Origin of the sequence: Bacillus sp. FSL R5-0712 (assembly GCF_038593285.1) — a bacterium.
Lineage (GTDB): Bacteria > Bacillota > Bacilli > Bacillales > Bacillaceae > Bacillus > Bacillus safensis.
The window spans coordinates 343,513-458,855 of record NZ_CP151981.1; the positions used below are offsets into that span (position 1 = coordinate 343,513).

General features: G+C 43.5%; 70 protein-coding genes and 1 riboswitch (2 of these 71 only partly in view). Of the genes, 44 read left to right on the forward strand and 26 right to left on the reverse strand.

Translation table 11 applies throughout. From position 1 onward, the window contains the following. Positions 1-568: the 3' portion of an acetylxylan esterase gene (locus tag NSU11_RS01835; protein WP_342493766.1), read on the forward strand. 389 nt of this gene lie to the left of the window's left edge; the window shows 568 of its 957 coding nt (coding positions 390-957); the start codon falls outside the window, past its left edge; its stop codon occupies positions 566-568. A 35-nt stretch (positions 569-603) separates the two neighbouring features. On the opposite strand, the gene NSU11_RS01840 is transcribed toward NSU11_RS01835, so the two are convergent. Then, positions 604-918, reverse strand: a complete 315-nt coding sequence (locus tag NSU11_RS01840) for a hypothetical protein (RefSeq protein ID WP_024424319.1) — start codon at positions 916-918, stop codon at positions 604-606. Between the two features lie 92 nt (positions 919-1,010). Between NSU11_RS01840 and NSU11_RS01845 the strand changes: the two genes are divergently transcribed. The 5 genes from NSU11_RS01845 to NSU11_RS01865 all read left to right on the forward strand — a co-directional run bounded on the left by NSU11_RS01845 (position 1,011) and on the right by NSU11_RS01865 (position 7,221). Then, entirely contained in the window at positions 1,011-1,781 is a 771-nt protein-coding gene (locus NSU11_RS01845; RefSeq protein WP_268478719.1) for a nucleotidyltransferase domain-containing protein, read from the forward strand. A gap of 161 nt (positions 1,782-1,942) precedes the next feature. After that, positions 1,943-2,860 (forward strand): proline dehydrogenase, encoded by a 918-nt coding sequence (locus tag NSU11_RS01850; protein ID WP_024424317.1) that lies wholly within the window; start codon positions 1,943-1,945, stop codon positions 2,858-2,860. Positions 2,861-2,883: 23 nt separating this feature from the next. Beyond that, entirely contained in the window at positions 2,884-4,431 is a 1,548-nt protein-coding gene (gene pruA / locus NSU11_RS01855; protein WP_103132586.1) for an L-glutamate gamma-semialdehyde dehydrogenase, read from the forward strand. A 126-nt stretch (positions 4,432-4,557) separates the two neighbouring features. After that, positions 4,558-5,790 carry a helix-turn-helix domain-containing protein gene (locus tag NSU11_RS01860; RefSeq protein ID WP_024424315.1) on the forward strand — a complete coding sequence of 411 codons (1,233 nt, stop codon included), beginning with the start codon at positions 4,558-4,560 and terminating at the stop codon, positions 5,788-5,790. 132 nt (positions 5,791-5,922) lie between these two features. After that, a complete protein-coding gene (locus NSU11_RS01865; RefSeq protein WP_025092808.1) occupies positions 5,923-7,221 on the forward strand; it encodes an arsenic transporter in 1,299 nt (432 codons plus the stop codon). Positions 7,222-7,338: 117 nt separating this feature from the next. Here the strand turns inward: NSU11_RS01865 and NSU11_RS01870 are convergent, their stop codons facing one another. Both NSU11_RS01870 and NSU11_RS01875 read right to left on the reverse strand, forming a co-directional pair. Then, complete coding sequence (locus NSU11_RS01870; RefSeq protein ID WP_034283291.1) at positions 7,339-8,016, reverse strand: amino acid ABC transporter permease; 678 nt, start codon at positions 8,014-8,016, stop codon at positions 7,339-7,341. A gap of 12 nt (positions 8,017-8,028) precedes the next feature. After that, on the reverse strand, positions 8,029-8,901 hold the full coding sequence (locus NSU11_RS01875) for a transporter substrate-binding domain-containing protein (RefSeq protein ID WP_024424312.1): 873 nt from the start codon (positions 8,899-8,901) through the stop codon (positions 8,029-8,031). Positions 8,902-9,083: 182 nt separating this feature from the next. Between NSU11_RS01875 and NSU11_RS01880 the strand changes: the two genes are divergently transcribed. Beyond that, on the forward strand, positions 9,084-9,413 hold the full coding sequence (locus NSU11_RS01880; RefSeq protein WP_024424311.1) for a YckD family protein: 330 nt from the start codon (positions 9,084-9,086) through the stop codon (positions 9,411-9,413). Positions 9,414-9,458: 45 nt separating this feature from the next. Here NSU11_RS01880 and NSU11_RS01885 read toward each other — a convergent pair whose 3' ends face one another. After that, the gene (locus NSU11_RS01885; RefSeq protein ID WP_103132585.1) at positions 9,459-10,223 is read right to left on the reverse strand and encodes an MBL fold metallo-hydrolase; all 765 of its coding nucleotides are present in this window, start codon (positions 10,221-10,223) and stop codon (positions 9,459-9,461) included. Positions 10,224-10,338: 115 nt separating this feature from the next. On the opposite strand from NSU11_RS01885, the gene NSU11_RS01890 reads away from it, so the two are divergent. Both NSU11_RS01890 and NSU11_RS01895 read left to right on the forward strand, forming a co-directional pair. Beyond that, a complete protein-coding gene (locus tag NSU11_RS01890; RefSeq protein ID WP_025092811.1) occupies positions 10,339-10,755 on the forward strand; it encodes an Lrp/AsnC family transcriptional regulator in 417 nt (138 codons plus the stop codon). Between the two features lie 28 nt (positions 10,756-10,783). Further along, positions 10,784-11,590, forward strand: coding sequence for an AAC(3) family N-acetyltransferase (locus tag NSU11_RS01895; RefSeq protein WP_103132584.1), 807 nt, complete (start codon positions 10,784-10,786; stop codon positions 11,588-11,590). Between the two features lies 1 nt (position 11,591). On the opposite strand, the gene NSU11_RS01900 is transcribed toward NSU11_RS01895, so the two are convergent. The 3 genes from NSU11_RS01900 to NSU11_RS01910 form a co-directional block, all read right to left on the reverse strand. Next, on the reverse strand, positions 11,592-11,978 hold the full coding sequence (locus NSU11_RS01900) for a competence protein ComJ (protein WP_024427268.1): 387 nt from the start codon (positions 11,976-11,978) through the stop codon (positions 11,592-11,594). Positions 11,979-12,097: 119 nt separating this feature from the next. Then, positions 12,098-13,795, reverse strand: coding sequence for a methyl-accepting chemotaxis protein (locus NSU11_RS01905; RefSeq protein ID WP_286098902.1), 1,698 nt, complete (start codon positions 13,793-13,795; stop codon positions 12,098-12,100). Between the two features lie 127 nt (positions 13,796-13,922). Next, complete coding sequence (locus NSU11_RS01910) at positions 13,923-14,351, reverse strand: NucA/NucB deoxyribonuclease domain-containing protein (protein WP_024424305.1); 429 nt, start codon at positions 14,349-14,351, stop codon at positions 13,923-13,925. A gap of 367 nt (positions 14,352-14,718) precedes the next feature. On the opposite strand from NSU11_RS01910, the gene NSU11_RS01915 reads away from it, so the two are divergent. From NSU11_RS01915 to NSU11_RS01970, 12 genes are all read left to right on the forward strand, one after another. Then, positions 14,719-16,788 carry a hydantoinase/oxoprolinase family protein gene (locus tag NSU11_RS01915; protein WP_024424303.1) on the forward strand — a complete coding sequence of 690 codons (2,070 nt, stop codon included), beginning with the start codon at positions 14,719-14,721 and terminating at the stop codon, positions 16,786-16,788. Then, a complete protein-coding gene (locus tag NSU11_RS01920) occupies positions 16,778-18,766 on the forward strand; it encodes a hydantoinase B/oxoprolinase family protein (RefSeq protein ID WP_024424302.1) in 1,989 nt (662 codons plus the stop codon). Before NSU11_RS01915 ends, NSU11_RS01920 begins: the two co-directional genes overlap by 11 nt. Then, positions 18,763-19,848, forward strand: coding sequence for an ABC transporter substrate-binding protein (locus NSU11_RS01925; protein WP_024424301.1), 1,086 nt, complete (start codon positions 18,763-18,765; stop codon positions 19,846-19,848). Before NSU11_RS01920 ends, NSU11_RS01925 begins: the two co-directional genes overlap by 4 nt. Before the next feature lie 8 nt (positions 19,849-19,856). After that, the gene (locus NSU11_RS01930; protein ID WP_024424300.1) at positions 19,857-20,948 is read left to right on the forward strand and encodes an ABC transporter ATP-binding protein; all 1,092 of its coding nucleotides are present in this window, start codon (positions 19,857-19,859) and stop codon (positions 20,946-20,948) included. Then, a complete protein-coding gene (locus tag NSU11_RS01935; protein WP_024424299.1) occupies positions 20,948-21,817 on the forward strand; it encodes an ABC transporter permease in 870 nt (289 codons plus the stop codon). The genes NSU11_RS01930 and NSU11_RS01935 overlap by 1 nt, the downstream gene beginning before the upstream one ends. Beyond that, positions 21,810-22,613 carry an ABC transporter permease gene (locus NSU11_RS01940; RefSeq protein WP_024424298.1) on the forward strand — a complete coding sequence of 268 codons (804 nt, stop codon included), beginning with the start codon at positions 21,810-21,812 and terminating at the stop codon, positions 22,611-22,613. Before NSU11_RS01935 ends, NSU11_RS01940 begins: the two co-directional genes overlap by 8 nt. A gap of 368 nt (positions 22,614-22,981) precedes the next feature. Then, positions 22,982-23,075: riboswitch (cyclic di-GMP riboswitch) on the forward strand. A 145-nt stretch (positions 23,076-23,220) separates the two neighbouring features. Further along, positions 23,221-33,927, forward strand: a complete 10,707-nt coding sequence (locus NSU11_RS01945) for an amino acid adenylation domain-containing protein (RefSeq protein ID WP_342493767.1) — start codon at positions 23,221-23,223, stop codon at positions 33,925-33,927. Between the two features lie 22 nt (positions 33,928-33,949). Further along, complete coding sequence (locus tag NSU11_RS01950; protein ID WP_342493768.1) at positions 33,950-44,650, forward strand: amino acid adenylation domain-containing protein; 10,701 nt, start codon at positions 33,950-33,952, stop codon at positions 44,648-44,650. A 43-nt stretch (positions 44,651-44,693) separates the two neighbouring features. Beyond that, on the forward strand, positions 44,694-48,527 hold the full coding sequence (locus tag NSU11_RS01955; protein ID WP_342493769.1) for an amino acid adenylation domain-containing protein: 3,834 nt from the start codon (positions 44,694-44,696) through the stop codon (positions 48,525-48,527). Between the two features lie 63 nt (positions 48,528-48,590). Then, positions 48,591-58,724, forward strand: a complete 10,134-nt coding sequence (locus NSU11_RS01960; protein WP_342493770.1) for an amino acid adenylation domain-containing protein — start codon at positions 48,591-48,593, stop codon at positions 58,722-58,724. A gap of 13 nt (positions 58,725-58,737) precedes the next feature. Then, positions 58,738-66,933 carry a non-ribosomal peptide synthetase gene (locus tag NSU11_RS01965; RefSeq protein WP_216100057.1) on the forward strand — a complete coding sequence of 2,732 codons (8,196 nt, stop codon included), beginning with the start codon at positions 58,738-58,740 and terminating at the stop codon, positions 66,931-66,933. Between the two features lie 6 nt (positions 66,934-66,939). After that, positions 66,940-67,680, forward strand: a complete 741-nt coding sequence (locus NSU11_RS01970) for an alpha/beta fold hydrolase (RefSeq protein WP_171463945.1) — start codon at positions 66,940-66,942, stop codon at positions 67,678-67,680. Positions 67,681-67,717: 37 nt separating this feature from the next. Here NSU11_RS01970 and NSU11_RS01975 read toward each other — a convergent pair whose 3' ends face one another. Continuing rightward, entirely contained in the window at positions 67,718-68,632 is a 915-nt protein-coding gene (locus NSU11_RS01975) for a DMT family transporter (RefSeq protein WP_034622968.1), read from the reverse strand. Positions 68,633-68,762: 130 nt separating this feature from the next. On the opposite strand from NSU11_RS01975, the gene NSU11_RS01980 reads away from it, so the two are divergent. After that, positions 68,763-70,100 carry a PLP-dependent aminotransferase family protein gene (locus NSU11_RS01980; protein ID WP_135032838.1) on the forward strand — a complete coding sequence of 446 codons (1,338 nt, stop codon included), beginning with the start codon at positions 68,763-68,765 and terminating at the stop codon, positions 70,098-70,100. On the opposite strand, the gene NSU11_RS01985 is transcribed toward NSU11_RS01980, so the two are convergent. The 3 genes from NSU11_RS01985 to NSU11_RS01995 all read right to left on the reverse strand — a co-directional run bounded on the left by NSU11_RS01985 (position 70,097) and on the right by NSU11_RS01995 (position 72,199). Further along, positions 70,097-70,789, reverse strand: coding sequence for a 4'-phosphopantetheinyl transferase superfamily protein (locus tag NSU11_RS01985; RefSeq protein WP_024427287.1), 693 nt, complete (start codon positions 70,787-70,789; stop codon positions 70,097-70,099). The two genes, NSU11_RS01980 and NSU11_RS01985, sit on opposite strands and share 4 nt — an antisense overlap. A gap of 92 nt (positions 70,790-70,881) precedes the next feature. After that, positions 70,882-71,472, reverse strand: a complete 591-nt coding sequence (locus NSU11_RS01990; RefSeq protein WP_024427288.1) for a hypothetical protein — start codon at positions 71,470-71,472, stop codon at positions 70,882-70,884. Between the two features lie 82 nt (positions 71,473-71,554). Next, on the reverse strand, positions 71,555-72,199 hold the full coding sequence (locus NSU11_RS01995) for a YitT family protein (RefSeq protein ID WP_024427289.1): 645 nt from the start codon (positions 72,197-72,199) through the stop codon (positions 71,555-71,557). Positions 72,200-72,744: 545 nt separating this feature from the next. Here NSU11_RS01995 and NSU11_RS02000 point away from each other — a divergent pair. From NSU11_RS02000 to NSU11_RS02010, 3 genes are all read left to right on the forward strand, one after another. After that, entirely contained in the window at positions 72,745-76,347 is a 3,603-nt protein-coding gene (locus NSU11_RS02000) for an isopeptide-forming domain-containing fimbrial protein (protein ID WP_171463946.1), read from the forward strand. Between the two features lie 6 nt (positions 76,348-76,353). Continuing rightward, positions 76,354-76,914 (forward strand): class D sortase, encoded by a 561-nt coding sequence (locus tag NSU11_RS02005; RefSeq protein WP_135032846.1) that lies wholly within the window; start codon positions 76,354-76,356, stop codon positions 76,912-76,914. A 98-nt stretch (positions 76,915-77,012) separates the two neighbouring features. Further along, positions 77,013-77,297: an AbrB/MazE/SpoVT family DNA-binding domain-containing protein gene (locus NSU11_RS02010; RefSeq protein ID WP_171463947.1), complete on the forward strand. Its 285-nt coding sequence runs from the start codon at positions 77,013-77,015 to the stop codon at positions 77,295-77,297. A gap of 40 nt (positions 77,298-77,337) precedes the next feature. Here NSU11_RS02010 and NSU11_RS02015 read toward each other — a convergent pair whose 3' ends face one another. Genes NSU11_RS02015 through tcyA form a run of 3 tightly spaced genes read right to left on the reverse strand, consistent with a single transcriptional unit; the run spans position 77,338 to position 79,588 of the window. Next, positions 77,338-78,081, reverse strand: a complete 744-nt coding sequence (locus NSU11_RS02015; RefSeq protein WP_024427293.1) for an amino acid ABC transporter ATP-binding protein — start codon at positions 78,079-78,081, stop codon at positions 77,338-77,340. Positions 78,082-78,093: 12 nt separating this feature from the next. Beyond that, positions 78,094-78,786: an amino acid ABC transporter permease gene (locus NSU11_RS02020; RefSeq protein ID WP_024424286.1), complete on the reverse strand. Its 693-nt coding sequence runs from the start codon at positions 78,784-78,786 to the stop codon at positions 78,094-78,096. Next, on the reverse strand, positions 78,773-79,588 hold the full coding sequence (gene tcyA, locus NSU11_RS02025) for a cystine ABC transporter substrate-binding lipoprotein TcyA (RefSeq protein ID WP_081123980.1): 816 nt from the start codon (positions 79,586-79,588) through the stop codon (positions 78,773-78,775). The genes NSU11_RS02020 and tcyA overlap by 14 nt, the downstream gene beginning before the upstream one ends. 313 nt (positions 79,589-79,901) lie before the next feature. Here tcyA and NSU11_RS02030 point away from each other — a divergent pair, with 313 nt between their 5' ends. Both NSU11_RS02030 and NSU11_RS02035 read left to right on the forward strand, forming a co-directional pair. After that, the gene (locus NSU11_RS02030; protein WP_254968229.1) at positions 79,902-80,516 is read left to right on the forward strand and encodes a dienelactone hydrolase family protein; all 615 of its coding nucleotides are present in this window, start codon (positions 79,902-79,904) and stop codon (positions 80,514-80,516) included. 356 nt (positions 80,517-80,872) lie between these two features. Beyond that, positions 80,873-82,264 carry an amino acid permease gene (locus NSU11_RS02035; RefSeq protein WP_044332722.1) on the forward strand — a complete coding sequence of 464 codons (1,392 nt, stop codon included), beginning with the start codon at positions 80,873-80,875 and terminating at the stop codon, positions 82,262-82,264. Positions 82,265-82,354: 90 nt separating this feature from the next. Here the strand turns inward: NSU11_RS02035 and NSU11_RS02040 are convergent, their stop codons facing one another. The 4 genes from NSU11_RS02040 to NSU11_RS02055 form a co-directional block, all read right to left on the reverse strand. Beyond that, positions 82,355-83,905 (reverse strand): MFS transporter, encoded by a 1,551-nt coding sequence (locus tag NSU11_RS02040; protein ID WP_342493771.1) that lies wholly within the window; start codon positions 83,903-83,905, stop codon positions 82,355-82,357. Between the two features lie 84 nt (positions 83,906-83,989). Continuing rightward, a complete protein-coding gene (locus NSU11_RS02045) occupies positions 83,990-84,844 on the reverse strand; it encodes an SDR family oxidoreductase (RefSeq protein WP_206534100.1) in 855 nt (284 codons plus the stop codon). Continuing rightward, positions 84,822-85,934 carry a mannonate dehydratase gene (gene uxuA, locus NSU11_RS02050; RefSeq protein WP_342493772.1) on the reverse strand — a complete coding sequence of 371 codons (1,113 nt, stop codon included), beginning with the start codon at positions 85,932-85,934 and terminating at the stop codon, positions 84,822-84,824. Before uxuA ends, NSU11_RS02045 begins: the two co-directional genes overlap by 23 nt. 18 nt (positions 85,935-85,952) lie before the next feature. Then, complete coding sequence (locus NSU11_RS02055; RefSeq protein ID WP_073203778.1) at positions 85,953-86,630, reverse strand: GntR family transcriptional regulator; 678 nt, start codon at positions 86,628-86,630, stop codon at positions 85,953-85,955. Between the two features lie 349 nt (positions 86,631-86,979). Here NSU11_RS02055 and NSU11_RS02060 point away from each other — a divergent pair, with 349 nt between their 5' ends. The 3 genes from NSU11_RS02060 (at position 86,980) to uxaC (ending at position 90,823) form a co-directional block, all read left to right on the forward strand. Further along, entirely contained in the window at positions 86,980-88,146 is a 1,167-nt protein-coding gene (locus NSU11_RS02060; protein ID WP_342493773.1) for a Gfo/Idh/MocA family oxidoreductase, read from the forward strand. A 57-nt stretch (positions 88,147-88,203) separates the two neighbouring features. Then, on the forward strand, positions 88,204-89,301 hold the full coding sequence (locus NSU11_RS02065) for a Gfo/Idh/MocA family oxidoreductase (RefSeq protein ID WP_342493774.1): 1,098 nt from the start codon (positions 88,204-88,206) through the stop codon (positions 89,299-89,301). An 85-nt stretch (positions 89,302-89,386) separates the two neighbouring features. Next, positions 89,387-90,823, forward strand: a complete 1,437-nt coding sequence (gene uxaC / locus NSU11_RS02070; protein WP_342493775.1) for a glucuronate isomerase — start codon at positions 89,387-89,389, stop codon at positions 90,821-90,823. Between the two features lie 67 nt (positions 90,824-90,890). Here uxaC and NSU11_RS02075 read toward each other — a convergent pair whose 3' ends face one another. Beyond that, positions 90,891-92,384 carry a peptide MFS transporter gene (locus NSU11_RS02075; RefSeq protein ID WP_125587087.1) on the reverse strand — a complete coding sequence of 498 codons (1,494 nt, stop codon included), beginning with the start codon at positions 92,382-92,384 and terminating at the stop codon, positions 90,891-90,893. Positions 92,385-92,646: 262 nt separating this feature from the next. Between NSU11_RS02075 and NSU11_RS02080 the strand changes: the two genes are divergently transcribed. The 10 genes from NSU11_RS02080 to NSU11_RS02125 all read left to right on the forward strand — a co-directional run bounded on the left by NSU11_RS02080 (position 92,647) and on the right by NSU11_RS02125 (position 103,692). Beyond that, the gene (locus tag NSU11_RS02080; RefSeq protein ID WP_216100061.1) at positions 92,647-94,434 is read left to right on the forward strand and encodes a right-handed parallel beta-helix repeat-containing protein; all 1,788 of its coding nucleotides are present in this window, start codon (positions 92,647-92,649) and stop codon (positions 94,432-94,434) included. A gap of 198 nt (positions 94,435-94,632) precedes the next feature. Further along, complete coding sequence (locus NSU11_RS02085) at positions 94,633-95,958, forward strand: LLM class flavin-dependent oxidoreductase (protein WP_073203789.1); 1,326 nt, start codon at positions 94,633-94,635, stop codon at positions 95,956-95,958. 17 nt (positions 95,959-95,975) lie between these two features. Next, on the forward strand, positions 95,976-96,479 hold the full coding sequence (locus NSU11_RS02090; protein WP_024425523.1) for a GNAT family N-acetyltransferase: 504 nt from the start codon (positions 95,976-95,978) through the stop codon (positions 96,477-96,479). Positions 96,480-96,500: 21 nt separating this feature from the next. Next, positions 96,501-97,295: an amino acid ABC transporter substrate-binding protein gene (locus tag NSU11_RS02095; RefSeq protein WP_073203792.1), complete on the forward strand. Its 795-nt coding sequence runs from the start codon at positions 96,501-96,503 to the stop codon at positions 97,293-97,295. Between the two features lie 24 nt (positions 97,296-97,319). After that, a complete protein-coding gene (locus NSU11_RS02100; protein WP_149125991.1) occupies positions 97,320-97,994 on the forward strand; it encodes an amino acid ABC transporter permease in 675 nt (224 codons plus the stop codon). Between the two features lie 12 nt (positions 97,995-98,006). Next, a complete protein-coding gene (locus NSU11_RS02105) occupies positions 98,007-98,753 on the forward strand; it encodes an amino acid ABC transporter ATP-binding protein (protein WP_044332617.1) in 747 nt (248 codons plus the stop codon). A 34-nt stretch (positions 98,754-98,787) separates the two neighbouring features. Further along, positions 98,788-99,945, forward strand: a complete 1,158-nt coding sequence (locus tag NSU11_RS02110) for an amidohydrolase (RefSeq protein WP_308281038.1) — start codon at positions 98,788-98,790, stop codon at positions 99,943-99,945. After that, positions 99,936-101,270, forward strand: coding sequence for an MmgE/PrpD family protein (locus NSU11_RS02115; RefSeq protein ID WP_171463952.1), 1,335 nt, complete (start codon positions 99,936-99,938; stop codon positions 101,268-101,270). Before NSU11_RS02110 ends, NSU11_RS02115 begins: the two co-directional genes overlap by 10 nt. 312 nt (positions 101,271-101,582) lie before the next feature. Further along, positions 101,583-102,275 (forward strand): response regulator transcription factor, encoded by a 693-nt coding sequence (locus tag NSU11_RS02120; protein ID WP_044335526.1) that lies wholly within the window; start codon positions 101,583-101,585, stop codon positions 102,273-102,275. Next, on the forward strand, positions 102,265-103,692 hold the full coding sequence (locus tag NSU11_RS02125) for a HAMP domain-containing sensor histidine kinase (protein ID WP_034622940.1): 1,428 nt from the start codon (positions 102,265-102,267) through the stop codon (positions 103,690-103,692). The genes NSU11_RS02120 and NSU11_RS02125 overlap by 11 nt, the downstream gene beginning before the upstream one ends. A gap of 38 nt (positions 103,693-103,730) precedes the next feature. Here NSU11_RS02125 and NSU11_RS02130 read toward each other — a convergent pair whose 3' ends face one another. From NSU11_RS02130 to NSU11_RS02150, 5 genes are all read right to left on the reverse strand, one after another. Continuing rightward, positions 103,731-104,576 carry a GAF domain-containing protein gene (locus tag NSU11_RS02130; protein ID WP_025093640.1) on the reverse strand — a complete coding sequence of 282 codons (846 nt, stop codon included), beginning with the start codon at positions 104,574-104,576 and terminating at the stop codon, positions 103,731-103,733. Between the two features lie 164 nt (positions 104,577-104,740). After that, positions 104,741-106,117, reverse strand: coding sequence for an aspartate kinase (locus tag NSU11_RS02135; RefSeq protein WP_024425532.1), 1,377 nt, complete (start codon positions 106,115-106,117; stop codon positions 104,741-104,743). 174 nt (positions 106,118-106,291) lie between these two features. Beyond that, positions 106,292-107,728, reverse strand: a complete 1,437-nt coding sequence (locus NSU11_RS02140; RefSeq protein WP_044335522.1) for an MDR family MFS transporter — start codon at positions 107,726-107,728, stop codon at positions 106,292-106,294. 16 nt (positions 107,729-107,744) lie between these two features. Continuing rightward, positions 107,745-108,611 (reverse strand): TetR/AcrR family transcriptional regulator, encoded by an 867-nt coding sequence (locus NSU11_RS02145; protein ID WP_234107571.1) that lies wholly within the window; start codon positions 108,609-108,611, stop codon positions 107,745-107,747. A 138-nt stretch (positions 108,612-108,749) separates the two neighbouring features. Further along, positions 108,750-109,124, reverse strand: coding sequence for a hypothetical protein (locus tag NSU11_RS02150; protein ID WP_117590485.1), 375 nt, complete (start codon positions 109,122-109,124; stop codon positions 108,750-108,752). Between the two features lie 126 nt (positions 109,125-109,250). On the opposite strand from NSU11_RS02150, the gene NSU11_RS02155 reads away from it, so the two are divergent. Further along, the gene (locus NSU11_RS02155) at positions 109,251-109,562 is read left to right on the forward strand and encodes a metalloregulator ArsR/SmtB family transcription factor (protein ID WP_024427315.1); all 312 of its coding nucleotides are present in this window, start codon (positions 109,251-109,253) and stop codon (positions 109,560-109,562) included. 31 nt (positions 109,563-109,593) lie between these two features. Here NSU11_RS02155 and NSU11_RS02160 read toward each other — a convergent pair whose 3' ends face one another. Further along, on the reverse strand, positions 109,594-111,018 hold the full coding sequence (locus tag NSU11_RS02160; protein WP_198457085.1) for a PLP-dependent aminotransferase family protein: 1,425 nt from the start codon (positions 111,016-111,018) through the stop codon (positions 109,594-109,596). Between the two features lie 109 nt (positions 111,019-111,127). On the opposite strand from NSU11_RS02160, the gene gabT reads away from it, so the two are divergent. From gabT to NSU11_RS02175, 3 genes are read left to right on the forward strand one after another with little or no spacing between them, the layout of a single operon-like run. After that, positions 111,128-112,444, forward strand: coding sequence for a 4-aminobutyrate--2-oxoglutarate transaminase (gene gabT, locus NSU11_RS02165; RefSeq protein ID WP_171463961.1), 1,317 nt, complete (start codon positions 111,128-111,130; stop codon positions 112,442-112,444). Between the two features lie 21 nt (positions 112,445-112,465). Beyond that, positions 112,466-113,854, forward strand: coding sequence for an APC family permease (locus NSU11_RS02170; protein WP_342493776.1), 1,389 nt, complete (start codon positions 112,466-112,468; stop codon positions 113,852-113,854). Then, entirely contained in the window at positions 113,829-115,223 is a 1,395-nt protein-coding gene (locus NSU11_RS02175) for an NAD-dependent succinate-semialdehyde dehydrogenase (RefSeq protein ID WP_024425539.1), read from the forward strand. The genes NSU11_RS02170 and NSU11_RS02175 overlap by 26 nt, the downstream gene beginning before the upstream one ends. A gap of 44 nt (positions 115,224-115,267) precedes the next feature. On the opposite strand, the gene NSU11_RS02180 is transcribed toward NSU11_RS02175, so the two are convergent. Next, positions 115,268-115,343, reverse strand: partial view of an NAD(P)H-dependent oxidoreductase gene (locus NSU11_RS02180; RefSeq protein ID WP_103132452.1) — the 3' portion only. It continues 521 nt past the right edge of the window; 76 of the gene's 597 nt are visible here — the last part of the coding sequence; its start codon lies off the right edge, out of view; the stop codon is at positions 115,268-115,270.

Genomic DNA, 115,343 nt, shown 5'->3' on the forward strand with positions numbered 1-115,343 from the left:
AGGCGGTCACGCTTTGGGGTGGATGACAAAAGGCATTTTATCAAAAGAGACCTACTATTATCGCGGTGTTTATTTAGATGCGGTTCGTGCACTCGAAGTCATTCAGTCCTTCCCTGAAGTGGATAAACATCGGATCGGCGTAATTGGTGGAAGCCAGGGAGGCGCATTAGCGGTAGTAGCTGCAGCCCTTTCAGATATTCCGAAGGTCGTCGTGGCAGATTACCCTTATTTATCAAACTTTGAGCGTGCAGTGGATGTGGCATTGGAGCAGCCTTATTTAGAAATCAATTCGTACTTTCGGAGAAATAGTGACCCGGAAGTGGAAGAAAAGGCATTTGAGACATTAAGCTATTTTGACTTAATCAATTTAGCTGGATGGGTCAAACAGCCAACATTGATGGCGATCGGTCTGATTGACAAAATTACCCCGCCATCTACTGTGTTTGCGGCATACAACCATTTAGAAACAGATAAAGACCTAAAGGTATATCGCTATTTTGGACACGAGTTTATCCCGGCTTTTCAAACAGAGAAGCTCTCCTTCTTACAAAAGCATTTGCTCAAATAAAAGAAAAAAGAGGCCGCTCTAGGAGGGCCTCTTTTTTAATAACTCGTATTTTGTCTCGTTTTTTCATCAGGTACTAACGCGGTGATAATAAGGGCAAGAGCTGTGATGATATGAAGGATGAATCCAAGTATCGGAATCCAGGCGAGGCAGGATGTGATAATTCCAATGATGCTGCCAATCATTGGTCCTTGGTCTCGCTTCGATAAGACGAGTGTGATAATATGCAGAATAAGCATGACCATGAGCGGTGAATAGCCATTGCTAATAATAAATAGTCCTCCGATGACAGGGATGGCAAGACAGGCTTCAAAAATCCCGGTGATCCATTTCATGATGCGAGATATAGACATGAGATCCAACTCCTTTTTCATATATGTCTTATTCGTATTTTACCAAAACGTGAAGAAGTCATGCAGATTTCTATAGAAAGAGTTGATGGATGATGAGAGAGAGAATCAAGGAAGAGCTGAAAATCATCGAAGAAACGTATGACGTAAAAATTTGCCTCGCGGTTGAATCAGGCAGCAGAGCATGGGGATTCCCCTCGACTGATAGTGATTACGATGTCCGTTTTTTATATGTTCCTCGAAAAGAATGGTATTGGGCAATGGAAGAACATCGTGATGTCATTGAACGGCCGATTGATGATGTGCTTGATATCAGCGGCTGGGAGCTTAGAAAGGCACTTCGCTTATTCAATAAATCGAATCCGTCCATCATGGAATGGCTGTCTTCTGACATCATCTATGCTGAATCTTTCTCTTTGGCAAAGCAGCTAAGAGAATTAAAGGATCGAGCGTTTTATCCTGCAGCATTGATGTATCATTACCTCAATATGGCGAAGCGGAATGAAAGCCGGCATTTACGAGGAGAGCAGGTGCGAATCAAGAAGTATTTCTATGTGCTTCGTCCGCTGCTTGCCTGTCAGTGGATTGAACGATACCGGACGGTTCCGCCGATGGACTTTCATGAACTGCTCGAAGAACTAGTGGAGAAAGGTCCGCTTTTAGCGGAAATCCATGAGCTGCTCAAACGTAAAATGGACGGAGAAGAAATGGATGTAGAGAACCGCCTCGCTTATGTCCATCCATTTATCGACAAAGAGCTCACGCGATTTGATGAATTGGTGAAAAGCTACAATCAGCCGAAAGACAACCTGTTGCAAGAATTAAATGAGCTGCTGCAGTCTACCCTTGATGAGGTGTGGGCGTAAGCAGGGAAGAGCCAGCCGGATCACGGCAGGCTCTTTTTTATCTCTTATTGTGATAAAACCACAAAAAAAGTCAGAATTTTTGTCATCTTCAAATATTGTAGCGGACAGCTTATGAGCTTTACAATAAAGACATAGCTTACAAAGAGTGGGAGGTGCCCTTTATGGAGTCGGTCACAAGAAATTTCTTCTTGTTTTTGTCAAAGAGCAGTCTCTTGAACCATATTGCTCGTAATTGGGGAAGTGCTGTTGCATCTAAGAAAATCATCGGAGGGAAGGATTTTGAGAGTGCCATCCCTGTCATAAAACGATTAAATGACCAAGGAATGGCTGTGACAGTTGATCACCTTGGTGAGTTTGTTACAAAGGCAGAGATTGCCAATGAACGGACGACTGAGTGTATTCAAACCATTCAGCGGATTGCTGAGTCGGGACTCAATTCCCATGTGTCACTCAAAATGACATCACTTGGCCTGGATATTGACGATGACCTTGTGTATCACAATATGAAACGTATTTTAGATACGGCAGAGAAACACCGTATCATGGTGACAATCGATATGGAGGATGAACAGCGCTGTCAAAAAACGCTGGACATTTTTAAAGAGATGAAATCTCAATATGAGTATGTCAGTACGGTCTTGCAGGCGTATTTGTACAGAACAGAAAAGGATCTTGATGACCTAAATGAGCTGCAGCCATTTTTAAGACTTGTAAAGGGTGCCTATAAGGAATCCGCCGAAGTGGCGTATCCAAACAAAAAAGATGTCGATCTGAATTATCAAAAGCTGATCGAAAAGCAATTGCTCTCAGGGAACTATACAGCCATTGCGACACATGACGATCAAATGATCGAGTTCACAAAAAATATTGTGAAAAAACACAATATACAGACAAGTCAGTTCGAATTTCAAATGCTGTACGGCATGAGATCAGAAACGCAGCAGGCACTTGTGAAAGAAGGCTATCAAATGAGGGTCTATACTCCGTATGGACGAGAGTGGTATGGCTACTACATGAGACGCCTTGCAGAACGGCCGGCAAACATTGCCTTTGCTTTAAAAGGGATGACGAGAAAATAATTTGAAACGGGAGCGTGACAAAAATGACAACACCTTACAAGCATGAACCATTCACGGATTTTAGCCAGGAAGAAAACCGCAAAGCGTTTGAACAAGCATTAGCTAAAGTAACAGAATCACTTGGTCAAACCTATCCGCTCGTGATTAATGGAGAAAGAATTGAAACGAAAGACAAGATTGTTTCGATCAATCCAGCGAAAAAGGATGAAGTGGTTGGAACCGTATCAAAGGCCGGGAAGGAAGAGGCAGAGCAGGCGGTTCAAGCAGCAGCGAAAGCATTCGAAACATGGCGCTACACGTCTCCAGAAGAAAGAGCTGGCGTATTATTCCGAGCTGCGGCAAGCATTCGCCGTAAAAAGCATGAGTATTCAGCCCTTCTTGTCAAAGAAGCAGGTAAGCCTTGGAATGAAGCAGATGCAGATACAGCAGAAGCGATTGACTTCCTAGAATATTATGCCCGTCAAATGCTGGAGCTGGCAAAAGGCAAACCAGTGAACAGCCGCGAAGGCGAACGCAATCAATATGTTTACACACCAACTGGCGTGACGCTCGTGATTCCGCCGTGGAACTTCTTGTTTGCGATCATGGCAGGAACAACAGTAGCCCCAATCGTCACTGGGAATACAGTTGTTTTAAAACCCGCAAGTGCGACGCCTGTCATTGCAGCCCGTTTTGTGGAAGAGCTTGAGCAAGCCGGTCTTCCAAAGGGCGTTGTCAACTTTGTACCAGGAAGCGGAGCAGAGGTCGGGGATTACTTAGTAGATCATCCGAAAACAAGCCTGATTACATTCACTGGATCAAGAGAAGTAGGGACACGTATCTTTGAACGCGCGGCAAAAGTGCAGCCAGGCCAGCAGCATTTAAAACGTGTCATTGCTGAAATGGGCGGTAAGGATACAGTGGTTGTCGATGAGGATGCAGATGTTGAATTAGCGGCTAATGCCATTTTCACATCAGCCTTCGGATTTTCAGGTCAGAAATGTTCAGCTGGATCTCGGGCTGTCGTCCATGAGAAGCTGTATGACCAAGTGGTTGAGCGAGTGAAGGAAATCACAGAAACGAAAACAACAGCCAACCCACTTTCTGCCGATGTTTACATGGGACCTGTCATTGATCAAGCGTCCTTTGACAAGATCACGGATTATATCGAGGTTGGCAAACAGGAAGGCCGCTTAGTCACTGGCGGAACGAGTGATGATTCGGAAGGATACTTTATCCACCCGACCATTTTTGCAGATCTTGAGCCAACTTCCCGTTTAATGCAAGAAGAAATCTTTGGACCAGTCTTGGCTTTCTCGAAAGTCTCTAGCTTTGATGAGGCACTTGAGGTAGCCAACAACACAGAATACGGTTTAACAGGTGCTGTCATTACGAATAATCGTGATCACATCAACCTTGCGAAGCAGGAGTTCCATGTAGGGAACCTTTACTTTAACCGTAACTGCACAGGTGCCATCGTTGGTTATCACCCATTCGGCGGCTTCAAAATGTCAGGAACGGATTCAAAAGCAGGCGGTCCAGATTACCTAGCTCTGCACATGCAGGCAAAAACGATTAGTGAAATGTTTTAATATGGAAAAAGCATGAACCTGCACTGACGGGTTCATGCTTTTTTTGCCTGCTTGCGACTTGTTTCTATACAAATCTGACTGGAAAGAAGTATGATAAATGTATCACTTAATCAGGGAGCAATCGGGATGGAAGAGATATTAGAAAAGCTTCATACATTTTTTGATGTCGATAAATTAATTGCATTTATTAGCGGCTATTTAAAAAAACCAGTCATTTTAGAAAGCACAGAGTGTCAGCTCCTTGCTTATAATTCTTACAGCATTCAGCAGTTTGACCCAGTCAATCAGCAAACGATTTTCTCCAAGGAATGTCCGGGGTCTGTGGTCGATTGGTTAAAGAAAACAGGGGTAATTGAGCGGCTTCACAAGGAGTCAAAGCCTTTTTATGTGAGCGGCCATGACGAGCTCGGATTTAATCGGCGGGTGGCTGTGAGCGCCAAGCATAAACAAGAGGTAGTAGGCTTTATTTGGGTGCAGGACATTGAGGACTCCCTCTCTCAGGAGGAGCTGCAATTTTTACACGAAGCTTCCTTTCAGGTTGGAAAAGTGATTTATAAGAATAAGAAACAGCTTGAGAAAAAGGAAGGCAAGATTGAAGAGTTTTTCAAAAAGGTCATGGATGATCATTTTTATACAGAAGAAGAGCTGAAATGGGAGGCTGAGAACTTAAGCATTCCACTGCCAGCCGTATTTACCGTTATGGTCGTGCACGCTGCCGATAACAAAAGTGAGACGGCAGAAGATGTGAAGGATGTCATTCGAACGTATTTGCAGCTAGAGGATAAAGTGAATCACGTCTATTCGGTTCAAGCAGATATTGTCGTTATATTAGGCAGCCTGTCAGACCGGCACTCACCGAAAGCGACTGCCGCTGATGTCATCGCACATCTGCAATCAAAAACGAATGCACATCCTTCCCCTTTGTATATTGGGATGGGAAGAGAGTACCGTGATGTCATGAAAATGAGTACAAGTCGATTTGAAGCGATAGAGGTCGTCAAGGCAGTAAAAATTGTCGGAGGGCAAGAACTGATTCCATATGATTATGAGAATTTAGGGGTCTTCCGGTTTTTAGACTCTATTTACAGCCATCAAAAAAAGAAAAACGACTTCAATCCAGATTTGTTACGCTTGAAGGAAAAAGACCGCGAGAGTCAAACCTCATTTTTAAAAACGCTGGAAGTCTACTTATTGAATAACTGCAAGCTAAAACCAGCAGCGGAGCAGTTGTTTATTCATCAAAATACATTAAACTATCGAATGAAACAGATTTTTGACATGACTTCGATCGACTTAAGTCATTTTAGCCAGAGATGTGAGTTATTTATTGAATTGATGCTGATGAAAAAAGATCAATAATGATGATGGAATCCGCAGGTGCACAGGATCACCTGCGGGTTTTCATGTGACATGCGAAAATGGCATACAACTGATGCATTTCGTTGTATGATAGATAAAGATTTTATGAGAAAAGTGAAAGGGGGGCCACCTTTGGGATCAGTCACCTTAGCCATTTTGATTTTCATCATGACCCTCGTCCTTGTCATTTGGCAGCCAGGACGTGTCACCATAGGATGGTCAGCGTGTGGAGGCGCCATTCTTGCACTTGCCTTTGGTGTCGTTCATCTAGGCGATGTGTGGGAAGTCACGCAAATTGTATGGAACGCGACCTTTGCCTTTATTGGCATTATTATCATTTCGTTAATTTTAGATGAGATCGGTTTTTTTGAATGGGCTGCACTGCATATGGCAAAAGCCGCAAGAGGCAACGGTGTCCGCATGTTTATTTACTTAACATTGCTCGGCGCTGTTGTAGCTGCTTTTTTTGCCAACGATGGAGCGGCATTGATCTTGACCCCAATCGTTTTATCTGTGGTGAGAGCGTTGAAGCTGGATGAGCGCATGGTGCTGCCTTTTGTGATGGCAAGCGGTTTTATTGCAGACACAACCTCCTTGCCATTTGTCATTAGTAACCTGGTCAATATCGTATCAGCCGACTATTTTCATATTGGTTTTCTAGAATATACAGCGAATATGTTCGTGCCAAACCTTGTGTCGCTTGGAGCGAGCATGCTGGTTCTGTATGTATTTTACCGAAAGCTTATCCCAAAAACCTACGATCTGTCACAGGCAAAGGAACCGGCGTCAGCTATTCGAGATATCCGTATGTTCCGCTTGTCTTGGTATGTGCTCGGCTGTCTGCTTGTGGGTTATTTTGCGGGGGAACTGATCGGTATTCCAGTGTCCATCATCGTAGGCGGGATTGCCCTTGCTTTCTTGTGGCTGGCGAGAAGAAGTCCACAAGTAGCGACAAAGCGAGTGATCAAAGAAGCGCCGTGGTCCATTGTGTTTTTCTCGATCGGTATGTATGTCGTCGTATATGGACTGAAAAATGTCGGTCTTACAGAAATATTGGCGGCATGGATTGAACAAGGGGCTTCACATGGCTTGCTTGCAGGAACGATGTTTATGGGCGTGCTTGCCGCAGTGCTGTCCTCTGTGATGAACAATCTGCCGACCGTTTTAATTGATGCGATTGCCATTGGACATACAGATACAGCAGGTGTCATGAGAGACGGACTGATTTATGCCAATGTCATCGGCTCCAACCTTGGACCGAAAATGACCCCAATCGGCTCATTGGCGACATTGCTGTGGCTTCATGTCTTAAAGAAAAAAGGCGTCCATATCTCTTGGGGGGCGTACATGAAAGCCGGGATCATCCTGACCATCCCAACCTTGATTCTCACATTACTCGGGTTATATGTATGGTTATGGCTTATTCATTAATTATCGTGCAGACAAATCCTCGCATTCGCCCGCAGGTCTGCGCTCCGGTGATTAGGGCTGCAAAGGTTTTCTATCACGCTGAAAAAGAGCAGATCCATGAGATCTGCTCTTTTTTTGCTACAGATATTTCGCATAGCGTTTTTCTAAAAAGTCCTGAAGCAATGAGACGACACTGCAAATGCCCCAGTAAATGAGTGCGACCAAAATATACATGGTCATATAATCGAATTCTCGTCCGCCTACAATTTTTGCTTGCTGGAAGAGCTCTGGTACAGTAATCATTGCTGCCAGTGAGGAAGCTTTGATTAAATCGAGCATGACATTGGTCAATGGCGGCAGGGCGATGCGGACGGATTGAGGCAAAATGACACCACGCATCGTTTGCCAATAGCTGAGACCTAATGATTTAGCAGCTTCCACCTGTCCACTTGGAACAGAGGAGAGAGCCGCCCGGTTAATTTCTGCAATATAGGCAGCACTATTAAAGCTGAACCCAATAATGGCGGCAGTGACCGCTGTGAACTCAATGCCGATATAGGGGAATCCAAAATAGAGAATAAACAAAATCACCAGAATGGGCACGCCTCGCATGAATGAGATATACAGTCGTGCAGGCAGCCGAAGAATCCATGAATTCGCCATCCTGGCAAGAGCGATAAAAAAGCCAAGAATGGTACCAAAAAACATGCTCACAAAGGAAATGAGCAGCGTCAGCCAGATGCCTTTCATAACAAACGGAAATGACGCCTTTGCCAGTGCAGGATTAAATATATATTCTAAATGAATATCTCCCACGATTGCAGCTCCTTATTTGGAAATGTCGACATCTTCGACATCAGCATCAATTTTCTTAGAGACGTCTGCATGATTAAAGAATTTCTCAGAAATCTTTTTCATTGTTCCGTCTTTTTTCATGTCGCCTAATACACGATTTAATTCTTTTTGAAGCTCTTTGTTGTCCTTCTTCATAACAAAACCTTGTTCATTCGGCATGTACTTCAAGTCAGGGTGAATCGTAATATTTAGTTTAGGAAATGCAGCAAGAGCCAGTGTCTGCAAGTAATAATCATTTAGAATGACATCTGTACGGCCGTTTGCAACATCCTTTAAGTATTGCTCGTTTGTCGCATTATCATAAATGACTTCCTTTGCACCGTACTTACGAGCAACATCCATATAAATCGTTGTGGCAGCCCCTGCTGCTTTCTTTCCTTTTAAATCTTTTAAAGTTTTAATGCCAGATAAATCATCTTTCCGAACGATAGCTGTTCCGTAGGAATATTTATAAGGGGTTGAAAAGGCAAACTTGTCTTTTCTGTCATCTGTGATGTCGATATCATTTGCAGCGGCATCCACTTGACCAGAATTAATGGCGCTCAGCATCCCATCATAGCCCATTTCTTTAAATTCTACTTTCACATCAAGACGTTTAAACGCTTCTTTGACGACTTCTACTTCATAGCCAGTTAATTGATCCTTGCCATTAGAAGTATCATGATAAGAAGTTGGATAAAGGGTGCCTGAAGTTGCAACCACGATTTTCCCTTTCTTTTTAATCTGATCCCACTTTGTGTCTTCAGATTGAGATGAGCCTGATTGACTGCAAGCAGACATGATAAGGATGAAAGCAGATACAACAAGCATGATCCATATAGGTTTTTTATGATAAAAACGACTCATTTAAGAATCCTCCTCTATTTTTTATACAAAACAAAACATAGCACGCTTTCTCTATAAGGACAACGTTTTCAGAAGAAAAGTGAAAAAGTAAGAATATTTTAAGCAATTTGCGTGTTAGAAATAATGTATAAAAAAGGAAAGCGAGCGCAAAATAAAGGCGAATAAAGGAGGGAACAACAATGATGAAAAAAATAAGTAGTTTGATCATCTTGTCGATGATGCTGTTATTTGGTTTTCATATAGAAACGGCTCATGGAGAAACACCTCAAATGGAAAAGCGCCCGGTGACACATCAAGTGAAATTAACAGCAGAACAACAAAAACAAATTGAAATCCTTGAGCAGCAAATTCTTTCTAAGCGAAAAGAAGTCATTGAGAAATATGTACAGTACGGCGTGTTAACAAAGGAACAAGGCACACACATCACGAAACGAATGGATGAGCATTACACTCATTTGAAAAAGAACGGATTTGTTCCATTGCTGAAAAAACCACAGCACCATCGCCCATGATAATGATGAAACCGGCAGCTTTAAGTGCCGGTTTTTTATTGTCGATCAGAAGGTGAGACTTTCCCCATCTTGAGGGACAAAAATGGCTTGATCTGCATGATGCTCTTGAACGTAAGCTTCTAAAGCAGCTCTTGTTAACAGGCAATGATTCACTGCTTCAAGATGACAGACGACAATTTGAGCTTTTGGCTGAGAACGGTGAATGTCTAGAATCTCTTCCTTGGTCATTGTAATAGGATCGCCTTCTAAAAATTGAGCAGCCCCGCTATTGACCACAATGACGTCTGGCTTGCTTGTATTCACAACCTCTTTCGGTTCATCACACCAAATGGTATCACCTGCAATATAAAGGGTAGGTTCATCAGGGTGAGAGAAAACAAAACCGCTCACCTGCCCCATCCGCTTCGCCGTTTCTCCCGTCCCATGCTGTCCGCCTGTACGTTTAATATGAACGCCGCAAATGTCCATTTCATCTTCAATGCACGTGACATGCTGAAATCCAGCTTCTTCAACTTCTTTTCGATCCTTCTCCGATTGAGTATAAATTGGTTGATCCTGAGCTAATTTCCTTTTGGCCTCGTCGTCAAAGTGATCCACATGTAAATGAGAGAGTAAGACAGCATCTGGGTGTAACAGACTGTCTAAATCTATATTTACAGGAAGCTCCACAATAGGATTGTTCAAATGTTGATTGGCTGTATGAGGGAACGGTGGATATGTTCCTTTTGCTGCTAAAAAGGGATCGATTAAAAAAGTTGCATGACCATAGTGAAGGTATAAAGTAGCATTGCGAATGAGTGTAATTTTCATAAAAAGGCCTCCTTTTTTTCTGATTAAGTTTACAGTATATTAAAAGAGTTCTACGTGACAGAGGATTATGAAAGTTTTTTGGCAGAAGGGCTTGATTTTTGAAAGAGGTGAGCCAATGCTAGACCAAACAGATATGAATATTTTAAAAGAACTATCAAAGAACAGCCGATTAACGATGAAAGCTCTAGGTGAAAAAGTTCATTTAACCGGCCAAGCTGTTGCAAATCGGGTGTTAAAGCTAGAAGAAGAAGGCGTGATTGAAGCATATACCATTTCAATTGATTGGCAGACACAAAAGACGATTCAAACCTTTTTGCAGCTATATACCCGTAGTCATCATCATGAACCACTTCTGTCGTTTCTTTATAAAAAGGAAGAAATCAAAAATTTGTTCAAAATAAGTGGTGAAGGCTGTTATATGGCTGAAGGACATTTCTCCAGTCATGATGAACTTGATCAGTTTTTAACGGAGCTGACGAATTACGCAAATTACAAACTGTCTATTGCGGTTAAACGTCTCATTCATCAGTAATAGAAGAGACGCAGGAGGAAAAGGAACGATGCAAAAATTAATCGAAAATCAAGCTGAACCGATGACAAAGGAAAGAATCAAAGCAGACTTGGTTCAACTTGGTGTGAAAAAGGGCATGATTTTATGTGTTCATTCATCTTTATCATCAATCGGCTGGGTAAACGGAGGCGCTGTAGCCGTCATACAAGCATTGATGGAAACCTTAACAGAAGAAGGGACACTGATTATGCCGGCACAAACGTTAGAGCTTTCTGATCCCGCCGATTGGATCGATCCGCCTGTTCCTTATTCATGGTGGAAATCGATCAAAGAAACAATGCCCGCATTTGACCCAGCTTACACGACACCAGCAGCAATGGGAAAGGTGGCGGAAACATTTTGGAAATACCCAGGCGTGGCGAGAAGCAATCATCCCCATTTTTCATTCACCGCCTGGGGGAAAAGAAAACATGAAATTCTGAAACACCATGCACTTTCCTTTGGATTAGGAGAGCAGTCACCTCTTGGCCGCATGTATGATCTTCATGCTCAAGTGCTGCTGCTTGGTGCATCATTTGAGAGCATGACAGCTTTTCATCTAGCTGAATACCGAATCCCTCAACAGGACCTCATGACAAGAGGGGCCCCTATTTTAGAGAATGGGTGGAGGATATGGAAAGAGTACCAAGATATCATCACAAGAGAAGAACTATTTGAACAGATTGGCCGTGATTTTCTGCAATCAGGAGGCATCCATCAGCACAATCAAATTGGACTTGCCAGTTCATATTTACTGCCCATGAGAGAATCGGTAGACTATGCGGAACAGTGGCTTGATTTATATGATCAGTCGTAATCTACACTGTTTGGAAATTTACATAATAAACGTCTTGATCAGGCTGCTGTGAGGTGTAGCAGGTAAGCTGGTAGTTTCCTTTTGGAATGGAAAAAGACAGCACGTTGGCCATGACGCTTGTGATATAAACTTGGTCACTTGTAAGCGTAAAGGGAACTGTTATGGCTCTATCAACCGAGACTTGGGGCTCATCGCTATTTAATGTCACAATAATAGACGCCTTTCCATTATTGATCCCTTCAAAGGAAACTCCTTGATCTCCTGTTGCAAATCCTTGAAGAATGTCCTCATCTGTCCAATCAATAACAGGTGGTGTTTCGCTTCCGGTGTATACCGTGATTTGGTGGTAGGAGATAGATAGGGAATAGGCTTGATTTAAGTGATTCATATAAAAAACTCCTTTATTTATGGATTTTCGTTGGAACGTGAATGGTTAAAGAGTGATTCTTGAGGAGAAAGTTAGGCAGCAAGACGATTGTCGCCGTCTTGCGCTATTTGGTGTGGGATCTAGATGTGAAATTGCGAGACCATTGCTTTTAAATCTCCTGCTAAATGGGCAAGCGCTTCTGATGAAGCTGTTACTTCTTCCATTGCAGCAAATTGTTCTTCTGTTAAACCGGCTACTTGCTGTGAATGTTCACTCGTTCGTTTCACGCCTTCTGTAATAGACGTAAAAGACTGTTTCGCATCGTTTGTATAAGCTGCGATTTTTTGTGATGCACTTGATAAATGCTTAATGCCATTCGCCATTTCTCTCATCGACTGCTGGATATCATGAAATGATTCCTCTGTATGAGAGATAAGTACAGCCCCTTGAGCCGCTTCCTCTCTTACTCGTTTGATGGCATTCGTCGAATGAGTCATCTCTTTTTGTATTTCAGAAATGAGATGGGAAATCATGTTTGATGATGCTTGAGATTCTTCTGCAAGCTTTCTCACTTCGTCTGCGACAACAGCAAATCCTTTTCCGTGCTCACCTGCCCGTGCTGCTTCAATTGCTGCATTAAGAGCTAGCAGGTTTGTCTGGCTGGCGATATCTGTAATGACTTTGGAAATATGATCAATTTCAGCTGAACGTGTTTCCAATGCTTGAATCGCTGTACCATTTTCTTCAATTGATTTGGCAATAGACGTCATTTGTGAATGAACTTCACCGATATTGTGTACACCTTTTTGGGCCACTTCTTGTGCGGAGTGACTTCTTGAAGCCATTTGTCCTGCATTTTCAGTGATGTTTGCCAGCTCGTTTGATACTTGAATCATTGTGTGCTCACTGGCTGTCATTTGAGCTGATTGTTCTTCTGATGATTGTGCTACTTCTTGGATCGTGTGGGTGATTTTTTCTGACGCTGCACTCGTTTCTTCTGCGCTAGCTGACAGCTGCTCAGAGGATGTGGCCACTAATTCAGACGTGTTCATGACATTTAGAATGGTTTGATTTAATTTTTCACGCATCTTATTGAAATGGCCAGCCAGATCAGACAATTCATCACCAGCAGTATCCGTCACATTGATGGTTAAATCACCTTCGCCTGCACTCTTAATGGCAGAAGCCATATGCTTGAGACGTGCCTGAATCCGCTTAGTGAAAATAGAAATAATGATGACCGAAACGATCAGACTTAACAAAAGGACGATGACAAATTGTATATAGAATGACTGAAGCATTTGTGAAACCATGCTTTGATTGGCGCCAGTATAAAAAATACCAATTGTTTCGCCTGCTTCATTTTTGATCGGCATATAAGCCGTTTGATAGTCTTTCCCGGCAACATTTGCAGTGCCGTAATAGTTTTCTCCTTTATCTAAAACAGTGGTCTTCACTTCAGGAGAGACTTCTGTACCTACAGCTCGTTTCCCGTTTAACATGACATTCGTAGCAACGCGGGTATTTCCTTGAAAAATCGTGATGGTATCACCGGTATATTCGGCTAATTGGTCAACCAATGTGTCATGATCATTCATTTGCGTATTTCCTTTGAATAGCTTGTCCTCTTTAATCTGCCACGAGCCTTCTACTTTTTCATTCAGGTAGGCGTAGCCTAGTTTTAAATCACCTTTTGCTTTTTCAGTTGCCATTTGCTTGATGTTTTCTGTCATCTCGCGATTCACCACATAACCAACAACTGCGGAAAAGATGATGAGGACACTTAAAAAGATCAGCAAAATTTTGGCGCCAAGCCTCAGTTTTCCCTTTTTCTTCATGCTTTTTAACTCCTTTAGGTATAAGGTAGGATATCCCTCCTTAAGGATTATCGGCATGAAAAAAGTGTTTAAAATACCTGCATGCAGTCATGTGAAAATTTTTTTAATATAGAAAAGGGAAAGGCTGCTAATCAATGATAAATTGAATTCTTGTGCCGTCAGGATCATCCGATAATTGATGACTTACCCACGAGCCTGCGCCTCTATTATCAGAAGGGCGTACATATTTGACAGAAGCTCCTGTGCCTCCTTCTTTGCACATTGCCATTGGCCATTCGTCACGATCATACCCGCGCTTTGTTGGAACGCCATGTAATGATCGATCCCTCTGCTCATCACTATGTTTACGGTCAATTGTACAAATGGATGAATGACCTTCATCAATGGCTTCTTCTATGTGCTTGGCTGTTTCGGGATAGCGGTCTGATGGAAAATGAATCGTTTTGTCATAAGATGAATTCGCTGTCTCTTGTTTCCCTTGCTCCAGCTGGATATAGCCTGTTGCTACACCAATAACAATCAATAAAAGCAAGAGAATCATTTTAAGAAGTTTCATAGGTGCTGGCTCTCTTTCTTGTTTGCGTATTTTGTAAACAGAAGTATAGCAGAATTACTTACCAATTTCTCCTGGTTTTGAAAAAACGCCTTTTAAAATTCAAAAAACAGATTTTACTTGATTTCTTGTTTTTCATTTTTGTAGAAATTCATAAAAATTTTAATTTTGTAGATCATAAAACGATTATGCTCATCCAAAATGGCTTTATCACTGCTTTTTGAGCTAATTTCAAGAATTTAACACACAGAAATTTCAAAAAAATAAAATTGACTAGACCGATCTGCTTTAATAATATGGAGTCAAATATCAAAAAATGTCGTAATTTATCAAAATATGATTCTAATTACATTGTAGGAGGGAAGTACAAATGGCGGATGTCTCATACCGGCTCGGAATAGACATAGGCGGAACATTTACTGATTTATCGTTGATAAATGAAGCAACAGGGGAGCTGACTGAACTCAAGACACCCACAGTGACTGATGACCCAGCCCAAGGTATTATCAATGGGTTAAATCTTCTAAAAAAAAGAGGTGTTGATTTATCCAACATCCAATACCTCGTTCACGGAATGACAATCGGTCTTAATACATTATTGCAGCGAAAAGGAGCAGATTTAGCCCTTTTTGTGACAGAAGGATTTCAAGATATATTGTCACTTCAACGTTTACGACTACCCATTCCTTATGACTTCAATTCTCGTTTGCCAGAACCATTGATACCTCGGAAGCATGTATATCCAATCTCTGAAAGGTTGATACACGATGGTACGATCAAAAACCCTCTCCATCTGCAGCAGTTAGATGATGCAGTCCAGCATGTTATATCTAAAAATCTAGCTGGTATCGTCATTTCTTTTTTACATAGTTATCAAAACCCAGTTCATGAATTACAGGCAAAAGCCTATATCAATCATCATTATCCACAGTTAGAAGTCCTTACCTCATCTGAATTATGGCCTCAAATGAGGGAATACGAGCGTACAGTGATGTCTGTTGTTAATTTGTACATTCAACCAAAGGTGAAACAGTATTTGCAAACACTGAAAAGTCGTTTGAAGGAAGAAGGTGTACCAATTTCTCCATACATTACACAATCAAATGGTGGTTTAATGGATGCAGAAAGTGCGGCAACCTCGCCTGTTAAGACTCTCTTTTCTGGTCCGGCAGCTGGTGTCATCGGTGCGGCGAGAATTGCAGCATCAGCTAGTGAACCCAACCTGATCACTTTTGATGTCGGGGGGACGAGTGCAGATATCTCGATTATTCAAAATGGACAGCCTACAATGGCGCAATCCAATCAGCTTTCAGGCTTTCCGATTATTCTCCCATCTGTTGCGATGTATTCAATAGGAGCAGGAGGAGGTTCGGTAGCATGGATTGATCAGGGCGGACTTCTAAAAGCGGGGCCAGAATCAGTTGGCTCAAATCCGGGACCAGCTTCGTATGGAAAGGGAGAAAAAGCAGCTTTAACTGATGCGTTTCTTATATGCGGTTATCTCAATCAAGAACGTTTTGCCGGAGGACATTTACAATTACAGTTGTCTGCGGCGAAAAAGGCCTTTCAGCCAATTGCTGATCAGCTCAACAAAACGGTTGAAGAGGCTGCTGACCAGCTCATTCAAGTAGCCGTAGCCAATATGTACACAGAATTAAGCAATGTGATGGAGCAGCAAGGATTTGACCCTAGAGATTTTAGTTTGCTGGCGTTTGGCGGAGCAGGGCCGGTTGTAGCGAATTTTCTTGCGAGAGAAATTCATGCGAAAAATGTGGTTGTTCCTCCGAGGCCGGGTACATTATGTGCATTAGGTGCTCTGACCGCTGACTTTATTCATGATGCGGTGCTGTCGAAGAAAATATGCTTACAAGACTATTCGATCAACCAACTAAAACAAGATTATGAGAAGCTGTCGCGAAAAGCGACTGATTGGGTCAGCCAGCAGGACATTCAGCATATCAATCAGACATCCATTCTATTATTAGCAGACGCACGTTATCAAGGACAGGCATTTGAGATTGAATTGCCATTATCGATTGATTGGCTAAAGCAAGAACAAGACATCCACCAACTCATTGAAGCATTTCACAAATTGCATCAGCGTCAATATGGTCATAGGGATGATCAGGCAAACATCGAGTTTACTCATTTGCGCGTTCGAGTCATAGGCGAGACGCCTCCGCTGCCTTTTTCACCTGTTCATGAAAGCAGCGGACAGTCTTTGAAACCATATGAATATAGACGAATCTTTATAGAGGAAAAAGAATACGAAGCATCGGTTTATAACCGGGATACTCTGTCAGTAGGTTCTATTGTAAATGGACCAGCTGTTATTGAGCAGGATGATACAACAACATTAATTTTGCCAAACTGGGCAGGCAGCATTGATCTATCAGGTAACTTAGTGATTTCAAAGGAGGCGGCTTTACATGAGAACTGATCCAGCAAAGCTTGAGATGATGCGTAGTTATTTTAATGCGATTGCATCAGGCATGGGACATGTCATTGAACGAACGTCATTTACGACCTTCGTCAAAGAATCTGCTGACTTTGCGACAGCATTAGCCACGCCTTCTGGAGATTTCTTTGTTTATCCGAAGACAGTGGGTGTGACGATCTTTTTAGGGCTGAGTCTAAAAAAAGCGATTGAAGAAAGCGGACCGATGCAGCCAGGAGACATTATCATCACTAATGATCCTTATACGACAGATGGTTTGGCGACTCACCTGCCAGATGTCCATATCATTAAGCCGATTTTTGTAGATGATGAAATCGTAAGCTATGCTTGGTCTTTTGTTCATGTCAGTGATGTGGGTGGACTTGTGCCTTCGAGTATTTCACCGACAGCAACGGATGTTCATCAAGAAGGATTAAGAATTCCGCCAGTAAAAATTTATGAAGGCGGGAAAGAGAATCAGGTCGTACGTACCTTTTTAAGAGCTAACAGCCGCGCTAGTCATCTAAATGATGGTGATATCAATGCGATGATTGCTGCAGTGAATACAGCAGATATTCGGTTAAAAGAAATGATTGAGAAATTCGGAAAAAACGAAGTGAAACAAGGAATGATAGACTTGCTGAAGCAAGCCGAGGATCGTGCTGGAAAGGTCATTGAAGCTATACCGGATGGAACGAGTGAATTTGCTGATTATTTAGATGATGATATGATCTCAGACGTCCCTATTCGGTTGAAAATCAAGCTAACGATCAAAGGGAAACGGCTGACGCTCGATTTTTCTGAGTGTGATCCCCAAGTAAAAACAGCCTTTAACCTTGTTACCAATGGTCAGAAGCATTCCTTTCTTTATCAAGGGTTGATTAATTACATCATTAGTAAGGATCCTTTTATACCGATTAATGGTGGAATAACGTATCCAATTGACGTGATCTCTCCTAAAGGAACGCTGGTGCATCCAGAATACCCGGCTTCTGTTGGGATTCGTCACTCGATTACGATGAGGCTGTACAATGTCGTGCTAGGCGCCATTGGTAAGCTGCTGCCTGAAGCAGTGCCGGCAGCAGGTGCTGGTCAATCTGCCATTGTGGTTCTCTCTGTACCTGATGATCAAACGGGTGGCAGGAAAATGTCCGTTGTCGAACCATTAGGCGGAGGCGGAGGTGCTCAAAATGGTACTGATGGAGTTGATGGTATTGATCATTCGTCAGGCTTTTTGAAGAATACCCCAATTGAGAGTTTGGAACAGCATATTGATATTCATGTTCACCGATATGAGCTTCTGCCGAATACAGGTGGAGCTGGTGAAAATCGAGGCGGACATGCGATTGGTTTGGAATTTGAAATGATAAAGCCTGAATCGATGGTGACAGCACGAGGAATGGAACGGATGAAGTTTCAGCCTTGGGGATTAATGGGCGGCCGAGCAGGAGCGGTTGGTGAGGTCAAGCTGATCACAGCTAATGGTGAGAAACACGACCAGCCCAAAATAGATGTCTTGCGACTTGATAAAGGTGATATCGTTCAATTGATTTCACCAAGTGGAGGCGGCTGGGGGAATCCATTTGACAGGAAGAAAGAAAAAGTCCTTCAGGAAGTGGAAGCAGGTCTATTAAGTGAAGAAAGAGCGCTGCAGCAATATGGTGTGAAAGTATATTTAGACCAAAATGAATGGAAGATTGATGAGGAGCAGACGAGCAGGGTGCGTGAAAAGGTTAATCATTCTCCATCTACTGATGTGTGGGATTTCGGAGAACAAAGAGCAGCTTATGAGAAAGTATGGACGGACGAAGCCAGCAGTGAGCTTGCCGTTCAGCTTCGTTCCTATCCGGCTAATGAACGTACGCACTATAAACATGCAGTTCATCAACATTTCAGTCATAGAAATGAGCCGTTAACAAAGGAAGATATTACTCAAGCACTTCGTCAAATGAATGGACAAAAAGGGGGAAATGAATCATGAAAAGAAGATTAATCGCTATTTTTGCAGGGATCCTATCAATCGTTGTACTGCTGACCGCTTGTGGTGGAAATGGAAAGGATCAAGGCAAACAGCAGCAGACTGTGATTGTTGGCGTATATGGAGGCGATTGGGAAAAAAATATCAAACCAATCCTCGAAAAGTTTGAAAAAGATACAGGAATTAAAGTGCAAACCGTCTCTGGGGCGGATTCTGAATGGTTTACAAAATTAAAAGCGTCAAATGGGAAAAATCCACCATATGACTTACTAATCTTACAGCCTGATACGATTCAAAGAGGTATCGCGGCAAACGTTCTTGCGCCTATTGATGAAGATCAAGCGCCGAACGTCAAAAAGCTTTACCGTTCTGTCCAAAAGAAGCTTACTGTGAATGGAAAACAATATGCAGCAGGCTTTAGTATGGGGCAGCTTGGTATTGCTTATAGAAAAGACCTCGTCAAGCAGGAACCAAACAGCTGGACTGACCTATGGAGCAGTCAGCTGAAAGGGAAGGTAGCCATTTCATCTCCGACTTATTCAGCCGGTTTGCAATTTTTCTCTGCACTTGTTCATGCGCAAGGGGGGACAGAATCAAATCCTAAGGATATTGATAAAGCATTTAAAAGTCTCGCGCAGTTAAAAGGTCATGTAGCTGCTTTTCCAGATAACCCAGGATCGATTCAAACTTTATTAGAACGTGGGGATGTCGCGGCTGTTCCATATTGGGACGGGCGAGTATTTGCACTTGAAGAAGAAGGCATGGATATTGGTTTCTCATATCCGAAAGAAGGTGCTGTTGCAGCTGTTGCGAGCTGGGCTTTAACGAAGGGAAATCAGCACGAAGAAGCGGCGTACAAACTATTAAACTACTTAAGTGGAAAAGAAGCTCAGGAGGCTTTCTCGGAAAAATCTTATTATGGCATGTCGAATTCTGATGTGAAATACGATGACAAGATTAAGGGAAAAGTGAAAGTTGGAGAAAATTATTACAGCAAGCTGACGTGGGTAGATTATGAAACAGCGACCTCTGAGCTTGGCAATTGGACAAACCGATGGAACGAAGTATTAGGCGGAGGAAAATAGGTGATCGCATGAGTGGAATTCATTTAGAACACATCAGTCAGCACTTCGGTGAGCAGATTGCTCTCAACGATGTCAGTCTTACGGTGAATGAGGGAGAGTTTTTCTCCCTTCTTGGTCCTAGCGGCTGCGGAAAATCAACATTATTAAACATCATTGGCGGTTTTTTAGAACCAACAAAAGGCGTCGTCTATATTGGCGATCAGGATGTGACAGCTTTGCCGCCTTACCAAAGAAAAACAGGTATGGTCTTTCAAAGTTATGCACTTTTTCCACATCTGACTGTATTTGATAATGTGGCGTACGGGCTAAAGGTTCAAAAGAAAAAGAAGGCGGAAATTAAAGAGAAGGTGATGGAAAGCTTGTCTCTTGTTCAATTAGAGGCATTTGCGAAACGGATGCCCCACCAATTAAGCGGTGGTCAGCAGCAGCGGGTAGCGATTGCAAGAGCGCTGGCGATTCAGCCGTCTGTTCTCCTTCTTGATGAACCGCTCAGCAACCTAGATGCCAAACTAAGAAAAAACATGCAGACAGAGCTGCGAAATATTCAAAGGAATGTCGGGATAACAACCATTCTTGTGACACATGATCAAGAGGAAGCCTTAAGCCTTTCTGATCGGGTTGGAATTTTAGGAGAGGGAAGAATTCAGCAGATTGGGACGCCTTTAGAGGTGTACCGCCAGCCAAACAATCGATTTGTAGCTGAATTCATCGGACAGGTGAACATCTTTGAGGCCGTGTACAATGAAGCTGATGCGGCATTTACAGTTCCGCATGTAACCCATTCAAGCGGTCAGCATCTTCAGCTGCAGGCTGCGGCACATCAAGAGAAGAGGGAAAAGCAACTGCTTATGCTGCGTCCTGAAAGAATCAGCATCTCTTTTGAGCGGGAGGAAGTAAAGCCGAACCATGTATCAGGCGTGCTGTCAGATGTGAGTTATATTGGGCATTCATTACGTTTGGTTGTGGGGCTTGATAATGGTGAAATCATTGTCCATGCTTCTGATGCGGCATTTCCCGAGCTGCCTGAAGTTGGAGAAACCGTCCATATCCATTGGCAGCCTGAAGATATCGTTTTCTTAGATTCGAAGGTGCATACGTGATGCGAATCAAGAAAAAGAATCAACGATTTCATTGGTTTATGCTGCTGCCAGCCTGTTTGTTTCTTGTAGTATTTTTACTAGCTCCTCTGGTGATGATGCTCGTTCTCAGTTTTCGCGATGTCGATTCGATGATGAATACATTACAAACGTATAGCTTTTCTCAATATATTCATGTGTTCACGACAGATGCATATGTAAAGGCGATTGGAAGTACTGTGTGGGTGGCTTTGCAGACAACGGTGATTTGTTTATTAATGGCATACCCCGCAGCATACGTGCTCGTCAAAGCACCTAATCCGCGTCTGCGGGCATTTTTCTATATCCTACTTGTGTCGCCGCTTTTGACAAGTGTTGTGATTCGGACATTTGCATGGATTGTTCTTCTTTCGCAAAATGGTCTGATCAATGGCATGTTACTAGATTTACAGGTGATTGAGAAGCCGCTCTCGATGCTGTGGAATATGAATGCGGTCATTATTGCCTATGTCCAAGTTATGCTGCCATTTGCAGTACTGCCGATCGCAACAAGCTTAACCGATATGGATCGTCACTTAAGACCGGCTTCTATGAGTCTTGGAGCTGGCCGGATTCGAACCTTTTTTCATGTCACCTTACCACTGACCATTCCAGGCATGGTGACTGGCGCGATCATCGTCTTCTCACTGGCAGCAGGAAGTTATATCACCCCGCTGTTAGTCGGCGGACGGATGCAGCCGCTGCTGCCGCTGTCAATTTATCAGCAGGTCATGCAGGTGTATAATCTGCCTCTTGCTGCAGCTATGTCCTTTACATTATTGGTTTGTGTGCTTGTGGTAGTCAGTCTATTAAGCTATTTATTGAAGCGTTGGGAGGCGAGGATGCATGCGTAAAAAGTCAATAGGTGACCGCTTGCTTTCCATCCTGATTTGGACTGCTGGGTCATTGGTTTATCTTTTTTTAACCATACCTGTTCTTGTGATCGTCCTATCTGCTTTTAGTCCAAATGCCTTTCCTGAATTTCCACCGACTTCGTTCTCTGTGCGCTGGTTTCATGAGGTCGTGTCAAATCCAGAATGGATGGAATCTCTTCGGATCAGTGTGATTCTGCTGTTCATCGTGACGCCTCTCACGGTTCTTTTAGGGACAATGGCTTCGTATGCTTTAGCAAGGCTTTCCTTTAAGGGAAAGGAGGCTGTCCAAGCTTTCATTCTGTCACCTCTCATGATTCCTCAGGTGGTGTTAGGGATTGCAATGCTTTACTTGTTTACGGCTATGGGTTTTACAGGGTCTTTGTGGGCGCTCGTCATTGGTCACGTCATCATTGGTTTTCCCTATGTGGTTCGAACGGTAGGCGTGAGTGTTTCGAATTTAGATCCGCGGCTTGAGCTGGCTTCAATGAATCTTGGCGCAGGACCCATTCGTACGTTTTTTCGAGTCACATTGCCTTTGATTAAGCCGGGAATCATTGCAGGAGGGGTGTTTTCAGCTGTGACGTCATTTGGGGAAATATCGATCAGTTTGTTCGTTTCCTCTCCTCAAACCATTACAATTCCTGTCAGGACCTTTAATTACATTGAGCAGACCTTTGATCCAAGTGTCAATGCGATATCTGTCATATTTATTATCATTTCTATCATTGCGCTGCTCATTATTGAAAAAACGATTGGTTTGTCTAAGGTGATGTAAATATAATGAAGAAACAAGGAGTTGTCATTTGAAATGACAACTCTTTTTTTTGTTGTTTTTACAGTAAAAAAATTCATTTTTTTAGGGAATATAGTTCTTAAGATTTAAGAATTTGCGGGGAACGCAAGGAGACCTCTATCCTACATTTTCGGTCATATTTTCAAAATTTAAGGGGAAATATGAAATTTTTGCGGTATTTAGTCGATTATTTTCGGTTGAACGCAACTATTATTAGTTATTTTCGGTAAATATCGTCAATTCTCACAGGATCCCTTCGGTATAACGCATGAATCTTTACACCCATTTTTCGGTGAAAAAAACAATATTTTCATATAAAGTGGACGTAAATAGAAAATATCTAAAAGAAAAGAAGAAAAAGGCAAATCTATGGAAACATAGAGACGCAAAGCCATGTCCTAAGGTAAATGATTCTTTTTTTGCTAAGGTCGGCAGGCTACCGAATGAAAATGGGAGTCCCTCCGTTTTATTCGGGGTGGGCTCCTTTTCTGTTTAACCGTCTATTTTAATGAAATAGACTTGGTTCTTTTGATATAGAGGGTGCAGGGTGAAATTGGTGGAGAAAACATAGAAGAGGCGGAGGATGAGAATGAATATAGTTTATTACCCCTTAACACATGCGCAAAAGCGAGTATTCTACACGGAAAGATTTTATCCAGGTACAAGTATTTCTAATTTGGGTGGATTCGCCAGGTTGAGATCAGCATCTGGTCTCGATCCTTCTTTGGTCGTCGATGTGCTTCAAGCGTACATTCGACAAACTGACTCTCTTCGGCTGAGGCTCGTGTATCGAGATGAAGAGGAGGAGCCTGTTCAATATATCAAACCTTATGAAAAACAGCCGATTCGCATGGAAAAGGGCTGGAGTGAAGAGGAAGTAAGGGTTTGGGCAAACGAGCAGATTCGTGAGCCGATGCCATTGATTGACAGCCCTTTGATTGAATTTACGGTGTTTCAAATCAGTGATCAAGAGTGCTGGCTGTTCTGTAAAGCACATCATATTGTCGCGGATGGTATTTCCATCATTTTAATGGGAAATCGCATTATTGATTTATATCATGACATGCTGCAAGGAGTAGACATCTCGCCAGTTGAGGAGATTTCCTTCGTTGATCACATCATGAGTGAGCAGACCTATGAATCTTCTAAACGTTTTCAAAAAGACCAAGCTTTTTGGAATGAGCAGTTTGCTCATATTCCAGACTTCGCATCTTTAAAACCGCATAAGGGATACGAGATGAGTTTGCATGCGGAGCGATTTTCAGGGGATGTTCCAGATTCTTTAAAGGAGAAGCTTCGTGTTTTTTGTGAAGAACAGAAAGTCAGTATGCTTTCGATGTTTATGTCCACTGTCTATATTTACTTACATCGCTTTAGCGGTATGGAGGATGTCGTTCTTGGAACCTTTATGGGCAACCGGACGAATGCCAAAGAAAAAAAGATGATTGGGATGTTTGTATCTACGATTCCAATGCGTGCTTCTGTTCAAGGGTCGCAATCGTTTCTTGATTTCGTAAAGAAGGTCATGGCGGATCAAATGAAGATCTTGCGACACCAAAAGTACCCTTACAATTTGCTCATGAATGATTTGCGGGAAAGAGAAGGGTTTACAGGACGCCTTTTTGATATTTCTTTAGAGTATCAGGTGATGCAGTGGCAGAAAAAAGAGAATCTGTCGTTCATTACTGAACCGATTTTTAGCGGGAGCGGAATGAATGATATTTCAATCCATGTGAAAGACCGCTGGGATACTGATACATTGACCATTGATTTGGATTACCGTACAGATGTATTCACAGAAGAAGAAATGAGTAAGATGTTTGATCGATTCTTGATATTACTAGAAGCGGCCGTCTCTCAGCCTGATCAGCTGATCGGGACACTGCCTTTACTTTCAGCAGGTGAACAAAAGGAGCTGCTGCAATTATCTGAAGGAGAATCGTTTGAAAGGCCAGCAGCAAAACCGGTTCATCACCTGTTTGATGAGACAGCCAACAAATATGCAGGCCGGACAGCCGTTGTAGCAGAAGATGGAACAATTACTTACGGAGAGCTGCAACAACAGGCAGAAAAGCTGGCTCGTTTTTTACAAATGAAAGGTATCTCACGTGATGTGCCTGTTGCTGTTTTGATGGAGCGTAAGACAGATGCCATGGCAGCAGTCTTCGGCATACTAAAGGCTGGCGGGGCATATGTACCAATTGATCCGGCATTACCTGAGGAGCGCATTCAATTTATTGTGGAGGATTCAGGTGCTTCTATTGTGTTAACAGAGGAATCGTTCATTCAAGAATACCCAGCCCTTTCGGAAAAATTGATCGTGCTGCAGCAAATATTATTAGATGATGGACGGCTGCCTGAGCTTGTAGATCAGACGGCGCCGGATGATTTAGCCTACATGATTTATACATCGGGTACGACTGGAAAGCCGAAGGGCGTCATGATTGAGCATCTTCAGCTTCATCATTTGGTCCATGCTTTGCATCATGAGATTTATCAAGGGGCGAATGAGCTACAAATGGCGCTACTAGCCCCATTCCATTTCGATGCATCGGTCAAACAAATCTTTGCTGCCCTTTTATTTGGACATACGCTTCATATCATCCCGCGAGAAACGACGAGAAATGGCATGCAGCTAGCGGCTTATTACAGAAAACATCAAATTGAAGCGGCAGATGGAACACCGGCGCATGTGCAGCTTTTACTTGCTGCGGATTTGGACGGGCTGTCATTGACGCACATGTTGATTGGGGGAGAAGCGCTGCCTGCGAAAGCAGCACGTTCACTCATTGAAGCAGTTCGTATGAGTCAGCCTGATTTTACTCTGTGGAATGTGTATGGTCCAACTGAGACGTGTGTGGATGCGGCGGTGCATCGCCTGAATCTCAGTGAGCTGAGCGAATCAACTGAACAGCGCTATGTGACGATTGGAAAACCGCTTGGTCATCATCGCATTTATATTTTAAATGAATATGATCAATTGCAGCTGCATAGGGCAGCAGGAGAACTGTGCATTGCCGGTATAGGTGTTGGGCGAGGCTATGTGAATCAGCCTGAATTGACGGAGAAGGTATTCACAGCAGATCCGTTTTCTCCGCATGAGCGGATGTATCGAACGGGGGATCTAGTCAGATGGCTTCCAGATGGCACGATTGATTATCTTGGCAGAATGGACGATCAAGTGAAAATAAGGGGTTACCGGATAGAAACAGGCGAGATTGAAGCTGTGATGGAGCAGGTAGATGGAGTTGATAAGGCTGTCGTGCTAGTGGTTGACGAAGCGGATGGAGAAAAGGCGTTAAGTGCTTATTATCAAGCTCGTCATGAAGGTGTGTCTGTTGACATGCTGCAAGCGGCTATCAAACATCAGCTTCCAGCGTACATGATGCCTCTTTATTTCAAACAGCTCGATGCTTTTCCACTCACAGTCAGCGGCAAAGTCGACCGTCGTGCACTTGCTGCATTAAAAGGTGATAGAGCGGTACATGCTGTTTATACGGCACCTAGAAACGATATAGAAACGAAGCTTGTTCATTTGTGGGAAGACATTCTAGATCAAGAGAAGATCGGTGTGTATGATTCTTTCTTCGATCGAGGCGGGCATTCGCTCAAAGCGATGACCGTACTTACCAAGGTTCAGCGAGACTTTGAAGTGGAGGTGCCGCTCTCCGTTTTATTTGAACAGCAGACAATTGCTGCTCTAGCTGCTTATATTGAGAAAGCAGAAAGGTCTTCTGAAACGGTGATACCAAAAGCGCCGGCTGCTGATCATTATCCATTGTCGCCTCCACAGCAGCGCGTCTATATGGTGAGTCAATTGGAGCAAAGCACTGCATATCATATGCCTGCTGTTGTGAGGTTAAAAGGAACTCTGCAGCTTGAGAAGCTGACTGAAGCCTTTGACAGGCTGATTTCACGTCACGATATGCTGCGCACTTCTTTTCATACGATAAAAGGTGTTCCTCGTCAGCGGATCGTTTCATCAGTGTCCTTTCAAATAGAACAGCTGACAGGCGGTACGATGGAAGAAAACATGCAGCAATTTGTCAGACCTTTTGATCTTGAGTGTGCGCCGCTTCTTCGAATTGGTTTGCAGTCATTGCATGATCAGGAGCATTTGCTCTTTTTCGATATGCATCATTTGATTTCAGATGGTCTTTCGATCGATTTGATGCTGCGTGAGCTGTCAGATGCTTACGAGGGATCGGTTAAAGCACCATTGAAGCTTCAATATCAAGATTATGCAGTTTGGCAACAGCACCAAGGCTTTCAAAAAGAAGAGGCATTTTGGCTGCAAGAATTTTCGGGTGATATTCCGGCTTTACAGCTGCTGACTGATTATCAGCGTCCAGCTGTCCAGTCTTTCGCAGGTGATCGTGTCATCAAAGAAATAGATGAAGCGTTAAAGAATCAATTACAGGAGCTTGCAGCAAACCATCACACGACACTGTATACGGTCTTGCTTTCTGCTTACTATACATTGCTTGCCAAATATACAGGTCAAAAGGAATTCGTGGTCGGAACACCGGCGGCAGGGCGTGTGCATACAGATTTGAATGACATGATCGGTATGTTTGTCCAGACACTTGCTTTGCGGTCTGAGGTAGATCCGAATGGAACCATGTCTCAGCTGATTGAGCAAGTAAAGAAAAAGACAATGCAGGCATTTGAGCATCAGCAATATCCATTTGAACGGCTGCTTGAAAAGCTGAATGTGCCAAGAGATTTTAGCCGTCATCCATTGTTTGACACCGTCTTTACACTCGCGCCGGATCATGGAGCAGCCCAGCATATTGGAGACATGCTGGTCGAGGTTGAAGAAACCAATTTCCATATTGCGAAATTTGATTTAACACTGCAAGCGATGGAGTCCGATCAAGGTTTATCCTTTGTACTTGATTACAGTACGGCGCTATTTAAACGAAGTACGGCAGAGCAGATGATGAAACATTATGTTTATCTGCTGGAGCAAATGGTTCAAGCGCCGCAGGAAGCTATTCAATCCTATCGATTACTGTCTGAACAAGAAGCAGAAGCTCAGTTAAATAGGTGGAATCCGTTACCTTCGCCTTATCCAGCAGAAGAAACCATTGTGACGCAGTTTGAAAAACAGGTGCAGCAGCATGGTCATCAGCCTGCATTGCAATGTGAAGATGTGGTTCTTTCTTATCAAGAGCTGAATGACCGAGTGAATCAGCTGGCTCATTATTTGCGTGAAACTGGTTTTGAAAAAGGGATGAAAGCGGCCCTATTCTTTGAACGTTCCAATGAAATGGTGCTCTCTGTTTTGGCTGTGCTTAAGGCTGGCGGTGTCTATGTACCAATTGACCCCGATTTCCCTGATGAGCGCGTGAAGTACTTTTTAACAGACAGCGGTGCACAATTCTTACTGACACATCAAGTGCTGCGCCATCGCTCGGTGCTCACTGCATTTGAGGGAACCATCATAGAAACAGAAGATCAAGCGATTGCTCAGCAGTCAGACAGCCCTATAGATGCTCATATTTTACCTGAGGACTTGGCGAATTTGACCTATACATCAGGTACAACCGGTAAGCCTAAAGGAAATATGGTGACACACCGGAACATTTTGAGAACGGTGAAGCAATCGAATTATCTCACCATTCATCCTGAAGACACGGTGATGAGCCTCTCAAACTATGTATTTGATGCCTTTATGTTTGATGTGTTTGGTGCATTATTAAACGGAGCGAAACTCATTGTTCTGCCAAAGGATCATATTTTAAACATGAATGAGCTTTCTGGAGCGATTGAGAAGGAAAAAGTCAGTATTTTAATGATCACAACAGCTCTTTTTCACTTACTCATCGACATGAAAAAAGACAGCCTGAAAAACGTAAGAAAAGTGCTGTTTGGCGGAGAGCGAGCTTCTGTGCCTCATGTAGTGACTGCACTTGAGACAGTTGGGAAAGACAAGCTTGTTCATATGTACGGACCTTCTGAGAGCACAATTTTCACCACATATTATCCTGTGAATCATATTGAGAAGCAGGCGTTATCCATCCCAATCGGAAAGCCAGTGAGTCAAACGGCTGTTTATATTGTAGATGAGTTTGGACATGTTCAGCCGCCGGGTGTGGCGGGAGAGCTATGTGTCGCTGGTGATGGACTGGTGAAAGGATATTATAAGCAGCCAGAACTAACAAGCGAAAAGTTTGTCAACAATCCTTTCCGCCCTGGAGAGACCATGTATAAAACGGGCGATCTTGCACGCTGGCTGCCGAATGGAAATATTGAATTCATTGGACGGATCGATCATCAAGTGAAGATTCGCGGACAGCGTATCGAGCTTGGTGAAATTGAACACCAGCTGCTGCAGCATCCTCAGGTGAAGGAAGCTGTCGTCATTGCTGCTTCGAATGACACCTTATGTGCGTATTTCACAGCAGAAGGATCTGTTTCATTATCTGATTTGCGCGAGCAAGCAGGGCGTGAACTGCCTGTATATATGATGCCGGCATTTTTCATGCAATTAGACGAGCTTCCTTTGACGAATAACGGTAAGGTCGATAGGCGGGCGCTGCCAGCGCCTGATCTCAGTGAGCAGGGGGCAAATGAATACACCTCTCCTCAAACAGAAACAGAGCGTCTGCTGGCGAACATTTGGGAGGAAGTTCTTGAAGTGCCGCGAATCGGCAGGCACGATCATTTCTTTGAATGCGGGGGCCATTCGCTGCGCGGCATGAAAATGCTGAACAGGCTGTATGAAGAGATGCAGGTGGAGCTCACTTTGAAGTCTTTATTTGAATCCCCAACATTAGAAGCGTTCGCCCTTGCGGTTGATCAAGCGGATCAAACGGAGATCAAGCGAGTAGAAGTTGCCAAAGAGGCGTCCTATTATCCAGTGACATCTGCTCAGAAAAGACTGTTTGTTTTGGAGAAAATGACTGATGCGGAGCAAAGCTATCATATGCCGGCTGCCTTAAAGATAGAAGGAGCCTTTGATGAAAAACGATTTGAAAAGGCAATTGATCAGCTAGTCCAACGTCATGAAGCTTTCCGAACGAGTTTTGATTTTGTTCAGAATGAACCTGTTCAACGGATTGAAACAAATGTCTCTGTAGACATTGAAAAAATTGAACAGAACGGCCGGGACATACAGGAATTAATGAATGACTTTATCAGGCCATTTGATGTAGAAAAAGCGCCTTTACTCAGAATAGGGCTGGTTTCCGTCTCCGTAAATGCCCATTATTTACTGATTGATATGCATCATATCATTTCAGATGGTGCGTCTGTTGGCATTTTAATTGAGGAGCTATCAGCCCTGTATCGAGGAGACAAACTAGAGGAATTACCTGTTCAATATAAGGATTATGCAGTTTGGTCAAAAAGTGAGGCATCTGCTGCGCAAAAAGCAGCTGAAGAGGCTTTCTGGCTGGATCAATTACAAGGGGAGCTGCCTGTACTGGCACTGCCAGAAGATCTGCCAAGGCCAAAAGTGCAAACATTCGCAGGAGATCGTGTCTCATTTACAATCGCAGGTTCGCTTAAAGCGAAATTGGACGAACTCGTTAGAGCGCTCAACAGTACGACCTATACAGTCCTGCTTGCTGGCTACAGTATTCTTTTGAGCAAGCTTTCAAGACAAGAAGATATCATCATTGGTTCTCCGGTTGTTGGCAGAACCCATCCTGATATTCAATCTGTGATCGGCATGTTTGTGAACACGCTGGCACTTAGAACAAGACCATCAGGACATCAGACAGCTGCTGAATTTGCTTCAAATGTTCATCAGCTTGTGTTAGAGGCAAATGAGCATCAGCTGTACCCATTTGAAGAATTGGTAGATCAGGTGCAAACGGTTCGCGACACAAGCCGTCATCCAATTTTTGACGTGGTATTCTCAATGGAAAATGCGGATATTCGTGATTTATCAATGGATGGGCTTCACATTGTTCCACAGCCATTCGAAGAGAATATTGCCAAATTTGATTTGATCTTAACTGGAAACGAATCCGCAGATCAAATTGAGCTCGTGTTTGATTTTAATTGTTCTATCTTTCAAAAGACATCAATTGAAAAGTGGAAAGAATATTTCCTTCATTTGCTGGAACAAATGGTGTCAGCACCAGATCAATCGTTAGATCAAATGCAATTATTGTCACCGCAGCAGCAGCAAAAACAGCTGAACGAATGGTTAGGTCCTGTTCTAGACGTCCCGTCAGATCAAACCGTCCATGCCTTGATTGAGGCTAAGGCTCAAGAAGCACCGCACCAAAAAGCAGCGACCTTCTGCGGAACGAGCTGGACGTATAAAGAGCTGAACAGCCGGGCGAATGTAGTCGCTTCAAGACTCATCGCAAACGGCACAAAACCAGGCGACCGCGTCGGTATTTTCACTCGTCCGTCCCTTGACATGACGGCAGCTGTTCTTGGCGTTCTCAAGGCAGGTGCGGCATTCGTTCCAATTGATGCAGACTATCCAGCGCAGCGTATTGCCTACATGCTGGAAGACTGCGGGGCAGAGGTGCTTCTGATGCAAAAAGGACTCACTGCACCATCTTCATTTACAGGTCAAGTGCTGTTCATAGAAGATGCCGTAGAAGGAGAAGCTCACGAGATTCAGGTTCATATCAAACCAACGGATCTCGCTTATATGATTTACACCTCTGGGACGACAGGACAGCCGAAGGGTGTCATGGTCGAGCACCAGTCCCTTGTGAATCTTGCATTCTGGCACAATGAAGCCTTCCAAGTGACGAAAGACGATCGAACCGCGAAATATGCCGGCTTTGGCTTTGACGCCTCCATTTGGGAGATGTTCCCAACGTGGATCGCCGGCGCAGAGCTGCACATTATTGACGAAGCGATTCGTCTCGATATGATCAAACTCAATGCGTATTTCAATAAAGAAAACATCACCATTGCCTTCCTGCCGACTCAGTTATGCGAGCAGTTTATGTCAATGGACAACCATTCTTTACGCTATTTACTAACAGGCGGAGACAAGCTGAAACAGGTAAAGCCAGTCCCATACAAACTAGTGAATAACTACGGTCCAACTGAAAATACAGTCGTAGCGACAAGTGGAGTCATCGATCCAGAACAAGGCACGATTCCGATAGGAACAGCCATTGCCAATACACGTTTTTACATCATGGGTTCGTTATACGACCTGTCGCCGCCAGGCGTACCGGGCGAGCTCGTCATTGCAGGAAAAGGACTGGCGAGGGGCTACTGGAATCTTCCAGAGGAAACCGATAAACGATTTGTCCCAGATCCATTTTATCCAGGCGAGCGCATGTACCGTACAGGCGATTTAGTGAAATGGACAGACGATGGTCAGCTGATCTATCTCGGCAGAATAGACCATCAGGTCAACATCCGCGGCTTCCGTATTGAGCTGTCAGAAATTGAAGCCCAGCTCCTGACGCTGGATTCGGTCAAAGAAGCTGTCGTGACCACGGTCAAAGATGCGAGTGATCAAGATGCACTTATCGCTTATGTCATCGCGGCTGAAGAAACAACAACCCTGAAAGAAAGCCTAAAACGAACGTTGCCTGAATACATGGTGCCATCATGGATCATAAAACTAGATCAATTTCCAATGACGGCCAATGGAAAGGTCGATCTCAAAGCATTGCCAGCTCCTGATATCGAAGCGAACCAAACGGTATACGAAGCACCAAGAGACGAAGTGGAAACACTGCTTTGCGGCATTTGGGAAGATGTCCTTGGCGTCAGCCAAGTCGGCATTCACGATCATTTCTTCTTCCTTGGCGGAGATTCGATTAAAGGTATCCAAATGGCAAGCCGACTCACGCAAGCAGGCTGGAAGCTCGATATGAAACTTCTATTCCAGTACCCAACGATTGCGGAGCTGCGCCCATATATTGAAGAAGCCGATCTTCTCACAGCCGATCAATCACCTGTCGAAGGAGAAGTCATTTTAACACCGATTCAGCGCTGGTTCTTTGAACGAAACTTTACGAATCAGCATCACTGGAACCAATCGATGATGCTTCATGCGCCAAATGGCTTGGATGAACAAATCGTTCAGCAAGTACTGGAGCAGCTCATGATTCATCATGATGCATTGCGAATGGTATATCCGCTCGAAGAAGGGCGCGTCATCCAGCGTCATCGAGGAATCGAGGAAAACAATGTGGCAATTGATGTGGTGGAAGTAAAAGGAGAGCTGTCGCAGCAGATCCAGCAAGTAGAAAAGCTGGCAAATGAAGTGCAGGCGAGTATGTCGTTAACGGAGGGACCACTAGTGAAACCTGCCATTTTCCGAACAGATCAAGGAGATCATTTATTGCTCGCTGTACACCATCTTGTCATTGATGGTGTGTCATGGCGCATTTTCCTTGAAGATTTCATGGCTCTTTATGAACAGTTGAAGCGTGGGGAAACTCTTACCCTCCCTGAAAAAACACACTCCTTCCAAGAATATGCCCAGAAGCTGACTGAATACGCTGTGTCAGATGAGCTGCTATCGGAAAGAGATTATTGGAAAAAGGTGCTTGCGCATTCCGTTCCTCCGCTTCAAAGGGAACATGTCACGGAGGATCAACGAATGCTTCATACACAGACCATTCGTTTTGCATTGTCTGAAGAGGAAACACGCAGTCTGCTGACGGATGTACATGAAGCCTATCAAACAGAAATCAATGATATTTTGCTGACGGCATTAGGGTTGTCCATGAAAGAGTGGACAGGTGAAGACAGGCACTTTATTCATCTTGAAGGACACGGGAGAGAGGACATCCTTCCTGCGGTCAATGTATCACGGACCATCGGCTGGTTTACTAGTATGTATCCTGTGTTATTGGATATGTCGCATGCAGACGATCTTTCTTATCAGATCAAGTATTTAAAAGAGGAACTCAGACACATTCCGAACAAGGGCATCGGCTATGGCGTTTTAAAATACTTAACGCCTGACAAGATGAAGGACGATATCGATTTTCAAGTTACACCAGATATCAGCTTTAACTATCTTGGTCAGTTTGATGAACAGATCGGCGGCGGTGAACTGAGACGCTCTGCATGGCATGCAGGACAATCGCTGAGCCCTGAATCCGAGAAACCTCATGCGCTGGATATTGTTGGTTTCGTAGAACAAGCAATGCTCCATGTGACGATTTCCTATCATCACCTTGAATTCGAAGAACGTACGATGGAACAGTTCAAGGAACTCCTAGAAAAGAATGTGAAGGCATTAATCTCACATTGTCTATCACAGGATGAGAGTCAGATCACACCTAGTGATGTGGGGGATGAGGATCTCACCATGGACGAACTTGAAAAGCTAATGGATCTATTTTAAGCAAAAATGAAGAGGTGGACTTATGAGCAAGCAGAAAATTCAAAAGGTATATCCTTTAACACCAATGCAAGAGGGCATGCTGTATCATGCCATGCTAGACCCTAATTCCTCCTCTTATTTCACACAGCTTGAGCTTGGAATAAGCGGAGATTTTGATCTCGATCTTTTTGAAAAGAGTCTCAATGAACTCGTACGGACATATGACATTCTGCGTACAGCCTTTGTCTATCAGCAATTACAAAAGCCTCGTCAGGTTGTACTGGCTGAACGTCATATAGATGTGTATAGAGAAGATCTATCTCATCTGAATCATCAAGAGCAGAAAAAGGTATTGGATCAATATAAAAAGCAAGTGAGAAAGCAAGGATTTCACTTAACGAATGATCTGTTGTTGAAAGTCGCTGTTTTTCAATTAAATGAAACAAACTGGCACTTGATTTGGAGCAACCATCACATTATTATGGATGGTTGGTCCATGGGTGTTTTGATGAAAAAACTGTTTCATTACTATGAATCTTATCGGAACGGCCGAACGCCGGATCGCTCACAAGGTAAGCCTTATGCGGACTATATCCAGTGGCTTGGAAAGCAAAACAAACAAGAAGCAGAAGACTATTGGACGGAGCGGCTGGATGGTGCTGTTCAGCACCAAGGGCTGCTGCAGCAAAAAGAAGCGAACGGACAATATGACCATCAGGAATGGACGTTTACATGGGACGCTCAAACCGTACAAGCCATTCAAGATGCGGCAAGACAATGCCAAGTGACAGCACCGAACCTTTTTCAGGCTGTCTGGTCCGTTCTTTTAGGCACCTATCATGCAGCAGATGATGTCACATTCGGAACAGTCGTATCAGGCAGACCTCCAAGTGTGTCTGGGATTGAGCGGATGGCAGGGCTGTTTATCAATACGATACCTGTTCGAGTGACATTAGATCAGGAGCAGACCTTTAAACAGCTGTTTCAAACGGTTCAGCAGCATGCATTGGAAGCGGAAAACTATGATTTTATGCCGCTTTATGACATTCAGCAGAAAACAGCTGCTGGAGGAAAACTCTTTGATCATTTGGTTGGGTTTGAAAACTATCCTTTAGATCAGGAGCTGTCTGGTGACACCATGTCTGCACGTCTCGGTTTTGCCATTGATGTAAAGGACGGATTTGAACAAACGAATTTCGATCTCAATGTCCTTGTCTATCCTGGTGAAACGTGGACATTGAAATTCAAATACAATGCGATGGCTTTTGAAGAAAAGGTCATTGAAAACATATCAAAACATCTGACCAACCTCATGAAGCAAATCATTCACAATCCTGACGTACGTCTTCATGAAGTGACATGTATTACAGAAGAAGAAAAGCAGCAGATTGAAGTATGGAACCAGACGGAGCGAGATTATCCGAAGCATCTGTCCATTCCTGAGCTGCTCGATGAACGTATCAAGGCGCAGCCTGACCATCCGGCATTAGTCGAAGGCGAGCGAACATTCACATACGAAGAGCTTGGACAGGAAATCCGTCGTTTAGCGAGCAGTCTTGTAGAAAACGGCGTTCAGCGGGGGGATGCTGTCGCGGTATATATGAACCGATCAGCAGATGCGGTGATCTCTATTTTAGCCATTTTACATGCAGGGGCTGCTTATGTACCGATTGATCCAGCTCAGCCTGAGGAGAGAATCCGTTGGATGCTTGAAGACAGCGGCGTATCCGTTTTGCTCTATGCTGACAGCCAGCCGCCAGTTGATGAAAGCATCAAAGCTGTTCATGTGACCGGCATGTCTCATCACTCACAAGCGGAGTTATCAGTCGAGACGTCTCCATCTCAATTGGCATATATCATGTTCACTTCGGGATCAACTGGACGGCCAAAAGGAGTTCAAATTGAGCATCAGCATATTGTGAGGTTAGCATGCTCTCAGGAAAAAATAGGGTTGACCACGTCGGATCGTATGGCGCATACAGGAGCTGTCAGCTTTGATGCGATTACCCTTGAAATCTTCACTACGCTTCTGAATGGGGCGACGCTTTATCCTGTTGACCGTGATACTTTATTGGATATTCACCGATTTGAACAATTTATCCAAACACAACAGATCACAGCGCTCTTTTTAACGACTGGTTTATTTAATCAGCTCGCTCAGCAGCGGCCGCAAATGTTCAAAGGGTTAAAAACATTATTCACCGGCGGTGATGTGATCAATGTGAAAAGTGCGGAGCTTGTGAAAAAGCATCATCCATCAATTACCTTGCTGAATGTCTATGGCCCAACTGAAAATACAACCATTTCGACCATTTACGAAGTAAGAGGAGATGAAACGGGCCCGATTCCAATTGGTCAGCCGATCAATCATACGTCAGCTTATATTTTAGATGACTATCAAAGACTTCAGCCAATTGGAGCCCCAGGAGAGCTGTATGTGGGCGGAGATGGTGTTTCAAGAGGGTACATCAAACGTCCAGATTTGACTGATCAAGTATTCATGGCAGATCCTTTTAAGCCGTCAGGACGGATGTATCGAACGGGGGACTTGGCTAGATATGGTGCAGATGGTCAGATTGAATTCCTCGGCCGTGCCGATGATCAGGTGAAAATTCGTGGATTCCGTATTGAGCTTGGTGAAATTGAATCAGTGCTTCACCAAGAAGTGGGCATAGATGAAGCAGTTGTACTTGTTCAGCAGCTTTCTTCAGATGAAAAGGAAATCATCGCTTACTTCACAGGGTCACTGACAGAAGAAGAGGTACGAGATGTATTCAATCAAAAACTGCCAGCTTATATGGTGCCGCACCATGTGATGAAGCTGGATACCTTTGCACTTACATCGAACGGGAAGGTAGATCGAAAAGCTTTACCTAAGCCAGACGAAGTGCATCGCGAGGAAATCAAAATCATTCTGCCTGAGACTGAGACAGAAAAGGCACTCGCTGACATTTGGGAGGAGCTTCTTGGGAAAACGATTGGGATAGACGAGCATTTCTTTATGGCTGGCGGGCACTCGCTCAAGGCGATGATGATGTCTGCGAAGGTTCAAGAAGTGCTTCAAAAGGAAGTGCCGATTCAAGTGATTTTCGAGAAGCCGACGATTCGCTCATTAGCGGCTTACATCGATCAGGATGGTCAAGAAGAAGCCGGACATCCTATTTTGCCAGCAGAGCAGGCGGACGAATATCCGGTATCACCAGCTCAGCGCCGTTTATATATTTTGCAGACACTTGAACCTGACAGCACGAATTATCATATTCCGATCGTCTTAACGCTTGAAGGTACACTCGAATATCAGCGGCTCAAATCAGCATTTAATCAGTTAATCCAAACACATGAAATCTTAAGAACGAGCTTTCATATGAACGGAGAAGACATTGTCCAAAGGGTGCATGAATGGACTGAATTTGACCTTCCTGTTCATGACATCAAGGAAGAAGAGGCGGAGGCATTTCTTACTGAACGTCAATCGCCATTTGATTTAACAGCAGCACCCCTTTTGCGAGCTCAGCTGCTGAAAGTCAGTGAGAATCGTCATCTTCTCGCCTTAGAAGCACATCATCTCATTACAGATGGCAGCTCCATGAAGACATTCATTCGAGATTTGGCGAAGGCCTACGATGGGGAAGCTCTTGCTGAACGAGCCCTTCATTATAAAGATTACGCTGTCTGGCAGCTAAGTGAAGAAGAAACGGAGAAACAGAAGGAGCATGAAGCGTATTGGCTGAAGCAATTTGAAGGAGATTTACCGGTTTTAGAGCTGCCAACTGATTATCCTCGTCCAGCAGAACGTGATTTTACTGGAGAACGATTCATGTTTGGCTGTGATCAAGCAACGACTCAGCGCATTCAGGAACTGCTTCAGAAAACTGATACGACCATGTATATGTTCTTGTTATCCGCCTTTCAGGTGCTGCTTGCCTCCTATAGCGGGCAGGAAGATATCATTGTGGGTTCGCCTGTTGCTGGACGGACACACCCTGATATCCAGGACATGCCGGGAATGTTTATCAACACCATTGCGATGCGCGGAAAACCAGAACAAACCAAAACATTTTTACAGCTGCTTGAAGAAATAAAAGAAACAAGTGTTGATGCTTTTGCACATCAAAGCTATCCGCTCGAAGAGTTAATTGCACATCTTCCATTAGACCGTGATACAACTCGGAGCCCGCTTTTTAGCGTGTCATTTAACATGCAGAACATGGAGGTACCAGCGCTAAAGCTCGGCGATCTGCACATTTCGCCTTATGCCATTCAGCATCACTCGGTCAAATTTGATCTATCTTTAGAAGCATTTGAACGCGAGGGAGCATTAAAGCTGAGCTTTGACTATGCAGCGGCGTTATTTAAAGAAGAGACCGTCCGCCGGTTCGGAACTCATCTTCTGGCGATTATTCGGGAGGCGGTTCGTCATCCAGAGGAACAGATCGGCTTGCTCCATATACTGGATCCGCATGAACAAATAGAGCGTCTGGAGAAAAAAACCGAAGGGCAGACGAATCGTCATGAGCCATTCCATGTCCAATTTTCACGTCAGGCGAAGGAAACACCGGATGCTATCGCCGTCATGGATGATCAAAGAAAACTCACCTACCGCGAGCTTGAGGATATGTCATATGCACTTAGCTGTGAGCTTAAGAAACGAGGCGTCGAGAAGGAACAAACTGTGGCACTGATCCTTGACCGCTCTGTCTATGTCATCGTCTCCATGCTTGGTGTGATGAAAGCAGGAGGAGCGTTTGTCCCGATTGATCCGGCCTTTCCTGCTGAACGAATCCGCTACACATTAGAGGATTCAGGTGCACAAGTCATCGTGACAAATGAGTCTCTAGCAGATTCTTATCAAAATCATAAGTCGATTCAAGTGGTGCAGGTTGAACAAGCAGTGCATCAAAGCCATCCACTAGAATTGCCGGAAGTATCGGTTGATCAGCTTGCTTATGTCATTTACACATCTGGGACAACAGGGAAGCCGAAGGGTGTACAGCTCACGCATCGTAATCTATCACACTATGTCAGCTGGCTGATAAATGAGGTGACATTGCAGGAATGTGATCGGACGGCACTGCTTTCTTCTTATGCATATGATCTTGGTTACACAAGCATTTTCCCTGTTTTAAAAGCAGGGGGGACACTCTATGTTCCTCATGAAGACGTGTATACAGACCCTGTACGTTTGATGCGGTTGATTGATGAACAAGAGCTGACTTATATCAAAATGACACCATCCTTATTTCATATGATGGCAGATTCTAAGGAACATTCATTTAATGCTTTACGCCTGGTGGTACTTGGAGGAGAACCGGTGATCCCTGAGGATGTTGAAACATTTATGATGCAGCATCCATGCGTGGCAGTCATGAACCATTATGGTCCGACTGAGACAACCATTGGTACAGTGATCAAGCTGATCACACCGCAAGAGCTGGACGCTTTGAAGGAACGATCTTTGATCGGACAGCCAATTGCTCACGCAAGAGCGCTCGTATGCAATCAGCAGCAGCGGCTTGTCCCTTATGGCGCGCCGGGAGAGCTTTATATATCTGGAGAAGGCGTGTCGAGAGGATATTTGAATCAGCCTGAATTAACAGCAGAACGTTTTCTTGAAAATCCATATGATCCTCAAGAGAGAATGTATCGCACAGGGGATTTGGTCAGACAGCATGCAAATGGAGATATTGAGTTTCTTGGACGAGTCGACGATCAAGTGAAAATCCGCGGCTATCGCATTGAGAAACAGGAAATTGAGCATGCCGCACGTACTCTGGCATCTATTCAAGAAGTCTATGTAAAAGTCCTGCACCTGTCCCGTTTGCCGGAGCTTGCACTCTATTACACAGCGCCTGAACACATTGGAACACTGACGTTTAGAGAAAATCTTGCGGAGACACTGCCGGACTATATGATTCCAACGTACTTTGTGAAAGTCGATCACATTCCACTCACCCAAAACGGAAAGGTGGATGCGAAGTCTCTGCCGCTTCCGCATGAGGTACATATGAACCATGCGGCGCATGTGGCACCAGAAACGGAACTTGAGCAGGCGCTGTGTGACATTTGGTCAGAAGTTCTTGGGGTGGAACAAATGGGTGTTCTTGACCACTTCTTTGAATTGGGAGGTCATTCCCTCAAGGGCATGGTGCTCATTTCGAAGGTGCAGGCGAAGCTGAACAAGCATGTGCCGCTCAAAGTCCTTTTTGAAAAACCAACCATACGGGCAATGGCAGCCTACTTGGAAGAAACAGATTCTTCGGTGGTGACATCCATTCAGCCAGCGGAAAAGCAAGATTTCTATCCCGTCTCTTCTGCTCAAAAGCGTATGTATGTACTGCAGCAGCTGCATCCAGAAGCAGTCACTTATCATATGCCAGCCGTTTTAATGATGGAAGGCAGCCTTGATGTGAAGCAGCTAGAAGCAGCACTTCAAGCCTTGATCGACAGACATGAATCCCTTCGGACAGCCTTTGTAGAAATTGACGGCGTACCCGTTCAAAAAGTCTATCGCCAAGTACCGTTTACATTAGAGGTTGATGAAATAGAGGGCGGTCAGGAGCAGACTGTCGTCGAGTCATTCATTACACCATTCTCATTACATCAAGCACCATTAATGAGGGCAAAAGTGGCGAAGTTTTCTGATGAGAAATATGTATTCATGATGGATATGCACCATATCATTGCAGATGGTGTCACACGCAGCCTGCTCATTCAAGAACTCGCAGAGCTGTATGAGAAAAAGACGTTACTGCCAGTTCAGCTGCATTACAAGGATTTTGCGGTATGGCAGCAGGAAGAAAAGCAGCAGTCACTGCTTGAGAAACAGCGGCAGTATTGGCTGGAGCAATATGCACAGCCGCCGGAAGACTTAGCGCTGCCCCTTGATTTTCCGCGCCCTCATGTTCAGTCATTTGAAGGGGGCCGAGTCGATAGATGGTTGTCTGCTGAAAAGGTGCAATCCATCAAAACGCTCATGGCGGAAAAAGGTGTGAGCTTGAACATGGTGATGCAAACGGCATTTGCCATTTTCCTTTCGAAATTAACTGGGCAGACAGATATCGTCATAGGCGCTGTAACGGCAGGACGTACGCATGCTTCAATCGAACGGGTTCCAGGCATGTTTGTCAATACACTGGCTCTTCGAAACGAAGTGCAGCCAGAAGAAACGACAGCACAGCTGCTTGAAAAAATGAAAGATCGCAGCCTATCAGCCTATGAACATCAAGAATTCCCGTTTGAGGAATTGGTGGCTCAGCTAGATCTTCCGAAAGACACAAGCCGCAATCCATTGTTTAGTGTCATGCTGACAACAGATGACCGTGACCTGACGTTACCGGATTTGAATGGACTCAAGCTGTCGCAAAAGCAGCAAGATACCGTTCATGCAAAATTTGATATAACGCTCGGTGTATTTGAAGAAAATGACCAAGTAGGCTTGCGCTTTGAGTATGCAGCGGCCCTGTTTAAAAAGAGTACCATTCAGCGCTGGAGCCGATATATTGAAAAAATCATAGACGATATGCTGGCTAAGCTGAATCAGCCGATTTCAGCGCTGTCTCTCATAAATGAAGAGGAAAAACGAGAGCTGATCAATGAATGGTCAGGACGAGACCTTGACGTCCCGTTAGATCAAACCGTTCATGCCCTGATTGAATCTAAGGCACATGAAGCACCGCACCAAAAAGCAGCGACCTTCTGCGGTACAAGCTGGACGTATAAAGAACTGAACAGCCGGGCGAATGTAGTCGCTTCAAGACTCATCGCAAACGGCACAAAACCAGGCGACCGCGTCGGTATTCTCACCCGTCCGTCCCTTGATATGACGGCAGCTGTTCTTGGCGTTCTCAAGTCAGGTGCGGCATTCGTTCCAATTGATGCAGACTATCCAGCGCAGCGTATTGCATACATGCTGGAAGACTGCGGGGCAGAGGTGCTTCTGATGCAAAAAGGACTCACTGCGCCAAATTCTTTCACAGGACATGTGCTGTTCATAGAAGATGCCGTAGAAGGAGAAGCTCACGAGATTCAGGTTCATATCAAACCAACGGATCTCGCTTATATGATTTACACCTCTGGGACGACAGGAAAGCCGAAGGGTGTCATGGTCGAGCACCAGTCCCTTGTGAATCTTGCATTCTGGCACAATGAAGCCTTCCAAGTGACGAAAGACGATCGAACCGCGAAATATGCCGGCTTTGGCTTTGACGCCTCCATTTGGGAGATGTTCCCGACGTGGATCGCCGGCGCAGAGCTGCACATTATCGACGAAGCGATTCGTCTCGATATGATCAAACTCAATGCGTATTTCAATAAAGAAAACATCACCATTGCCTTCCTGCCAACGCAGTTATGCGAGCAGTTTATGTCAATGGACAACCATTCTCTGCGTTATTTACTAACAGGCGGAGATAAGCTGAAACAGGTAAAGCCAGTTCCATACAAACTAGTGAATAACTACGGTCCAACTGAAAATACTGTCGTAGCGACAAGTGGAGTCATCGATCCAGAACAAGGCACGATTCCGATAGGAACAGCGATTGCCAATACACGTTTTTACATCATGGGTTCTTTATACGACCTGTCGCCGCCAGGCGTACCGGGTGAGCTCGTGATTGCAGGAAAAGGACTGGCGAGGGGCTATTGGAATCTCCCAGAAGAAACCGACAAACGATTTGTGCCAGATCCATTTTATCCAGGTGAGCGCATGTACCGCACAGGCGATCTAGTGAAATGGACAGACGATGGAGAGCTGATTTATCTCGGCAGAATAGACCATCAGGTCAATATCCGCGGTTTTCGTATTGAGCTGTCAGAAATTGAAGCGCAGCTCCTGACGCTGGATGTCATCAAAGAAGCCGTCGTGACCACGGTCAAAGATGCAAGTGATCAGGACGCCCTTGCCGCTTACGTGATCACGAAGAACGATACAGATACAGAGAACTTAAAAGAAAGCCTAAAACGCACGTTACCAGAATACATGGTGCCATCATGGATCATAAAACTAGACCAATTTCCAATGACGGCAAATGGAAAGGTCGATCTAAAAGCATTGCCAGCTCCTGATATCGAAGCGAACCAAACGGTATACGAAGCACCAAGAGACGAAGTGGAAACGCTGCTTTGCGGCATTTGGGAAGATGTCCTTGGCGTCAGCCAAGTCGGCATTCACGATCACTTCTTCTTCCTTGGCGGAGATTCGATTAAAGGCATTCAAATGGCAAGCAGACTCACGCAAGCAGGCTGGAAGCTCGATATGAAACTTTTATTCCAGTACCCAACGATTGCGGAGCTGCGCCCATATATTGAAGAAGCCGATCTTCTCACAGCCGACCAATCACCTGTCGAAGGAGAAGTCATTTTAACACCAATTCAGCGCTGGTTCTTTGAACGAGCATTCAGCGATCAGCACCATTGGAATCTCTCGATGATGCTTCATGCACCAAATGGATTTGACCTTTCCATTACAGAACAAGTCATGCAAAAACTACTTTCACATCATGATGCACTGCGTATGGTATACAAGCAGGAACATGGCGGCATCCTGCAATACAACCAGCGGGAGCTCACGGAACCGCTGGCGATTATTTCTCATGATGTCTCAAAAGAGTACGACGTGAAAAAAGCGATTTCCACATATGCCAATGAGTATCAGCGTCAGCTGAACCTCGAAACAGGTCCGGTAATGAAAGTGATTTGTTTCCAAGCAGAAGATGGCGATCATTTACTCATCGTGACACATCATTTAATCATTGACGGTGTCTCATGCCGAATTTTACTAGAGGACTTTATGTCTCTATATCAGCAGGCAGCTCAGGGACAAAAGCTTGTCCTGCCGCTGAAAACTCATTCCTTTAAAGAATGGGCAGAGGCTATTGAACGTTATGCACAGTCACAGCCATTAAAAAATCAGCAGGAGTATTGGGCAGAAATTGAAAGCAAACCATTAACCGCATTACCTGTTGATCATGAAGTGACAAAAAGAAAAGTTGCCGAAACCAAATCAGTTCAAATGCAGCTGACAGAAACAGAAACTGAGCATCTTTTGACCGATATTCATCTGCCGTACACAACGGAAATGAACGATATTCTATTATGTGCTCTCGGTCTTGCTGTGCAAGAGTGGACAGGTGAGTCCTATGTACATGTGCAGCTTGAAGGTCATGGTAGAGAGGATATTTTATCAGGGCTGGATGTCTCTCGCACGATTGGCTGGTTTACGAGTATGTATCCAGTTGTTCTTGAAGCGAAGCCGAATCAGACCATAGCTGATGCTATTAAAGGAACGAAAGAAATGCTGCGGCGTGTGCCAAATAAAGGAATCGGCTATGGGATCTTAAAATACATGACAGCCGCTGAACCGTCAGGGCAGCATGTACATCCTGAAATCAGCTTGAACTATCTTGGACAGATTGATCAGGAAGTGACGACAGAACTCTTTGGGCCGTCGACTTATGATATGGGACGACAAGCAAGTCCTGATTCGGAAGCTGTTTATAAGCTGAACCTTAGTGGTCTTGTTCAACAAAATCGATTCATTTTGTCTTGTTCCTATTGTGCAAGTGAATATGAAGAACAGACGATACAGCAGTTCATGGCATTGTTGAAGGGGAAAATTCAATCCATCATCACCCATTGCTTAGCGCAGCAAGAACGGGAATTTACGCCAAGTGACTTCTCTGCGGCTGACCTTGAAATGGATGAAATGGACGACATTTTTGACATGCTTGAGGAGAAATTGACTTAACAACACGAGATGAATCATAAAAAAGGAAGGGAGGATGAAATAGATGAGTCAATTTAAAAGGGATCAAGTTCAAGACATGTATTATTTGTCACCGATGCAAGAAGGAATGCTGTTTCATACCCTCCATCATCAGGAAAAGGGCTTTTATGTAGAGCAAATGGATATGAACGTTAAGGGCACATTGCGTTATGACTTACTTGAGAAAAGCATGAATATCATCGTGGAGCGGTACGATATTTTTCGTACCGTGTTTCTCCACGAAAAAGTAAAGCGCCCTGTCCAAGTTGTACTAAAAGAACGTCCTTTTACACTTGATGTTGTGGACTTGCAAGATCTTTCTGAAGACGAACAGCTTGAACGTATAGAGAAATTCAAACAACAGGATCAGCTGAGAGGATTTGACCTCTCGAAGGATTCTCTCATGCGGGCATCTGTATTCCAAACGGGCCCTGCCAGCTATCGCTGGATATGGAGCTATCATCATATCCTTCTGGATGGCTGGTGCTTTGGACTTGTGGTGCAGGAGTTATTTGCGATTTATCATGCACTTTTACATGACATCCCTTACAAGTTAGAGCCGGTCAAACCATATAAAGAATATATAAAGTGGCTGGAAAAACAAGATAAGCAAGCATCACTTCAATATTGGCAGCAATCATTAGCAGGGTTTGATGGACAATCGACCTTTAAAGAGCAGCGGAAACAAACGAATGAACATGAATTAGGCGAAATTGAGTGGTCCATGAGCAAAGAAGAAACGGCCGCTTTATCAGAGTTAGCGCTGCAGCAAAATGCAACGTTAAGCAGTGCGCTTCAATCAGTCTGGTCGGTTCTGCTGAGCAGGTATCAGCGGTCAAATGATGTGCTGTTTGGAACAGTTGTGTCAGGACGTCCGGCAGACTTGGCTGGCGTTGACAGGATGGTTGGATTGTTCATCAATGTCATCCCAAGAAGAATTCAGCTGACAGATCACATGACATTTCGTGCGCTCCTGTCAGAAACACAGCAGCAGTCTCTTGCAGCCGAGCCGCACCAATATATTCCGATTTATGATATTCAGGCAAAGACAGGCCAGCAGCAGCTCATTGATCATATTGTTGTGTTTGAAAATGTCCCAGCCGCAAAGAAGGACGAGCAAGAGGCACGGTTAGGGTTCACGGTGGAGGACATGAATGTCTATGAAAAATCAAACTATGATCTCAACCTGCTCGCATCGCCTGGAGAAGAATTACTATTGAAGCTGGCCTTTAACCAAAGAGCGTTTGATCCTCAATTTGTTCATAAGTTAAAGGAACAGCTCAGCCTATTGATACATGAGGCGGTCAAGCATCCCGATCAATCGGTTCATACACTCCCATTCGTCACGAAACAGGAAAAACAGCTGATTCTTGAGGAATGGAATGCACCTGAGCTTGAGCATGACCAGTTGTATTTATCGAAATGGTTTGAGCATAATGTCCGCAAACAGCCAAATGCAGTGGCGCTATCAGCAGAAGAGCAAACGATGACATATGCTGAACTGAATGAACAAGCCAATCGATTGGCACGACATTTGCAAAAAAATGGGGCCGAACATCAAACGGTCATCGCCATTTTAGCCGATCGAACGCCTGAACTCATTGTCAGTCTGCTTGCTGTCTTAAAAGCAGGCGCAGCCTATGTGCCAATTGATCCCGACTATCCAGAAAGCCGCATTCAATACATGCTTAAAGACAGCGGAGCGACGCATCTTCTGACTCACTCATCCTTTATTGGTCAGGCGAAGGGGCTCGGGTTTGCTGGCACGTATCTGTTTGCAGATGATCAGGAGATTTCACTAATGAGCTCAGAGAATCTGCCGCTAGAAGCAGGTTTACACGATACGGCATATATCATGTATACATCTGGCACAACGGGTCAGCCAAAAGGCATCATGACAACCCATTCCAATATTGCCCGGGTGGTTAAAAATACGAACTACTTAACCATTTCAGAAACAGATACACTACTGTCGCTATCCAACAGCGTATTTGATGGCTTTACCTTTGATGTATACGGTGCGCTTTTAAACGGAGCAAAGCTTGTCCTGCCGAAAAAAGACACCATTTTAGATATGCATGAGCTGACGGAGCTGATTAAAAGAGAAAGCATTTCTGTCATGTTTGTTCCAACTGCTTTATTTAATCTTCTTATTGATGAAGAAACCGATTGGATGCGCAGTGTGCGCAAGGTGCTGTTCGGAGGTGAGCGTGCATCTGTACAGCATGTGAGAAAAGCCTTTGATGTCATGGGGAAAGGCAGACTAATCAATGTCTACGGCCCAACCGAATCAACGGTTTTCGCCACCTTTTATCCTGTAGATGAAGCTCCGCCGATCGAAGCGCATTCTATTCCAATCGGAAAGCCGATTAACCAAACGGGTGCTTATATATTGAGCCAGCACGGACAGCTTCAGCCGATTGGAATGGTCGGAGAACTTTGTCTCAGCGGCAAAGGGCTTGCGAAGGGGTATTTGAATCGTCCTGATCTGACAAAAGAAGCCTTTATCACACATCCATTTGCTGCGGGAGAAAGGCTGTATCGTACGGGTGATTTGGCTTATTTTCGAGCAGACGGTCTGATTGAGTATGCAGGCAGAGTGGACGATCAGGTGAAAATTCGCGGCCACCGAATTGAGCTGACAGAAATTGAAGCCCACCTTCTCATGCATCCAGGCGTAAAGCAAGCTGCCCTCATAACTGATCAGCATGGCTCGCAGCATACAAGGCTGCTCGCCTATATGACGTGTGAGGAGGAGTGGAAGGACAAAGTTGATGTGATCAAGTCAGGGCTGAAGGAGAAACTTCCGGCTTACATGCAGCCTCATGAACTGATCAGACTTGAGAAAATGCCGCTGACACCAAACGGAAAGGTTGATAAACGTCAGCTGCCAAAGCCAGAGGCGCCTCAAGGTAACCGCCATGTGAAGCCTCCGGCAAATGAGATAGAACAAAAGCTGCTTGTCATGTGGCGTGAAGTGCTTGAACGAGATGATATCAGTACAGATGACCATTTCTTTGAGCTTGGCGGACATTCTTTAAAAGCGATGTCACTTTTATCAAAGGTGTCGAAGGAATTCGATGTTCAGGTGCCTATTCACTTGCTGTTTGAGACGCCGACAATTGAAGCCATCAGCCGTTATATTCAACAGCAGGATCATGAAGCTGCCGGCTATCTTGTATTCAATGAATCTCAAAGGCCAACAGTCTTTGCTCTTCCGCCATTACCGGGCTACGGCTTTATCTATCAGGAAGCTGCCAAAACGCTTGATAGCGTTCGTTTGATCGCCTTTGACTTTATTGAAGCTGATCAACGCATGACGCAATACGTTCAGCATATTCAGCACCTTCAGCCTGAAGGACCGCTGACTTTGATGGGCTACTCTGGCGGGTGCTATCTGGCCTTTGAGCTCGTTCAATCGCTTGAACAAGCAGGACGGACGGTGGAAAAGGTCATCATGATTGATTCCTATAAGAAAATTGGTGAAAGTGATTTAGAAGGACGATCAATTGATGACGATATCGCAGCGATTGTCCATCAATCAAAGCAAAGTGAACTTGCCCAAGAAGAGCTCGTTCAAGAAGCGCTTGCTCAAAAAACGCGGGCCTATTATGAAACATTTGTTAAGGGGGTGAATCAAGGAAAGATACAAGCAGATATTGATTTCATCCAATCAGAAGAGCAAATTGATATACCAGACTGGATGGATCATTGGGAAGAAGCGACGACCGGTGCTTATCGCTATTATCAAGGCTATGGTCAGCATGCTGACATGTTCAAAAACAAAGAATGTGCAGCCCAAAATGCCCAGCTGATCCAAAAGATCGTCAATCAAAAAAATAGAGAAGCCGTTTTGTAAACTTTAGATCAGGCAGGGGTGCACATTAGCAGTCCTGCCTGATAAAAAAGGAAAGGAACTCATATGAAACCATCAATTATGAACGAATCAAATGTACATGAATCAATGGATACGATTTTACAAGATGTACAGAGAACCATTTTACAAACCAACGAAATCGAACGCTTCGCTGTTTTTTCTCGTGAAAAAACCATTCGACCGCGGCCATATCACCTCTCTCATTTATTTCTCGACAATCACATGGAGCAGGAGGCCGCAGTTGAATCGATACAGACGCAAACGGCTTCCCCTGCTTCAGCGGACATGCCGCCCGCCCTTTCCTATGGAGGGGATCTAGATGTTAAGGAAGGAGCCCAAACCTTGCAGGACGCCTTAACGGAGGCGGCAAAAACGACAAATGGGCTGACTTATATCGTCAATAGTGAAAATGAACTCACACAATCCTACGCGCAGTTAAAGGAGGACGCTGAGCGGGTTTTGACAGGTTTGAGGGCGCTCGGACTTGAACCGGGTGATCCAGTGTTCTTTCAGTTTTCATCCAATCATGCGATGGTAACAGCCTTTTGGGCGTGTGTGTTAGGGGGATTTGTTCCAACATTAGTGTCCGCTGCACCGACCTATCGGGAAATGAATGCCTCCGTGAAGAAGCTTCATCATGCGTGGAAGCTGCTGGAGCATCCGCTCATTTTAACAGATGACTCGCTGATTGATGAGGTGCAAGGCTTAGCTTTATTGTGGCATACAGACAAGTTACGTGTCGCAGCCGTTGAGCCGATGCTTTCTTTAGCAAGAGATATAGAAGCTTATCCCGCGTCACCGGATGATTCAGTCTTTTTTATCTTAACGTCTGGAAGTACAGGGATGCCCAAATGCGTAGAGCATTCTCATCGAAGCGTGCTGGCGAATGTCAAAGGAACAGTGGCAGCCAATGGGTTTACACAAGAGGATGTGTCGTTAGACTGGATGCCTTTAGATCATATTGGCGGCATTGTGATGTTTCACCTTGTCAATGTGTACACGGGCTGTGAGCAGGTTCGGGCAAGAACAGATGATTTTATCGCTCAGCCGCTGCGCTGGCTTGACTGGATGCACCGCTACCGTGCAACAAAGACATGGGCGCCTAACTTCGCATTTGCGATGATCAATGATTATGAGAAAGACATTTCATCAGGATCTTGGGATCTTTCTGCTATGACCTGTATGATCAATGGGGCTGAAGCGGTCGTACCGAAGACGATTCACCGATTTTTACACTTACTTGCTCCGCACGGCTTAAAGGGAGACGTCATTAGACCGGCATTTGGCATGTCTGAAATCTCTTCAGCCGTTGTCTTCTCTTTTGCGATAGAGCGGGGAGATGAAAGCAGCGGGGTTCTAACCTTTGAGGAAACATCACTCACAGAGCAGCTAAGACCAGCGGAGGCACGTGAGACAGGAACTGTCAGCTTTACAGAGCTGGGAAGACCAATTCCTGGTATCACGATTCGTATCGTTAATCATCAGCATGAGCTTCTTCCCGAAGATCATATTGGCAGTGTGCAAATTAAAGGGCCGACGACAATGAAGGGCTATTACAAGAATGACGAAGCGAATCAAGAAGTCTTTCAAACAGACGGCTGGTTTCACACGGGGGATTTAGGTTTTCTGCACGATGGAAGGCTGACATTAACCGGAAGAGAAAAAGACATGATCATCATCAACGGGAAAAATTATCACAACTATGAAATAGAAGTCGTTGCAGAGGAAGTACCCGGCGTCGAAACGAGCTTTGTAGCCGCTTGTTCCGCCCGGATGGAAGCATCTGCATCCGACGAGCTGATTCTCTTTTTTACACCAAAGCTGTATGAACCTTCTTATATCATGAGGGCAAGTCAGAATATCAAATCCCATATTGCAACAAAAATGGGGTTGTCTGCATCGCGTGTGATCCCTGTCCAGAAGCACGCCTTTCCGAAAACAAGCTCTGGAAAAATAGAAAGGGCACAGCTCAAGAAGCGATGGCAGGAAGGCGAATTCGATGAAATCATCAAGGAGCTGGACATCAGACTTGAAAATGAACACACCTTGCCTGATTGGAGTTTACAAAAGAAGTGGACACCTGCTCCGCTTCATGAAGCGGAAAAACAAACAGAAGGGAATATGGTGATCTTTGCAGACACATTAGGGCTGGCAGATCAATTAAAATCTATTTCAAGCAATGAACAAACCTATATTACGGTTGAACCGGGTCAAGCATTCACACAACTTACACATACACACTTCATCATCCACCCGAATCGGCCGTCTGACTACGAACAACTCTTTGAGACGCTCCGTTCGTATGGCGTTTCGGTGAAACAAATCATTCACCTTTGGAACTACACAACTCAAGAAGACACACTTCATGCAGCGTTGGCGAAAGAAGCGCAGAAAACAGGCAGTATGAGTGCATTATATGTAACTAAAGCGGTCGCTGCCTATGAGGAGCCGGTAGAGATCACCTTTGTCTCTGCCAATGCGATGAATTTGCCGGAAGATCAAACACATGATGTGGAGAAAGCAACGACAGCAGGACTGATGACAGCTGTTCAGCATGAATGGCCGTTTATCAAGGTGCGGTGTCTTGATTTTTCTCAGGCAGAACCGGATGCTGGCCGTTCTCATGCATCATCGATCATGACAGAGCTCACACATGACACAAGCCATCATATCGCCGCTTATCGTGAAGGTGTTCGTTATACTCCTCTTTTAACACCGCTTCATCTGGAAAAAGAACAAAGGATGAAGAAACCGCCATTTGAATCATCCGGGCTTTACGTGATGACAGGCGGGCTTGGCGGCATTGGGAGGATGCTTAGTGAGTACCTGCTGACATCCTATCAAGCGCATCTTGTGCTGGTTGGAAGAAAAGCGAGAGAGGCTTTATCTGAGGAGCAGCAAGACGTATTGATTTCACTTGAGAATCAAGCGGAAAAGCACGGAGGTACAGTTCTATATGAAAAGGTGGACATCACTGACGCACAAGCCATTGAAGCCCTGATCTCAAGACAGGAGACGGCCTTAGGCAAAAGGCTGCATGGCGTTATTCATTTCGCTGGCATCATTCAAGAAGAGCTGCTTCGTGATATGACGTCTGTATCATTAGATGCGATGTACGAAGCGAAGGTATATGGCACGATTGCGCTTCATGAAGCAGCCTCTAAACGGGAGAATGTCTTATTCCTTTCTAGCTCGTCAGCTCGAACGTTAAAGGGCGGGATGACCGTTGGGGCTTATTGTGCGGCCAATGAGTTCGTTGAACAATTTGCTCATTATCAGAGGCTGACCTCTACAGTAAAGCCGTATTGCTTTAGCTTTAGTATGTGGGATGAGACCGGAATGAGTGAAGGCTCAATGATCAAAGGCTTGCTAAAAGAAAGGGGCTATCTCCCGATTCCAAAGCGGGCGGGCATTCAAACAATGCTGGCATGCTTGATGACAGATGCTCCTCTCATTTATATCGGGCTGGATCGGTCGAAGCAGGAAATTCAAGAGATGATACAGGGAGAGATCCAAACAGAGCAGGTCGTATATGTCTTTTTCAAAACCGATCAAACAAAGGCTGTTGAAGAAAGGTTGTATCAGTCCATTTATACGTGTTTACAGTCTCGTTTCGCTGGTGAATATTCCGTCCATCTATATCCTGAAGAATACTGGAAAGAAACAGAGGATGGGATGCCGGACGAAGTGCATTTCAATGAATTAATAGAGGAAAGCGGACAGGGTTCAGAGGACAGAGCACCTCAAACCGAGACGGAAAAACTCTTGGCACACATTTGGTCCGAACTGCTTGATGTTTCAAACATCAGCTGTGGTGATCATTTCTTTCTACTCGGAGGTCATTCGCTCAAGGCAACGCAAATGCTGTCTGCTGTTAGACAGAAAACGGGATTTGACGTGCCGCTCGCTGTTCTTTTTGAGCATACGAGACTTGGAGAGTTAGCGGAGTGGATTGATTCACATGCCAAAGCCGATGAAGCGATTCTGATACGGAAAATAGAAAAGGGTCAGGAGCTTCCGATGTCCTATGCCCAGCAAAGACAGTGGTTTCTCTATCAATTACAGCCTGATCTGCCATTATACAATAATACGATTTCCTTTCGGATGAATGGACCTTTAGATGTAAAGGTGCTTCAGCGCAGCTTACAGCAAATGGTGCAAAGGCATGAATCGCTCAGAACATCCTTTGCGATGAACGGCGATGAACCGGTACAGATCATACATGAGCATATGACTCTTCCAGCGCTTGAGGTGGTCGATGTATCAGATTTGGCATCACAGAAAGAAAAAGAACAAAAAGCGGCTGAGTGGGCGAAAAAAGAAGCGGGCACGCCTTTCCGCTTAGAGCATGATGCACTTTTTCGCGCGAAATTAATTCGGCTGTCAGAAACAGATCATTTGCTGCTGATGTCCATTCACCACATCGTGTCAGATGGCTGGTCGATTGGCATTGCCGCAAAGGAGCTGTCCGAATGGTATACAGCGATCATCGAAGGGAGAGAGCCTGTTCTCTCACCGCTGCCGATTCAATATGCAGATTACGCACTATGGCAGAAGGAGTATTTGACGGGAGAAACGCTTCAGAAGCAGCTTTCCTATTGGAAGGAGCAATTTGCGGTACCTGTGGAAGAGTTGATGCTGCCGTATGACTACACGCGTCCGGCCGTTCAATCTTATAGGGGAAAAACGAAAAAATACCGCTTATCGAAGCCGCTGTCTGACCAGCTGTCTGCTATTTCTCAGAAAACAGACAGCACCCTTTATATGACATTACTTTCGGCTTTCTCTACCTTGCTGCATCGATTGTCTTCACAGGATGAGTTTGTCATTGGATCCGTCATTGCCGGGAGAAATCGGACGGAGATGGAGCAGCTCATCGGATTTTTCGTGAATACGCTGGCACTTCGGATCGATCATAGCGGGAATCCGGCTTTCACAGAGCTATTAGAGCGAGTGAAGGAAACAACAATGGGTGCCTATGCGCATCAGGATGTGCCGTTTGAGATGGTCGTAGATGAGCTGAATATTGTACGTGAGGCTGGGAAGCAGCCGCTGTTTCAGGTCATGTTCGTTCTGCAAAACCTGCCCCTTGAAGCTTCTCCGATGGGTGAGGTGACATCTGTTTTAGCTATTGAAGATAATGATACAGCCAAATTCGATCTCTCTCTGTTTGTTTTTGAAGGGGCGGAGGGTCTTCAATTAAAACTAGAGTATGATGCAGACTTATTTTCTGACGACACGATGGAACGGTTCCTTCGTTACTACGAGCAGCTGCTTGCATGTATTTGTGAAAATCCAGCACAGCCGATCAAACAAATGAATTACCTGCCAGAGAAAGAGAGGCATCAGCTGCTCTATGAATGGAGCGGCACAACAGATCAACCAGCGGGCCCGCTTCTCATCACAGAACGGTTTGAAGCGCAGGTGAAAAAGACGCCTCATGCGATCGCCCTCGAATCTGGGGGAAAACAGTGGACGTATCAGGAGTTACAAGAGAAAGCCGACCGGCTTGCCGCTTATCTGCAGCAGCGAGGAGTGAAGCCGCATGAACCAGTAGGGCTTCTGATCGACAGGTCGCCTGAAATGATTTTTGGGGTGCTGGCGATTGTGAAAGCAGGCGGGGCCTATGTCCCAATTGATCCTGAATATCCAGATGCACGCATTGATTATATGCTGAGGGATACAGGTATTCAGCTGTTACTGACAAAAAATGAATGGCTGAAACAAGTCTCGATCAGTCAAACCGAGCTCATTTGTCTTGATCAGGGGTATGAAGAGTTTTTATCAGAGGCAGAACTCAAGTCTGCTGCTTTAAAACCTGATGGACTCGCTTATATCAATTACACATCAGGATCAACCGGTCAGCCAAAAGGGGTTTTAATTCCGCATCAAGCGGTCATCCGGCTTGTATGCGAAACAGATTATGTCACCCTTAATGAACAAACGCGTATTTTACAAATCGCGAGCTTTTCCTTTGATGCCTTTACGTATGAAATATGGGGAGCCCTGCTCAACGGGGGAAGGCTGATACTGACCGATCGAAATACGATCTTATCAATGGATACACTGGCTGACACGCTGACATCTTACAAGATCACAACAGGATTTCTGACAGTGCCGCTGTTTAACCGATTAACAGAGGAACATCCAGAAGCTTTATGTGGATTCGATGCCTTATTGGTCGGCGGTGATGCTTTGTCAGCTGCTCATATCCGTAAAGCGCTGCTGTATTTACCTGAAGGTCTTTTAAACGGCTATGGACCAACTGAGAATACGACGTTCTCCTGTGTGCATCACATTCGGGCAGTGGATGAGGGGCAGGCAACAATTCCTATCGGTCAGCCAATTGCGTATTCTCAGACCTATGTACTAGACGACCAGCTGCAGCCGGTTCCGCAAGGTGTTATTGGAGAGATTTACGTAGGCGGTACAGGGCTTGCACTCGGATACCTTGGAGATGAAGAAAAAACATCGCAATCATTTATCCCGCATCCTTTCCAAGAAGGAGCGCGTTTATATAAAACAGGCGATATGGGCCGCTGGCTGCCAAACGGCATCATCGACTGCCTTGGAAGAATCGATCATCAAGTGAAAATTCGCGGACACCGCGTCGAATGCGGAGAAATTGAAGCTGCTATGCTGCGCTTTGAAGACATCATAGAATGTGCGGTCATTCCGCATCAGCATGATAGTGGTCATAAGCGATTGATCGGTTATTTTGTCCAAAAGGGCAGCATGACCACGCAAGACATTCGCCATCAATTAAAAGAAATACTGCCAGATTATATGGTGCCAAGCCTATTAATAGAGCTGGAGGAACTCCCGCTCACGGCAAATGGCAAGGTAGACCAAAAACGTCTTCCGCCGCCAGAGTGGAGACAGGAAGAAGTGGACAAACCGGCTGACAGGGCACTCAGTGAGGAAGAGCGTGTACTGGAAAAAGTATGGACTCAGCTGCTCGGTACGCCTTCGATTGGCGTACATGATAACTACTTTGAGCTTGGCGGAGATTCGATTATTGTCATACAAATGGTGGCGCGCTTAGCACAGGAAGGCTATGTCATTCAGCCGAGAGATGTATTTGAAAAACAGACGATTTCACAGCTGGCACTTGCTATGAAAAGGTCAGATGCTGCTGCGTTCTATGACCAGTCACCTGTCACAGGAGCTGTTCGTCTGCTTCCAATCCAATCATGGTTCTTTGAGCAATCAATGACAAACCAAGATTATTGGAATTTATCAGCGCATATGGAATTCAAGCAATCCATACAGCTAAAGCAGCTGACACAGGTTCTCTCAAAAATTGTCGATCATCACGATATGCTGAGAGCGATGTATACAAAAACAGCAGATGGATCATGGATTCAAACCATTCGTGCGCCTGGCATCCCCCCTTGTGTCTCCTTCTTTGATTTGACGGGTGTTTCTCAGGAGGAAGCGCTGGAACAAATCCGCATGGAGACCGCCGCTTGTCAAGGAACGTTGTCATTAGGGCGGGGAGAAGTCATCAAAGCCATTCTTTTTCACACAAGTGATGGCACGTCTGAACTCTTTATCGCTGCCCACCATCTTGTAATGGATGGAATCTCATGGCGCATCATACAGGAAGACATATTAAATGGACTGAAGCAGCTTGCGGCAGGGCAGGAAATCGAGCTTGCAAAGAAAACTGCGTCCTATCAGCAGTGGGCAGATGCTCTTTATGAATATGCACAAACCGATCAATTACAAGAGCAGGTTCCTTTTTGGCAAAATATCATCAGACAAGAGGAAGAGGGTTCTCCTTTTCAAACACCTGCGCTTTTCAATATAGAAGAACATGCAGAGATCCTGTCTATTCAATTGACGAAGGATCAAACAGATATTTTATTAAAACAGGCATCACAAGCGTACCGAACAGAGGTAAACGATTTACTCTTATCAGGACTCACACAAGCCGTTGGAAAGCCGCTGCTCATCACGTTAGAAGGGCACGGACGCGAGGATTTATTTGAACAGATGGATTTGTCACGAACAGTCGGATGGTTTACAAGCTCTTATCCTATTTTTATTCCTTTTATTCAAACCGATATTGAGAGACAAATCAAAGATGTCAAAGAAACCTTAAGAGCTGTGCCGCAAAAGGGAATCGGCTATGGCTTGCTTCAATATATGACAGCATCTCGTTTCCTTAAAAAGGCCGCGCCGCAGATGAGCTTTAATTATCTTGGACAGTTAGATCAAATAGACGGTGAAGCACATCTTTATTTAGCAGATGAACGAAATGGACTTGTACATGATCCAAAAGCAGAAAGACAGCATTTGATCGATGTGTACGGATATGTTGTGAACGGTCAGCTTCAGATGAATTTTATGATAAACCGTGAACTGCTTCAGTATGAAGAGGTGCGCCTGTTACCTGAACGGTTCAAAGAAAAAATGGAGGATATTCTGACGCATTGTGTAGAGACAAAAGGCGGCTTTACTCCATCTGATTTTCCAATGGTTCAGCTGACGCAAGAGCAAATCGATGAGCTTCCAGAGAATGTAGTGGATGTGTATCCACTATCTCCAATGCAGCAAGGGATGCTGTTTCATGCTCTATTAGATCAAGCGTCACAGGCGTATTTTGGTCAAGTGCATATGACACTCGTAGGCTTAACGGACGGCGCAGCCTATGAAAAGGCCTGGAATCTGCTTGTGGAGCGTCATTCGATTTTGCGGACAACATTTGCTTGGGAAGGGCTAAAGGAGCCTGTTCAGTTGATTCAATTAGAAGGAAGCATTCATCTCACTCAGCACGATGTGCGCCACCTGAGCGAAACGGATCAGAAGGAAGCCATCCAGCAATATTTGCAAACAGATCGTTTAAAGGATTTCAAACTAGAAGATACGGATGAACCACTGATTCGTATTGCTTTATTCCATCGTGATGAAAACACATGCACGTTTATTTTTAGCTTTCATCATATTTTAATTGATGGCTGGAGTTTGTTCAGTTTTATTGAAGAATCCTTTTCTTTATACCGCTCTCTTGTGGATGAACGGGAGGTGGATCTTCCTGCTGTCCGTCCATATAAAGATTTTATCGAGTGGCTGCAAAAGCAGGATCAAGAGAAGGCGCTAGAGTTCTGGAAAGGTTATATGTCAGGAGTAGAGGAGGCTACACCGCTACCAGGAGACGGCGGGCAGGCTTCGGATGAAGATGCAGGTGTTGATCAGCTAAGTATCAAACTAACGCCCGAGATGCAGCAGAAACTCGAAAAGATGACAGGCGCGCAGAAGGTGACAATGAGCACATTGATTCAAACAGCATGGGGGCTGCTTTTGCATCTTCATTCAGGATCAGAGGATGTTGTGTTCGGAGTGACAGTATCAGGACGGCCGGCGGATTTACCACAGGTTGAAAGCATGACAGGGCTCTTTATAAACACATTGCCGCTCCGTTTGCCGATTACGCCAGAGTGGACCATTTCCAAGCTGCTGGCACATACGCAGGACACAGTTTTTCAGATGCGGGAATTCGAATATACCGTACTGCCAGATATTCAGCAGCTGACCCACATCCCGAATGGAGATTCATTGTTTAACAGCATTGTCGTGTTTGAAAACTATCCGATTGAATCTATCGAGCCATACGGAGTGCGCATTTTAGACATTGCGAGTCATGAAGAAACGAACTATGACCTGACCCTTGTGGCAGTTCCGGGAAATACGCTGGAGCTTCGGGTCACCTATCGTTTCAATCAATATACAGAAAAGCAAATACAAGCGCTGATGCAGCAGCTGATCCACACACTTGAAGCGATGACAGAACAAATGGAGACACCCCTCTCTTCCTTCACGATCGTGACGAATGAAGAAAAAGAGCGGATGATCACCGATTGGGCGAAAAATGCACAAGTCAGCGTGCTGTACCCAGATCAAGAAGAGGTCTATTCAGGTGTGCATGATCCTTCCTGTGAGACGGAAATATATGTCCTGAGCGAAGAGCATCAGCTCATGCCGGTAGGATTTTCTGGAGATATTTTTATCGGTGTAAAGGATATCAAAGCAATTTGCGGGGAGCTTGCCGATTGGATGGAGACGCATAAAATTCCGCATCCATTCAAACATCAAACTGGCGAATACCTCTATCCGACAGGGGATGTCGGCGTTTGGACTGAAAAAAACAAGATTCAGATTTTGGATTGGATGTAGGAGGAGAAGAACGATGCTAGTGAGTAGACGAAAAGGACATGCAGCAAATCATATCGTCAGAATCAACGGAAAACGGATAGATCTCAAAGCATTAGAGCAAGTCATGATGCTTCATTTTCCGCTTAAGGAATGTGCAATCATTCCGAAGAAAAATCAAGAAGGCAGTTTATCGCTTGTGCTATTTGCACAGGCGAAGGACGCTTCGCTGACAAGAGAGGATCTGAAGAAAGGTCCGCTTCATCCTCATGAAGTGCCGGCCGCTCTCGTCTTATTACCTTCTTTGCCAAAGACAGAAAGTGGAGCAGTCGACAAAGAGGCACTGCTTTCAATTGAAATCATAGATCAAGAGGAATTAAGAAAGATAGAAGAGCGCACCAAAGCTATAGATGGAGTAGAGGAAGCGGCCGCTTTCATTGAAAGTCAGTCAGAAAAACGCATGCCCTATCATCTAGATGACCTGTTTCCTGACCGACAGCGTACTCAAGGGAACGAAACGCTTTCGAAAAGTGAAGCGGGCGAAGCAAAACCATCATCTCTACATGAGAAGCCGCCTGCACTTGTGTATGGCGGAGATGTGATCAAAAAACCAGGCACACCTGTCACACTGACAGAGGTGCTGATTCGATCAGCCTTTATGTCACCAGACCGCGGGGTGACTTATTTGAAAGAAGGCGGGCGTACGTTGACCCAAACCTATCCTGAATTACTAACTAGCGCTGAACGGGTTCTGTCAGGTTTAAGGGCAGCAGGACTGTCAAACGGCGATCAAGTATTACTTCAATTGAAAGACCATCAAGATTTTATCACGGTGTTCTGGGGCTGTATTCTCGGAGGAATCATTCCGACCCCAGTCTCTGTGCCGCCTGTTTATGATGAAGTGAATCAAGGTGTGAATAAGCTGAAGGGCGTGTTTCAGCTGCAAAATGAACCTTTCATTATTACGAATGAAGCAAGTGCTGAGGACATTGCTGGCCTGCGTGAGACATTTGAAGCAAAGGTCGTGCCTATCTTAACAATTGAAACATTGCTGGCGTATGAACCAGATGAACAGCATTATGAGCCAGAGCCGGATGAGCCTGTGCTGCAGCTGCTGTCTTCAGGAAGTACGGGTGTACCAAAGTGTATCCGTCATCATCATCAAAGCATTTTATCTAGAATTATGGCCTTTGAGCAGGTAAACGGCTTTACACATGAGGATGTGTCGCTTAACTGGATGCCGCTTGATCATGTTGGTGGAATTGTCATGTTTCATGTACATGACGTCTACCTTGGCTGCCAGCAGATAAGTCCATCCATCGATCAATTTATCGAGCAGCCGATGGTGTGGCTGGATTGGGTAGAAACATACGGGGTCACAAGGACATGGGCACCAAACTTTGCCTTTGCCATGATGAATGAATATGAAGACGACATTCGTAAGGGAAACTGGGACCTGTCTACTCTGACTTATATCATGAATGCAGCCGAAGCGGTTGTTCCGAAAGTCACGCAGCGCTTCATGCACATGATGGGCCAGCACGGATTAAACCGTCATGCAATGGTACCTGCTTACGGTATGTCAGAAACATCCTCAGCCATTGTTCAGTCAAAGAAATTTATGCGGAACAGTGAACAGGATGGACAGCTGACGATTGATCAAACCTCGTTAACAAGTGAGATTGAATATGTGACGCACGATCATCCGAACAAGATGACGTTTACAGAAGTCGGCACGCCGATTCCGTCTGTATGGATTCGAATTGTAGATGAGCATCACGAGGTGCTGCCAGAAGATCAGGTTGGGCGCTTGCAGGTGAAGGGTCCAACAATTATGATGGGCTACTATCAAAATGAAGAAGCCAATCAAGAAGTTTTTGCGGAAAACGGCTGGTTTCACACAGGGGATTTAGGGTTTATTCATGAAGGGCGTCTCGTTCTGACAGGTCGAGAAAAAGACATCATTGTCATCAACGGCGCTAACTATTTGAATTATGAAATTGAAGCGGTTGTAGAAGAGGTGGACGGGGTCGAAGTCACTTTTGCCGCTGCGTACGGCATTTATAATCCCGAATCAAGCAATGACACGCTTGCCGTCTTTTTTGTCTCACAAAGGGATTCAATAGAGGAACAAATCGCGATGATTCAACAGATTAGAGAGGCCATCATTCGAAAAATCGGCATAGAGCCTGATCACATCATTCCGGTGAAAAAAGACCAATTTCCAAAAACGGAGAGTGGGAAAATCCAGCGTGCCCAGTTAGGCGCAGCACTAAAAGATGGAGCCTTCCGTGACATTGAACAAGCACTGGATCTTGCTTCTGAAAATGAACAAACACTCCCAGACTGGTTTTTCAAACGCATTTGGGCTAAGGAGCATATCGGTCCAACTCAGCCTTTTACTGATCATGTACTCGTTTTCGAGGATGAAAAAGGGCTGTATCAATCGCTTTACACACAATTTGAGCAAAAGAAACAGCCATATATTTCTGTGAGAAAAGGGCATGAATTTTTGCGTCTGTCCAAAGGGATGTACCAGATAAATCCGAGAATCAAGGGGGATTACGTCAGGCTCATTGCCGCACTTGAAGCAGATGAACTAAAGATCGGACGTATGCTCCATCTGTGGAATGTGTCAGACAAAGAAGACATCGTTGATCCTGCGCAGTTCAAAGAGCTGCATGCCAGCACCAATCAATCCATTTTGTACTTGTATCAAGCATTGAGACAAGCAAATAAAGAGCCCATCCGTCTTGTCGTTGTGACAAAAGGTGGTCAATTTGTGAAGCCTGAAGACGATCTTCATGTGGAGAAAACGCCGCTTGTAGGTCTGCTAAAAACCATTCCGCAAGAATGGGAAGGAGCAGAGGTGTCTCATCTTGATATTGAAGCGGAGAATGCAGAACAGGATGCCAAGCATATTGCGGAAGAATTGTCTGCGATTCATATAAAAGCAGAGGTTTCTTACCGAAATGGGGACAGATTCGTACCAAAGCTGGAAAAAGTCAATATGATCGAAGCGCCCCAAACAGAAGGTTTTTTAGAATATGAAGGTCTTTATTTATTAACTGGAGGACTTGGCGGGATTGGGTTTGAGCTGTCTAAGCAAATGCTCCAATTTGGCTTAAAGCTCATATTGATTGGACGGACATCTCTGGAAGACAGCTTGGAAAAGAAAGAAGCCTTCTCACAGCTTAAAGATGTTGGTGACGTCATTTATATCCAAGCAGATGTGACCAACTTACGTGACGTTGAACAGGCGATTTATGAAGCAGAAAAGCATTTTGGACAATCAATCCGGGGTGTGCTGCATTTGGCCGGTGCTGGTAATGTGTCTGAGCATTTTCAGCAGGCGGACAAGTATACACTGGCTCATACGTCAGAAGAGGATTTCACAAAAGAAATGTCAGGGAAAGCAGACGGAGCATGGGTCCTGCAGGAAGCCTTTAAGTATGATCCGACAGTACCGCTTGTCTTTTTTGGATCGGTCAATGGCTTTTTTGGCGGCACAACATTTGGGGCATACTCTGCGGCCAACAGCTTTTTAGATGGACTCGCGCATGCTCTCACCTTTCAAGAAGGAAGACGAGCGATCTCTTTGAACTTCAGTATGTGGGATAATCTCGGTTTGTCTAAGGGGCATACCGGAGCAGCTCTCACCGTTCGCAAAGGATTTCAATTGATTGGAAAGAAGCAAGGTCTCCATTCATTATGTTTAGGTGTCCGGCTCAATGAAGCGCATCTATTTATCGGTCTGGACGAAGCAAATCCAGACATCGCCGGGTATCTTCAGCCAGCTCCAATACCGGTCTTTGAGAAAAAGCTTTTTTACACCGTTCAGCCTGGCAAAGAAGTGCATGTTGAAGAGATCACGAGCGTCTCAAAAGGCAAATGGGACATTCAGCAAGTAAAGGAAATACCGAAAAAGCAAGATGGCTCTATTGATTATGAAGCACTCAAATTGAATCATGACAAAAACGGACAAAGCCTTGAAAAGCTATTGCCAGAAACGAAGACAGAGCAGCTTCTTGCCGCCATATGGGAGGACATTTTAGATGTAGATCGTGTGTATAAAGAGGATCAATTCTTCGACCTTGGCGGGCATTCACTAAAAGCGACTCAAACCATTTCCCGGATCAATCATGAATTTTCAATGAAGGCGCCTTTAAAAATATTATTTGAAAGTAAGCATCTGGCACATCTGGCGCAAATGGTTGATGACATCAAAGGGGCGCCAGCCGTTCAGGAAGCTAAAATTCCAAAGCTTGAAAAGCAAACAAGCTATGAACTGTCACATGCCCAGAAGCGTATTTGGTTCTTATCCACATTAGAAAAGAGCCATCATTACAATATATTAGGTGCTTGGAAGCTGACAGGACCATTACACGTTCAAGCATTAACAAAAGCGATTGGCCTTTTAACAAAGCGGCATGAAGCACTTCGGGCAGTATTTAAATCACTTGGCGGCAAGCCGGTTCAACTTATTCGCGAAGACCTTCCGCCATCTGTGACTGTGGCAAATTTCTCGTTATTTAATGAAAAAACAAGAGCGAGAAGACTCAAGCAGCTCATTCAGCAAGAGGCAGACCGCGTTTATGATTTAGAAAGAGGACCTCTTGCGCAGTGGACGATAGTAGATATGGGCAAGGAGGAGTATTATCTCCTTTGCGCGCAGCACCACATCATTTCAGATGCATGGTCACTCAGCCTGCTCATTCAGGAATTAGAAGTGGCATATGAAGCGCTGCTTGCAGATGAAACGCCGCAGCTCCCAGCCTTAGAAATCGAATGGACAGACTATGTACATTGGGAAAATGAACAATTAAAGCATCATCAAGAAGACCAAGCCTATTGGCTCAATACGTTACAAGGTGAACTTCCAGTGCTGGAGCTGCCGTTTGACCGTCCTCGTCCGCCGGTTCAAACATTTAACGGTGCTACAGAGCAAATCGTACTGGATGAACCGCTTATCCGCCGCTTGCAGGCTTTGTCCAAGCAGCAGGGCACGACATTGTTCATGACGATGCTGTCCGCGTACTACGTCCTGCTTCACAAGCTGTCCGGACAGACAGATATCATCATTGGATCGCCTATCGCGGGCCGGGATGCCAAGCAATCAGAGCAGCTCGTTGGGATGTTTGTGAATACACTTGCGCTGAGACAGGACGTCTCAACAGCAGAGACGTTTGCCGATCTTTTGGAAAACGTGAAAGAGATGACATTAAAAGCGTTTGAGCATCAGCATTATCCATTTGACAAGCTTGTCGATGACCTTTCGTTAGATAGAGATTTAAGCCGGTCCCCTATTTTTCAGGCGGCCATGGGGTATGTCACCGATTCGCTCGATGTAAACCTTAAAGGGCTGACAAGTGAACATGTGATGGTCCATCATACAGTATCTAAATTTGATCTCACCCTGCATGTATTTGAACAGGAAGAGCAGCTGTCGATTCAGGTGGAATACAATACGGATTTATTTGATCAAGAGACCATTCATCGTTATATGAACTATTATCTCCATGTGCTAGATGGCATGACCGCACAGCCTGAGCGTACATTTGCTGATTATTGCTTAATGAACAAAGCGGAACAGGCGGCCATGATTCTAGGCAAAAATCAAACGGAAACGCCATATCCAAAGCGAACGCTTCAAGAATTGTTTGAAGAGCAGGTGCAGCGTCATCCGCATCGTATTGCCTTGTCCTATATGGATGAACACATGACATATGAAGACTTGGATGAAAAGGCGACAAAGCTTGCTGCTTACTTGCAGTCAAAAGGAATTGGACCAGGCTCCCTTGTACCGATGCTATTTGATCGCTCCTTTGACATGATTGTTTCGGTCCTAGGAATCGTCAAATCTGGTGCTGCGTATGTTCCGATGTCACCTGAATATCCTGATGCACGCATCCGTCTCATCGTTCGTGATACGCAAAGCGATGTGATCATCACCCAGTCTCATCTTGCAGATCGTCTCGTAGACTTTACAGGTTCAAAGATTGTCATGGACAAGCCAATACTAGAAACAAATGCAGTGTATCAAAGAGAAGCCTCGATCATAGGGGAAGACCAGATAGCCTATGTCAACTACACATCAGGCTCAACAGGTACACCAAAAGGCGTGATGCTCCCTCATGCAGGAGTTGTCCGCTTAGTTAGAGAAACAAATTATATAAAGCTCGGTCCAGATGACAAAATGCTTCAGCTCTCAAACTATGCTTTTGATGCCTTTACATTTGAATTATGGGGGGTGCTGCTGAATGGCGGTCAGCTGATTCTGCTCCCAAAATATGCAGCACTGAATATGGAAGAATTAACGCAATTCATCAAAACGTATCAAGTGACAGCCAACTGTCTGCCAACCGCTTTATTTAATCGACTGGTAGAGCATGATCCGAAAAGTGTGGCAGGCTACCGCACATTACTCGTTGGCGGGGAAGCCATGTCTAGTGAGCATGCACGAAAGGCACTGCCGCATATGGAAGGTGTGCTCGTCAATGCTTACGGTCCAACAGAAAACACGACATTAGCCACAACACATCAAGTCACACACGTGCCAGCAGGTGCAAAATCAGTTCCAATTGGTGTGCCGGTGTCGAACTCAACTGTCGTCATACTGGACGAAGCGCTCAACCCAGTACCAGCAGGCGTCAAAGGAGAAATTTATATCGGCGGAACTGGCCTTGCGAAAGGCTACCTTCATGATCCAGAGCAGACAAAGGAGCGGTTTATTGACAATCCTTTTCCTAAACTAAAGGGAGACAAGCTGTATCGTTCAGGCGACCTTGGTACATGGCGATCAGATGGCACCATTGAATACCTCGGCCGAAAAGATCACCTGGTGAAAATTAGAGGCTACCGAATTGAATGCGGAGAAATTGAGACAGCCCTGCTCAAGCATCCGCAAATCAAAGAATGTACAGTCATCGCCAAAACGTATGGCAGCTCAAAACGGCTGGCGGCCTACCTTGTGACAGATGGAGAAAATCCTGTTCCGGGCTGGAAAGCCTTTTTGCAGGAAAGCCTGCCAGGCTATATGATTCCAAGTTACTTTGTCGTACTGGATGAAATGCCGGTGACAACGAACGGGAAGGTTGATCAAAAAGCACTGCCAGAGCCAACAGAAACAATTTCCCTTTCCCGTGATGACGACAAACCGGTCACCGAAACGGAGGAACGGATTGTCGCAGCTTTCAAAGAAGTGCTTGGTGTGAAGCAAGTAGGTATGCATGACTCCTTCTTTGATCTGGGCGGCGATTCCATTATGAGTATTCAGGCTGTGGCCAAATTAAAAGAAAAAGGTGTTCGTGTTGATCCAAAATGGATTTTCATGCACCCGGCGCCTGCGCAATTAGCCGCCCATTTGGACGCAGTGCCAGAAGCCGCTGAGAACGTTGAAAGGTCTCCGAAGGACTACGTGATCGAGCTGAAAAAAGGCGATCCAGCCGAACCGAGAATATTCTTTGCGCCGCCTGCTGGTGGAACAGTGATGGGCTATATTGATGTTGCTAAGCTCATGACACATCAAGGGGCTGTGTACGCCTTGCAGTCTCCTGGCCTATATGAGGATGAAGAGCCGCAATTCCTCCATTACACGGAGCTTGTAACCCTTTTTATTGAAGCTATTGAGACGTTCTACCGTCCGGGGATTGACTATCTCGCAGGGCATTCAATGGGCGGGCATCTTGCCTACGGAATGAATCAGCGGCTCTGCCATGCAGGAAAAGCACCGAAAGGACTCATCATTTTAGATACGGTGCCAGTGCTAAGAGATGAGGCAGATCAGGCACTTCATGCCGATATGAACGAAGAAGAAGTAAAAATGCTCGCACTTGTCCTTGGGATGGGGAACCTGGTCGGCATTCAGCCAGAAGCTTTACAAGGATTGAGCTTCCAAGAAGTGAAGCAGAAAATACTCAAAGAGGCAGAAAAGGATGAAGTTGTTCATCAATTCATGAATGATCAATATTTAGATAAATATTTGCAAATGCAAACGCATAATACGATCATGTCACAAGCCATTGAATTAGAAAAAGAACCATTCCCTGTGCCATTTTATATTGTTCAAAGCAGTGATCACGCAAGCGATTTCCAGAAGAAGTTCGCAGATTGGGAGGCTTATACGAAAGAGTCGTGCTCGTATTACCACATCAAAGGCGATCATGTCACCATGATGAAAAGACCGCAGGCAGATGAACTGGCACGGATTCTTCAAACGATTATAAAGGGGTAAAGACGTATGAATCAGTTATTGAAAACCTTTGAAAAAAAATCAGATCTCATTCAGCTTATTTGTTTTCCTTTTGCCGGCGGATATTCCGCCTCATACCGTCCGCTCTTTGAACAGCTAAAAGACGTGGCCGAAGTCACAGCAGCAGAGCCCCCAGGGCACGGCACCAATCTCATGCCGCTTGAATCAAGCATTGACCGGCTGGCAGAGCTGTATAAAGAAGGACTTACGGACAAATTGAACCGCCCATTTATTCTGTTTGGACATTCAATGGGAGGGCTTGTGGTATACAGACTAACCCAGCTGCTAGAAAAGGAAGGAATTTATCCTGCAGCAGTGGTGATCTCAGCCATTCAGCCTCCGCAAACAAAACGGCAGATGCTGACACATTTATCCAATGAAGCATTTGTACAGCATATTGCCGAAATGGGCGGGATTCCAAAGGAATTACTAGAGAACAAACCAATGATGGATTACTTTACGCCGTCATTGCGTGCAGACTACCAGGCGTTAGAAACCTTTCAGCACACAGATCAATCGATTATCGACACACCTGTTTATTTATTCAATGGAAAGCAAGATGAGAAATGCATGCAGGATGCAAGCGGCTGGTTAAAATGGGCAAAAACGATCGAACGCACCAATTTCGATGGAGGCCACATGTACATCAACACACACCTTGAGCCATTTGCAGAGCAGATGAGACATGTGATTGAGCTAACAGCCAAGCAGCAATTGATCAGACATTAAAAAAGAAAGCGGCTCTCTATAAAGAGGCCGCTTTTTCTTATGAATGCTGTTTCTTCACCACATTCCCGCCAATCACCCCGCCAATGACCAGCACCCCTCCGAGGAGATGATACCAATCAATCGTTTCGTGTAAAATGAGAACCCCGGCGGCGACTGTGATAAACGCGGATAAATTGTTAAAGATGCTGACCTTTGCCGCTTCAAGCTGCGAGAGTGCATAGTTTGATAAATACGCCGTGAGAAGCGATGAAAGAATACCTAAAAAGAGCATCGACCATACAAAGGATGCTTCTGTAAATGGACTGAAAAACTGAGGCAATGACCCATTGATCGAATGCCGAATAAGCGCAGCGGCATTAAAAAAGACAAAGCCAAAGAAGGTCATCACAAAGGTGAGTTCGATCACATGGAATCGTTTTGTAATCACTCTGGCAAACACACTATATGCACTGGATGACAGGGCTGAAAGTAAAATCAGTACATAGCCGATGAAATGAGAATGCTTAACATCAATTCCCTTCATGACAAAGAGAAGCATCACCCCGCACACAGAAAGAAAGGTAAACAGCACTTGTATCCATGTCGCACGTTCCTTTAAAAACCAGGCTGCCAGCAGCATCGTCAAAATGGGAATCGTCGCTTGAATGATGCCAGCCTCTGAAGAAGATGTATACATCAATCCCCACACTTGAAAAGCAAAGAACAAAACAGGGTAAAGCAAGGAAAACGGTACGATATAAATGAGATCACGCCATTGAATGGATATGCGATACTTTTTTCGTAGAAACGGATACAGCAATAAAGCGGCTGCAAAAGAAACAGTAAAGCGGTGTGCCAATAAATCGATTGGATTTGCTGATTCTAATGCTATTTTGACAAACAAAAAGGAAAAACCAATGATAGAGGCGTATGCGACCGCGGCAGCATACGCTTTTTGTTTTGACATATTCATAACGTGACTCCTTACATGAGCATGCATGCTTCAAATGAATTGACCGGTTCTGTTCTTCTATCGTAATCGGATCATCTAACGTGTACAATAAGAGAACATGATATCTGTACCGGTACAAGGAGGAAAAGGCGTGAGGAAATATGATCAGCTTGTCTCGAGTTTAAAAGAAAAAATGGATTCAGGTGAGTACAGCGCTGGAATGAAAATTCCCTCCATTCGCCACTTAGCGGCTCAATATGCAGTGAGTAAAAGCACTGTCATCAAAGCGCTGGAGACATTGGAGCGTGAACATCTGCTGTATTCTGTAGAAAGGAGCGGCTATTATGTCGTGAAAACGAAGCAATCAGCAGGTAAGCAGGACGGCACATGGATTGATTTTGCTTCATCTGCTCCTGATCCCGTTGTGTTTCCATATGTCGATTTCCAGCACTGCATCAACCAAGCGATCGATTTATATCAAAATGACTTATTTATTTACGGCACAGCCAACGGCTTACCATCCCTGCTGCCAGTCATTTCAAAGCGATTAATGGATTATCAAGTGTTTGCTCATCCAGAACAGATCGTCATGACCTCTGGTATTCAGCTCGCGTTATCCATTTTAAGCACCATCCCTTTTCCGAATGGAAAACAAACCATACTAGTCGAACAGCCGGGGTATCACTTATATCTCCAATATTTAGAGAAAAACCAATTGCCTGTGCGCGGAATTCAACGGACGGAAAAAGGGATCGATCTGATCGAATTAGAACGTATCTTTCGAGAAGAGGAGATTCGTTTTTTCTATACGATGCCAAGATTTCAAAACCCGCTTGGAACGAGTTTATCAAAGCAAGAAAAAAGAGCGATTGCAGCCCTTGCTGAGAAATATGATGTCTACATTGTTGAGGATGATTATCTAGCAGATTTAGAATTCGACACAAAAAGAGACCCGATCTATTCATACGATCAGGCAGGAAAGGTTATTTATTTGAAAAGCTTTTCTAAAATCATTTTTCCGGGACTGCGAACAGGAGCTGTCGTCTTACCTGAAGAACTGATTACACCTTTTAGCGAACACAAACGGCTGATTGATATCGACAGCTCCATGCTGTCCCAGGCAGCCTTAGAAATCTATTTAAAAAGCGGGATGTTTGAGCGGCATAGAGACAGGATGCGGGCGAGCTATCGAAACCGCTCCAAGCAGCTCGTGGCAAGTTTAAAAAATGATCAAAGCGCTTATCAGCTGGGAGAATGGGAACCAGCTACCCATACACATGTACGTGTCGACCGGTCGATTCCCATGAACCAGCTCATTCAGCAGCTGAAAAAGGCATCTGTTTCCATTCAGCCAATTGACCGCCATTACCTACAGGCCTATCAAAAGGACCCCATTCTTCAGCTGAACATCTGGCAGGTGAAAGAAGAGCAGATCACACGTGGAGTCGATCTATTAAAGACGGTATTTCAGCAAAGCACGCGTTATTAAAGACGGGACAGCACATCACTGCAAGTGATTTTCTCTACGCTTTCAGCCGCAGCAGACTTTCGTGTGCATACCGCCATTTGGTAGGCAGGGTCAAGTGAATAAGTTTGAACAAAGCAAGGTGTTTCATGATCAGGTAATGTCAACGCAGCCTGTCCATCCTCTGACAGACGGGCTGTAAAGGACGAAAGCCCATAGGATAAGCCTTTTCCAGTGAGCTTGATAAAGGCCTCCTTCATTGACCATAGATGAAAGAAATACGCTTCCTGCCGTTCTGCCGGCTGTGAGAGTAAATCCTGATACTCATCCGCTGAAAAAAATCGTTTGGCAATCGCCAGATCAATAGGTTTGATTTCCTCAATATCAATGCCAACAGGTGCATCATCTACTGCGCAAACGACCCAATCGCCAGAATGAGAAAGATTAAAATGAAAAGAAGGAAGCTGCCGGACAACAGGCTTGCCATTGCCCTCAGTTTCAAAAACGATCCGATCCATAGGCAGATCGTACATATCATGGATCGTTTGACGAACCAGCACCTCACCTAACAAGGTTCTTCTTGCATCGATCAAAAAACGAAAGCGTTCAGCCGCAGCACGCTTTTCAGATGACACAAAGGGTTTCAGCCGCTCTATTTGTTGTTGTGCATCAATTTCATCTAAGTGTTGTAATTTGATAGCAAATATCTTCATAACGAACCTCTAATTTTTTACATTGATTGTACCATTGAAGAGTGCCGCTTAAAAGGGTCCATTAACGTAAAGAGGCAGCGAGCCTCGCTGTTTTACGTCTGTTTCACGATGTGAACACCATTCGGATCAGTTGTATCAACTCCATCATCATCTGTCATAATCACGTTAAGCAGGGAAAGCTGTTCACCTTTTTGCCAGTGAATGGGCTGATGCAAAGGTGATAGCAGCTGATCCACTTTAGGTGTCTGTGACAAATCAGGAACAGCAATTGTCATAGCGTGCAGCGCATCGGTTCCCGTTTCAATGACATCTGTACGCCGCTGTAACTCAAGCCTTAAACGAAGAGGTGTCGAAAGAAACGTTCTCCGTTCCCCAGCTTGGATTGGCCAGTTTAGTTCTTTAGCTTGTGCAAGCAGCTGAGCATATTCTTCGTCTGAGACAAGAAAGCCGATGTGATCAAAAAGGACTTTTTTGCTATAGCCAAAAGTGATATTGATCTGACCTTTTCTCATTTCGATGATCCGAAAGGTGGGCTGCTCTTCTCTAAAATCTTCCCAAGTGAGCGGGGGATGAAAGGAGCCACTTTTTGTGAAACGACCTTTTACCTCAAAGCCTAGCGAACGATATGCTTGCTCTGTCTCTTCAACAAATGGTGTCCAGTAATGATAGTGGAAAAGCTGCATAGGTCTCATCTCCTGTGTGTGAATATTCTGTTTATTTATTTTAGCACAAGAAAAGCCATTCTAATTATAGAATGGCTTGTTCTCATCTAGTCAGGGTTTGAACAGGTTTCTCGGCTGTTTTTGTAATGAGCAGCTCCAGAAGCCGTGTTGATTGAGGCAAGGAGAAACGAAGGACAAGACCTGTGAAGATCGCAGTCAAAATCGTTCCAATGCCAATCGGTCCACCGAGCATCCATGCAAACAAAAGCACTGTTAACTCAATGCCATTTCGAACCCACTGTACGTTCAGTCCCGTTTTCGCTGAGATGAGCAGCATTAATGAGTCCCGTGGCCCAGCGCCAAGATTAGCTGAAACATAAATGCCAACGCCATATCCAGAAACAACAACACCTGTAATAAATACATATAAGGCCGGTAAATATCCGTGCGGCGCAGGTAATATCGCATTAAAGAAATCAATAAACACGCCAATCAGCACCATATTCAGTAAAGCGCCGATCTTTGGAAATGATTTCGTAAAAATAGAAGTCAGTGTCACAATAAGTGCACCAATAATAATGGACCATTGTCCAATTGTGAGTCCAAAATGCTGAAACAGTCCGTAGTGGAAAGCGTCCCAAGGACCAATCCCAAGGATCTTCCCTTTCACTGTCAGCGATAGTCCAAAAGCTAGTACGATCAATCCAACAAAATAAAAAAACCAACGTAAAAGATGTTCCCGCTTCAAAAGCATTCCCTTCTTTCTTAAACACTCGATTTCCATCGTAACATACTCTCACACCCCTTTAAATGGCTTAGCCTAATTGTAATCGCTTACTTCAAAAATAATTTTTTCGAATTGTAAAGGTCAAAACGGCAAAACAAGCAGTATGACTTTCGGATTGTTTTTTTTGACAAACCAAGCCATTAATTTCCTATCTTTAAGAAAAAAAGAAAATAATTCAATATATTTTGCCAAAAAAATAATCTACACCCAATTAAAGAATATTTATCTTTAAATAGAAAGGATTGTATGTAATTCATATCATAAGACCTGTTTATAAAGATAGATATATGAGGGGATTTAAGATGAAAAAAGGCTATTTTTTTGGAAAAAACATAGACAGATCAAATGACGAGAGGTGTATAGTTCTAAAAGTCTATTTTTGTCGAAAATAGTCATTTAGTCATGTTGAGGCATTTCAAATGTTACTGATATTCTTTACCAAAGTGTGGGAGGTGAACTGGTACATACCTTTATGATATGAAGCAGGGAAAAGAGGAGGTCAAAGAATGAATATATTGAAAAGAACGAGTCAATTATTTCTTATATTGGTGCTGATCGTTGGAAATTTATTAACGGTCTCACCAGCTGTTACGAAAGCCGCTGGGACGGTGGTTGTCAATAACACGGATTCATATATTATTGGGAGTAGACCGCTAGTTCTTCAGCAGCTTGATGGAAATAATCCAACAAACGTAAAAGCTAGTGTACAGGTGAAGGGAATCGATATAGGTGCAGTGAATGGTGTTGCTGTAAGTGATCGAGAAAATGTTGTGTATGCAACTGCAAATACCGCTAACCCTAGTCTATATAAAATAAATGCGACCTCAGGGCAAGCAGAGAGTGTAGCCCAATTACCAGAAGGTGCTTCTAATGCCGTTGTGTATCAAGATAAATATATATATTCTTACGCTTCTAATGGTGAGTATTTCCTTGGAACATACGATTTAGTTACGAAGAAAAAAACGGCCAAAAAAATCGTAGGCTATGACATTGGGTCTGGCGTTGGCGGAGATCTTGTCGTTGATAAGGACGGCTATCTTTGGTTCGCATCAAATGGCAGTGGGGCCATCGCGCAAATGAACCCTGATACAGCAGAAGTTATTCGTGTCATTCCAATTAAAAATGCGGATGGCAAAACGATTGACGGAGGCGTTCGGGGGATTAGCTTCTTGCCAAATGGACAAATGCTATTACAGTCAGGATTAAATGATTCCATTGGGCATTCCACTCTTTTTACACTTGATGCGAAAACATTAAGTACAACATATTTGGGCACTGTAGGTGATTCATTATCTTACGACTTAGCATCACGAGTAAAGCCAGAATTTGATCCATATCCTCCAGAGCTTGAATCAGAAAAATCAGTTGTCTTACAGAAAAAAGCAGAGGGTAACACAGATGAGAAGCATCCAGAAGTAGGCGACACGTTACTTTATACAATTAAAACAAAAAATACTGTGCAATATGGTATTGTCAAAAATCTGATCATATCAGATAGCCTGCCAAGCAGCTTAACGTATGTTTCAGGGTCCCTTAAGGTGGATGGAACAAGCGTAACAGATGCAAAAGATCAAGACAAAGGTGATTATACAAACGGCACTGTTTCAGGTCAAATAGGTGACGTGAAAGATACCGATTGGCACACAGTGACATTTGAAGCGACGGTAGGCAAAGGTCAGGCAGGCAAAGATATTCAAAATACCGCGAATGTCAAAGGGGAAAACACACCACCGGACAAACCAACAACAAACATAGAAATTTACCCGCGTGACCCAAAGCTTGAATCAGAAAAATCAGCCGTCTTACAGAAAAAAGCCGAAGGTAACACAGATGAGAAGCATCCAGAAGTAGGCGACACATTACTGTATACCATTCAAGCCCGTAATGCTGTTGAAGACAGCGTCATTGAAGATCTTGTGATTTCTGACAAGTTACCTCAAGGGTTATCATATGTACCAAATTCTCTACAGATAGATGGAAATCCAGTCACAGATACAAAAGATGATGACAACGGTGATATGACAGACGGAACTGTCACTGGAACGTTCGGTGAAGTGAAAGATGCAAAATGGCATACAGTGACGTTCGAAGTGACGATTAACAAAGGGCAGGCAGGCAAAGACATTCAAAATACAGCCAATGTCACAAGCGGCAACACACCGCCAGATGAACCGACAACGAATGTAGAAATTTATCCGCGTGACCCGAAGCTGACCTCTGAAAAATCAGCCGTCTTGCAGAAAAAAGCCGAAGGTAACACAGATGAGAAGCATCCAGAGGTCGGTGACACTCTTCTTTATACAATTAAAACAAAGAATACGAAAGAAGACAGTCTCGTTGAAAACTTAGTGATCTCAGATGAGCTGCCAGAAGGATTGGCGTATGTACCGAATTCACTACAGGTGGATGGAGATACAGTCACAGACGCAAAGGATGACGATAACGGAGACTTTACAAACGGAACCGTTTCAGGACAATTTGGCGACATTAAGGATACAGATTGGCATACGGTGACGTTTGAAGTGACGGTTGAAAAAGGACAATCTGGTAAAGACATTCAAAATACAGCCAATGTCACAGGCGGCAACACACCGCCGGATAAGCCGACAACAAAAACAGAAATCTATCCGCGTGATCCAAAGCTTGAATCAGAAAAATCAGCGGTCTTGCAGAAAAAAGCAGAAGGTAACAAAGATGAGAAACACCCAGAAGTAGGCGATACCCTTCTTTATACGATTAAAACAAAGAATACGATAGAAGACAGTTTGATTAAAGATTTAGTGATTTCAGATCAATTACCAAAAGGACTGAAGTATGTCACTGGATCCCTGCAAGTTGATGGAGAATCTGTCACGGATGTAAAAGACGACGATAGCGGAGACTACACAGATGGAAAGGTTACAGGTTCTTTTGGTGATGTGAAGGGTACGGACTGGCACACCGTGACGTTTGAAGTAACAGTTGAAAAGGGACAGGCTGGTCAAGACATTCAAAACACAGCCAGCGTCACAGGCGAAAACACACCGCCAGAAGAGCCAACAACAGAAACAAAAATTTACCCTCGTGATCCAAAACTAGCATCAGAAAAATCAGCGGACATTCAAAAGAAGGCAGAGGGCAACACAGATAAAAAGACACCACAGGTAGGCGATACCCTTCTGTATACAATCAAAACAAAGAATCTTGAAGAAGACAGCATCGTCAACAATCTCGTGATTTCCGATGAATTGCCAGAAGGTCTTCAATATGTCGAAGGGTCATTAAAAGTAGATGGACAAGCTGTTACAGATGCAAAAGATGACGACAACGGAGACTACACAAAAGGCACAGTAACCGGTCAAATTGGCGATATCAAAGATACGGACTGGCATACAGTGACCTTTGAAGCGAAAGTCGCTAAAGGCCAATCAGGTAAAAGCATTCAAAACACAGCGAAAGTAACAGGCGAAAACACACCGCCAGATGAACCAACGACTGAAACAAAAATTGAACCAAGAGATCCAAAGCTTGAATCAGAAAAAACATCTGAAATCTCTCAAAAAGCAGAAGGCAATACAGATGAAAAACAAGTACAGGCAGGCGACACTCTTCTTTACACCATCAAAACAAAAAATAGTGTAGAAGACAGTGTCATCAAAGATCTAGTCATCACAGATAAGCTGCCGGAAGGTCTTCAATATGTCGAAGGTTCATTAAAAGTAGATGGACAAACCGTCACAGATGCAAAAGATGACGACAACGGAGATTACACAAAAGGCAAAGTAACCGGTCAATTTGGCGATATCAAAGATAACGATTGGCATACCGTAACGTTTGAGGCGAAGGCTGTCAAAGGATCTGAAGGTAAAACCATTCAAAATATTGGAGTCGTGAAGGGTGAGAATGTAGATGAACCAGACAAACCTGAAAACTCAACGACAGTAGAACCACCGAATGTGCCAGAAGTGCCAGCAAATCCAGATCAACCTTCTGATCCACAACAGGATACACCTGGACATCATCTTCCGAATACTGCAACTGCGATGTACAACCTTTTACTAGCAGGATTTGCACTCGTATTAATAGGTGCAGCCCTGATTTTTTGGAATAGAAGAAAAAGAAACGGATAACCAGTCATGTTTCAAAAATTCATCTCAGCGATAATGATCATAGCAGGGCTTTGTCTTGCGATTGTAGGATATTTGAATATCGTTGATGGACAAAAAGAAGTAGATCAGTCATTTCAGTCTGCACAAGCAGCCATTCAGCAAAAGGGGCAAACAGATTCCCCTTTTGCGCCGCAGACTGGTGAAGCGATTGGGCTTTTGCACATCCCAAAGCTAAAAGCTGAGTTACCGATTGTAGAAGGAACAGAAGCAGATGATTTAGCAAAAGGCGTTGGTCACTTTCATGACAGTTATTTTCCAAACGAGCACGGACAAATCGTTCTATCAGGGCATCGTGATACGGTGTTTAGACGAACAGGAGAACTTGTGAAGGGAGATCAATTGATTATTGAGCTTTCATATGGACGTTTTGTCTATGAAATCGAGAAAACAAAGATAGTGAAGAAAGATGATCAAACAATTATTACTTTACAACAGGAAAAGGAAGAACTTGTCCTCACCACATGTTACCCTTTTTCCTATATTGGTCCTGCACCAAACAGATATATCATATATGGGAAGCGTATTTAGTCACTGGAACAGCCTGCAGATTAACCGATTTGATCGCTTAATCCCTTCATAAAGAGGGAATCTTTTATATCATATCTAGAGATGCAGGAGGGGGCAATTTGTTAAATAACGATTATGTTAAATATATAGATGAATTTGGAAGAATCGTCCTGCCGACAGAGATGAGAAAACGGTTGAACATTCATCCGCAAGATTTTATGGAGATTTATCGAGAAGAAGACCAAATTGTGATGAAGCCGTATTGGCAGGACAAACCTTGCATCGTAACAGGACAAGTGACGTGTTCCAATAAGGTGCTATCCGGCGGGCTGGTTATCAGTCCAGAGGGAGCGAGACTGCTCCTGCAAGATTTACTGGCACTTCGCCTGCAAAAAGAGATATAAAAAAAGGCTGTCCTCACCACGTGAGAACAGCCTTTTTTCATCATACTGGATTTAAGATCCGGTTTAAGAATTGTTTTGTTCGTTCTTCCTTTGGTCGTTTGAAGATTTCTTCCGGGGGACCTTGTTCGACGATGACGCCGCCATCAATAAAAATCACTTCGTCTGCTACTTCTTGGGCAAACTTAATTTCATGTGTGACAACTGCCATGGTCCAGCCTTCCTTCGCTAGATCCTTCATGACCTTTAAGACTTCCCCGACAAGCTCAGGGTCAAGCGCAGAGGTTGGTTCATCAAAAAGCATGAGCTCTGGCTGAATGGCAAGTGCACGGGCAATCCCGACACGCTGCTTTTGACCGCCTGAGAGCTGGAATGGATACAGATCCTTTTTATCTTCCAGACCGACCTTTTGCAAGAGCCGAATGGCTTCCTTTCGAACCGTTTCCTTTGGACGGCGCTGCACCTGAACAGGACCTTCCATCACATTTTCAAGCACTGTACGGTGAGGAAACAGGTGATAATCCTGAAACACCATTCCTGATTTCCGGCGTAACTTCAGGAGATCAGCTGATTTATTTTTTTTCGAAAAATCAATCGAGAAATCATCGAAGGTAAAGGAGCCGCCATTTGGTATTTCAAGTGCATTTAAACAGCGAAGCATCGTTGTTTTTCCTGAACCAGATGGACCGAGAATGGCCACAACCTGCCCTTTGTTGATCGAAAAATCAATCGACTTTAAAATTTCGTTTTCACCAAAGGATTTCTTGAGACCTTTGACTGTTAGCATGTCGTTCCCTCCTTACCTTGCGACATATCGATCAAGTCGTTTTTCAATTTGATGCTGAACGAGCGATAGAATGAAGCAGAATACCCAATAGATGAGGGCTGCTTCCATATAAATAAACAAGATTTGATCCAAGTTCGCCGCAGCAATTTCCTGTGATTTACGGAACATCTCTGCCACGAGAATTTGGGAGGCAAGGGATGTATCCTTCACTAAACTAATAAATGAATTAGAGAGCGGTGGAATCGATACACGCACAGCCTGCGGTAAAATCACGCGGACGAGCGTTTTGCGATGCGTCATTCCGATTGAATAACCAGCTTCCCATTGTCCTTTTGGAACAGACAGGACAGATGCACGGATAATTTCCGACGCATACGCACCTACGTTTAAAGAAAAAGCAATAATGGCACTTGGATATGGATCAAGTGTGATATTAAATGTCGGAAAGAAATAGAAAATAATAAACAATTGCACAAAAAGCGGCGTTCCGCGAACGGCCGACACATAGATGGAGAAAATCCATCTGAGGGCTTTAATCTTAGACATTCTAGCAAGAGCTGTCACAAGCGCGATAAAAATACCAATAATAAAGGCAATGATGGCGAGGGGAATTGTATAATAAATCCCCTGCATCACCATTGGCCAAAAAGATTGCTGAAGAAGATCCCAAGGAATGACGACTCCCAGGATATTATTTTGTAACATCTTCACCAAACCATTTCTTAGAAATCTTAGCAAGTGTACCGTCTTTCTTCATTTCTTTTAATGCGCCATTCACTTTGTCAACGACTTCGCCGCTGCCTTTTCTGAATGCGAAATACGTTTCTTGAGGATCTCCTGTTTCAAATGCAACTTTTAGGTTTTTGTTACCGCTTGTTTTCAAGTAATTCAATACAGCCAATTTGTCATTGAACGTTAGATCAGCACGTCCTTGCTGAATCAATTGAATGGATTGTGCAAGACCTTCAACGCCTTCAATCTTAGCGCCAGCATCTGTTGCTAATTTATTGTAGTTACTTGTTAACGATTGTGCTGCTTTTTTGCCTTTGACATCAGATAGTTTCTTGATGTCGTTGTTATCTGATTTTGTCACAACAATAGCTTGAGATGTCGTATATTTATCAGAGAAATCATATTGATTTTCACGTCCAGTTTTCCCAACTTGGTTTGCTACCACGTCAAAACGTTTTGCATTCAGTCCAGCAAACATACTGTCCCATTGTGTTTCTTTGAATTCAGGTTTTAAGTCAAGACGTTTTGCTACTTCAGTGATGACTTCTACATCGTAGCCAGTTAATTTATCTGTCTTTTTGTCATGGAAGGTGAAAGGAGCATAAGTTCCCTCTGTTCCGATGGTTAATACACCTTTATCCTGAATGGATTTCCAAAGGTCTCCTGCTTCCTTAGACCCAGATTGTTTATTCGCGTTGTCGCTTGCACCAGATCCACATGCCGTGATCAATGCAACACAAACGCCTAAAATAATGGCAAAGAACATTTTTTTCATTTTATTCCCCACTTTTCTTGTTGGTATTTACAACATATGATCTTACAGAGAAGCAACCTAAAAGTAAAGCATTTGAAACTAGCTTGAGCGAATCTCACCAACTTTATGCCCTCAAACGGTCGAACGGACAAACGATAGAACTATACCCAAGTTAAAAGGTGAATAAAACCAATCACAAGTTCAAGATGATTAAGATGATTTGATTGGAGGAACGTTAGATAAACGATTCGGGTAAAATATGCTATGATCATCCCAACGAAATTTTCCAATCGATTCAATTGACTTCTAAGAAACAAAAGGGAAGTGTGAACATTTGCATACATCGAAACAAAAACCTGTCATGATCTTAATACACGAAATATACGGAATAAATGATCATATGAAGAGTATGATCCATTATTTCGACACAGCTGGTTTTGAGGTTTATTGTCCTCATTTATTGGGACAGGCGAAGCACTTCCCTTATGTCAGAGAAAATGAGGCTTACGACTACTTTATGAATAAAGTTGGTTTTGATAAGCCGGTAAAGAGTGTACTGAATCTGGCAAAAGAGTTAAAAACGAAGAATGCCGCGATAGACATATTTCTGCTAGGTTTTAGTGTGGGGGCAACAATTGCCTGGCGATGCAGCCAAAATGATCAGCTGTTTACAGGAGTTATTGGATTTTATGGTTCAAGGATCAGAGATGACGTCGATCTTGCGCCCGCCTGCAAAACGCTGTTATTTTTCCCGGAGATCGAAGCATCCTTTCATCCAAGGGAGATTGCGAGTGTTTTGGAGAAAAAGGAAAAGCTTTGCGTGACAATAGTAGAGGGTGAGCATGGATTCGCCAATTCATATTCTGCGGCCTTTCACGCTGAATCTAAAAATCGCTGCTTTCAGAAAATAGATGAATTTATCAAAGTGTGTTTGTTAAAAGCAGAATGACTTGTGACTAAAGTGATCATAAGAACTGTCTAAAATGAGACTTGAAAAGAATGAAACGAAACCAGTGTGCAACGATAAAGTTTCATGCTGGTTTTTTTGTGCAATATTTTAGATATATGGCATCCTATCAAATGGTTTGATCCACCACATAGTTGTGCGAACATTACTAAAATAAAGACTTTGAGACAGTGACCATAGAAGGAAGCATATTTATTATAAAAGATGTATAATTAGTAGGTTGTTTTGAAAATGGAATGAATCACATGGAGACATGTTTTGATAACAGAGCATCTTAGAAGAAGGAGGGCATCATTGTGGATGTTGGACAAAATCAGCCTGAACAATTGAAAAGGGCGATGACCTCCCGCCATTTATTTATGATTTCACTTGGCGGTGTCATTGGGACAGGCTTTTTCTTAGGAACGGGCTATACGATTGGACAAGCAGGGCCAGTCGGAGCTGTTCTTTCATATATTGTGGGCGGATTGATCATGTATTTAACCATGCTGTGTCTTGGTGAGCTGTCGGTTGCACTTCCTGTGTCGGGGTCGTTTCATACGTATGCGACGAAATTTGTCAGCCCTGCAGCAGGTTTTGCTGTCGGCTGGATTTATTGGCTCGGCTGGGCAGCAACGGTCGCCCTTGAGTTCTTATCAGCAGGGCAGCTGATGAGGCGCTGGCTCCCGCAAGTGGATGTGTGGATTTGGTGTCTCATATTCGGACTCTGTCTTTTCTTATTAAATGCCCGGTCAGCGAAAGCGTTCGGGGAGTCGGAGTTTTTCTTTTCCACCATTAAGATTATTGCGATTTTACTCTTTATTGGCGTAGGTGGAGCGGCGATGTTTGGGTTTATTGAAACAACGAGCGGTGAACCCGCCCCATACTTCAGCCATTTTGTGAGTGACGGGCTGTTTCCAAATGGCCTGCTCGCTGTTGTGGTTACGATGATAACAGTAAATTTTTCCTTTCAAGGAACAGAGTTGATCGGGATTGCGGCAGGTGAAAGTGAAAACCCTGAGAAAACCGTTCCCCGCTCGATTCATCAGACCGTATGGCGTACACTTGTCTTTTTCGTCTTATCGATTTTCGTCTTAGCCGGTATGGTGCCTTGGAAGGAAGCTAGTGTGCTGCAAAGCCCATTTGTTACTGTGTTTGAGAGAACGGGCATTCCTTTTGCGGCAGACATCATGAACTTTGTCATTATCATTGCTTTATTATCTGTTGCGAACTCTGGCTTGTATGCATCAACGAGAATGCTGTATTCCTTATCGAAGGAAGGAATGGCAGGAAAAGCGTTTAGACGCGTCAATCAGCGCGGTATTCCGATGAATGCCTTACTGCTCACGTTCCTGTTTACAGGGATTTCGCTGTTATCCGGGTTTTTTGCAGAGAAAACGGTATTTGCCTGGATCGTGTCCATTGCCGGCATGAGTGCCCAGACAGGCTGGATCACGATTACATTATCACAGCTGCTTTTCCGTAGAAAATACTTGAAAGCAGGCGGAAAGCTGGAAAACTTAAAATTTAAAACGCCTCTTTATCCGGTGCTGCCAATCATTGCGATCACACTGAATACCATCGTATTGGTCAGCCTTGCCTTTGATCAAGAGCAGCGCATCGGGCTATATGTCGGTGTACCGCTCATGATCATTGGGTATATTGTCTATCACCGCTATGTGAAAAAGCATCAGGCGAAAAGTGAACCGCTGAAGCTGCAAATTCATGGAGATGATGAGATCCGGTTTTAAAATCAAAAAACACTAAATGTAAGATATTTAAAAACACCTCTGATATCAATCTGAAGGTGTTTTTTTTTGAAGTGCAACTAACAACAAAAGTTAGTTCATATCCTGTTTAAAATCTTGTTGTTCAAAATGTTGGCACTTATTCTGATATCCTACGTTATTATTACCCCAAAGCTTCTCGTAATCCCATCCTGTTAGCGCTTTCAAAACACTTCTTGTTTCATCATCAGCCTGTTCCATTGAACCATTATTCTTTAACCTATTAATTTCATTAATCATAATGGAATGAGTTTTCTTAGATAATTTAAATTTAAATGAAATAACTAAACTAATACCGACTAGCCCTACAGTTCCGAAAAATAGAATACCTACAATCCCATTTATTGCTGTCGTAGACTGTGTCGTCGCGCTTGCAACGAATCCACTTTCCTGTAAAATAACTCCTACCAAAAATGTGGCTAAAGCTGTAGTACTCTTGCGTGTAAACGTCATAATACCTGCAAATATTCCTTCTCTTCTTTTACGAGTGACCATTTCATCTACATCAGGAATGAAAGTGTAAATATTCCATGGTATATAATATAATCCACTCTTTCCGATGCCTAAGATAACAGAGAAAGCATACAGCGCTATAATCATATAAGCTGGTTGTGTGAAGTATAAAAATATATAACCGCTGATACATGTAATAATCGCAATATAAGATATTTTCAAAGATGGCGCAGGACCTATTTTAATCACGAGCCAACCAAACAATATTGTACATACCATTTGAAGTAATGAACCAATAGATAATAAATCGGCTGCCAGCACTGCATCTTTATTTAAAGAAAACACAACAAAGTAGACAAAGACAGCGTTTAAAATATCCATGGCCGTAAACGAACAAATATACATCGTGAGGTGCTGACGGAAACTTCTTATTCTAAAAGTAGATGTTAAGTCAATGATGACTTTTTTGATGGATTCTATAGCAGGTACTTTTTCTACACCATCAGGTTCTATCATGTCTTCTTCTATTTTGCGTTCCCATGTTGTTCTATGTGTAATTAATAATGCAGCCATAAAAATAAAGGTGAAGATAATCCCATTGTAAAGAAAAACTTGAGGTGAATCTTTTCCGAATATTTCGAATAATCTGCCTGGAATAAAGATAGCTAAAAATGTTCCTAGTCCTGAATAGATTAATCTTATTGTTGAGAGCTTGGTCCGTGCATTAAAATCATTCGTCATTTCAGCTCCAAGAGTTTCAAATGGAATTAATACCATTGCTGCAAGGAATTCTAACAAAATATAAACCGTTAAATAGTACCAGTAATTCATATCAGAAATCCAAAGAAGGGAATAAATAATCATCAAAGGGCTTCCAACTAGCAAAAAGAACCTGCGTCTTCCAAATTTTTTCCCAAGTTTTGTACGACCGAAATTATCAGTGATATGGCCCATAATTGGGCTTGCTATCGCATCAATAATACGTGCAATTGCAATAATAGATCCTGCTTCAACAGGGGTAAGACCGCAGTATGTAATGAAAAAATATAACATCCATGCGCCTATTATAGCGAATGCTCCCCCTCCAAATAAATCCATTGTTCCATAACCAATATAATTTTTGAGTGTTAGTTTCCTGTTCTCATTCTGCATTCTTATGTCTCCTTTCCAAGCCTACTTATAAATTTAAAAAAACATATAAAATAAAGATGTATGACAAGGAAAAAAATAAAAATATTAAACACCTGAATACGCCATAAAACCTCCATCAACAGGAATTGTCACGCCGGTAACAAATGCTGACATATGATCATCAACAAGCCATAATAGGGTTCCAAGAAGATCTTCTGGCGTACCAAACCTTCTCATTGGTGTGTTCGAAATAATCTTATGAGACCTTTCTGTATAATCTCCTTCTTCATTTAGGAGAAGGTTTTTATTTTGTGAGGTTAAAAAGAAGCCCGGTGCAATAGCATTTACTCTAATTCCTGCCTCGGCCATATGAACAGCTAACCATTTGGTGAAATTTTCAATTGCGGCTTTTGCGGCGCTATAAGCAGGCACTTTGGTCATTGGAGAAGGGGCACTCATAGATGACATGTTGATGACAACTGCTCCCTTTTGATGAACCATATGTTTAGTGAAAATTTGTGTAGGAATGAAAGTCCCCATAAAATTTAAATCAAATACATTTTGCACACTATCTGTACTTAAATGAAAAAAAGTATTTACCTCAGGATTAGTAAGGTCTTCTGTTTGAAATATTTCGTTGGTTGTATTTGCACTGGAGTGGTTACCACCAGCTCCATTTATCAATATGGTACAATTGCCTAATTCCTCTGTTACAATCTTCTCGGCTTGTTCCACACTATCTTTATTCATCACATCACATTTAATCGCAATCGCTTTCCCGCCCATAAGGTTAATTTCTTCGGCTACCTTTTCGCCCTTTTCGACTGTTCTATTTAAAATAGCCACAGACACGCCATGTCTAGCAAGTTCCTTTGCCATAGCGCTGCAAAGTACGCCACTTCCTCCTGTGATGACAGCTACTTTACCAGCTAAATGTTTATTTTCTTGTATGTTTACCATGTAGCTTCCTCCTTTGCTTTTTTTGTCCAGACTGTTTATTTTTTAAAGCATCCCAAGCTCCCCACAAATACATAATTCCAAGTGCTCTATCATAAAGACCATATCCAGGCCTGCATTGTTCATCCCAAATGTGTCTTCCATGATCGGGTCTGCAATAACCTTTGAATCCGCTTTCATAATAAGCATGTATAATGGCTGAAACATCTACTGATCCATCTTTTGATCGATGCGATGTTTCAACAAAGTCCCCGTTATCATATACACGTACATTTCTTATATGAGTAAATGGTATTCTATCAATAAATTCGTGAATCATAGAAACTAAATCATTCTCTAAGTTTGCTCCTAAAGATCCTGTACAGAGCGTTATACAATGATATGGGCTGCTATTTAGTTGTAAAATTTTTCTGATGTTTTTTTGGTTAGTTACTATTCGCGGTAGACCAAAGACAGGCCAAGGTGGATCGTCAGGATGAATAGCCATCTTAATATCATGAAGTTCTGCAATTGGAATAATCTGATCTAAAAAATATTTCAAGTTGGCCCATAAATCATCTTCTGTTATATTTTTGTAGGCTTCAAAAAGTTGGTGGAGGTGATTTAACCGCTCTGGTTCCCAACCTGGCATGGTTAAACTGGAGTTCTCACTAATTTTATTTACTAATTCTTTCGGATCAATATCTTTAATTCGACTATGTTCATAAAATAGAGCTGTAGATCCATCAGAAAGTGTTTTATTTAAGTCTGTACGTATCCAATCAAAGACAGGCATAAAGTTATAACATATGACTTTAACACCCACCTTTGCTAGCTTCTGAATTGTTTTCTTATAATTTTCTATGTATCGATCTCTAGTTGGAAGTCCGAGCTTAATGTCTTCATGAACATTCACGCTTTCAACTACTTCAATATGAAGGTTATGTTTCTCAGCTAATTTTTTCATTTCTAACATTCTTTCTATTGGCCACTCTTCTCCTACGGGCACATCATGCAGTGCCCAAACAATTCCTTCCACTCCTGGAATCTGCTTTATTTGTTCCAGTGTGATCGTATCGTTTCCTTCTCCAAACCATCTGAATGTCATCCTCATCTATCATCACCCCTAATGTTATTTGAAATAATTTGGATATTCTTTCTTCAATAATTCTTTATCAACAAGTGCAATTTTCAAATGCTCTTCCATGATTTTTTCAGCTTTATCAGCATCTTGATCTTGTATAGCTTTGAAGATATTTACATGTTGAGAAAGAATATTATCCCAATTGTAATCTGTTACTAGCCTTAACATGCGGCTCCTATTAAAGTGTACATTCATCTGTTGAATAACTAACCATGTTTTTTCTTTTTTACACCGTTTGAAAATCGTTCTATGAAACTCCTCATCTAATTCAAACATTTTTTTATAGTCTTTTTTCTTAACGCAAATTTTTTGCATACTTAAATTCATATCTAAATCATTAATCAGCTCTTCAGAAAATTCCTGACAGGCTAGTCTAATCACTGCCTTCTCGAGATGTTCTCGCATAAACCGTGCTTCCTCCACAAGGTTCAAATCAATTAAAGAAACAAAAGTACCTCGTTGAGGATAGATACTTAATAATCCTTCTTGAGATAATTTTAAAAAGCTTTCTCTTACAGGAGTTCGACTAACATTAAATTGAACGGATATTTCTTTTTCAGAAATATTTGTCCCAGGTGGAAGCTTCAGGCTTAATATTTGATCTTTTAGCATATTGTAAACTTGTTCCCTCGTAGAGAGGTTTTGGTTTTTAAAATCAATATTCATTATTCTAATCTCCTTTCTCTAACATACTACCATACAAGTAGATTAGAATGGTAGACATTAATTTCATTTTTCTGAATACTTTCACTGTGAGCATCTCTTGATGATTCCACTATGTAAGCCATAATCAATCATAAAAGTGTGGGATATTAAAAAGAAAATTCAAAAAACTATACAAAATTCAAAAAGATTAAGTTATAATGTTTTTGAGCTACCATACTAGTATAACTAGAATATTAATAAAACGAACGGTACTCTGATCTATCAGTTAGGTGAATCATTCAGTTTTTTGAAAGCGCTATCTTATTATTAGAAGTGAAAATTTATCTTATTGCAGAAGGGAAAGATTGATATGTCCAACATCGCCATTATAGGAACTGGATCTATTGCAACTGCCCATATCGAGGCTTATCTTGCAATGCCTGAAATCAGTAAAATTGTAGCTTTAGCTGATATTTATCCTGAAAAAGCAATGTCTGCAGCAACAAAATATAACCTGGAAGCACGAGTTGTCGCTAACTACCAAGAATTATTGAATGATCCTACGATTGATGCCGTTTCCATTTGTACACCTCCTTATATGCACGCAGCCATTGCCATCGATTTTCTTAAAGCAGGCAAACATGTTTTAGTAGAAAAACCTATGGCTTCTTCTCTAAAAGAATGTGACGAAATGATAAAAGCATCTATTGAAAGCCAGAAGCTTTTATCTGTTGTTGCTCAAAACAGGTTTATGACGCCCATTATGAGATTAAAACATGTCCTTGATCAAAACCTCATTGGAAAAATCGCTCATACTCAAGTTGATTCTTTTTGGTGGCGTGGTCATAGTTATTATGATTTATGGTGGCGCGGTACATGGGAAAAAGAAGGTGGAGGTTGTACACTTAATCATGCTGTCCACCATATTGATATGCTGCAATGGATGTTAGGATTGCCGGTTGACATTTTTGCAGCAACTAGTAATACCTTGCATGATAATGCAGAGGTTGAAGACCTTTCTATTGCTGTACTTCGATATGGAAATGGCAGCTTAGCACAAGTAACCAGTTCTGTTGTTCATCATGGAGAAGAACAACAATTGATTTTTCAAGGTGAAAAAGCTAGAGTATCTGTCCCATGGAAAGTAAATGCTCAAATAGCTAAAGAAAATGGGTTTCCTCAAGAGAAAAATAATGAGGATTTAGAAAATCGTATTCAGGAAGCTTTTCATCAATATCCGGAATTACTATTTGAAGGGCATAAAGGACAAATAAATAATTTTTTAATGGCTATCAAGGGTAACCAGAAGCTTTTAATTGATGGAACAGAAGGAAGAAAAACACTAGAACTTATTACAGCCATCTATAAATCTGCAAACCAAGGTGTTCATGTGAAGCTTCCTCTTTCAGCAGACGATCCTTTTTATACACGTGAAGGAATGCTCGCGAACGTTAAGCATTTTTATGAAAAACAAAGCAGTGTAGAAAATTTTTCAGACGATACGATAACCGTTGGAGGAAATTACGAGAAACTATGAGTCTAACGTTATTAAATTATTAAAAATAAACTGGAAGCTACTTGAGGAGGAACAATCATGCAGAAAAGTGATGGAATGAATTATGCTCCTAAGGGAAAAAGTGCCCCTGTTGTTACAGAAGGACAATTCGTCATGGCGGCAATAGGTCTTGATCATGGACACATCTATGCAATGTGCAATGGATTAACTGAGGCTGGGGCTGCATTAAAATGGGTTTATGATCATGATCAGAAAAAAGTACAAGAATTTTGTAAAGCTTATCCGATGGTACAGGCAGCCAAAAGTGAGAAAGAAATCCTCGAAGATCCAGATGTCAGGCTCGTGGCAGGCGCAGCCATTACATCTAAACGCTGTGATTTAGGGCTGCGTGTTTTAGATCATGGTAAGCATTACTTTACCGATAAATCACCTTTTACAACGTTAGAACAATTGGAGCTTGCTCGTAAAAAAACAGCTGAAACGGGACTTAAATGGGCTGTTTATTATAGTGAACGTTTGCACGTGGAGAGTGCCGTATTTGCTGGTCAATTGATTGAACAAGGAGCCATTGGAAAAGTGGTACAAGTTCTTGGAACTGGCCCACATCGTAGTAATGTGGAAAGCAGACCAAGCTGGTTTTTCGAAAAGGAATATTATGGAGGTATTCTATGTGATATTGGCAGTCACCAAATTGAACAATTCCTTTTCTATTCTGGCGCAAAAGATGCAAAAGTTGTACATAGTAAAGTGGGCAATTATAAGCATCATCAATATCCAGAATTAGAAGACTTTGGTGATGCTACTTTGATTGCTGATAATGGGGCTACAAACTACTTTAGAGTAGACTGGCTGACTCCTGATGGTCTTAGCACTTGGGGGGATGGGCGCACATTCATTCTTGGAACAGATGGGTATATTGAAATTCGCAAATACGTAGACATCGCAAGGGATAAAACAGGAGACCATTTATACTTAGTAAATCAACAGACAGAGCAGCATTTTTCTCTAAATGGTGAAGTAGGATTCCCTTACTTTGGTGAACTTATTTTAGATTGTTTAAACGGTACTGAAAATGCTATGACTCAAGAACATACTTTTAAAGCCGCAGAACTTTGCTTAATTGCACAACGAGACGCACTCTACGTAAATACGGAGTGTGAATTAAGTAAGATCTAAAAAAGTGAGGTGTTATTTTTGTTAATAACACCTTATTTCATTTCATTTCATTGATTTTCTAAACATAAGTATAGAGGTGACGATATTGTCTACATTCCTAAGCGAAGATATGATGCTTCATCACGAAAGTTCAAAAGTTCTTTATCATGATTACGCGAAAAATATGCCAATCTATGATTTTCATACGCATTTAATGGCTGATGACATTGCTGCTAACAAAAAATATGAAAATATGACTGATATTTGGCTTAATGGAGATCACTATAAATGGAGGGCGATGCGATGGTTAGGCGTAGAAGAAAGATTGATCACGGGGAATGCAAGTGACAAGGAAAAATTCTTAGCTTGGGCGCAAACGGTTCCATATACAATAGGAAACCCTCTTTATCATTGGTCACATTTAGAATTAAGTCGTTATTTCAATATAAATGAGTTGTTCTCAGAAAAAAATGCACATCAAGTTTGGGATATTTGTAATGAGAGATTAAATGAAAGTAACATGTCCACAAATGGAATTTTAGAAAAATTTAATGTAAAAGTTGTGTGTACGACTGATGATCCAATCGATACTTTAGAAATTCATCAAATCATACGTAAAGATGTAGGAATTAAAACTAGGGTCCTACCTACATTTAGACCGGATCATGCTTTAAATATTGAACAATCAAATTTTGTAAACTATATAGAAAAATTAGGTGATTCAATCAACGGCGCTGTTTTAACATATGAAAATTTTATCGCTTCATTACATTCACGAATTGATTATTTTCACGCGAATGGATGCAGAATTTCTGATCATGGTTTTGAAATATTTCCATTTTCACCAGCTACTGAACAAGAAGTGTCTTCTATATTTGTACGTGCGCTGCAAGGAAAAACACTATCTCTAGAGGATATCAATAAATTTAAAACAAACACTCTTCTTCACCTGAGTAAAAAATATCATTCTCTTCATTGGACCATGCAATTACACATAGGTGCTTTAAGGAATAATAATACACGAATGTTCAAGTTAACGGGGAAAGATAGTGGGTACGACTCTATGTCTGATTTCCACCTAGCAAGACATTTAAATGGTTTTTTGAATGAATTAGACAAAGACAACCTTTTACCTAAAACCATCATCTATAATTTAAATCCCGCTCATAATGCGATTGTGGCCTCTACTATAGGGAATTTTCAGTCTTCTGATGCCAGAGCAAAAATTCAATTTGGATCCGGGTGGTGGTTTAATGATCAAAAAGACGGCATGCTAGATCAAATGAAAACATTATCTAATATAGGTTTGCTTAGCACTTTCGTAGGGATGCTTACAGACTCCAGAAGCTTTTTATCGTTCCCTCGCCATGAATATTTCAGAAGAATCTTATGTGATTTATTTGGGACTTGGATAGAAAATGGTGAGCTTCCAAGGGATTACGAATTTATAGGAAAAATAGTCAAAGATATTTGTTATCACAATGCCGTGAATTATTTTAATATTGAAATAAATGAGACAGTACCAATGAAAATGAATGAATAATGCAGTAAGATAATGATCATAAATAAAGTAAAAAACTGGACATGATGTACTCATGTCCAGTTTTTTATTAATGAACGCCTTTCATCGCTTTCTTAATCACTGGTGTCAGTAATAGCATCACAATGCATAAAACGATGGCCAGCAATCCGATGATACCGAAATAGACGGTTTCCGGCACTTTATCAAACAGTTTGACTACTTGCGCATTGATCGCCTGTGCCATTGCATTTGAAAGGAACCAAAGGCTCATCGTTTGCGCTGAGAAGGCAGCAGGGGCCAGCTTTGTTGTCGCTGACAGTCCAACTGGTGATAAGCAGAGCTCTCCGATCACGACGAGGAAGAAGCTCAGAACGAGCCATAATGGGCTCACAAGTGTGTTCGGACCGGACATGTATGCAGGAATGATCATGATGATGAAGGATAACCCTGCAAACAGAAGACCGAGTGAGAATTTAATCGGGGTAGACGGCTGTTTCTTCCCAAGTCTGACCCATAACCAAGCAAACACTGGAGACAGCAGCACAATAAAGATTGGGTTCAATGATTGGAACCATGAAGACGCTAGTGTCATCCCAAGGAAATTCAAGTTTGTTCGTTGATCTGCATATGTTGCTAAAATGTTTGAGCCCTGCTCTTGAATCGCCCAGAACATCACGGCAGCAAGGAACAATGGAATATAAGCGAGAACCCTGGATTGTTCCACTGCGCTCGTCTTTTTACTGAAATACATGACAATGAAATAAACAATCGGAATGAGTACACCAAGGGCACTAACAAACCAAGTGAATAGATTAATTGTGAGTGCGCCTGTTTGAATGCCAATGACAGCAAAAACTGCAAGCAAAATCACAACCAATGATCCGTAAATTTTGAAGTTCTTACGTTCGGCAGCTGATAATGGATTTGTCACATACGTGCCGGCAAGACCAAGGTTCGGTTTTTTTGTGACCACAAATGTAATAAGTCCAACAAGCATCCCAACGGCAGCGAGTGAGAACCCGAGGTGGAAATTCACTTTTTGACCGAGTGTTCCGACAATTAATGGGGAAATAAAGCCACCCATGTTGATCCCCATGTAGAAAATACTAAATCCAGAGTCCCTGCGCGGGTCTGTTTTTGTATACAGGTCGCCAACAATGTTTGAAACGTTTGGCTTAAGAAGACCTGTCCCGATAATAATCAGTCCCATACTAATAAAGAGCGCTGTTGCTCCGCTTGGCAAAGCCAAAATCACGTGGCCAAGCATAATGAAAACTCCGCCATAAAAGACCGTACTGGATGATCCAAATACCCGGTCAGCGAGCCATCCGCCAATAACGCCTGACATATAAACAAGTGCACCATAGACAGACATGATCGAATTGGCTGTCGTTTGGTCAAAGCCTAGACCGCCTTTTGTCACCTCTGTGTACATATAATAAATAAGCAGTGCACGCATGCCATAATAGGAGAAACGCTCCCAAAATTCAGTGAAAAACAGTGTGTAAAGTCCTTTAGGATGTCCAAAAAACCCTTTTTGAGGAACACTTTTAACAATTTTATCGTGGTCAATTGTAGACATGGCATAGATCCTTTCTTAAAAAAAGAGATATGAGAAAAATGATATTCTTGTATAGTTCTTGTGTCAATATAAAACTATTCTAAAACAGGAAAATGTTAGTTCAATAGGCGTAAAGACTCAAAAAAATGAAAAATTCATTGAAGTGAAAATTATCGGAAAGTTATTTCAAAAGAATTTATTTAAAATTTGAAGCAATGTACAAGCAAACCTTTACCACATGCATAGGATGACGAGAGAACATGTGTGAAAAGGAGTGATTAGGTTGGGGGAATTGAATGAAGCTGATCTGAAAAAACCAGTTGTCAATGTACTAGATTTTGGCGTAATTGCTGATGGGAAAACGGATTGCACAGCTAAGCTCAATGAATGTTTAGAGTGGACAAAAGCACAGGGGTATTCCCATATCTGGCTGCCGAGCGGCACGTATTTAATCGATGCGGTGTACAGAGGTGATCCATTTTTTCCTTTCCGAGGTGCAGGTATACGGGTGCCAAGTCATATATGCATTGAGATGGCGTCAGACGCTGTAATAAAGGTGAAACCAAATGATTCATGGGGGTATGCAGCTTTTTATATAGGAAAGGTTGAGCATGTAACCATTCGAGGCGGGCGTATTGAAGGGGATCGACATGAGCATGTATACAAGCCGCTCCCCGCTGAACGAAGAACCCATGAATGGGGCTTTGGGATATGTATTGAAGGTGCCTCCCATGTAGAGGTCAATCATGTCCAAATAAAAAATTGTACGGGAGACGGCATCATTGTCAGTCCCCACGGTTTGTTGACAGAGGGGGAACCATACTCGCCTGCTGCATCTATTGAAATTTCTGGCTGCACCATCACAGATTCGAGACGCAACAATATTTCGATTACAGGCTGTGATGGGGTTATTGTGGAGGACTGTCTCTTGGAAAGAGCAGGAGTAAATGGGGTCGAGCCAAGAATGGGCATTGATATTGAAGGCTATGGAGAAAATGCCGTTAATATGGAGGAGCCTTTGAATATTCAGATTCGCAACAACATCGTCAGAGGAGGTGCTGCAAGCTCCATCTATAACTTTAACGGTTATGGTGTGATCATTGAAGGCAATCATACAGATAGCAGTATCTCCTATGGCTTCTCCACCGAAACGATCATTGCCAACAATATGATTCGTGCAGTGGGAGGAGGTGTGACAAAAGCAGGGATTACGAGTTTAGGCGTCTCACTTGGCCAAACGGAAAACAATGTGATGATTATTGGCAATATGATTGAGGGGTTTGAAAAAGGAATTGATGTGAGAGGAGACAGTGTTCACATTACAGGCAATAAGATTAGTCTTTTTGAAGATGCGGCTGTGTCCGTTTATATGGCGAATCGTATTCTAATAGAAGGAAACCATATTGAATCAGGAACGAATACCGGAAAAAGAAGCGCCTCGTTGCGTATCTATCAATCGGATAGTGTCGTCTTTTCAAACAATACGGTCTACTCTGTTATCGATGCGGCCGTGGTGAGAGGAACGAATATTCTCATCCAGCACAATCAATTCAAAGAATTCAGCAGAGGAATCTGGGTGCAGGAAGGGGAAGCTGGAATCAACGGCAACCACTTTATTCAAGAAGGACACCCGGAGCTAGATTCTTCGTATACGATCAGTGTCACTGGAAATGCAAAGGCTTTCATCTGGCAGAATCGCTTTAAACACTATCAAAACTACGCTGTATACAGCAGCACGACGGGGGCATTGGAAATTAAAGATAATTCCTTTGAAGAAACATCCTTATATGTGGTGATGTATATTAAAAATGGTTCACCACAAATTGGAGATAACCGCTTCTATTTAAATCGATCGATCGGACAGCCGACGGCGATCTTTATTGACCAGGCCGCCTCAGCCCGTGTGCTGCGCAATAACATCATCAATCTATCTCCTCAAAAAGCGATTGCTGTCCGCACCGCAAATTCCACTCATTCTGTCATCGCTCACAACATGCTGGAGCGTAGTCAATTGGTGACACATACCACAGACCGGCTCATCGGAAATATTGAGATTGATACACCGTCATGAGCGTTTGAAATCCCTTATTTTGGAGGTTCAGAAGGCGGTTGACAATCCTGTAAAAAGGGCATATAGTAATAATTATTTTTCATTTTTCGCAACATTTGCCCTTTTTTTATTAATAAAACCGATTAATTCAATCAGAAAAATGTATCTTCTAAGGACTTCGGTTTGATACATTTAGGATATAGAAAGGATGAAGAACAAGTGTCACAGCCGAAAAGGAAGCTCAAGTTAGGCGTATTCATCGCAGGAACTGGACATCACGTTGCCTCTTGGAGACATCCGAATGCAGTACCAGATGCAGCCATGAACCTAGATTATTTTAAACAATTAGCGAAAAAGGCAGAGGAAGGAAAGCTGGATTTGCTCTTTTTAGCCGACAGTTTATCCATTAATCAAACCTCTCATCCGAACGTATTAACGAGATTTGAACCGCTCACGCTGCTTTCATCCATTGCTGAGTCTACTTCCACCATTGGTTTAGCAGCAACAGCTTCCACTACATACAGTGAGCCTTTCCATATTGCAAGGCAGTTTGCCTCCCTTGATCATTTATCAGGCGGAAGAGCGGCATGGAATGTGGTCACATCTTCTATTGAAGAAACAGCGAAAAATTTTAGCGGAGAAGAGCATTTAGCACACCATAAACGATATGAGCGGGCAGAAGAGTTCGTCGAAGTCGTCAAAGGTCTCTGGGATTCTTGGGAAGAAGACGCCCTTGTCAGAAACAAGGAAACGGGAGAATTCTTCGAATCTAGTAAGCTTCATGAGCTCCAGCATAAAGGTGAGTTCTTCTCAGTAAGAGGTCCTCTCAACGTATCACGGACGCCGCAAGGGCAGCCCGTGATCATTCAAGCAGGATCTTCTGAAGATGGCCAAAAGCTTGCAGCAAAAACAGCAGAGCTCATTTTCACTGCACAAAACGATCTCGATAAAGCGAAGGAATTTTATCAAAGCTTGAAGGGGAAAGTAGAAGCTGCTGGCCGTGCTAGAGAGGACGTCAGCATCATGCCGGGTATCTTCCCGATCATTGCTGATACAGAGGAAGAAGCCCAAGCGAAATATGAAGAATTACAGGAGCTGATTGTTCCTGAGATTGGACTGAGCATTCTGCAAAATTACTTAGGCGGGATTGATCTGTCTCAGTATCCTTTAGACGGACCGCTTCCAGAGATTGATCCGAGCACGTCAAATGCGGTGAAAAGCCGTTTTGATCTCGTGATGAATATGGCGAGAAAGGATAATCTGACCATTCGCCAGCTCTATCAATCAGTTGCCGGCTCACGCGGTCATAATATTTTCATTGGAACGCCGCAGCAGCTGGCAGACGTGATGGAAACATGGCTGGTTGAAGAAGCAGCAGACGGCTTTAATGTCATGCCGCCGCTCTTGCCAGAAGGGCTGGATGTGTTCGTAGACCGCGTCGTCCCAATCCTTCAGGAACGAGGCTTATTCAAAACCGATTACACAGGACAAACCTTGCGAGAAAATCTCGGATTAACAGAGCCAAAAAATCGCTACACGACATAAGGGTGAGGTGACTAACGTTGGGATACACGTTTCGTCTGGCAACAGAGGCAGATATAGAGGCGCTGCTTGAACTGACAACAAGAGCCTACGAGCCAATTCGTGAGCTAGGCATCCAGTTCCAAGCAGCACATGCTGATTTCGCTCTCGTTCAGAATAATGTACAAAAGAATCTTTGCTATGTGATGGAAGAAAACGGAGAGCTTCTATCCACCTTATCACTCCGTATGCCTTGGGGAGAGCAGCCAGGACCGTTCGGCGTCCCTCATATCTGGTGGTTTGCCTCAGAACCAGCCGCCAAAAAAGGCACAGGCTCAGCCTTGCTGGAATGGGTTGAAACCGAAGTGCTAAGGGATACACTGAAGGTGCCGTACGTGTCGCTCGGTACAGCTGATAAGCATCCATGGCTCATAGAGATGTATGAGCGTAAAGGCTATGTCAGAGCAGGTGAAAAGGATTTAGGCAAAGGTCATATCACGGTTTATTTCAAAAAACAATTAAGATCAGATATCACACAACCATAAGAGGAAGAAGGGTTTACAAACATGAAAAACAAAAAGTGGCTAGTCGTTCTATTTGCAGCAATGCTGGCAGTTTTAGCAGCTTGCGGCGGCAACAATCAGAGTGAAGGCAAAGACGAAAAAGTGTTAAAAGTAGGCGCTACAGGACAAAGCTATCCATTTGCTTATAAAGACAATGGCAAGCTTGTAGGATTCGATGTTGAAGTAACAGAAGCCATTGCGAAAAAGCTAGGCTACAAACTAGACTGGCAGCTGAGCGAATTCAGCGGACTAATGGGACAGCTGACATCTGGTAAGCTCGATACAGTGTCAAACCAAGTTGCCGTTACAGACGAGCGTAAACAAACATTTAACTTTACAGATACGTACGCTTACGCAGGAACACAAATCATCGTGAAAAAAGACAACAACCACATCAAAGGTCTTGACGATTTAAAAGGAAAAACAGTGGCGGCGGTTCTTGGCTCTAACCATGCTAAAAACTTAGAGAGCAAAGACCCTGACAAGAAAATTAAGATTAAAACATATGAAACGCAAGACGGCGTATTAAATGAAGTGGCAAATGGCCGCGTAGATGCTTATGTCAACGGACGCAGTGTATTACTTGCTCAAATTGAAAAAACAGGTCTGCCGCTGAAAATCGTAGGCAACCCAATTGTGTATGAAGAAGTAGGCTATCCATTTGCGAAAGATAAAAAGCATGACAAACTAAGAGAAGAATTTAACAAAGCCATCAAAGAATTAAGAGAAGACGGGACACTTAAGAAATTGTCTGAGAAATATTTCAAAGACGATGTGACAGTGCCAATTAAAAAATAACGACAGCGGCGGTGAAGAGCAGACATGAACAAAATTGATTGGCAGTATATGGTGACGGTGTTTCCGACATTGCTTCAATACTTGCCGATAACGATCTTCATGGCGATTGTCTCCATGGTATTTGCCATTATCATTGGTGTGGTATTCGCTCTCATTACGAAAAACCGGATACCTGTTTTATACCAATTTGCCAAGCTGTATATTTCTTTCTTCAGAGCGGTTCCAACCTTGGTTCAGCTCTTTCTCATTTATTTTGGTCTCCCGCAGCTATTCCCTGCGATGACCTCAATGGATGCTTTAACAGCGGTCATTATCGGATTAAGTATTAAGAACTCAGCATACTTAGCAGAAATTTTCAGAGCGGCTCTGAACTCAGTGGATGAAGGACAGCTTGAGGCATGCTTATCTGTCGGTATGACAAGATGGCAGTCTTACGTTAGAATTATTTTCCCGCAGGCCGTCAGAAATGCAATTCCAGCGACAGGGAATACCTTTATCGGTCTTTTAAAAGAAACATCTCTTGCCTTTACGATTGGTGTGGCAGAAATGTTTGCACAAGGGAAGATGATTGCATCGGCGAACTATAAATACTTTGAAACCTATTTAGCCGTAGGGATCGTGTATTGGGTGATGACGATCATTTATAGCTTCCTGCAGGACCTATTTGAACGAAAAATCAGCAAACCTTACCGGAATTAAGGAGGTGTGGACATGATCAAGCTCACCAATTTGAAGAAATCATTCGGCGACCTTGTCGTCTTAGACGGAATCAATCTCGACGTGAAAAAAGGGCAGGTTGTGGCCATTATCGGACCTTCTGGCTCCGGTAAATCCACCTTGCTGCGCTGTTTAAATTTATTAGAAACACCTGATGAAGGCACGATTGAAATTGGCGATGCGAAGCTCGATGCGTCCAAATATTCACGTAAAGAAGCCTATCACCTGCGTCAACAAACGGCCATGGTGTTTCAAAACTATAATTTGTTTAAAAACAAGACAGCACTGCAAAACATTACAGAATCATTGCTAGTAACGAAAAAAATGACGAAGCAGCAGGCGAATGAAATCGGTATGAAACTGCTGAAGCAGGTAGGATTAGAGCAAAAGGCTGACAGCTATCCAGTCACATTATCTGGCGGACAGCAGCAGCGGATTGGGATTGCCCGCGCGTTAGCGGTTGATCCACATGCGATTTTGCTGGATGAACCAACGTCAGCGCTTGATCCAGAGCTTGTCTCAGGTGTGCTTCAAGTCATTAAATCCATTGCGATTCAAGAAACAACAATGATCATCGTCACACATGAAATGGCATTTGCAAGAGAAGTGGCAGACCATGTGATTTTCATGGCGGATGGTCATATTATCGAGCAGGGGACGCCAACTGAGCTATTTGATGAAACAAAGAATGAACGAACGAAACGATTTATCCAAAAAGAAGCAGCGGCTGAAGAAGCATAAGCTGCTTTTTATTCTTTAGAGGGGTGAGTGTCTAGTGAAATCAATAGGAAATGAAGCTTTAAACAAACGTTTGATCAACATTCGCCGAGCGCTTCATGAGCATCCAGAGCTGGCGTTTGAAGAATATGAAACGACAAAGAAACTGCGCCACTGGTTAGAAGAGGAAGGGATCACTGTACTTGATATCCCAGCCCTTCAAACAGGCGTTGTCTGTGAAATCAAAGGAGAACAAGAGGGGCCAACAATTGCTTTGAGAGCCGATATTGATGCACTTCCGATTGAAGAGGCATCTGGCGAACCATTTTCTTCAAAGGTACCGGGTAAAATGCATGCATGCGGTCATGATTTCCATACAGCTTCTATTTTTGGCGCGGCTCTTTTATTAAAAGAGCGGAAACACGAGATCAAAGGAACGGTGCGTATTTTGTTCCAGCCGGCTGAGGAAGTTGCTCAAGGGGCGAAACACGTCATAGAGGCAGGCGTTTTAGATGGAGTCGATGCGATTTTCGGTATGCACAACAAGCCTGACCTGCCAGTTGGCACGATTGGCATCAGAGAAAAAGCATTGATGGCGAGTGTGGACCGGTTTGAAATCGATATTAAAGGAACGGGTGGCCACGCCGGTATTCCAAATCACACGGTAGACCCCATAGCCATCAGCGGGCAGATCACAAGCGCCCTTCAGCAAATCGTCAGCCGCCGCATCAGCTCCTTGCATCATGCGGTTGTCAGTATCACACGTATCAAAGGCGGTACATCATGGAATGTCATACCCGACCGTGTTGAGATGGAAGGAACCGTTCGCACGTTTGAGCCTGAAGTAAGAGCGATGATTCCGGAGCTTATGAAACAAATCGTCAGCGGAATTGCAGGAGGATTCGGAGCAGAGGCTGAAGTGAGATGGCATCCTTATTTGCCTTCTGTCATGAATGATGAGCGTCTGACAAAGGTAGTAGAAGAAACGGCTGGCTCACTTGACTTACATGTCGTGCAGGCAGAGCAGTCACCGGGCGGAGAAGATTTTGCTCTTTATCAAGAACGCATTCCAGGCTTTTTTGTATGGATGGGGACTAGTGGTACGAAGGAGTGGCATCACCCTGCGTTTACATTAAATGAAGACGCACTTCCAGTTTCCGCTGCCTTCTTTGCTGAGCTTGCCGTTCGGGCATTGGAGTCTCGATCATGGAATTAACAAAACATCTGGCAGAAGCAGTGCTTTCTGCTGATCCGCTGCAAGATGAGCGGGCCATTCAAATGGCTAGAAATGGCCTGTTAGACGCGGCAGCATCAGCGCTTGCTGCGAAAGAGGATGAAGGGATCCAAAAGCTGATGCAGCTTGTTGAACAGGAAGGCGGAGCCGCTCAGATTCCTGTCATTGGACAAGGAAAGAAGGTGAGCCGCCAATCTGCAGCAATGCTGAATGGCTACCTCATCCATGCCCTTGATTATGATGATGTGCACTCAGATGTGAGAGGACATCCGAGCGCGGTCATCATTCCAGCGCTGCTATCACAGCTGACAGATGGCAAAGGGTATGGCGAGCGGTTTTTAGCTGCCTACATCACAGGTGTTGAAGTGATGGCAAGACTTGGCGAATCGATCGGTAAGGCGCATTATGAGCGGGGCTGGCATAATACAGGAACACTCGGAGCCATTGCGGCAGTGTGTGCGATTGGCTATTTGAAACAAGTCTCCAAGGAAGAACTGACGAAAGCAATCGGCTTTGCCGGAGCGCAATCAGCCGGAATGCGAAAGCAATTTGGCTCTGATATGAAACCATTACAAGCCGGCTTAGCTGCTAAAACAGCCGTTTGGTCTATGGATTTAGCTTGTTCAGGTTTTGGCGGGAATGACTCGGTTCTTGATGGCGTGCTTGGTTTCTTTTCACTTTATGGAGATCTGGAACTTGCGAAAAGCCGTTTGCTAGAGGGCTATGGTTCTACATGGCGTATCGTTTCACCGGGGCTGTGGTTCAAAGTATATCCATTCTGCTCAGCAGCCCACCATGCAGCAGATGCGATCCAATCCTTAATGAAAGAGCGGTCTTTCTTGCCGGAGCAGGTAAAACAGGTCGATGTCATATTCCCGCCAGGCGGGGATGCAGCGCTTATTGAGCGGACACCTTTAACCGGGGAAGAAGGACGATTCAGTGTCGAATATGTCATCGCACTTGCAGTGTTTGGACAGACGCTTACGCTGGATGCCTTTACGAAAAAAAACATTCCATTCGACATGCGGACATGGATGAAGCGGGTGAGCAGAGGATATGATCAAACGACAGTACCCCATCCCGATGCTGTTCCAAAAGGACGCTTTACGATTGTGAAGCTCACCTTAACTGACGGCACCACCATGAGCAAGCGGGTTGATATTCCGCAGGGAGCACCAGGCTGTGCGTTATCGAAAGAAGACATCATACAAAAGTTAAGCAGCATCACAAGCGCATCTCAGGCACAGCAGATTTTACAGGCGGTTGAAGAGGAAAACAACGCTGCTTATTTGAAGTTGCTGGCATGATAAAAAAGCTCATCGATATAGTGATGAGCTTTTTTAAATAGATCTATCCTATAACTGTCAGGAAGTTCTTTCTCTAAATATATGTAAATGACGCTGTCCTATTTCAACCAATATCTTGACCATCTTCTGCAATGCCATCATAAAAAAACCTCATGTGATTCACCGCAGTATTAGTTCTTTCAATAAGTATGAATAAAAGATGACCAAACGATGATAAGTTCATAAAAACAGTGGAATCCAATTGAGATTTGAAAGGGAACATGTAAAATAAAGCTACATAAAGAAAAACAATGGTAGCAGCGGAGGCTGATCATGAAAATATTAATGATTGAAGATAATCAGAGCGTTTGTACAATGACGGATATGTTTTTTCAACGAGAGGGATTTCAAGCGGAATTCGTTCATGATGGATTAGAAGGATTGAATCGCTTTAAGCAAGAGGAGGATTGGGATCTGCTCATTTTAGATGTCATGCTTCCTTCGATGGATGGTCTGACCATTTGTCAAAAAGTGCGCCAGATCAGTGACATTCCGATTATCATGCTGACAGCCAAGGAAACCGAATCTGATCAGGTGCTTGGTTTTGATCTTGGGGCAGATGATTATGTGACCAAGCCCTTTAGTCCACTAACCTTGATGGCAAGAATTAAAGCGGTGAAACGACGCTTTGCTCATACAACTACTCAAGAAAAGCTGAATGAGGGCGAACGGCTGGAGACAGCACATTTTCAGTTGGATAAAAAAACGAGGGAAGTTTTCCTAGATGGAGAGCGAATAGAGAACCTCACACCGAAAGAATACGATCTGCTGTGCTTTTTTATTCAGCATCCTCGGCAAGTATTTTCACGAGAACAATTGCTTGAGCAAATTTGGGGATACCAATTTTATGGAGATGAACGAACGGTAGATGTTCATATTAAACGGCTGCGTCAAAAAATTGGGGACGGGCCTAAGCCCTTTTTGTATACAGTATGGGGCGTAGGGTATAAGTTCGATGAAGATTAAATATTTTTATCAGCTGCTGATCAGTCACCTTGGGTTATTGCTCATTGCCATTGTCATTATCAGCACCCTTTTATCTCATTTTGTGAAAGATATTGCCTATCAAAACAGAGTGAATGAAATGAGCTCCTATGGGAATGAAATCTTGCAAGATTATAAACGACTTCCTAAAAGCGAAATGACCTTTCGTCTGCGGCCATTTGAAGATATTCTTTCGACGAGGCAAATTCGTTTTTTCGTGTTTGATGAAAAAGGAGATATTCTGTCTCAGCAGCAAGTGATGCCGCCGCATGAAGTATTATTGACAAAGGATTTATGGGCCAAACTCTCAAAAGGAGAGCAAATCATTGTGAAGCGAAGTGATTCACGCCGCCTTGATCAAGAGGCATCACTTGTGGCGCTCCCTGTCATGGAGGATGGAAAGCTAAAGGGCGGAGTTGTCCTTATTGCCCCGATTCAAGGCGCTGAACAGCTCATCGCCCAAATGAATCGTTATCTGTATATCATCGTATTTGTGGCGCTGACGATCACCTTTATTCTCAGCCTGTTCCTGTCTAAATTTCATGTGAACCGCATCAAAAAGTTGAGAGAGGCGACTGAAAAGATTGCGCAAGGTGATTACAACATCAAGCTTGAAAACAAACACCTTGATGAAATAGGCACACTTGGTGAGGATTTTAATATGATGGCCAAGCGTCTTCAGCAATCAAGAGAGGAAATTGACCGGCTCGAAAAGCGCAGACGTCAATTCATCGCAGATGTGTCTCACGAATTGAAAACACCGCTGACCACCATTCGAGGACTGGTGGAATGGCTGAATACTGCGGATGTGTCAGCAGAAGAGAAAGAGAAATGCTATGCCTTAATCACTGATGAGACAAAACGTATGTTGCGCCTCGTCAATGAAAATATGGATTATGAGAAAATTAGATCGAATCAAATTACCCTTCAGAAATTTCATTATCCACTCATTGACACATTTGAAGTGATGAAAGAGCAGCTGAGCCGAATCGCCGAAGAGAAAAACAATCAGCTGATCGTGGACGTTGATCCCGAGCTAAAGGTTTATGCAGATTATGACAGGCTCATTCAAATACTTGTCAATATCACAAAGAACGCGATTCAATTCACAGAAGACGGCCGTATTTACTTAAGAGGAAAACAAGAAAATCAAGAGACGATCATCGAAGTGGAAGACACAGGCATTGGCATTGCGCCAGACGAAGTCAAACACATATGGGAACGTTTTTATAAAGCGGATATCTCAAGAACGAATACACCGTATGGAGAATACGGATTGGGCTTGTCTATCGTGAAGCAGCTTGTGGACCTGCATGAAGGGCATATTGATATGAAAAGTGAAAAAAACAATGGAACGACATTTACCATACGACTGCCGTTTCCAAAAGAAAAAGGCTAAAATGAAGTTCATTTTAGCCCTTTTTGGTGAATCACCACTTATTCATTTTTGGTAAACGTCAACCCAATATGGGCAAGTGCCTGTGGCAAGTCTTTCCGGATGGTGATGTCTTTAAACGATATATTGGATTGAATCGCACTTAAAGCAAGGTCTTGCTTAATACCTGTTAAAACTGCCGAAATTCCTAAAAGTCTCAGCGTTTGTGCGTAGCTGACCAAATATTGAATGCTTTGTTCATTCAGGCTTTTGGTTCCCGATACATCAATGACCAAATGAGAGAGCGACAGCCTGTAGCTTTCCTGTAAAATGGTTTCTAAAATATGCTGAGCACGTGTCTCTTCGATATCACCAAGCAGAGGAAGCACAGCGACACCGTCAACAACTGGTACGATCGGTACAGACAATTGCCGAATTTGCCGGTTGGCACGGTCTAGTTCGAGGACATAGCTTAATAATGAAGCCATCGTTTCAAACATATACACATGCTCTTCTGTGAACTGCTTCGGCCTCAAATCAAGTCCGCAAATCGTTCCGTAGTTCGTCCCATCTGTGAAATTAATGGGAACTCCAATAAACGAGCCGCCTTGAAGATTTTTCGTAACCTCTAAGTATTTAAAACGGTCATCCTTCGAAATGTCAGGAATCACAAGTGTATCCCGATGATCGACCACAAGCTTGCAAAATGTCTTTTCGTAAGGAAGTTCTTCTCCTTCTTCAAGAAGCTGCTCGTCATGATTTAGCACCTTTACAATTTGATTGGTGTTTTGATCATTTTTAGCAATAAACAGTGTATTCACATCAATGAATTGACTCATCATGTTTAAAATACTAGTAGAAGCATCATGAAAATTGCGAAACTGTTTTAATAGTTGTTGACGAGGCATTGTTTTAGGACTCCTTGTAGCTCCGAACATAGGCCGGAACAGATAGTTGATTTGTCTCTATCATACAAAATCAAACAAGAAATAGATACACTTTAATGCGCAAAAACACTCTGATCGTCGAGATGAAAAAAGACTGCCGATCCAAAGATCTGGCAGCCTTCTGATTAAAGAGAGACAGGGACAGTAGACATAGAGAAAAATTCCTCATACAAGGCTTGAACAGCTTCTTTTTCTTGAGCCGCTTTGACGCCAAACATCATGCTGACCTCTGAAGAGCCTTGATTGATCATTTCAATATTGACCTTCGCTTTTGACAGTGCCTTTGCCGCTCTTGCTGTTGTGCCAACATTATGACGCATCGCTTCTCCTACAACCATAATCAGCGAAAGATTTCGCTCTAAAACGACCTCATCTGCATCAAGCACGACCTTCAAGCGGTCTAGCAGCTCCTCTTCGATATGCTGCTCCTCCAGCTGATCCTGACGTAAAATAATGGTCATATCATCAATGCCAGAAGGAACATGCTCATACGTAAGCCCATACTCTTCTAGTGTTTGCAGCACCTTTCGTCCAAAACCGACTTCTCTGTTCATCAAATATTTACTAATGTAAATACTGCAAAATCCATTGTCTGAGGCGATTCCAACAACAGGTCCATTTGTATGGTCCCGCTGATTTACGATTTTTGTCCCTTTTGCTGACGGGTTGTTGGTGTTTTTAATCTGAACCGGAATGCCTGCACGGAAGGCTGGAATAAGTGCTTCATCATGGAACACAGAAAAACCAGCATAGGACAGCTCTCGCATTTCCCGGTATGTCAGCTCTGTAATCTCTTTCGGTTCATGAACGATTGTTGGATTGACGGCATAAACAGCATCGACATCTGTAAAGTTTTCATATACATCTGCCTTCAAACCGTTCGCCAAAATGGAGCCGGTAATATCGGAGCCGCTTCGCGAAAAGGTGACGATGTCTCCCGCGAGACTAAAGCCAAAAAAGCCAGGGAATATAATAATGCCAGAGCGCTCTCTTAATTTGTACAAATGATCATAAGACTCCGGCAGAACTTGTGCTTGGCCAGGCTCATCGCTCACAAACAAACCAGCTTCCTTTGGATTCACATAATGAGCTTCCACACCCTGGTGGCGAAAATAGGCGGCAATGAGCTTAGCGTTATTGTCTTCACCGCTTGCTTTAATGGCATCAAGATAGCACTCAGGGCGAGATGAATCAGCCTGTAATAATGTGTCTAGATCTTGCCTGATGGTATCGATAATGTCTTGACCTAATCCGAGTTCATCCGCTATTGAGGCATACCTCTCAATGACTGCTTCCTTTAAATCATGTGCTTCGCCTAAACGTAAATATTGTTCACCGCAGCTAATTAATAGATCGGTGACCTTTGTATCCGTTGAATGCCGTTTTCCTGGTGCGGAAACAACGACTGCTTTTCGAGCTGGATCTGCTGTTACAATGTCAAATACCTTTTGCAGCTGCTTGCCAGATGCAAGTGAACTGCCACCAAATTTAACGACCTTCAATGCATACATCTCCTATAGTAAAAATTTTCTCACAAATTGAATAGTTCCTATTATCAACTCTTTTCTTTAAATTATCAAGGTTTTTCTTCACTAGAAATACAAATGTGTTTACAGAGAGGACGATATTGTATGAGTATATGAAAAAAGAGCCGGCCATATGCCGAGCTCTTTTTCTTATGAAGAAGACGAGGAGGAAGATAGCTCCTGCTTCATCACTTTATTCTCACGTTTTTTTTCCTTTAAGAAAAAGGAGAGGACGAGTCCAATGACCGCAATCAGACCAGAAATGAAGAATGACGTATTCATTCCATGAACGGCCGATTTTAATGGATTGACCAATTCTGCATTTGCAGCAGAGCTGCTCATGATGGAAACAAGCACAGCCGTTCCAATGGAACCGCCTATTTGTCTCATCGTGTTATTCATCGCTGTCCCATGAGGGATCAAATGAGGCGGTAAAGAGTTAATACCTGCGGTTGTCAGCGGCATCATGATCATCCCAACCCCGATTAACCGAAGCGTGTAGGCGACCGTAATGAGGGCGATTGATGAATCAAGGGTGAGCAGCATAAATGGCAGGGTGGTAACGGTGAGTATCGTAAATCCGCCTAATGCCAGCCCTTTTCCGCCGACTTTATCAAAAATCCGTCCAATAATCGGTGACAGGAGTCCCATGAAGAGAGCACCTGGCAATAAGATAAGCCCTGTATCAAGTGCAGACAGTCCTCTGACATTCTGCGTATAAAGCGGCAGAATCGTCTCTGTCCCAATTAATAAAGCAAAGACAAGCATGCCGAGGAAGGTTGTTAAGCTAAAGATCGCAAATTTAAATACGCCAAACTCCAGCATCGGTCTTGTTAAGTTCGACTGGCGCAGGATAAAGAAGAACAAGCTCACGGCGCCGACAATCAGCGAAATGAGAACAGTCGCACTCGTCCATCCATACGTGCCGACACTAGAAAATCCGTAAAGCAGCCCGCCGAAACCGAACGACGACAAGATGACAGATAAAACATCAATACGTGTTTCTCTTTGCTGCGTCACATTTTTCATTAAGAAGAAAGCAAGAATGAGATCAATGATACCGATTGGCAGAACAATATAGAACAAGAACTTCCAGCTGAAGGAATCAACAATCCAGCCGCCAAGTGTTGGTCCAAGCGCAGGTGCGAACGAGATGACAAGTCCGACCATGCCCATTGCCTGCCCGCGTTTTTCTTTCGGGAAAATGGTTAAAAAGATCGTTTGCATCAGCGGCATTAAAATCCCTGCACCGGCTGCCTGTACGATACGCGCTGCAAGTAACACCGGGAAATTCGTAGCAAATGAAGCAAGAATTGTACCGGCTGTAAAGATGCTAAGTGCCGTTAAAACTAAAGAACGGCTTGAAAATTTCTCAATGAGGAAAGCCGTAATAGGGATGAGAATCCCGTTTGTCAGCATAAAGGCTGTTGTAAGCCACTGTCCTTTGCTGACCTCAATATTGAAATCTTCCATGATATGCGGGATCGCTGGAATGAGAAGCGTTTGGTTTAAAATTGCAACGAATGCCCCAACGAGGAAAATCCCAACAATCACAGATCGATTATACGATGTAGTTGATTGGTTCATGTTATCCCTTCTTTATCTATAAAATGATGTTTTTCAGCTGTGACACGTTTTGTGATAAAACGCTGTTTTTGCCTAAATAATCGAGCAGTGAGCTGACTAAAAAGGTTCTCGGTTCATCCTTTGATAATTCTTGATTGAGCAGCTCATAAGCAGAGAGGAGATCGTCTTTTTCTTCTCCGTTTGACAGTGCGTGAAGCTCTTGTTTGATCTTCGTTAAGTACGAGATGACAAGTTTTTCTTCATCATATCCGTCCTGTGAGGAAAACAAATAAGAGTCCATGAGCTGATCTGTTAACACAGGCTCAATTGAGCAAGGCTTTTTCGATACACGGTCCATCACACCGATAATCATCTCAGCAGCATTTTCTAATTTGATGTTCTTGTGCTCAATCGCCAGCATTAAAATGAATTCTCTCATTAATCCATTGAGAACAATCACAAGATCCCAGACATAAGGAGCGACAGATTCACCATAGGTGCTCAAAATAATGTCCCTGTGCCGCTGCATGATAATGGAGCGTGTCTCGCGTAAGTGTTTAATGACAATAGGCGAATGCTGAGAAAAAGCTTCAAAGGACAGCATGTTCAAAAATTTATGATTCTCTTTAAACTCTTCAAGCTCAAGCTTGATCTTCTTTGTGAATTTTTCCTTTTTGGACAGCGTCGTTTCTGAATGAATGATGCGGGAAATCTCTCTCATTTTGCGCTGATTGTATTTAATCAGTTCTAGTAGAAGAGCTTCCTTTGAATCAAACAGTTTATAAATAGACGCTTTTGATATTTTACAGGCATCGGCAATTGACTGCATGGAGACACTCATATAGCCTTTTTGAGAAAATAATTTCTTTGAAACCCGCAAAATCTCTTCTTGCTTTTCGTTCATCTTCATAAGTCCTTTCCGAATCGGCAAAACCATATGGTCACAATGGAAACCGAGTGGTCACTTTTGCTATGATAACAAAACCAATGACCCATGACAAGAAAATGAACTTAAAAAAATACCCGTCTGCATGACAGGTATTTATCCTTCCGCATGTGCGGTATATATTTTTGTTTTGCCGTGAAGTTCGACGACCAACATGTCTTCTCTCTCTTTCACAGAGTAAATAGCGGTCCCTTTTTGCAGCCTAGAAGCTGTACCATGTTCAAAATTTTTGACGGCTGTTTTCTGAATGACACCTACTTGCTGATGTTTTGTGACGTGTAAGGATGTCGTCCAATCTACATTTGTTTCATAGACCGTTCCTTCCCATTGAAATAAATCTGCCTGCTGATCCATAGCTAATAACTCTTCAGCACTAGGTGGTTTTGACTGAGAATATTGGACGGACTGGCAGGCGCAGAGGAAGATCGCGAGAATCATCATCAATAAACTCATCCATATATTATGTTTCAAAATGGGTTCCTTCCCTTCAGACAGTCTCATGAATAATGGACGTTTGTGAAGTCATATCGTTACTTGACTAGTCAGCTCCAGGTGAATGAGATTGTATGGTGGCACAAAATACGATACATTTATTGTATGACGAATCCAAACCATCCAAACAAAGAAGACATGAGACTGATTTCTGTGCTGCACGCATTGGCTGATCCAATCCGGTTAGAAATTGTCCGCTGCTTAGCGGAAGCGGGGGAGAGGACATGCGGCACGTATGAGATGAATATTGCCAAATCCACGCTTTCCCATCACTTCAAAGTGCTGAGGGAGGCAGGCGTCGTAAAAGTGAGAATTGACGGGAAGCACCGTTACTATTCTTTAAGAAAAGAAGACATCGAGACCGCTTTTCCTGGACTCATGTCATCGATTCTAGCTGTAGATAAAGAACGGTGGTAAGCCAGCTGTCTATGAAGAGCAGCTGGCTGTTTTATTTCCCGAAAATGGCGTCATACAGCCGTTTTACTGCCGGCTGAATATCCTCTTGCTTCATATGTGAGAAGCCGAGGACGAGTGGAACAAAGCCTGGCTGATGCCCCGGCAATTGCTCATCAAGGGTAAAACGATCCATTCCGTACATTTTCAGCTTTCTTTCTTTCGCTCGCTGTAAAATCTCATGCTGCGTTCGATTTGAGCGGAACTCTGCGATAAAATGAAGCCCGGCATTTTCTCCAATAATCCGCACATTGTCAGCAAAAATCGTATTGAGCTCTTCAATGAGCTGCTTCCGTTTTTCCTCATATAAACCATTCATTCTTTTAATATGCCGTTGATACGCCCCATCTTTTATAAAATGAAGAAGGGTGTATTGTGTAAAAAGATTAGCTGTTTGAATGAAAAAATGCTGTTCCTCCTTATAGCGTCTCAATAAATGCTGAGGCAGCACCATATAGCTTAGCCGCAAGCCGGGCAGCAATGATTTTGAAAAGGTGCCCATATAAATGACTTTGTCATATCGGTCAAGACTTTGCAGCGCCGGAATGCTGTCTGTGCCATATTTAAATTCACTGTCATAATCATCCTCAATGATATAACGGTCTGGCTGATCGGCTGCCCAGTTTAACAGCTGTATACGCCGGGAAATCGGCATAATCACCCCTGTTGGAAATTGATGTGAAGGGGTAATGATCAACACATTTGGCTGTTTCTTATGAATATCGCTCATCCGCACACCTTTTTGGTCAATGCCAATCGTTTCAATTTGGTGATGATTGTTTTTCAGCATTTGAAAGAGCCGGCGGTAGCCAGGGTTTTCTAACCCATATATTTGATCGGCCGGAAGAATGCTTGATAACGAATGGATCAGTGACTGTGTGCCTGCACTTAAAATGAGCTGTTCCGGATAGCATTTGACTCCTCGTGCAAGTCCGATCAGCCGCGCAATCGTTTCCCGCAGTTCATACACACCTTGTGGATGCGGAAGCTCACCGAAGGCTTCTTGGTGGAGATGGATCGCCTTTTGTTCACTTTTCAGCCAGCTTTTAAATGGAAAGTTCGCTGTATCGACGGAGATATGTGAAAAGGAATACCAGTCGTCTCGTGCAATCGGTTCTTCCTTTAAATCTACAGGAAGAGAAGAGGGTTTCAGCTGACCAGATTCATGAAATGTTTCTAGTGATTCCACGAAAAAACCTTTGCGTTCAACCGAATATAAATATCCCTCAGCAAGCAGCTGCTGATAGGCGCCATTCACTGAATTAACGCTGACGTTTAATGTTTCGGCTAACTCTCGTTTAGATGGTAATTGATCATGCGGCTGCAGGTTGCGATTTAAGATTTCTTCTTTGATTTTCATATAAATTTGATGATAAATATATCCGTTTTGCCCTGTTTGATCTAGTTGAATTGTCAGCATCTCACCATTCCATCCTCTCTGGTACCATGAAAAAAATGATATTGGTACTTTCTATCATACCAAAAAATATTCAGAATAATAAAAAAGGATATAAAGGGGATGGATGACAATGAGTCAAACGACAACAAACCGTTTTTCAACCGAAGAATGGCAGGGGAAAAGAGACCAATACGTCGCAAGAGGCGTGAGTAATGGCAACCGTCATCTTGCAGCGAAGGGGAAAGGAGCCGAGCTGTTCGATATTGATGGGAAACGATTTATCGATTTTGCAGGCGCCATTGGCACATTAAACGTAGGACATTCACATCCAAAGGTCGTGGAAGCGGTCAAAGCACAGGCAGATAGCCTGATTCACCCAGGATTCAACGTGATGATGTACGAATCATATATCGAATTGGCAGAGAAGCTGTGCCATCTCACACCAGGGGACCATGATAAGAAAGCCATTTTTCTTAATTCAGGTGCAGAAGCTGTTGAAAATGCGGTGAAAATTGCACGTAAATATACGAAAAGACAGGCTGTTGTGTCGTTTACAAGAGGTTTTCACGGCAGAACGAATATGACAATGAGCATGACGAGCAAGGTCAAGCCATATAAATTTGGCTTCGGGCCATTCGCATCTGAGGTGTACCAAGCACCGTACCCTTATTACTATCAAAAGCCTGAAGGATTAAGCGATGCAGCGTACGACGAGTACATCATTGATCAATTTAATCAATTCTTCGTCGCAGCCGTTGCACCAGAAACCGTTGCTTGTGTGGTCATGGAACCAGTCCAAGGGGAGGGCGGATTCATTGTGCCATCGAAGCGTTTCGTTCAGCATGTCGCTTCATTCTGTCAGCAGCACGGGATTGTCTTTGTTGCAGATGAAATCCAAACCGGTTTTGCGAGAACAGGGAAATACTTTGCGATTGAGCACTTTGATGTGGTGCCGGACTTAATCACCGTATCAAAATCTCTTGCTGCGGGGCTGCCGCTAAGCGGTGTCGTCGGCAGAAAAGAACTGCTTGATGCGGCAGATCCAGGGGAGCTTGGGGGAACATATGCAGGAAGTCCGTTAGGCTGTGTAGCTGCACTGGCTGTCCTTGATATCATTGAAACAGAACAACTGAATCAACGATCTGAACATATTGGGCAAGTCATTGAGGACAAAGCAAATGAATGGAGACAGGCGTATCCATTCATTGGGGAAGTCCGCCGGTTAGGGGCAATGGCGGCAATTGAAATTGTGGAAGATCAAACAACGCGTACACCGGATAAGAAAACAGCCGCAGCGATTGCAGCATATTCAAATGAGCACGGGCTGCTTCTTTTAACGGCAGGGATTAATGGGAATATCATTCGCTTCTTAACACCACTTGTCATCACAGATGAGCTGCTTCACGAAGGACTAGGGATTATCGAGGACGCCTTCAAAGCACGCTAAACAACAAAGGGGGATGGTTGTATGCAAAAACAACAAATGGCAAAAACGATGTCGCAGTCTGACGTGCTGTTTTTGTCCATTGGTGCAATGCTTGGCTGGGGCTGGGTTGTACTTTCGGGAGATTGGATTTTAACAGCTGGATTTTTAGGCAGTGTGATTGCTTTCATTATAGGCGGGTTTCTCGTCATCTTTATCGGACTTACGTATGCTGAGCTTTCGTCTGCGATTCCAGAGACAGGCGGAGGGCTCGTTTTTGTCCAGCGGGCATTTGGGATGAAAGCAGCGTTCGTCTCAGCATGGGGCGTATTATTTGGTTATGTGTCTGTGATTACGTTTGAAGCTGTCGCCTTGCCGACCGTCATTGATTATGTGATTCCAACACAGCATGCTGGCTTCTTATGGAATATAGGAGGATGGGACGTTTATTTCACATGGGTATTGATTGGATCTGGCGGGGCATTGTTTTTAACAGCGCTGAATTACATTGGAGCGAAGCCTGCTGCCATTTTTCAGTCCGTGTTCACAGTGGCGATTATTCTGACAGGTTTTCTCCTTTTAGGCGGCGCAACATTTAATGGAGATTTTGCAAACCTTGAGCCGATGTTTCAAGGCGGGGTTGGGGGGCTTATGGCGGTGTTAGTCATGATTCCCTTTTTATTCGTTGGGTTTGATGTCATTCCGCAAGTAGCGGCGGAGATTAACGCACCAAAAAAAATCATTGGGAGAATCTTGATTATCTCCATCGTGAGCGCAGTCGTTTTTTATCTGCTTATTGTCTTTGGGGTAGCTGCTGGAATGTCAAAAGGACAGCTCGAAGCTTCCTCATTAGCGACCGCAGATGCGATGGTACAGCTTCTCGGTCATCAAGCGTTTGGAACAGTGCTGGTCATTGGCGGTGTAGCAGGAATTGTGACGAGCTGGAATGCTTTTATTATCGGTGCAAGCCGTATTCTATATGCTATGGCGGAAAGAGGTATGATTTCCAAATGGTTTGCGTATATTCATCCAAAGTATAAAACACCGACAAATGCCATTTTATTTCTTGGAGCTTTAGCTTTTTTCGCTCCATTATTAGGGCGTCCTGCCCTCGTATGGATTGTCAATGCAGGCGGTGTCGGAATCATCGTCGGGTACTTAATCGTGTCCATTGCCTTTATGAGACTTCGCAAAACAGAACCTGAGCTGGAGCGTCCATACAGTATTAAATATTGGCGGACGACAGGTGTTTTAGCCATCGGACTGAGTCTTCTTTTCCTTTCATTTTACTTTCCAGGAATGCCGGCTTCCTTATCGTGGCCAGCTGAATGGATATTGCTTTTAGGTTGGGTACTCATTGGGTATATACTATATGTAATGAATCCAAGAACGAAGGAGACGGTAGAGCATGACAAACGAACTCAAAGTGTATAATCCTGCAACAGGAGAAGAAATTGCTTCAGTTGCTCAGCATACAAAAGAACAGATCGAAGACGCAATTTCCCGTTCACACAAAGCATTCAAATCATGGGCAAAAACGTCAGCGCATGAACGTGCCAATATCATTCGCAAGTGGTTTGATCTGATGATTGAGCATAAAGAAAGGCTTGCGAAAATCATCACAGAAGAAAACGGAAAGCCGTATCAAGAAGCATTAGGAGAAATCGTCTATGCGGCTGGTTATATTGAATGGTACGCAGAAGAAGCAAAGCGAATCTACGGCAGAACCATCCCGTCACATACGACGAACAAACGTCTTTTCGTCACAAAACAGCCAGTTGGTCCTGTTGCTGCCATTACTCCGTGGAATTTCCCTGCGGCGATGATTACGAGAAAGGCAGCTCCTGCGCTTGCAGCAGGCTGTACGTTTATTGTAAAACCTGCTGAAGACACACCGCTGACAGCCATTGAACTAGTAAAATTAGGTCATGAAGCCGGCATTCCAGAGGATGCACTGCAATGGGTTGTGGGAGATGGCAAAGAAGTGGGTGAAATCTTCACAGATAGTCCATTGATTCGAAAAATCACGTTTACAGGCTCAACGCCCGTCGGAAAGCATTTGATCAAAAACAGTGCCAGCACAGTCAAACACGTATCAATGGAGCTTGGCGGTCATGCTCCGCTCATCGTAGACAAGGATGCGAATCTTGAACTAGCTGTCAAACAGGCAGTGGCATCTAAGTTCCGGAATGCAGGACAAACCTGTGTCTGTGCCAACCGCTTAATTGTGCATGAAGACATTCATGAAGCATTTGCGCAAAGCTTCAGCAAAGAAGTAGAAAAGCTGAAAGTGGGCAATGGCTTTGAAGAAGGCACATCTATTGGACCAATTATCAACAAGCGCGGCTTTGATAAAATTGTCGGTCAAATTCAAGATGCAGTGGATAAAGGGGCGAAAGTTCTTGTCGGCGGTGATACGCATTTCGACGATGACAAATCATATTATTTTGTCCAGCCAACGGTTCTTACACATGTGGATCCTTCGATGAACATCATGCATGAAGAGACATTTGGTCCAGTGGCACCAATTACGACATTCAAAACGTTAGACGAGGCAATTGAATTAGCCAACGATACACCTTTTGGCCTTGCAGCTTATTTCTTTACAGAAAATTATCGGAACGGACTCTACATTTCAGAACATCTCGATTATGGGATTATTGGCTGGAATGATGGCGGTCCATCGGCTGTTCAAGCACCTTTTGGCGGTATGAAAGAGAGCGGAATTGGCCGAGAAGGCGGCATCGAAGGGATCGAACCTTATTTAGAAACAAAATATGTATCCATTGGTTTAGACGAATAAACGTGAAAAAGACTGTCAGAGGAATCTCGGCAGTCTTTTTTATGTTAAACAGCCGGCGGAAAAAGCTGATCCACCGTTTCTTTCGTTTCTTTCAAAATTTCATGTATGTAATCTGCAGAT

Bases quoted from the DNA above. Each gene is read 5' to 3' on its own strand.
- NSU11_RS01880 (WP_024424311.1), top strand. From the start codon at position 9,084: ATGAAAAAAATAAGTAGTTTGATCATCTTGTCGATGATGCTGTTATTT.
- NSU11_RS02100 (WP_149125991.1), top strand. From the start codon at position 97,320: ATGAACAAAATTGATTGGCAGTATATGGTGACGGTGTTTCCGACATTG.
- NSU11_RS02060 (WP_342493773.1), top strand. From the start codon at position 86,980: ATGTCCAACATCGCCATTATAGGAACTGGATCTATTGCAACTGCCCAT.
- NSU11_RS01910 (WP_024424305.1), bottom strand. From the start codon at position 14,351: ATGAAACTTCTTAAAATGATTCTCTTGCTTTTATTGATTGTTATTGGT.
- NSU11_RS02055 (WP_073203778.1), bottom strand. From the start codon at position 86,630: ATGAATATTGATTTTAAAAACCAAAACCTCTCTACGAGGGAACAAGTT.
- NSU11_RS02020 (WP_024424286.1), bottom strand. From the start codon at position 78,786: ATGTTACAAAATAATATCCTGGGAGTCGTCATTCCTTGGGATCTTCTT.
- NSU11_RS02175 (WP_024425539.1), top strand. From the start codon at position 113,829: ATGACAAACGAACTCAAAGTGTATAATCCTGCAACAGGAGAAGAAATT.
- NSU11_RS02140 (WP_044335522.1), bottom strand. From the start codon at position 107,728: ATGAACCAATCAACTACATCGTATAATCGATCTGTGATTGTTGGGATT.
- NSU11_RS01960 (WP_342493770.1), top strand. From the start codon at position 48,591: ATGAAACCATCAATTATGAACGAATCAAATGTACATGAATCAATGGAT.
- NSU11_RS02160 (WP_198457085.1), bottom strand. From the start codon at position 111,018: ATGCTGACAATTCAACTAGATCAAACAGGGCAAAACGGATATATTTAT.
- NSU11_RS01890 (WP_025092811.1), top strand. From the start codon at position 10,339: ATGCTAGACCAAACAGATATGAATATTTTAAAAGAACTATCAAAGAAC.
- NSU11_RS02115 (WP_171463952.1), top strand. From the start codon at position 99,936: ATGGAATTAACAAAACATCTGGCAGAAGCAGTGCTTTCTGCTGATCCG.
- NSU11_RS02155 (WP_024427315.1), top strand. From the start codon at position 109,251: ATGACGAATCCAAACCATCCAAACAAAGAAGACATGAGACTGATTTCT.
- tcyA (WP_081123980.1), bottom strand. From the start codon at position 79,588: ATGAAAAAAATGTTCTTTGCCATTATTTTAGGCGTTTGTGTTGCATTG.
- pruA (WP_103132586.1), top strand. From the start codon at position 2,884: ATGACAACACCTTACAAGCATGAACCATTCACGGATTTTAGCCAGGAA.
- NSU11_RS01840 (WP_024424319.1), bottom strand. From the start codon at position 918: ATGTCTATATCTCGCATCATGAAATGGATCACCGGGATTTTTGAAGCC.
- NSU11_RS02105 (WP_044332617.1), top strand. From the start codon at position 98,007: ATGATCAAGCTCACCAATTTGAAGAAATCATTCGGCGACCTTGTCGTC.
- NSU11_RS01895 (WP_103132584.1), top strand. From the start codon at position 10,784: ATGCAAAAATTAATCGAAAATCAAGCTGAACCGATGACAAAGGAAAGA.
- NSU11_RS02130 (WP_025093640.1), bottom strand. From the start codon at position 104,576: ATGCCTCGTCAACAACTATTAAAACAGTTTCGCAATTTTCATGATGCT.
- NSU11_RS01875 (WP_024424312.1), bottom strand. From the start codon at position 8,901: ATGAGTCGTTTTTATCATAAAAAACCTATATGGATCATGCTTGTTGTA.
- NSU11_RS01905 (WP_286098902.1), bottom strand. From the start codon at position 13,795: ATGAAGAAAAAGGGAAAACTGAGGCTTGGCGCCAAAATTTTGCTGATC.
- NSU11_RS01935 (WP_024424299.1), top strand. From the start codon at position 20,948: ATGCGAATCAAGAAAAAGAATCAACGATTTCATTGGTTTATGCTGCTG.
- NSU11_RS01940 (WP_024424298.1), top strand. From the start codon at position 21,810: ATGCGTAAAAAGTCAATAGGTGACCGCTTGCTTTCCATCCTGATTTGG.
- NSU11_RS01925 (WP_024424301.1), top strand. From the start codon at position 18,763: ATGAAAAGAAGATTAATCGCTATTTTTGCAGGGATCCTATCAATCGTT.
- NSU11_RS01900 (WP_024427268.1), bottom strand. From the start codon at position 11,978: ATGAATCACTTAAATCAAGCCTATTCCCTATCTATCTCCTACCACCAA.
- NSU11_RS01950 (WP_342493768.1), top strand. From the start codon at position 33,950: ATGAGCAAGCAGAAAATTCAAAAGGTATATCCTTTAACACCAATGCAA.
- NSU11_RS01930 (WP_024424300.1), top strand. From the start codon at position 19,857: ATGAGTGGAATTCATTTAGAACACATCAGTCAGCACTTCGGTGAGCAG.
- NSU11_RS01970 (WP_171463945.1), top strand. From the start codon at position 66,940: ATGAATCAGTTATTGAAAACCTTTGAAAAAAAATCAGATCTCATTCAG.
- NSU11_RS02065 (WP_342493774.1), top strand. From the start codon at position 88,204: ATGCAGAAAAGTGATGGAATGAATTATGCTCCTAAGGGAAAAAGTGCC.
- NSU11_RS01945 (WP_342493767.1), top strand. From the start codon at position 23,221: ATGAATATAGTTTATTACCCCTTAACACATGCGCAAAAGCGAGTATTC.
- NSU11_RS02005 (WP_135032846.1), top strand. From the start codon at position 76,354: ATGTTTCAAAAATTCATCTCAGCGATAATGATCATAGCAGGGCTTTGT.
- NSU11_RS01885 (WP_103132585.1), bottom strand. From the start codon at position 10,223: ATGAAAATTACACTCATTCGCAATGCTACTTTATACCTTCACTATGGT.
- NSU11_RS02015 (WP_024427293.1), bottom strand. From the start codon at position 78,081: ATGCTAACAGTCAAAGGTCTCAAGAAATCCTTTGGTGAAAACGAAATT.
- NSU11_RS01860 (WP_024424315.1), top strand. From the start codon at position 4,558: ATGGAAGAGATATTAGAAAAGCTTCATACATTTTTTGATGTCGATAAA.
- NSU11_RS01985 (WP_024427287.1), bottom strand. From the start codon at position 70,789: ATGAAGATATTTGCTATCAAATTACAACACTTAGATGAAATTGATGCA.
- NSU11_RS02095 (WP_073203792.1), top strand. From the start codon at position 96,501: ATGAAAAACAAAAAGTGGCTAGTCGTTCTATTTGCAGCAATGCTGGCA.
- NSU11_RS01955 (WP_342493769.1), top strand. From the start codon at position 44,694: ATGAGTCAATTTAAAAGGGATCAAGTTCAAGACATGTATTATTTGTCA.
- gabT (WP_171463961.1), top strand. From the start codon at position 111,128: ATGAGTCAAACGACAACAAACCGTTTTTCAACCGAAGAATGGCAGGGG.
- NSU11_RS01920 (WP_024424302.1), top strand. From the start codon at position 16,778: ATGAGAACTGATCCAGCAAAGCTTGAGATGATGCGTAGTTATTTTAAT.
- NSU11_RS01845 (WP_268478719.1), top strand. From the start codon at position 1,011: ATGAGAGAGAGAATCAAGGAAGAGCTGAAAATCATCGAAGAAACGTAT.
- NSU11_RS02035 (WP_044332722.1), top strand. From the start codon at position 80,873: ATGACCTCCCGCCATTTATTTATGATTTCACTTGGCGGTGTCATTGGG.
- NSU11_RS02075 (WP_125587087.1), bottom strand. From the start codon at position 92,384: ATGTCTACAATTGACCACGATAAAATTGTTAAAAGTGTTCCTCAAAAA.
- NSU11_RS01975 (WP_034622968.1), bottom strand. From the start codon at position 68,632: ATGAATATGTCAAAACAAAAAGCGTATGCTGCCGCGGTCGCATACGCC.
- NSU11_RS02040 (WP_342493771.1), bottom strand. From the start codon at position 83,905: ATGCAGAATGAGAACAGGAAACTAACACTCAAAAATTATATTGGTTAT.
- NSU11_RS02145 (WP_234107571.1), bottom strand. From the start codon at position 108,611: ATGAACGAAAAGCAAGAAGAGATTTTGCGGGTTTCAAAGAAATTATTT.
- NSU11_RS01850 (WP_024424317.1), top strand. From the start codon at position 1,943: ATGGAGTCGGTCACAAGAAATTTCTTCTTGTTTTTGTCAAAGAGCAGT.
- uxuA (WP_342493772.1), bottom strand. From the start codon at position 85,934: ATGAGGATGACATTCAGATGGTTTGGAGAAGGAAACGATACGATCACA.
- NSU11_RS01915 (WP_024424303.1), top strand. From the start codon at position 14,719: ATGGCGGATGTCTCATACCGGCTCGGAATAGACATAGGCGGAACATTT.
- NSU11_RS02045 (WP_206534100.1), bottom strand. From the start codon at position 84,844: ATGGTAAACATACAAGAAAATAAACATTTAGCTGGTAAAGTAGCTGTC.
- NSU11_RS02170 (WP_342493776.1), top strand. From the start codon at position 112,466: ATGCAAAAACAACAAATGGCAAAAACGATGTCGCAGTCTGACGTGCTG.
- NSU11_RS02000 (WP_171463946.1), top strand. From the start codon at position 72,745: ATGAATATATTGAAAAGAACGAGTCAATTATTTCTTATATTGGTGCTG.
- NSU11_RS02125 (WP_034622940.1), top strand. From the start codon at position 102,265: ATGAAGATTAAATATTTTTATCAGCTGCTGATCAGTCACCTTGGGTTA.
- NSU11_RS02120 (WP_044335526.1), top strand. From the start codon at position 101,583: ATGAAAATATTAATGATTGAAGATAATCAGAGCGTTTGTACAATGACG.
- NSU11_RS01990 (WP_024427288.1), bottom strand. From the start codon at position 71,472: ATGCAGCTTTTCCACTATCATTACTGGACACCATTTGTTGAAGAGACA.
- NSU11_RS01965 (WP_216100057.1), top strand. From the start codon at position 58,738: ATGCTAGTGAGTAGACGAAAAGGACATGCAGCAAATCATATCGTCAGA.